Raw genomic sequence first — 115,343 nt, 5'->3', positions numbered from 1 at the left:
ATTTTAATTACCTGTTCCTGGTTACCCCTGCATAATTGTTCAATCATGCTCAGTTCGTATAATTTTTCAGGTGAGTTTACGGCGTTTGCCGGAATTGTATTTTCAGATTGGTTCATGTGTTATTGGATTTGTTATTATCTGTTCATGAATTATTAGTCCATACTTGTGCCAAAATAAAATGCACTTTAAAATATACTCAATCAACCAGTTAGAAAACAAGCTTTAATATGTCATTCTATAAACCGGAACAATTTTCCAAAATAGGGAATGTGATTTCTATAAACTGTACGGTTAAAAAAGCCTGTTTCCACATTCTGGATGTTTTCCAGCCCCGGTTTAAGTATAATGACCGGTATAAACCTGTTCGGGGTTTAATAGTTCCTGTACAACTGCACTTGTGTCAAAATAAAACCGAAAAAAATAGCATTACTATAATCAATTGATAGTAATGCTATTTTTATAAGATGAAAAAGTTAAAGCAATGGAGTAACTTTTTTCTATAACTTATTTTACAATCAGATGATTGACTTAAAATAGGCAATGGTTTTTGCCAATCCTTCTTCCAGTTCAATTTCCGGCGACCATTTCAGTTCTTTTTTAGCAAGAGAAATATCCGGCTGCCGCATCATCGGATCATCAGCCGGTAAAGGCATATTAATGATCTTTGATTTTGATCCTGTAAGTGCAATCACTTTTTCGGCTAATTCAAGGATAGTAAACTCACTGGGGTTACCAATATTTACCGGGCCGGTAAACTGATCAGACGAGGCCATCATGCGTATCATACCTTCTACCAGGTCATCTACATATTGAAAACTCCTGGTTTGTTGTCCTTCGCCATAAATGGTGATATCATGGTTTTGCAATGCCTGTACAATAAAGTTGCTCACCACCCTGCCATCGTTAGGGTGCATGCGGGGGCCATAGGTATTAAATATCCTGATGATCTTGATCTTAACATCATTCTGTTTGTGATAATTTACAAACAAAGTTTCTGCAGAGCGTTTGCCTTCATCGTAACAAGAGCGTTCGCCAATAGGATTTACATGGCCCCAGTAAGATTCCGGTTGCGGATGCACCAATGGATCACCATATACTTCGCTGGTAGAAGCCTGCAGAATTTTTGCTTTTATCCGTTTTGCCAATCCCAGCATATTGATCGCTCCCATTACCGATGTCTTCATGGTTTTGATAGCGTTGTATTGGTAATGTATAGGAGATGCAGGGCATGCCAGGTTATATATTTCATCAGCTTCAATAAAAAAAGGTGCAGTCACATCATGGCGGATCAATTCAAAAAATGGATTATCCAGCAGGTGTACAATATTCTGTTTTTGCCCGGTAAAAAAATTATCCAGGCAAAAAACTTCATTGCCTTCTTTTAACAACCTGTCGCACAAATGCGAACCAACAAATCCGGCACCACCGGTAACCAAAACTTTTTTACGTGTCATAGAAAAAGGGTTTTATCAGGGTAATTAATCTTTTAAAAGTGTTTCTAATTGAGCAGCGTTGATCTGTGCAGGTTGCCTGGTGGTATCCACTCCAATACAGAAATAATCAAACCCGTTTTGTTGCATTTCTGCTTTATCATAAATATTACGGCCATCAAATACAGCAGGGGTATTTAATAATTTTTTTATGATCTTAAAGTTGGGAAATTTAAACTCGGGCCATTCGGTAAGTATAGCCACACAATCAGCATCAATTAATGTTTCGTATTGATCTTCGCAATAGGCAATAGTGTCACCAAAATGATGTTTGGCTTCTTTAATAGCAACCGGATCGTAAGCTTTTACTTTTGCGCCGGCTTCTAAAAGTTTTTTAACTATTATTAAAGAAGGAGCTTCACGCATGTCATCAGTCTGTGGTTTAAAAGAAAGCCCCCACAAAGCAATGGTTTTACCATTGATATCACCTTCAAAGAAATTCATGATCTTATTGAACAGTACTAATTTCTGATCTTTATTTACTTCTTCAACAGCTTTTAATACACGAAGGTTATAATTGAATTCACCGGCTGTTTGTATTAAAGCCTGCACATCTTTGGGAAAGCATGAACCGCCATAGCCGATACCGGGATAAATGAATTTATTACCAATACGGGAATCCGAACCAATGCCTTTTCTTACCAGGTTGATATCCGCCCCTACAATTTCACAAAGGTTGGCGATATCATTCATAAAACTGATCTTGGTAGCCAGCATGGAGTTACCTGCGTACTTGGTCATTTCGGCCGAAATGATATCCATAAAAATTACAGGATGGCCATTAAGCGTAAATGGCTTGTATAAACTTTTCATCAGCTCTTTGGCTCTTGCACTTTCCAGGCCAATCACAATTCTGTCAGGCTTTAAAAAATCATCAATGGCAGCCCCTTCTTTTAAGAATTCAGGATTTGAAGCTACATCAAAATCAATATCCACCTCTCTTTTATTCAATTCATCCTGTAGTGCCAGCCTTACTTTTTCAGAAGTGCCAACAGGAACGGTGCTTTTGGTAACCACCAGTAAATAATCATCCATATGTTTACCACAGTCACGGGCAACCGAAAGTACATACTTCAGGTCGGCAGAGCCATCTTCGTCAGGAGGAGTACCTACTGCAATAAACAGTACTTCGCAATCTTTAATGGCAGTAGCAATATTTGTGGTAAAACTAAGCCTGCCCTTCTTCATATTACGAAGCAGCATTTCTTCCAGGCCAGGTTCGTAAATAGGAATAACCCCGTTATTGAGGTTATCAATTTTTTTTCGGTCGATGTCAACACAAACAACATCAATACCTACTTCAGAAAAACAAGCGCCGGTAACAAGGCCGACGTATCCGCTTCCAACGATGGCAATTTTCATAGTATATTATTTTTTCCACTACATTTTCAAAGCCAGTGCCAAAACGTTAAGTGATTGCCATTCAAAAGTTTAAGTGGATGCCAGCAATTTTATTTTCCGAAATATGGACAAAAAATCCAGTTCCTGTAATTACTGCATTGCCCGTAATTTTTTGTTTTATAAAAAAATTACGGCGAAAGATATAAGTAAAATCTGCCTGGGAATAAATAGTAGTAATGCAACAACTGATCGGTACCAGTATACTAAAAGAATGCTTTTTGTAACCATACATTACAGCATAGTCTTTTGGGCATCGATCATAATTGTTCTTTTTTTATTTTGGAAAATGTTTCCAGAAAATGGAAAAGCATAAAATCGATACAGCCTGAAATGCAAGCTGGGTAAGGGTTTTGTTTTTGGCACGGCTTTAGAAACCTATCGGAAAATTAATAAAATTCTATGTCCGGTAAAAAAAAGATAGCAATTATTGGCACAGCTGGTATTCCTGCTAAACGTGGTGGTTTTGAAACGCTGGCAGAACATCTTGTAAAGCAGTTGGGCGGTGAGTACGATATGACCGTTTATTGTTCTAAATATAAATTTGCAAAAGAAGACCGGAAAAAAACATACCAGCATGCAAGATTGAAATATGTTTCACTGCAATCCAATGGCCTGCAGAGTTTTCTTTATGACGGCTTCTCTATTTTTAATGCATTGTTTTACGCAGATGTATTATTGATATTGGGAGTGGCAGGTGCATGGATGTTACCTTTTGTAAAATTATTTACCAGTAAAAAAATTATTATTTCCATTGATAACATACAATGGCAGAAAGATAACAGAAGCATCCTGGCCAAATGGTATTTACGCTGGGCAGAGAAGATAGCGATCAAATATTCAAACGCAGATATTTCTGATAACAAAGCTATCCAGGATTATACGGCTGTGCGCTATGGTACCCTGAGTAATATAATTGAATACGGAGCCGATCATACCATTGCAGTTAAACCTACTGCTGCTGATAAGGAAGCCTATCCATTTCTTGCAAAACCTTATGCTTTTAAAGTGTGCCACGTAGAACCACAAAATAATATTCACACCGTGTTGGATGCCTTTTCTAAAATGAAAAAGTATACCTTGGTAATGATGGGCAACTGGAAAAGTAGCGGTTATGGTATTGCACTGAAGGAACAATATAAAAATTGCGGCAACCTGATATTATTAGACGCTGTTGATGAACAACAGCAACTGGATCTTATCAGGTGTAATGCCTATGTTTATATACACGGACATAGTGCAGGTGGTAGCAATCCTTCGCTGGTAGAAGCCATGTTCCTTGGCCTGCCCATACTTTCATTTGATGTACCGGCCAACAGAACTACCACGGAAAATAAAGCGTTTTATTTTAAAACAGCCGAAGACCTGATCAACATCATTGGCAACACCCGTATCAGCGAATTTAAAGAAAAGAGTGTACTGATGAAAGAAGTGGCCGACCGCCGCTATACCTGGGAGGTAATTGCTGAAAAATACAACTACCTTTTTCATCGTGTTTTAAAAAGCAACAAAAAAATATCTGTGAGGCCGGATGTAGCAGAAGCCGGCGAAAGAAAACCAGGCAGCCTGGGGTTAAAACATTTACAGTCCACATCATTATTGTACGAAAAAAAATAGCGGATATTCTCGGTTTAAATGCAGTTGTGTAGTAAACAACTACAGCCGGGTGTAGAACAACTTCTACTTCCGTATCGTTCCACAATTTGGAAATTAATGTTGCGTTAAGTTGATACCTAACACTATCCAATGGAACCTTATAAGATTTTTATTGTAGAAGATGATCCCTGGTACGGCGAAATCCTGGAATATCATCTCTCCTTAAATCCCGATTACAGCATCACCCGGTTTACTAACGGTAAAGATTGTCTCGCCAGCCTTTATAAAAAGCCCGACCTTATTACCATCGATTTTTCGCTGCCGGATTATACCGGGGATAAGTTATACCAGAAAATTAAGGAAACCGATGATAGTGTTCCGGTGATTGTTATCAGCGGGCAGGATGAAATTGCAGTTGCAGTAAACCTGTTAAAAATGGGGGTGGCTGACTATCTTATTAAAGACGACAATACAAAAGATATTTTGTGGAATGCTGTAACTAAAATAAAAGAAACCGGTAAACTTAAAAAGGAAGTGGCCCAGTTAAAAGAAGAATTGGGGCAGAAATTCTCTTTTGATAAAAGTATAAAAGGCCAGAGCCCGGCACTTAAAAAAATATTTGAGTTGATGGATAAAGCCACCAAAACAAATATCAATGTATCTATAACCGGCGAAACCGGAACCGGTAAAGAAGTAGTGGCAAAAGCCATTCATTATAATAGTGATCGTAAAAAGAAAAATTTTGTAGCAGTAAATATGGCTGCTATTCCCAAAGAACTTATTGAGAGCGAATTGTTCGGCCATGAGAAAGGCGCTTTTACAGGAGCCCTTGCCCGTAAGGCCGGTAAATTTGAAGAAGCTAACGGCGGTACTATTTTTTTAGATGAAATAGCAGAACTCGATCTTAGTTTGCAAAGTAAATTATTAAGGGTATTACAGGAAAGAGAAGTTATACGTGTGGGTGGAAATGAAAATGTAAAATTAGATGTACGCTTACTGATTGCAACGCATAAAGATTTGGCAGAAGAAGTAAAGAAAAGCAATTTTAGAGAAGACCTGTATTACAGGATAATAGGTTTGCCGATTGAATTACCACCGTTAAGAGAAAGGGGAAATGATGTTTTGATCCTGGCTAAATATTTTGCCGATGAATTTGCAAAGGATAATAAAATGGGTAATATTAATCTTGCACAGGATGCGAAAGATAAATTGATGCGTTATAATTATCCCGGTAATGTAAGAGAACTGAAAGCGATGATTGACCTGGCTGCTGTAATGTGCGACGGCCAGGAAATAAAAGCAACCGATATCAGCTATACTACTGCAAAAGGAGATCAGACTTTTATGGCAGAAGAAAAAACATTACGGGATTATACCTGCGATATCATTAAATACTTCCTTAAAAAATACGATAATGATGTAATTGCTGCTGCCGGTAAATTAGATATTGGCAAGAGTACCATTTACAAAATGATTCAGCAAAAAGAAATTGCCGTTTAAGAATGTAAGAGAAGATACTTGTAACAATGCTGCATTAAAAATCTACATATTTAATTTCAATGAAAACTACATTATTTCAGTTAGCAGGTAATAATTGGGAAACACAAATAGCAAACGATATAAGCGAAGCTACAGAAGCGGGGCTTGTATTATGTTTTGCCGCCAAAGAAAAACTAACAACACCGGATATTTATACCACTGTAAAAAATAAATTTCCTGCAGCACAAATTATATTATGCAGTACTGCCGGAGAAATTTTTCATGATGTGGTGCAGGATAATTCACTTGTGGCTGTAGCCCTTACATTTGACGATACAGCTATTAAAACGGCAGTAGTGAATATTACTGGCTTTGAAAACAGTTATACCGCTGCAGAAGCACTGGTAAAAAAAATACCGCAGCAAGGTTTAGTTAACATGCTGGTATTTTCTGATGGTGGATTAGTAAATGGCAGCGAACTGGTAAAGGGATTGAACGATGCGGCGGAAAATAAAATTTTAATTACCGGTGGCCTTGCAGGCGATGGGTCCAACTTTGTATCCACACTGGTAGGGCTAAACGAACAACCTGCACAAGGTAATATTGTGGCTATTGGTTTTTACGGGGAGAAGATAGCGGTAACACATGGTTCACAGGGAGGTTGGGATACATTTGGCCCCGAGAGAGAAGTGAGTAAATCAGCGGGTAATAAACTTTTTGAAATTGATGGCAAAAATGCATTGGAACTTTACACCCGTTACCTTGGCCCCGATGCTGATCAGTTACCAGGCTCAGCTTTATTATTTCCTTTATCTGTAACTATACCTGGTAGCCCGCAGCCTGTTGTGAGAACTATTCTCTCTATAGATAACGAACAGCAAAGCATGACTTTTGCAGGCGATATTCCTGAAGGATCGAAAGTGCGTTTTATGAAAGCTAATTTTGATAAATTAACTTCTGCCGCTGCCAAAGCTGCACAACAAACTTTGTTGGGTAAAAAATTTAAACCAGGTTTTTCGTTGCTGGTAAGTTGTGTTGGCCGCAAATTAATCTTAGGTGGCCGGATTGATGAAGAAGTGGAAGCAGTAATTGATTCATTAGGTGAACAAACACCCGTTGCCGGTTTTTATTCTTACGGAGAAATATCTCCTTTTAACGACGGTGGAGATTGCCGCCTGCACAACCAAACTATGACCATTACTTCTTTTTATGAACTTCCATAGATTATTAAAAAAGCAGATCAAAAAATTTCTTCCGGAATCGTTGCAACAACATCCGGACCTGGAAAAATTTCTGCATGCAGTTGATGATTCCTATGTTGCATGTGAAAGAGATGCGGCTTTGGCCGACAGGGCTTTTCGTATCAGTGAAGAAGAATACATTGAGATCAATAAAAAACTACAGCACGAAGCTGCAGTAAAAAAACAATCCATTGAAAAATTAAAGGAAACCATCGGTACCATTACCGGTGATGAAAAAAGCAACAATACCGATGACCTGTTGATGATTGCACGTTATCTTAACCAGCAGGTTAACAGAAGAAAAAGCGCAGAACAGGTTTTTACATCTCTCATCACCAATATGCAAAGCGCTGTTTTATTAGAAGATGAAACACGGCATATTGTATTTACCAACCAGCAATTTTGTGATATGTTCGGCATTACCGCACCACCGCTGGCATTGCAGGGTGCCGATTGCAGTAGCAGCGCCGAACAAAGTAAACTGCTGTTTAAAGACCCTGAAAAATTTGTAGCCGGTATAAATACTTTATTACAAGAGCAAAAATTGGTAACTGCCGAAATAATGGAACTTGCCGACGGAAGAGTTTTTGAAAGAGATTATATTCCCATTTTTGTAGAAGAAAAATATAAAGGACATTTCTGGAGTTACAGGGACATTTCTGAAAGAAAAAAAGCAGAGGCCGATCTTAAGTCGAGCCAGGAACTATGGCAGTTTGCGTTAGAAGGTGCAGGCGATGGTGTTTGGGAATATGATTTTGAAACGGAAGACGTTTTCTTTTCCAAACAATACAAAAAAATGCTGGGCTATACTGATGAAGAATTTAAAAATGATCCAAACGAATGGTTAAGCAGGGTGCATCCCAGGGATATTACTATTATAGAACAAACAGATAAAGAGTATTACGAAAATAAGATCACTTCTCATCAGCGGGAATACCGGATAAAACATAAAAACGGTGATTATCTCTGGATACTCGATCGTGGTATGATCATTAATCACACTGCATCCGGGCAACCCAAGAGAATTATTGGTACACACACAGATATTACGGCAAGAAAAAAAGCAGAAGAAGAATACAAACGCATTTCGGTAGTAGCCAGTGCCAATGAAAATGGCGTTGTATTTACAGATGCCCAGGGAAAAATTTCATGGAGTAATGAAGGATTCTCAAAAATTACAGGTTTTACGCAGGAAGAAATTATAGGACAAACGCCATTAGAGTTATGCGAAGGGCCATTAAGCCAGAGTGATGCATTGCTGAGTATGGTGAGTGCTTTTTTTGAGGGTCGTTCTTTTAATGTGGAGCTTATTCATTACCGTAAAGATAAAAGCACTTTTTGGGGAAGGGTAACGGGCCAGGCACTTACTAATAACGAAGGCAAAGTGGAACAGTATTTTGCTATCATCGAAAATATTTCGGAAGAGAAAGAAGTAGAACGGAAACTAAAGCAATACGACGAAAGGCTGAAGCTGGCATTAACCAATGTGGGGGACAATTACTGGGAGCATAATTTTTTAACCGGTAAAACTTTTTTCTCCAGTGATATTTATCAGCTGCTTGGATTTACTACAGAAGAATACAGCGATGTAGCTACTTTATGGTGGGACAGGATACACCCGATAGATAAAAAAATTCTGACCGACAATGATACCAGGTACAAACAGGGATTAATTGATCATCACACCAACGAGTACAGGATAATTCATAAGGATGGTAAAGTGAGGTGGGTGTACGACAGAGGTGTGCTTACTGAAAAAGATACCAATGGAAAACCGCTTACAATTATAGGTACGCATATTGATATAACAGAAAGAAAACTTTCGGAACAAGCCATTAAAATACGGGAAGAAAAATACCGCAGTATTATTGCCAACATGAACCTTGGGTTGCTGGAAGTTGATAACCACGAAAAAATTCAGTTTGCCAACCAGAGCTTTTGCGACATGAGTGGTTATACCCTAAAAGAATTATTGGGTAAAAGAGCCTCTTCATTATTTGTAAAGGGCGAAAACGAAGAGTTTATTGAAATGAAAAATGAAATGCGCAAGAAAGGGCTTTCCGATGCGTATGAAATATCGCTTAAAAATAAAAAAGGCGAAGCTAAATGGTGGCTGATAAGTGGTGCACCCAGGTATAATGACAATGGCGATTTAGTGGGGTCGATCGGAATTCATTTGGATATTACTCAGCAAAAAATGCTGGAACTGGAATTAGTAGAGGCCAGGGAACAGGCAGAATCATCAGTAAATGCCAAGCAAACATTTTTGGCTAATATGAGCCATGAAATAAGAACACCGATGAATGCTATATTGGGTATGACCAATCAACTGGGTAAAACCAAGCTGAACAAGGACCAGCATTTTTATTTGAACACAATTCATTCGGCTGCTGATAATTTACTCATCATCATTAACGATATACTGGACCTTAGTAAAATAGATGCCGGTAAATTAACGCTGGAGAAAATTGGCTTTGAACCTAAAACAGTAATGAACAGGGTGATGCAGGTAATGGTACATCGTGCCGAGGAGAAAGGGTTGAATTTTATTAATTCTTTTTGCGATTATAAATTGTCGCCGGTTTTAATGGGAGATCCTTATCGCCTCAACCAGGTTTTGCTTAACCTGGTAAGTAACGCTATTAAGTTTACCCATAAAGGAACTATTGATATTGCCTGCATGGTATTGGAAGATACTGCCCGGAAACAAACAGTTAAACTAACGGTAACCGATACTGGTATTGGCATGGATGAATCATTTGCTAAAAATTTATTTGATAAATTTTCCCAGGAAGACAGTTCTATTATCCGTAAATATGGCGGCACAGGATTAGGAATGAGTATCAGTAAAGAACTTATTGACCTGATGCATGGTAAAATTAATGTGGTAAGCAAAAAAGGAGAAGGCACATCTATTTCTATTATTATCGATTTTGAAAAAGGCAATATTACCGATCTGCCCTTTAAAGAAATAGTGGCTACTGATACCAGTTTATTACAAGGTAAAAAGATATTGGTTACCGACGATAACGAGATGAACCAGCTGGTGGCAGCAACAATATTACAAAATTTTGGTGCCGAAATAACAGAAGCATTTAATGGCGCTGAAGCTATAGAAAAAATTAAAGAAACAGCTTTTGATATAGTATTGATGGATGTACAGATGCCTGTAATGGATGGCATTGAAGCCACTAAAATGATCAGGGAAACTATCAGTACCACTTTACCCATTATTGCGCTTACAGCTTTTGCTATTAATGGCGATAACCAGAAATGTATCGCCGCAGGTATGAATGATTATTTATCCAAACCGTTTGAAGAAAGCCAGTTGCTGAATATTATTTCTAAATGGCTGGGCAAATCTTTACAAAACGAGAAAAATATGCCTGAGATTATTAAGGAAGACGATGTTTTATATGACCTGTCTAAACTAAATGAAATTGCCCGTGGCAATAAAATATTTGTTGATAAAATGATCAACCTTTTTATTGAACAAATTCCCGTGTCGGTGGAAGAGATCCAGGCCGCCTATTTAGAAAAAAACTTCAACGCTATAAAAAGAGTGGCCCACCGCATTAAACCCTCTATTGATAATATGGGCATTGCTGCTTTAAAAACCGAAGTAAGGGAAATAGAAACGCTGGCCCAGGAAAATCAGAACTCCCCCAAACTGATACAGCTGATACAACAAATGGATAATACCCTTAAAAAAGTGGTGGAAGAGCTACATAAGGAATTGGTTTGAAAATAATTATAGGTTTGTAGTATTTGTACTACATGGATTTAGAAACAATTATTTTAACTTAACTTACATATAAATAATAAAACTTCCCAAAACGGTTTTATTATTTACAGCCAAACCTTATTCTTTTAACCTAATAGCTTGTTATGCGCTTCCGGCTAACGACTACTAAACTATTAACGTCAGTCATAGCCCTGGTGGTACTTATCTTTATTGCAATTGTAGCATTGCTGTTACGGCAAACTTCACTGGCTAAAAGTACCGTTGCAAAGGTTTCCCATACCCAGGAAGTATTGTTTCAAACTGCAAAAGTATTAACCTCCATTACCGATAACGAAACCAGTTCAAGAGGTTTTGTGCTTACCGGGCAGGCAACATTCTTAGAGCCTTTGGAAGCGGCTAAAAAAAACATCTACCCGCAAATACAAACATTAAAAGTGCTCACCCAAAGCGATGCGGCCCAGCAACAACGTATTGATAGCGTATTATTTTATACCAATAAAAGAATACTTTTTTCGGATAGTACAGTTGCTTTGCGGCAACAACAAGGTTTGGATGCAGCTATAGAGCTTGTTACTACAGGCAATGGGAAAATGTATATGGATAATATCCGGCGTTTTTTAAGTGCTATGCAGCAGGCAGAAACTGCGGCACTGCAGCAACAAAAACAGGACAACGAAAAAGCCACCATTTTTTTAGACAAGATCGTTTTTACCATCATTATCAGCAGTCTTTTTTTAATGATTGTTTTTTTAAGAAAAGACAGCTTGCACATTGCAGCGCAAAAAAAAGCAGAAGAAACGCTAAAAAAAAACGAGCAGTATTTTCACTTGCTTACCAGCAATATCAGGGATTATGCTATTTCTATGCTGGACACCAGTGGATTGGTAGTAGGCTGGAGTAGTGGCGCCGAAGATATTAAAGGGTATAAGGAAGCAGAGATCATTGGTAAGTCTTTCGAGATTTTTTATACAAAAGAAGATATCGCAAAAGGAGTACCGCAACAAAATCTTGACATAACAAGGCAACATGGCCATTACGAAAGCGAAGGCTGGCGCTTGCGTAAAGACGGATCAAAATTTTGGGCCGATGTTATTTTTACTGCACTGAAAGATGAAGCCGGAAAATTGTATGGTTATTCAAAAATTACCAGGGATATTACTGAAAAAAGAAAAGAACGGGAGGAGTTGGAATTTTTGAACCTGCAAATTAAACAGTCGAACGATGCGATATACATCCTGGATGCCAATCGTAAAATAAAAAGCTGGAATAAGGGAGCCGAAAACCTGTATGGCTTTACAAAAGAAGAAGCACTTGGCAAGGACCCGATAGAACTTTTACAAACAGCTATCACCGAAGAGGAAATAACAACAGCCCTAAAAGAAATTACAAAAAATGATTACTGGACGGGTGAATTAAAGAGAACAACTAAAGCAGGTTCTGTAATTCATGTTCATGCTTCCACTACAAATATTAAAGACGCTAATGGAAACCTTACCGGTTATGTTGCTGTAAGTTTTGATATAACCGCACAAAAAGAATTACGTGAGCAGGTAAACCACCTGGCCAGCATGGTGGAAGAATCATCTGAAGCTATTTTTTCGAGAGGCTTAGACCAGCGCATTATAAGCTGGAACCGTGGCGCCGAAAAATTGTTTGGGTTCACCAAAGCAGAGGCCATTGGTAAAACGGCCGAAACACTTGGGATTACAAAAATTACCCGGGAAAGAATAGCAGCCATTGAACAACAGATCTTACAAAAAGGTACCTGGAGATCGGAACGTGATTTTTTTCATAAAAGCGGCTATTCATTTTTCGGTGCTATTTCCGGCAATGTTACCAGGAACGAAAAAGGTGAAATTGTTTCTTTTTATTTTATTGTAAAAGATATCAATGTAAGAAAGCAATTAGAAGAGCAGCTGAAGCAATCTAATGATGAGCTGGAAGAAAAAGTGAAAGAAAGATCGCTGCAGATCTACAACAACGAAAAAAGATACCGCTATCTTTTTGAAAATAATCCACTGCCTATGTGGGTAATAGACCTGCAAACTTTTGAGTTTCTGGATGTAAATGAAATGGCAACACTTCATTATGGGTATACCCGGGAAGAATTTTTATCTATGAAAGCCACCGATATACGGCCGGAAAACGAAAGGGAAAATTTTATACAGGCAGACCATGCTTACGAAATTGACCCTTCCAATTATAACAGGGGCATATGGAACCACCGAAAAAAAAACGGCACTATTATACAGGTAGAGATCATTGCACATAAAATAATGTTTGAAGGCCGGCCGGCAAGATTTATACTAAGCAACGATGTTACTGAAAAGAAGAAGGTAGAAGAAAAACTTATCTCCAGCGAAAAACGTTTCCGTGCATTGATTGAAAACAATTATGATATTATTACATTAATGGATGCTTCTTTTAATGTGATCTACCGCAGCCCTTCTACATTTCGCATTACTGGTTGGAGCAATGAGGAAATGATCAATAATATTGGCACCAAAAATATCCATCCTGATGATGTAGAATATTTTCAGGGCGTTATCAGGGAGATAATGGCGCATCCGGAAAAGCCGGTTAATACCTCATTTCGCAGCAGGCATAAAAACGGCCATTATTTGCGGTTGGAAGGAACACTGATGAACCTGCTGCACCAGGAACATGTAAAAGCAATTGTGTTTAATTCCCGTGATGTAACCGAACGGATAGAAACAGAAGAAAGACTCGCCAACAGCGAATTGCGTTTTCGCTCATTGATCGAAAACAGCGTGGAAGGGATTTCTTTGCTGGATGAAAAATCAAATGTGATCTACAGGTCGCCATCTGCTTTAAAAGTAATTGGTAATAATCCAAAAACAAATACTATCAGTTACGCACATCCTGATAACCTGGAAAATTTTAAAAATAAATTTGCTGAAACGCTGAGCAAACCGGGTGTTCCGGTGCCATACAGGGTTAAATATTTGCATGCTGATGGGCATCATTTCTGGTCTGAAGGTACTTTTACCAATTTGTTGCATATAAAAGGTGTAAACGCAATTGTTGCCAACTACCACGATGTAACAGAAAAAATTAAAGCAGAAGAAAAACTTGAATCCAGTGAAAAACGATTTCGGGCCCTGGTTGAAAATAATAAAGATGTGATCATGTTACTGGATGAATCGTTTAATGTTACTTACCGCAGTCCTTCGGCAACTGTTGTAAATGGGTGGACGGATGAAGATGTGAAAACAATGAGCGGTATCCAGAATATTCATCCGGATGATATGGATTATGCGAAAGCTGTTATCAGGGAAATGATGGCTAACCCCGGAACACCATACAATGTAATTTTCCGCAACAGGCATAAAAACGGCAACTTCAGATGGCTGGAAGGTGTGGTAACCAATTTGCTGCAGGATAAAAATGTAAATGCTATTCTTTTTAATTTTCGTGATGTAACAGAAAGAATTGAGGCGGAGGAAAAACTAAAAGCCAGTGAAGAACAATTCCGCAATTCTATGGATAATATGATGGAAGGTGTTCAGATAATTGGTTTCGACTGGAAGTATATCTATGTTAATGATGCCATGGCAAAGCATGGAAAATATTCAAAAGAAGACTTACTGGGGCACACAGTAATGGAAAAATATCCAGGTATTGAAAAGACTGAAATATACCAGGTTTACCTGAAATGTTTTAATGAGAGAGTTGCCATACACCTTGAAAATGAATTTGTATTTCCTGATGGCAGCAGTGCCTGGTTTGAGTTGAGTTTTTTACCTGTACCGGAAGGTATATTCATTCTTTCGATAGATATTTCGGAACGTAAAAGAGCAGAAGAACAACTGCAATTTAATGAAAAGCGTTTTCGTACTTTAATTGAAGATAATCACGATATCATAACCTTAATGGATGAGAAATTTAAGGTTTTTTATCGTAGCCCCTCTGCTGCCCGCATTACAGGCTGGAGTGATGAGGAAATGAATCAGTCTGACAATGACAATAGGTTTACTATCCACCCGGATGATCATGAACAGGCAGATAGGGTAATTAAAGATTGCATTGCCCAACCCGGCAAACCTATCTACGCACTGTATAGAAACCTGCATAAAGATGGCCACTATATCTGGCTGGAAGGGGCAGTTACAAATTTGCTGGATAATAAATATGTGAATGCAATACTGTTCAACTTCAGGGATGTAACAAAACGTATAGAAACAGAAGAAAAAATTGCGAGCAGCGAAGTCCGCTTCAGGTCATTAATAGAAAATATATCTGATGCTATAGTATTAAATGATTCCGAAACCAATATCATTTATCAAAGCCCTTCAGTTAAACGTATCCTGGGATATGAACCCGAAGAAAGAAAAGGCAAAAAAGTACTGGATTACATACACCCGGAAAACCACCAGGATATTATTGATTTATATACTAAACTTAAAGTGGTGAAGAATACGCCGCTTTCTTTTCAATATCGTTTTTTACACAAAAACGGAAATTATATCTGGCTAGAAGGTGTGGTAACTAACCTGGTGGATAATCCGGCAGTAAAGGCATTTGTAGCCAACTACAGGGATATCACTGAAAGGAAGGAGACGGAAATCAGGATTAAAAACCTTAATGCCGAACTGGAAGAAAGAGTTAATAAAAGAACAGCGGAATTAAAAAAATCAAATGAGGAACTGGAGGCATTTTCTTATTCTGTATCTCATGATCTTCGGGCACCCCTAAGGGCTATAATCGGGTATTCGGCCATACTGGAAGAAGATTACAGTAGTAAACTTGATGATGAAGCCAGGAGAATTACCGGGATAATAAGAAGTAATACCTCAAAGATGGGAACCCTTATCGATGACCTGCTTACATTTTCCCGGATGGGCCGGCATGAAATTGCAAAGGCACCCGTAAACAGTGTAGAAATGGTTGATGAAATAATTAAAGGTATGAGCAGCAATGGCGGCAGCCATATAAACTGGTCTGTTCACCAGTTGCCTGAAGTAAAAGCAGATCATAATATGCTGCGCCAGGTATGGATTAACCTGATCTCAAATGCCGTTAAATATTCGGCTACCAATCATACTCCCAGGATTCATATTGGTTCTTTTAAGCATGAAGGGCAACTTGTTTTTTTTGTAGAAGATAATGGCGTGGGCTTTGATGAAAAGTATAAGAATAAACTGTTTAAGGTATTTCAAAGGCTGCATAGTGCTGAAGAATTTGAAGGTACAGGTATAGGGTTGGCCATTGTAGAAAAAATTGTTTCTAAACATGGTGGCAATGTGTGGGCCGAATCTGAATTGAACAAAGGGGCAAGTTTTTATTTCAGCCTGCCTGGAAATTAAAATAATATTTTAAGCATATAAATTCTATATAGCATGAATTTGAATAGCATAGATCTTTTATTAGTGGAAGATAATATCAATGATGCGGAACTTGCCATAAGAGAATTAAAAAAGCATAACCTGGCCAATAATCTTTTTCATGTAAAGGATGGAGAGGAGGCATTGGAATTTGTTTTTGCAACAGGCAGGTATTCCGGGAGCCGTAGTTTGGAGAATGCACCCAAACTGGTATTGCTGGATATACAAATGCCCAAGGTAAATGGCATAGAAGTGTTGCAACAAATAAAAAAGGATGAGCGTACCAGGTCAACCCCGGTAGTAATATTAACTTCCTCAAAAGAAGATCCGGATATAAAAAAATGTTATGAGCTGGGGGCCAACAGCTACATTGTAAAACCTGTAAATTTTGAGGGCTTCGCCGAAGCAATAAAAAATCTTGGCTTTTACTGGTTATTGCTGAACCAGCCACCTGTTTAAATTTTTGTTATGGTAAATGATGTTTTAAAAATACTTATACTGGAAGATAACGATGCCGATGCAGAGATTCTGCAGCGCCTGCTGAAGAAAAATAATTTTAATTGCCAGGTTAAAGTGATGATGACGGCATCAGCCTACAGGCAGGCATTGGATGAATTTAAACCCGACCTTATTCTTTCTGATAATGATATGCCGCAATTTAATGCAACAGAAGCGTTACAGATATTACAGCAATACAAACTGCATATTCCGTTTATATTAGTTACCGGCACCGTGTCAGAAGAGTTTGCAGCGGGCATTATTAAAGCCGGCGCCGACGATTATTTATTAAAAGACAGGTTAGCCAGGTTACCGGCAGCTATTGAGGCTGCATTAAAGCAAAAGCAAACTGAAAAAGAAAAAAATGAAGCAGCAGAAAGATTATTGCATAGTGAAGAACAATACCGCAGTTTAATTCAGCAGGCTTCTGATGGTATTTTTATTGCAGACCCAAGTGGTCGGTATATCGACGTTAACGAAAGTGGCTGTAAAGCATTAGGCTATTCAAAAGAGGAATTTTTAAAACTCAGCATCAAAGACCTGGTGGTAATGGATGGAGACGCCGTTCCTTCCCGTTTAAGTGAAGTGAACACAGAAACACCCATTATCCAACGTCGGAGTTTACGAAAAAAAGATGGTACTGTTTTAATAGGCGAAATCAGTGCCAAGAAGATGCCGAATGGCAACTATTTTGGCATTGTAAGAGATCTTACAGAAAGAATAGAAGCAGACAAAAAACTGGAACAAAGCGAAAAACGTTTTCGTATGTTGGTGGAAAATAATGATAGCATTATTTCATTGGTGGATAAAAATAGAAAAGCAATTTTCAGAAGTTCATCCGCAGCAAGGCTTACAGGGTGGACCAAGGATGAATTTGATGCGTTAGATACAAGTAAGCTTATACATCCCGATGATATAGCACTGTTGCAGGCTTCAGGGCAATGGGCTTCGGATAATCCGGGAAAACCCGTTGCCATTACTATGAGGGCAAGACATAAAGAAGGGCATTATATCTGGCTGGAAGGAATGATGACTGATATGACAAATGACCCGGCGCTTAATGGTGTGGTAAGTAATTTAAGAGATATTACCGAACGAAGGGAAGCAGAAAAAAAGATCGTCAAAGCCAATCGTTTGTATTTTTTTATCAGTCAGATCAACCAGATGATTGTACGTACTACTGATGAAAACACGCTTTTTGAAGAAGTGTGCCGGATTGCTGTTGAACTGGGAGAGTTTAAGATGGCATGGATTGGACTGATAGATGAGCAAACTAAAACAGTAATTCCTGTAAAGCATGCCGGGGAAGAGAAAAACTATCTGTCTAAAATTAAAACCATTTCAATTGCCGATGTGCCTGAAGGAAGAGGTCCTACGGGTACTGCTCTACGTGAGGGAAGGTACATGATCTGTAATGATATTGAGAATGATAGCAGCATGTATCCATGGAAGGATGCTGCTTTAAAAAGAGACTACCAGTCTTCCATGTCTTTACCCATAAAAAAATTCGGAAAAATAATAGGAGCTTTTTCTGTATACGCTTCAGAAAAAAACTTTTTTGATGATGCGGAAATTGCCTTGTTGGAAGAAGCCACAGGCGATGTAGCTTTTGCACTGGAAAATTTTGAAAAAGAGGCTTTACGTAAAAGTGCAGAAATAGCGGTGAAGCTTTCAGAAGAAAAATACACTTCACTTGTAAATACTGTAGATGGTATTGTATGGGAAGCCGATGCTATAACTTTCCAGTTTAGTTTTGTAAGTAAGCAGGCAGAAAGATTATTGGGTTATCCAACTGAACAATGGATCAATAATCCCACATTTTGGGGTAACCATATTCACGAGGATGACAGAAACTGGGCAATTGAATTTTGCAAAAGTAATACACTGGCTAAAAAGCCGCACGAATTTGAATACCGGATGGTGGCTTCCGACGGACGAATTGTATGGCTAAGGGATATCGTATCTGTTATTATGGATAATGATGCGCCGGTAATACTCAGGGGTATTATGATTGATATTACAGAACGTAAAAAAGCAGAAGAAGCCATCATTGAAAGTGAAAAACGTTATCAAACGCTCACCGAGATATCGCCGGTAGGTATTTTTCATACCGACGCAGCAGGCATTACCACTTATGTAAACCCCAAATGGTCTGTAATTTCCGGTTTATCCGGCCGGGAGGCTTTAGGTAATGGCTGGCTGAATGCAGTACATGAAGATGATAAAGAACCACTGATAAAAGGTTGGCAGAATGCTACAACAGCAGTGGAGCCTTCTTTATCTGAATACCGTTTTGTTCGCCCCGATGGAACAATAGCCTGGGTAATAGGCCAGGCAATACCTGAAAAAAATGCTGATAACCAGATTGTAGGATATGTTGGCACTATAACGGATATCACTGAACGAAAAATGGCGGAAAAGCAGATTTTTACAGAGAAAGAACTTTCTGATAAAATTATCAATAGCCTGCCGGGTATCTTTTATCTTTCTGATACCACACCCAAATTATTGCGGTGGAACAAAGCCCTGGAAAAAATATCCGGCTTTACAGCAACCGAGATTGATGCAATGCGGCCTATCACTTTATTTGATCCCGAAGATCACAAAACACTGCAGGATGGGCTTTTAAAATCTTACCAGGAAGGTACAGCCGAAGTGGAAATAAGATTGTTAACTAAAAGTGGAGAAAGAATTCCTTTTTATTTTACGGGAGTTAGTATAGAATATGGTGGTAAGCCTGCTGTATTGGGCATTGGTATTGATATGAGTGAACGCAAAAAAGCAGAGGAAGAAATTAAAAAAGTGAATCAGCGTTTTGAAATTATTGCCGAGGCTACTAAAGATGCTGTATTTGAAGTGGACTTACTAACTGGTTATAGTAAACATAATAAAGCATTTGTTGATCTTTTTGATTTTGGTCTTAATACCGAACCTAATACAGACAACCGGGCTATCTGGAGATCTAAATTACATCCCGATGATAAGGACCGTGTAATTAAGCGGCTTGAAGAAGCTTATGCCGGAAATGCTTCAGGCTGGACGGATGAATTTCGTTTTCAAAAAGCGGATGGCAGCTATGGTATTTTTTACGACAGGGCTTCCATAATCAGGGATGCCACAGGAAAGGCTGTTCGCTTTATAGGTTCCATGGTAGAAATTACAGAATTAAAAAAAGCTGAAGAAGAAATTAAAAGATCTAATGAACGTTTTGAACTGATTGCTAAAGCCACGCATGATGGTTTGTGGGACTGGAACCTGGAAACGGGTAAGCTTTGGGGTAATGAAGTACACCAGCAATTGTACGGGCTAACTGTTACCGATCCTGTTCCTGATCATGAAGAATGGAAGAAGCGGATACATCCCGATGACAGAGAGCGGACAAGTAAAGCATTTGAAGAAGCTAAAGCCACAACACAGGAAAGCTATACAGATGAGTATCGCTTTCTTACAGCCAATGCCGGTTGGATGGATATATATGGACGTACACTTATTCAACGGGATAAAGAAGGAAAGGCTATCCGCCTAATTGGTAGTATGATGGATATTACTGAACGTAAAAAAACCGAAGCACAACTGGCAGCAAATGAAAAGCGGTTTAGAAAACTGGTAGAAAATGGTAACGATGCTTTTGCTATTTTAAATCCTGAAGGCAAAGCGATATATGTATCATCATCAGTAGAAAGAGTGCTTGGTTATACGGAAGAAGAAATCTATCAACTGGATATGTTCTCATTAGTTCATCCTGATAATATTGAGGAAGTACAACAAACCATGCAGATTGTAATGGCTAACCCGGGATTACCTGTTGCCGGCCATTTATCAAGGTTAAAACATAAAGATGGTACCTGGCGCTGGTTTGAAGACACCATCACTAATCTGCTTGACGATGCAGATATACGGGGCATCGTAGATAACTTCCGTGATATTACCGAAAGAGTGAATGATCAGATGGCATTGCAGCAAAGTGAACAAAAACACCGCGATATTGTAGAAAATATTACTGATATTCTTTGTACACACGATCTTGAAGGAAAAGTGCTGTCGGTAAACCTTACTGCAAAAAAACAACTGGGCTACGAAGTAAATGAAATGCTGAATATGCATATTCAGGACATCCTGCAGCCGCAATCAAAAGATGTATTTGGTATTTATATTGACAACATTAAAAAAAATGGTTTTGCACAGGGCCTCATGTACGTAAAAACCAGCACCGGGGAAAAAAGAATCTGGGAATTCAGGAATAGCCTGCGTGACAACGGAGTAAACCCTCCTTTTGTGTATGGCTTTGCACAGGATGTAACAGAAAGGATAATTGCCGAAGAAAAATTACTGGCACAAAAAGTACAATTAGAAACCCTGAGTAATAATCTTCCTGGTGTAATGATATACCAGGTGATAAGGGAATTAGATGGATCGATGCATTTTACCTATATCAGTGATGGGGTAATAGGGCTTATTGGTAAAACGCCTAAAGAAGTAACTGCTAATCCATCGCTTTTGTATAAGCCAATTGTTGATGAAGATGTTTCTAAATTAATCGCAGCAGAGCAACAATCGTTTCTTAACATGTCCATATTCCAGGAAGAGGTTCGGTTTAGAACGCACGAAGGAGATATCCGGTGGTTAAATATTGTTTCTGTACCACGTAAACTTGGAGACGGAAGAACCGTTTGGGATGGATTTCATGTAGACGTTACCGATAGAAAGAACCGGGAAGAGGAAATTATGGCGAGCGAAGAAAAGAGGAGGCTTATAATGAATTCAGCATTAGATGCCATTATTTGTATCGATACTGAAGGTATGATTACATTCTGGAATCCACAGGCTGAAAAGGTATTTGGCTGGAAGGAGGCGGAGGTAATGGGAAGCCGGCTTTCTGATATCATTATTCCGGAAGCATTTAGAAAAATGCATGAGGGTGGCATAAAGAAATATTTAAAAACCGGGGAAGCGCCGGCATTAAATGTATTACTGGAACTTAATGCTGTAAACCGAAAGAATGAAGAGTTTCCGGTTGAATTAACAGTGTTGCCTATTAAACAAGGCGGCGAAGAATTCTTCTGTGCTTTTATAAGAGATATTACCCAGCGCAAAAAGGCTGAAATAGCTATTAAAGAAAGTGAAGAAAAATACCGCACATTGGTAGAGCAGGCATCGGACGGTATTTTTATAGCAGACAATACCGGAAAATTTATCATTGTAAACACCAGCGCCTGTAAATTATCGGGCTATAGTGCAGAGGAATTGAATGCACTTACTATCTACGACCTGGTACACCCCGAAAGTTTGAAAAGCAACCCCTTTCACTTTGAAGAAATGATGCATCCGCAAGGTGCCAGGAGCGAAAGGAAAATGATATGTAAGGATGGTACCGTACTGGATATAGAGATTAGTGCTAAATTTTTATCCGATAAACGCTTTATTGCCTTTATAAGAGATATCAGTGAACGCATAAAAGCAGCAGCGGCAATAAAATTCAGCGAAGAAAAATACCGTTCGTTGGTAGAGCAGGCATCCGATGCCATTTTTATATCAGATAAAGATGGCCGCTTTATAACAGTAAATCCTAGTGCCTGTAAATTATCGCAATACACCGAGGAAGAATTATTGCAAATGACCATTTTTGATTTCTTTATAAAAGAAGATATTGAAAAAAATCCCATACAGTTTGAGGCTTTGGAGCAAGGAAAAACAATACGGTCGGAGAGAATAATGAAAAGGAAAGACGGAGGGTTAAATCACCTGGAGATTACAGCCAAGTTATTGAACGATGGTAAGCTGCTATCTTTTGTAAGAGATATTTCTGAAAGAATAAAAGCGCAGAATGAAATACTGAAAGAAAAAAATCTTTCTGATTCTATCATCAACAGTTTGCCCGGTGTTTTTTATCTGTATAACCGCAGCGGTAAATTTTTACGCTGGAATACAAACTTCGAAAAAGTGACTTTATATTCCGCAGCAGAAATTAAGGAAATGCATCCGCTGGACTTTTATGAAGGCGATGAAAAGCTGCTGATGGCTGAAAAGATTGATAACGTATTTGCCAATGGCGAGGATGAAGTGCAGGCAAACTTTCTGCTTAAAAACAAAGAAAAAATACCTTATTATTTTACAGGTATAGCTATTGATTATGAAGGAGAGACCTGCCTCATGGGAGTGGGTATCGATTTTTCGGAAAGAGAAAGAGCGGAGCAGGAAATTGAAAAGACGACAGAAAAACTGCGTGAACTAACTGCTCACTTACTTAACATCAGGGAGGAAGAACGGAAAAGGATCGGAAGAGAAATTCACGACGAACTGGGCCAGCAACTTACTGCTATAAAAATGGATGTTTCATGGATAGATAAAAAAACGCCACCTGAAACAGAACTGATAAAAAATAAACTGAAGAACATCATCACATTATTGGATGGCAGTAATCAATCTATAAGAAGAATATTAAGTGAATTAAGGCCGGGTATACTGGATGATTATGGTTTGGTGGAAGCGCTGGAATGGCAGAACCGGCAGTTTACTGCCAACACCGGAATACCGGTAGAATTTGTAACCACTGAAAGAGAAATAAAATTACCCGAACCTTTGGCCACCTGTATCTTTAGGGTTTACCAGGAAGCTTTTACCAATATCACCAGGCATTCGGCAGCTACTAAAGTAATTACATCTTTAAGTATTGCAAAAAATGCTATCATTGTTACTATTAAAGATAATGGCAAAGGGTTTGAAACTACCGCCACAAGAAGTAAAAAATCTTTTGGCATTTTAGGCATGAAAGAAAGGGTGCTGGCACAAGGAGGTATGTTTGAAATGAATTCGGCGCCGGGTAAAGGTACCAGCATGGAAATTCAATTACCTTTTGAAAATAAAATAATATTCTAAACTAACATACTTGTATTATGAAACGGATAATTTTAGCTGACGACCATAGTTTTATAAGGCTTGGGCTTATACAATTGCTTAAAGACGAATATCCTGCGGTAGAAATTACGCAGGTAAGTGATGGCGAAGCCCTTATTAAACAGGTAATGTTACACGATTGGGACCTTGTAATATCCGACCTTGATATGCCTGGGCGCAGCGGACTGGAAGCCTTGGAACAGATAAAGCTGATAAAGCCACATTTACCCGTGCTGATATTAAGTATATATGCCGAAGACCTTTACGCCGTAAGGGTTTTAAAAGCCGGCGCTGCAGGGTACCTTAATAAAAACTCTGCCCCTGATGAACTGATCACAGCGGTACAACGCATCTCTTTAGGAAAAAAATACATCACCGCCGAAATAGCAGAAAAACTATTAACCAGTGGCGATGATATAAAAAAACCACACGAACTACTCACCAACCGGGAATTTGAAATATTTAAATTACTGGCATTGGGAAGAACAGTTACACAAATAGCCGACTCACTTTCTCTTGCGCTCACTACCATAAGCACCTACCGCAGCAGGATCATGGAAAAACTTAATTTATCCACCAATTCGGATCTTACACGGTATGCATTATCCCACCATATAATTTCTGATATAGAACAGTAAACACAACTGTAGTTTTTTGTTTCCTCTTTTATAGTATAACTACTACATATGTCAATTCTTTACTACTACCATAGTAAGGCTCTTAACACTATTTTATAGCACCGGCTTTTGTTGGTTCTTTGGGTTGTAAAAGAAATACTAACCCAATGACAGTTTTAATAGTAGAAGAATCCTTACTGATAGGTGGACGGATTCGGAACTTACTTTTAGAAACCGGAAATGCTTCAAACATTTATCAAACAGTAGAACATACCGAAGCTGTTACACTTTTTGAAGAGGTGAAACCGAATGTGGTACTGCTTGATATGTGTACACCAGGAGCAACTTCCATCGATTTATTACAGGACATTAAAAAAGCAGCTACTGAAACCGCCATCGTTGTTTTGGTTAATTGCGATGATTATCAAAAGCAATTAAAATGTAACTCTATTGGTGTTGATTTCATTCTTGATAAATATCATGAGTTTGAAAGGCTACCGGAGATAATGGATATTATAGTTCGTAAAGGAAATTTTAAACCAGGCAATGAAAAACCAAAACATTATTCAAAATTCGCCTGACGCAATTTATACCTGCGATCAGAAAGGATTTATAAAAAGCTATAACAAAGCTGCTGTTAACTTATGGGGCAGAGAACCTGTTGTAGGTAAAGACTTGTGGTGCGGATCATGGAAGATTTTTGATAAGAACGGTGGGCACCTGCCTGTTGATCAGCATCCCATGGCCATTGCTTTAAGAGAAGGCAGGCTGGTACATGGAGAAGAGCTGATTGTGCAAAGGCCCGACGGAAGCATGCGTTATGTAAGCCCTTATTCATCTCCACTGGTAAATGCCGAAGGGCACCTAACCGGTGTGGTTAGTATGATGATAGAAGTATCAGAACAAAAGAACAGGGAAAGGTTGAGTGAAGAAAAATACCGGAACCTTATTGAACAGGCTGCGGATGGTATTTTTCTGTTTGATTTGAAAGGAGATTTTGTTTCTGTTAATACCAGCGGTGCAAAAATGCTGGGCTACGATATTGAAAGCCTGTTGCAATTAAATATAATTCATATTCTGCCGCTGCAGTTTATCGATAAAATGCCGTTACGTATGGCCACCTTAAACGACGGCCATCCTTTACTGGTAGAAAGAATATACAAACGTAAAGACGGTAGCTTATTTTACGCAGAAGTTAGAGCGCAAATGGTATTGGGTGGAAATATCCAGGCTATTGTAAGGGATATTACTGAAAGAAAAAAGGCAGAGGCTGCATTAAAGGAAAGTGAAATATTTAATAAAAGTGTTCTAACCTCTATCAGCTCACATATAGCTGTGGTGGAAGAAAATGGAGAAATTATTTCGGTTAATAAGGCATGGGAAAATTTTTCCACCAAAGGAGGGGAATGCCTTTTAAAACGCACCGGTGTAGGAACTAATTATATAGAGGTCTGCAAAAAATCGGTGAGTAATGGTGAAATACTTGCAGCAAAAGCACTGGATGGTTTTTACAAGGTAATGAATGGGGAATTGCCCATTTTTGAAATGGAATATCCTTGTGATTTACAAAATGAGAAGAGTTGGTTTTTACTGAGAATAACAAAATTTGCAGATAACTCCCCTAAGGTGGTAATGATGCATATCGACATCTCTGCAAGGGTAAAAGCTGCGGCTACAATGCGCCAGGCACTGGAGCGCTATGACATGCTTGCTAAAGCCACCAGTGATACTATCTGGGATTGGGATATTACACAAAACAGAATAAGATATAATAATGGCATTACACAAATGTTCGGTTACGAAATTGATGAAATAGAAAACCTGGAAGACTGGTGGAAAAAAAATATTCACCCCGCAGATTTACCTGCTGTTTCTGCAGCACTTGAAAAGATATTTTCTAATAAAGCACAAAACTTTCAGATAGAATACCGGTTCCGTTGTGAAAATGGCACCTATAAATACGTATTTGACAGGGCTTCTGTAATTTTTGATGATAACGAAAAACCGGTACGTATGATAGGTGCTATGCAGGATATCACCGATCGTAAAAAAACAGAACAGGATTTCAGGATGATGAAAAGGGCACTGATGAATCAGAAGGTAGAAGAGCAGAAAAAAATTACCAGGGCCATTTTAAATGCACAGGAAAAAGAAAGGCGGCACATGGGCGAAGAACTGCATGATAATATTAACCAGATGCTGGCAGGTACCAAATTATATTTGTCTGTGGCGGGTAATGGCAATGCGCAATTAAAGGAAGCCTTGCAATACCCTATTCAGTTAATTGATGAAACGATGACTGAAATTCGTTTGCTTACCAAACGAAGCGTTACTCCAAAACAAAATGTAAACCTGAAAGAGTTATTGCAAACACTGGTAGATACAATGTTTAAGAGTACTGCTATAAAAACCTGCTTTGTTTATAAAATAGTAAATGAGTGTTTGGAAGATGAACTTAAACTAAACATCTACCGCATTTTGCAGGAACAAACCAATAATATAATGAAACATGCCTGTGCTGCCAATGTAAATATTGCAGTAAAGGCCAATAATAATGTCATCAATATTATGGTAACAGATGATGGCAACGGATTTGATACCAGTAAGAAGAGAGAAGGCATTGGTATCTCTAATATTATAAACAGGGTAGAATCTTTTAACGGTGAGGTTGTAATTGAAAGCGCTCCCGGTAACGGATGTAAACTACTCATAAAAATACCCTATTAACCCGGTAATTTAAAATCAACAGTTTGTTGATAAAAAATAAAATCTAAAACATGTTACGCATATTAATTGCAGACGACCACACCGTAGTAAGAAAAGGATTGAGGCAAATACTTATTGATCATTTCAGAGAAATATTTATTGAAGAAGTGGCTGAAGCAGAAAGCCTGATTGATAAAGTAATGACAACTACCTGGGATGTTGTAATATCAGATATCAACATGCCGGGTAGAAGCGGTTTAGATGCATTGAAACAAATACGGGGCATTTTTCCTGATTTGCCGGTACTTATCCTTAGTATCCACCCCGAAGAACATTATGCCATCAGAGTTTTAAAATCAGGAGCTTCAGGTTATTTAAGTAAAGATTCTGCAAGCGAAGAGCTGGTAAATGCCGTAGAAAAAGTATTGCAGGGAAAAAAATACTTTTCTTCTTATGTTATTGAACAACTGGCCAATCATATTGATGCAGACCTTAGTAAATTATCCTATGAATATTTAAGTAACCGTGAGTTTGATGTGATGCGATTATTGGCTTCGGGTAAATCTGTTTCTGACATTGCAGAAAAATTATCCCTGAGTGTAACTACCGTAAGCACTTACCGTACACGGATTATGACTAAGACCGGGTTAAGGTCAAACTCAGACATTACTAAATACGCAATTGAAAACCAGCTTTTGTAATAAGGGCTGAAAAGATATACATCCGGAAAACCGTTCCTCATTCCATTTGTAACCACAAAGAAATTTTTTATTCTATTTATTTTACCCGGTTTAAATTGGTCACAACATCAATTGCCGGGTAATTTTTATTTGTACTATTTAAAAAATCCTGCAACCTCAGCAGGCCTCCCGTTGTTTTACCAGGGTACATTAAATTTATAAAATAACAGTAGTCATACCCGGTACTCCATATATCCTGCCAGTAAATAATTAAGCATTATTCAATAGTAGCCAATTATTACATCCGCGGTATACCCCGCAAAAATTGTAGGGTATAGCCTGCATAGTTGGGGGTAGGCATCCGCCTGCACAGATATACTTTTAACCAGGAATTTACGGTTGGTTACCAGGTGTTACCATCAGCTGTAATAAGAATATCTATTTAAAGCCTAAACAATGAAAAATCAAAACAGTATTCAAAATTCGCCTGACGCAATTTATACCTGCGATCAAAAAGGATTTATAAAAAGCTACAATAAAGCAGCCGTTAACTTATGGGGCAGAAAACCAGCTGTGGGTAAAGACCTGTGGTGCGGATCATGGAAGATTTTTGATAAAAATGGCGGACACCTTCCTGTTGATAAACATCCCATGACGATTGCCTTAAGAGAAGGCAGGCTGGTACATGGGGAAGAACTGATTGTACAAAGGCCGGATGGAAGCCTGCGTTATGTGAGCCCTTACTCTTCTCCTTTGGTTAATGCCAACGGGCACTTAACCGGTGTAGTTAGTATGCTGATAGAAATATCCGAACAAAAGAACAAGGCAAGGCTGAGCGAAGAAAAATACAGGAACCTTATTGAACAGGCTGCCGACGGTATTTTTTTATTTGATCTTAAAGGGCATTTTGTTTCTGTTAATACCAGTGGTGCAAAAATGCTGGGGTACGATATTGAAAGCCTGCTGCAACTAAATATTATACATATTCTTCCGCTGCAGTTTATTGATAAAATACCGGTAAGCATGGCCAGTTTAAGCAGCGGTAACCCGGTATTGGTAGAACGAATGTTTAAACGCAAAGATGGCAGTTTATTTTATGCAGAAGTAAGGGCGCAAATGGTATTGGATGGAAATATCCAGGCTATTGTAAGAGATATTACCGATCGTAAAAAAGCAGAACAGGATTTCAGGATGATGAAAAAAGCCCTGATGAATCAGAAGGTAGAAGAGCAGAAAACAATTGCACGGGCCATTTTAAATGCACAGGAAAAAGAAAGGCGGCATATAGGTGAAGAACTGCATGATAATATCAACCAGATGCTGGCTGGTATCAAATTATATTTATCTGTGGCCAGTAATGGCAATGCCAGATTAAAGGAAGCCCTGCAATATCCTATCGAGCTGATTGAAAAAACAATGACAGAAATTCGCTTGCTCACCAAACGAAGCGTTACCCTAAAACAAAATATAAACCTGAAAGATTTATTGCAAACACTGGTAGATACTATGTTTAAGAGTACTGCCATAAAAACCTGTTTTGTATATAAAGTTGTAAATGAGTGTTTGGATGATGAACTGAAATTAAATATCTACCGCATTTTGCAGGAACAAACCAATAATATAATGAAACATGCCTGTGCTGCTACTGTAAACATTTCGGTAAAAGCAAATGATCATATTTTAAATGTTGTGGTATCAGATGATGGCAACGGGTTTGATATCAATAAAAAAAGAGAGGGTATTGGTATGTCAAATATTATCAACAGGGTAGAATCTTTTAACGGTGAGGTTGTAATTGAAAGCGCTCCCGGTAACGGATGTAAACTACGAATTAAAATACCTTATTAAACCAGTAATTTAAAATCTAAAACATGTTACGCATATTAATCGCAGACGACCATACTGTAGTAAGAAAAGGATTGAGACAGATACTGACGGATCATTTCAAAGAAATACTTATTGAAGAAGTGGCAGAAGCCGAAAGCCTTATTGATAAAGTAATAACCGCCGGCTGGGATGTTGTAATATCAGATATCAACATGCCCGGCAGAAGTGGCTTAGATGCGTTGAAACAAATACGGGCTGTTTTTCCTGGTTTGCCGGTGCTTTTCTTCAGTAGTCATCCTGAAGAACATTATGCCATCAGGGTTTTAAAATCAGGTGCTTCGGGTTATTTATGTAAAGATTCTGCAAGCGAAGTACTGGTAAATGCAGTTGAAAAAGTTTTGCAGGGAAAAAAATATTTTTCTCCTTATGTAATTGAACAACTGGTAAATTATATTGATGCCGATTTTAGGAAATTATCCTATGAATATTTAAGTAACCGGGAATTTGATGTGATGCGCTTACTGGCTTCCGGTAAATCTGTTTCTGATATTGCAGAAAAATTATCGCTGAGTGTAACCACTGTAAGCACTTACCGTAGAAGGATTATAGCTAAGACAGGATTAAGATCAAACTATGACATTACTAAATACGCAATTGAAAACCAGCTTTTGTAATAAGGGCTGAAAAAATACATCCGATAAACCAGTCCTCCTTCTGCAAGTAACTACAAAGAAAATTTACCCTGTTTATTATACCCGGTTTAAATTGATCACAACATCAATTGCCGGGTAATTTTTTATTTGTACCTGAACCAAAGTTTTGTGAAAGCAGATACAGGTATAAACGCTGCACATTCCATACCCGGCGCAGAATAATTATTTGTTACTTACCAGGGGTATTCACTACCCGGTTACCCCCACAAAAATTGTAGGGTATAGCCTGTATAGTTGGGGGTAAAATCCGGCTTGCAGCATTTTACTTTTGACTTAGAATTTACAGCTGATTAACAGGTGCCACCATCGCCTGAATAACAATATCCATTTAAAGCTAAAAAAATTAAAATGAAATCCAATCATCTTTCTACCAGGAGAGTTATGCGTTCTGTTACCGCACTCTTCACCTTAATTTTTTGTTTTGCCATTACCGCTTCTGCTACTACTTATTACATCAGCCCATCGGGTAATGATGCTACAGGTACCGGCAGCAGCGCTAATCCATGGAAGACATTGTACAAAGCCACTAACACTGTTGCAGCTGTGGGCGACATTATCCATGTAAATGCAGGTACTTATCTTGAAACATTACAGTGCGTTTTAAAACCAGGCGTAAGTATTGAAGGCGACGGTGCTACTTCAATACTTAAAAGCAGTTTAACTGCCGACTGGACAGAAATGTTATCCCTGCGTTCGGCAGAAGGTACCAATGGCAACCAGCACATTTCCTTTGTAAAATTTGATGGACAAAACCTCTCTACCTTCTGGGGTATTTATGTAGGCGGAAGAAGCAACGTAAGCATTCACGACATTACCATGGTGGATTTTAAAGACCGTGGTGTTTTATTTGGTGGCCGTAATGATGGCAATGGCGCTCCTCCCACTATTTATGCTACCGGTAATAGTTTTTATAATAATACCGTTACCAATTGCGCTGCCTATAATTTATCTACCGGTGCCTACGGCCGTGGTTGTTTAAATATCGGCGGACAGGATGGTATGTTGATCTATAACAACACCATTTCGCAAACCAGCAGGCCCGAAGGTTATAATGGCTGGCCTATTAAAGGCTGGAACGAAGGCTATGTAAGAGGTTGTAAGATCTACAACAATACCCTCAACAAAATACCCATGGGTAACTCCACCGGTAATACCGGCTGGAACTTTGCCATTGAATTATTTAATGAATCAGGCCTTGAAATTTATGGCAATACCATCACTGGTGGTTCTATCGATTTAAACTTTCAGACCAAAAACGGCTATGCCTATAGTGTATGGATACACGATAATGTAATTAAGCAAACTACTTTAAATACCTGGATAGAAAGCGGCATTGTACTGGAATATGGTACGGATGGCGCTATCATTGAAAACAATACCATTGATAAAAAAGCACATGGTATTGAATTTAACCCCCGTTCGGGTGATATGATCAAAGATGTTACCATCCGCAAAAACCTGCTTACCAATATTACCATGGCACAGAACACCGGTGGCCTGATCGGCGTATTCAGCAATGCAGGTGACTTCAGCATTAATAACTTTAATGTATTGAACAATACGATGGTGGCCACAGCAGGTTCAGCACCATGGTGGGGTATAAATTTCGGTGCCTTAAATGCGGGCACTGCCAGGAACATCAGCATCAAGAACAATATCATCATGAACATACTCAGTGGCTTTTTGGTACAAGGCGGCGCTGTAGGTATGGACTCGGTGTATATCCAGAATAACAATACCTACAATAATGGTAACAGCAACAACCCTAACTTTAATGGTGTTGCACCAACCAACTATACCAACACCAATAACCAGCATGTGGTTCCCATGTTTGTGTCAGCTACCGATTTTCATTTGCAGGCTACCTCACCTTGTATAGATAATGGTGTATATGTGGGCTTGCCTTATGCAGGTGTGGCACCTGATAATGGCTTTGCCGAATTTGGCAGCATTATATTACCGGTTAAATTGCTCGATTTTACTGCCACAGAAAAGAGTGGTAAAAATATATTGCAATGGAAAACAGCTACAGAAAGCAACAGCGGTTATTTCAGTATTGAAAGAAGCAGCGATGGGCAGCACTTTACCGCTATTGGCAGGGTAACTGCCGCCGGCTTCAGTTCATCAGAGATCAGCTATTCTTTTACCGATGCCACTCCTGGTGCCGGTGTAAATTATTACCGCCTGGTAATGCTGGATAAAGATGCCAGCAAAGATTACAGCAATACCGTAGCGGTAATGAATAAAAAAGATCAGTCGCTGAGTATTGCAAAAACACAATTGTATGCCGGGAATAAAATTTTATCACTAACTGTTGTAAGTACGCAAAATCAAAAAGTAACGCTGTCATTATTTGATGCCAACGGAAGAATGTTTGTAAATGAAACAATGCAACTGCAAAAAGGGATGAACACGATAAATAAAAATACGCCATCAATAGCAACAGGTATTTATTATATCAAACTGTCTGTTGCAGGCGAAATGATTGTAAAGAATGTACTGGGAAGCTAGTATGGATTTAGTTTTAAGTATGGATTAGTTTTAATGGTAAAAGGGTTTCAGTCTTGAAACCCTTTTTATAATGATATACGTTTTAATTATAAATCCTATCTACAGCAGTCTTGTACTTTTCCATGATCACTTTCCGTTTCAGTTTTAAAGTAGGGGTTAATTCGCCGCTGTCAATAGTCCATTCGTAGGGCAGTAGTTCAAATTTTTTCACTTGCTCTACGTGGTTAAAAAATGTATTGAAGGAATCAATCAGTTCACGGTACAGGTCTAAAACTTTTGGGTTATGTACCGCATCTTCTATGGTAGTAAATTTTATGCCTTTGTGTTGCATCCATTCTTTTAAATTAGGCACGGAGGGAACAATTAATGCACCAACAAATTTTTGCTCAGCACCAACAATCATCATCTGTTCTACAAATGGCGATTCCTTCATTTTATTTTCAATAGGTTGCGGCGCTACATATTTTCCGCCGCTCGTTTTAAAGAGTTCTTTTTTTCGGTCGGTAATTTTTAAATATTTACCATCTTCAAAAATGCCGATATCACCGGTGTGCAGCCAGCCATCAATAATGGTTTCTGCAGTAAGGTCGGGCCGTTTATAATATCCCATCATTACACTTGGGCCTTTTACACAGATCTCGCCATCAGCTTCCAGTTTTACTTCCTGCCCGTTTATTACCAAACCAACGGTTCCAAATCTTGTTCCTGTTTTGCCTTTGCAGTTTACACTTATTACCGGGCTGTTTTCTGTAGGCCCGTAACCTTCGTAGATAGGTATTTTTGCAGCTGTAAAAATTCTTATCAGCCTTACCTGGCAGGCAGCACCGCCGGTAACCAGGGTTTCAATATTGCCACCCAGCCCTTCACGCCATTTGCTGAATACTAATTTATTGGCAATAGCCAGTTGCATGTTATACCACAGGCCACCGCTGCGTTGGTTATCGTATTTATCTCCCAGTGACACAGCCCAGTAAAATAATTTTCTTTTGATACCGGTTTGCTCAGCGCCTTTAGCCATTATCTTCTCATATACTTTTTCAAGCAAACGGGGCACAGTACAGAATAAAGTTGGTTTTACTTCTTTTAAATTATCAGCAATGGTTTCCAGGCTTTCGGCATAATAAATTGAATTGCCACTGTTGATGTAGATATAACTTACCATCCGTTCAAAAATATGATTCAATGGCAAAAAGCTTAATGCCCTGCCATTAACATTATCTTCAAAAGGAAACATTTTTTTTGAGTTCACTACATTGCTGACAATATTACGGTGGCTAAGCATAACACCCTTAGGCGTACCCGTAGTTCCGGAAGTATAAATAATAGTGGCGCAATGTTCCGGTAAAATAGTAGCCTTTACTGCTTCCAGTTTTGTAAAGTCTTCAGTACTTGCACTGTTGGTAATTTTTTCCCAGTAATCAACGCCATGTAAGTTATCAAAGCTGTAAACATTTTTAAGGCTGGGCACTTTATCACGAACATTATTTACTTTATCCAGTATATCCTGCCCGCTGATAAAAACATATTTCACTTCGGCATCATTAAAAATAAATTCCAGTTCATTTACATTGGTAGTGGGATAGATGGGACAAAGTGCAGCGCCGATTTGCTGGCAGGCCATATCCAGCATTAACCATTCGGGGCGGTTTTTAGATATGAGTGCAATTTTATCCTGCTGCTCAATGGTCATGTTGTTGCCGCTTACACCTAGTTGTAGTAATCCGGCACTAAGTTTATTTACAGTATCCTCAACTTCCTGTGTGCTATAGGTTTTCCATGCGCCATTTTCTTTGGCAGCAAGCATGTCTTTTTTAGGAAAACTGCTTAGCTGGTAAGCAATACAATCAAATATCCTCGAGTTCTCATTCATATGCAATCGTTTTAATCCCCCGCTTTATGCTAAATATAAAAGCAATTTAAAACAAGATAATGAAAAAAAACTTTAAAATCATTGAGGGATTTAGTGATAGTACTGGCCGGAAGGAATTTTAAAAATACGGCCTCTCTGGAAACGGGTCAGCTCATTATATTCGTTGGCATTCAGATTGATCCAGTTTTGATATGCAGGCAAATTTTGTGCGGCGGTAAATATCCATTGGTTATACGCATCAAACATACCTTCCTGTAATAACTGGCGTTGCAGTTCAAAAAGTTTAAAAGGAAATTTATTACCAAAGTCGGTAAACCAATCCAGTATAAAACGGGTTCTTATCATCGTGAGTGATTCGGTATTGATACCACTGGCAGCAAGATTACTTTGTTTATTCATGGTTTGCAAAAAAGCCTGGGTAAAAGCATTTTTTTCAGGATTGTTCTTTTCATTTTCCAGGTTAGCTTCGGCAAATAATTTTTTATAGCTTTCTAATAAAATATTTTTTATTTCAGGAGATAATGTACTGGAAGGTTCGATATTTAAAAAAACTTCACCATATAAAATACTCCATGTTTTATCAGTGGTAAAATAATAATACTTGCAGGCGTTATAATAATTTTTTGAAAATCCGGGGTCAGACTGTATACCTTTTTCCCACTGCTTAATAGCGGTGTAATCTTTTTGTGCCCAAAGCAATTCGCCCAGTTCGTTATATAAAGCACCACTTTGTGGAAACTGTTTCAATCCTCTTTTATACACCTTTTCGCATTCTTTAGGATTATCTGTTGCCAGGTAAATATCACCGGCAACCTGGAAGCATTGGTCATCAGCATCAGGCCTGTCTAAAAGTGGTTTGTAAATCTCAAGTGCTTTAGCATAATCTTTTGAAAAGTAGTAATTGAGGCCAAGGTCTTTAAGTATCTCGATATTTTTAGGATCTAGTTTGGTAGCCCTGTTCAATACTAAAATTGCATTGGCATAATCAGCTTGGCGCATAAATGTTCTTGCAGTTTCATGTAGTTGTGCAGCGTCCTGTGCAGTTGCTGTAAAAGCAATCGATACAATAAGAAAAGAAAAAATAAACCTCTTTATCATTGACTAAAGGTATAGCTAAAATAAATACACAAAAAGTTAATCCGGATTTTTTGAACACGGACAGGACAGGTGGAACGGATAAATCAGGATTATTTTAGTAACCAGGTATCATGCTATGTATCATCAGCTGTGTCCATCCAAACCATCCAAACTATAGCAGCTATGCGATGTAATAAATTGCTGCCTCAAACAAAACATATAAAAATCCATCCAATCCGTGTCATCCGTGTTCCATGCATTTAGGCTTCCGGTGCATCTATCAAATGCGTAAGCAATCCATCTCTCAGCTTAGGTTCAAACCAGGTGCTTTTAGGAGGCATTACATTACCACTGTCGGCAATATCAAATAATTGCTGGATAGTTACGGGATGTAAACTGAATGCCACCGCCATTTCGCCACTGTTCACTCTTTTTTCCAATTCGCCAAGGCCACGTATACCGCCTACAAAATCGATGCGTTTATCGGTACGCTGGTCTTTAATGCCCAGCACAGGTTCTAATAAATTATTGGAAAGAATAGTGATATCCAGGATACCGATAGGATCTGTAGTAAATGTATTTTCTTTTGCAGTTAATTTATACCATTGATTACCGAGGTACATACCAAACTCATGCAGCTTGGCAGGAGCAAGCGCTTCATTAATTTTTTCTACAGTGAAATTATTTTTTACCTGTAATAAAAATTCATCTGCAGATAATCCGTTAAGATCTTTTATTACACGGTTATAATCCATGATGTGCAATTGATCAGAAGGGAATAAGGTAGTCAAAAAATAATCAGCACCTTCAGTTGCCAGCTCCCCTAATGCTTTACGCACTTTAGCAGCAGAAGCGGCACGATGGTGGCCATCGGCAATGTAAGTAACTGGTACAAGCTCTTTAAATAATTCAGTAATGCGGCTGATAGTAGCGGTATCATTGATCGTCCAAACGCTGTGTTGTATACCATCATCAGCAATAAAATCATACACCGGGCTGCGTTCTTTTTTCCAGTCGTTGATCAATGCATCAATAGCTGCCACATTTCTGTACGCTAAAAAAACATTACCTGTTTGTGCACCGGTTGTTTTAATATGATTGATCCTGTCCTGCTCTTTTTCAGGCCTGGTAAATTCATGTTTTTTTATCAGGTCATTTTCATAATCATTTACACTGCTGCCACAAACCAAACCGGTCTGGCTTTTACCATTCATAATGAGCTGGTAAATATAATAGCAGGGTTTACTTTCCCTGAACAAAATATTACGGCTGGCAAAAGCATCCAGGTTTTCTTTTGCTTTAAGATATACTTCGGGCGAATGAATATCGGTGGTTTCGGGCAGGTCAATTTCACTTTTGGTGATGTGTAAGAAACTGGCAGGATTGCCCTGCGCTTCTACTTTTGCTTCTTTACTGTTGAGTACATCATACGGGCGGGAAGCTACCTGCTTCGCCAGTTGTGCCTCGGGCCTGAGTGCTTTAAAGGGTGCTATTGTTACCATTGTATTTAACTGTTAGGGGACGTTAAAATTACTATATTAAATCTAATCGTGCATTTTAGTAAATTCCTGCATAGTATCAACCAAAAAGGCCACACTGTTTAACGGCAGGGCATTATATAAAGAAGCCCTGAAGCCACCAGACAAACGATGCCCTTTTATACCCACAATACCACGCTCTTTGCTAAACTTTAAAAATGATTCTTCCAATGCAGGGTCAGTCATCACAAAACATACATTCATTTTGCTCCTGTCTTCTGTTGCAATAGTGCCTTTGAATAAGGGGTTGTTATCAATCTCTTTATATAACAGGGCTGCTTTCTGATCGTTGATCTTTTCAATAGCCGCCACACCGCCTTGTGCTTTTAACCAGCGTAATGTGAGCATGCATACATACACCGCAAATACAGGAGGTGTATTTAACATGCTGCCATCTTTAATATGATTGCGGTAATCCATTATGGTAGGGATGGCTCGTTTTACCTTGCCTAAAATATTTTTATTTACCACCACCACATTTACACCTGCTGCACCAATATTTTTTTGTGCCCCTGCATAAATTAATCCAAAGGCATTAAAATCCATTTCACGGCTTAAAATGTCGCTGCTCATATCAGCTACCAATACATTACTTGTTGTAGGAATTTTATGCCACTGGCTTCCATAAATGGTATTATTAGTAGTGATGTGAAAATATTTGGCATCATTAGGCACTGCAAAATCTTTGGGTATGCTGGTGTAATTACTTTCCTTGCCACTGCAAACCATTTCTACCTTGCCGAATAATTTAGCCTCTTTTATTGCTTTACTGCTCCACACGCCGGTATCAGAATAAGCTGCTGTTTCCTTATCATCCAGTAAATTCATAGGCACCTGCATAAATTGTGTGCTGGCGCCGCCATGTAAAAACAACACTTCATGATCCGAATCCAAATGCATCAGTTCTTTTAATAAAGCCTGCGCTTCATCCATTACTGCCTGAAAAGTGGGAGTACGATGGCCTAATTCTAAAATAGATAACCCTGAATTGTTGTAATTTAATATAGCCTGTGCGGCTTCTTCAAAAACACTTTTGGGTAAAATAGACGGCCCTGCATTAAAATTGTGTACCACTGCTTTGTTGATTAAAACTGATGAACTATTAATTTTCGCTGCAAAAATACCCAAATCAAATTAATCCGTCGGTAAATGATTAAAACATAGAAATCATTTATTAATCTTCCTGTTTTCCCAACATTTTGCCACCTGCCTTCCAATTATTATTTAATTTGTCGAATTCTTTCAAATCCTGTTCGCTGAATTGTTGATTTACTAAATTTTTAAGATCGGGCTGACCGGCATTTACCCAGGCCGTGTACCAAAAACTGGCCACCGCAAAAATAGATTGGCGCATTCTTCTCTCTATCATGCCATCTAATTTTTTATTGAAGGCAATGGTAAATGCACTTGAATATTGACGCACAATTTTTCCGTTTCTTTCTTCAAAAGAATATTTTTTATCATCGCCAAATTGTTGGGTCAGTTGTTTTTCAAAACGTAAAACACTGTCGGCAGCTTTGGCACTTTCTAAAACACGTTTCCAGATAAAATCCCCCGGGTTTTTTATATACTCAGCTTTGCCTATAAAAAAATCAAATTCTTTTTCTGCTAATAATTCGGGTACACGGCTCTCCCAAAATCCATGTATACCTCTTTGATTGGTGAACTGCCCGTTGTGATTGCTGTTGGCATGCAACGGCACGTGAGCATCGCCGATGTAATGGCCCATCTCTGCACTTGTTTTCATGATCTTACTAAAATCTTTTGCCTTGAATGCATTGGTTAACCTTGCCAGCATAGTTTGCACATGCCAGGGCACAATGCCATAGGCCTTCACACTATCTTCCCCAAATTTTGCGACCACATCATTCCATTTACGGGGTAAACTATCGTAAGGATATTTGCCGTAATGATCAATATCGATATAATGGCGTGCCCCTTCGTCAGCTACTGCATACCTTCTTTTATCAGGATCAACAGCATGTTCACTTAAAAAAGAAATATTGGGTTTATACAACACCAGCATTTCGGGCGGTAATAAAAAAACAGCGTAGTAATTAATTTTCTGATGGCCATAAAAGCCCCAGCAATAACAATTGGAATGGATAATTGATAATGCAATAATGAATAATGCTTTTTTCATGCCACCTTTTTTAGTTTTAAAAAAGGTTTTTCTTTCAGGGAAGGTTTAGGGAGTTGTTGTTTCGTCATCTACATCAGTAATACCGCCGCTCACCGCAAACTTCATGGTTTGTGCGGCACTGATATTGGTGATAGGCTTTACTCTTTCTTTGGGGATAACATACACATTACCGGCAACAGAATATGCCATCGGGATATATACTGTTACATAATCTTTCAAGCCAAATTCTTCCATATCATCACGGGTGATAAAGCCAAATCGCCACACATCATTATCATCTACATTAGCCAATACATTTTTGGTGAATTTTTTTTTGTCGCCGGCAAAGGCCTCAAAAAAATCACGGGTGGTGGAGTAAATATATTTTATGCCGGGTGTTCTTTCTAAAAGTTTATCAACAAAACTTACCACACGGCCCGTAATAAAAAACGAACTGAAATAACCAATTACAATAAGTGCAGCAATGATAATTAAAAAACCGATGCCATAATTCTGCACTCTTACATTGCCCTGTAGGTCTTTGTACCTAAAAATAGGTAACAAACTATCGATAGAAGTTACCACCCAAAAAATGGCATATGCAGTAATAGCCAATGGCGCCAGTATCAGCAACCCCTGTAAAAAATATTGCAGCAGCTTTTTGTAGTGAAAAGGCCTTTTCATTCTTTGGTGATTTATACAACAAAGATACTTGAAATAAATATGCTGAGTTGCTGTGTTTAAATTACTGCAGGCAATGTTTAATTTAACTAAATTTGAGTTTAATTAACAGGATTGTTGTAATGAGCAAAATTTTAATTGTTGATGACGAAGAAAAATTAAGGACATTGATGGCACGGATCATCGGCCTGGAAGGATTTGAAGTGTTGCAGGCAGCAGATATTAAAACGGCTACAAAAAAACTGGAGCAAACAGAAATTGATGTGGTGTTATGCGATGTAAAACTTCCTGATGGTACCGGTGTTGAATTTTCTAAACAGGTAAAAGAGAAATATCCTTTAATGGAGATCATACTTTTAACTGCGTATGGCAATATACCGGATGGTGTGCAGGCAATTAAGAACGGCGCTTTTGATTATATCACTAAAGGAGATGATAACAATAAAATAATTCCTTTACTCTATCGTGCGGTAGAAAAAGTGGCGCTTGCAAAAAGAGTACAACATTTGGAAAAGCAATTATCGCACAAATATTCTTTCGATAGTATCATTGGTAAATCAAAAGCTATTGCAGCAGCTATTGAGCTGGCAAAAAAAGTAGCGGTTACAGATGCTTCGGTTTTATTAACCGGGGAAACCGGTACGGGCAAAGAAGTATTTGCACAAGCCATTCACCAGGCCAGTGGCAGGGCGAATAAAAATTTTGTAGCGATTAATTGTGCTGCCATCAGTAAAGATCTTTTAGAAAGCGAATTGTTCGGTCATAAAGCAGGTGCATTTACCGGCGCTATAAAAGATACCAAAGGTATTTTAGAAGAAGCGAATAATGGCACCGTATTTTTAGATGAGATTGGCGAAATGCCATTGGAACTGCAGGCAAAATTGTTACGTGTTTTAGAAACAGGCGAATTAATGAAAGTGGGGGAGAATAAAACCATCAAAATAAATATCCGCCTTATTGCTGCTACTAACAGAAACCTGCAAAAAGAAATTGAAGCAGGTAATTTCAGGGAAGATTTGTTTTACCGTATTGCGGTTTTTCAAATTGCATTGCCGGCACTAAGAGAACGGGTAATGGATATTGAAGAATTAGCGAATCATTTTACAAAAATTGTGGCTGCTAAAACCAATAAAAAGATCAAACCCATATCAAAAGAATTTGTTGCCATTTTAAAACAGCATCAATGGAATGGCAATATCCGTGAATTGAAAAATGTAATGGAAAGAGCGGTGATACTAATGAATAAAGATGAACTGACCATTGATAATTTGCCATTTGAATTGCAGCAATCGGGTACTGCACCTAAACAACTCTCTGCATTTGATTTGGCCAGTGCCGAAAAAATCCATATTCAAAAAGTATTGAACTATACTAATGGCAACAAAACAGAAACTGCTAAACTGTTAAACATTGCATTAACCACTTTGTACCGCAAACTGGAAGAGTACAAATTGTAACACTACACTTTTAAGTAAAACGACATAGGAACATAGGGCACATAGAAAAACATTTTTACACATGCCCTGTTGGACAAATTCACTTGTTCTATTTATGTAACTGCTACAGTAAACCTATTTAACTCTGCAACCATTATATAGCATCTTACAATCTTATATAATAAAACAACTATTATGTATAAGATTACTAAAAAATTTATGGATCAATTGTCTTACGAAATTATTGGTGCTGCAATGGAGGTACACAAAGAAATGGGCCCCGGATTACTGGAAAGTGTTTATCAGGCCTGTATGCAAGAAGAGCTTAAATACAGGGAGATACCTTTTAAATCAGAAATGACTATCCCGGTAATTTACCGGAGTAAGAATATAGAAACATTTCTTAGATGTGATTTTTTTGTAGATGATCTGATGGTAGTAGAACTAAAAGCAGTAGAAAAAGTATTGCCAATTCACGAAGCACAATTAATTACTTATATGAAACTATTAAAAATATCCAAAGGCGTTATCATCAACTTTAATGTGACTAATATTTTTAAAGAAGGACAGAAGACATTTGTAAACGAACATTACAGAGATTTGCCTGACTTTTAAACTTCAACCACATAGGAGCATAGGACACATAGTTAAGAAATAGACATTTATATTTTTCCTATGTGCCCTATGCTCCTATGTGGTTGATATATCTATTTTGTTATCAGCCCTATCAAAACGCTAGCCCACCCTTTCAAAATGAAAGGTTTTTTTTTCTACCTCTTTTTTCTACTCCTCCTCTCAAACCCTTACTGCTGATGACTTTCTGTGTTTTTGTTGCCACAGGCATGGCAATTGACAATACTCTGGCATAACAAAATGAAATAACCATGTTACTCACCATTCTCATCACTAGCGGCATTATATTATTTGCCCTCTTTTACCAGGCCATTAATTTTTTTGAAAAAATCTAACATCATGACGGCATTATTCATCATCTCACTGGCCGTGTTTGTTTACATGTGCTATGTACTTATTAAACCAGAAAAGTTTTAAACTATGAACACAGAAATTACCGGCATCATTGCCATGTTTGTACTGTTATTGTTGTTTGCCATTCCATTAGGCAGGTACATTGGAAAAATATTTACCCATGAAAAAACCTGGCTGGATAAAATTTTCAATCCACTCGACACAATTTTTTTCAAACTCAGCGGTATTGATGAAAATAAACCCATGAACTGGAAGCAGCATTTACTGGCATTGCTCACCATCAATCTGTTTTGGTTTCTAATTTCTATGTTAGTACTTACTAACATGAGTTGGCTGCCATTAAATCCCGATGCCAATCCATCAATGAGCGCCGACCTGGCATTTAATACCACAATAAGTTTTATCAGTAATACCAACCTGCAACATTATTCCGGCGAAACCGGTATGTCGTATTTAGGCCAACTGATCTTAATGTTATTTCAATTCATCAGTGCCGGTTGTGGTATTGCAATTTGTGCTGCGGTGTTTATAGCAATGAAAGAAAAGACCACAGATAAATTAGGCAACTTCTATTTTTTCTTTGTAAGAAGTTGTACAAGAATATTGTTACCACTTTCATTAGTAGTAGCAGTGATATTTTTATTTAATGGTACCCCTATGACTTTTGAAGGAAAGGATACCATCACTACTTTACAAGGAGATACGGTACAAGTGAGCCGTGGGCCTGTTGCAGCTTTTGTTGCCATTAAACAATTAGGTACTAATGGCGGTGGCTTTTACGGCCCCAACTCGGCACATCCATTAGAAAACACCAGTTACTTCACCAACATCATAGAAACGATTGCTATTCTGTTAATTCCCATGGCCATGATTTTTGCATTGGGGTATGTATTAAAAAGAAAAAAATTAGCCTGGGTAATTTTTGGTGTAATGCTGGTTGGCTTCCTGTTGTTATTGATCCCTTCGATAATCAGCGAAATGAAAGGTAATCCTGCTATTGCTAAACTGGGCATTCAGCAACCAATGGGAAGCATGGAAGGTAAAGAAGTACGTTTTGGTTCAGCCGCTTCAGCATATTGGGCTATTAATACAACCTGCACCAGTAACGGTTCTGTAAATGCAATGCATGATAGCATGACGCCGGCAACAGGCATGTTTGCTATGTTGGGTATGATGATCAATGCATTCTTTGGCGGTGTGGGCGTAGGTTTTTTAAATTTTTACATCTTCATCATACTTGCTGTTTTTGTAAGCGGTTTAATGGTAGGAAGAACACCGGAATTTTTAGGTAAAAAAATTGAAGCAAAAGAAATGAAGATCGCAATGATCATTGCATTGCTGCATCCGCTGTTGATCTTAGCAGGTACTGCAATTGCAAGTCATATTTATGCAGGCAATCCAACAGCCTATGCTGCTTGGTTAAACAACCCGGGTTATCATGGGTATAGTGAAATGTTATATGAGTTCACCTCTTCCAGTGCTAACAATGGTAGTGGCTTTGAAGGACTTGGGGATAATACAGCATTCTGGAATATAGCCTGTGGTATTGTGATCTTACTCGGCCGATACTTACCCATCATTGGTCCGGTTGCTATCGCAGGAATTTTAACCAGCAAAAAATATATTCCTGAAAGTGCAGGCACATTAAAAACTGATACGGGCACATTTGGATTGATGGTGTTTGCAGTGATAGCCATTGTAGCAGCACTATCATTTTTTCCTGCACTGGCACTAGGACCAATAGCAGAACATTTTTCAATCAAATAAAATATCACCACATAGGATCATAGAAAACATAGGAATACAAAATACACAACTATGTGTCCTATGTTTCTATGTGGTTCAAAAAATAAAATCATGTCAAAGCAATCAAAAAATAATAAACTGTTTGAAGGCAGTTTAGTAAAAGAAGCGCTGAAAGATTCTTTTCTAAAACTTAGTCCTGCTAAAATGTACCGCAACCCGGTAATGTTTACGGTGTGGATCGGCACTATCGTTATGGCTGTAGTATGTGTGTGGATAGGTGCCGGCGAAACAAGCCAGGGTAGTTTGATCTACAATATCATCATCACTGCAATACTGTTACTCACTTTGCTGTTTGCCAACTTTGCAGAAGCTATTGCAGAAGCAAGAGGTAAAGCGCAGGCAGATAGTTTAAGAAAAACAAGAGAAGAAACGCCGGCTAAATTAATTCAGATCATTGGAGAAATGTATGTGAATGAAGTAAAAATTGTCCCTTCATCTCAATTAAGTAAAGGGGATGTTTTTTTATGCGAAACAGGTGATATTATTCCTATGGATGGAGAGATCATTGAAGGGTTAGCAACCATTGATGAAAGTGCTATTACTGGTGAAAGTGCTCCTGTAATAAGAGAAGCCGGAGGAGATAAATCCTCAGTAACAGGCGGTACAAAAGTATTGTCTGATAAAATAAAAGTAAAAGTTACTACAGAGGCAGGCGAAAGTTTTTTAGATAAGATGATCGCATTGGTAGAAGGTGCATCAAGACAAAAAACACCCAATGAAATTGCATTGACGATTTTATTGGCAGGCTTTACATTGGTGTTCATCATTGTAACAGTTACGTTAAAACCATTTGCGGATTATGCCAACACCCCCATCACCATTGCCGCATTTATTTCTTTATTCGTTTGTCTGATACCTACCACTATCGGAGGTTTACTATCTGCTATTGGTATTGCTGGTATGGATAGAGCTTTAAGAGCCAACGTAATTACCAAGAGTGGTAAAGCTGTTGAAACAGCAGGTGATATTGATGTATTGTTATTGGACAAAACCGGTACCATCACTATTGGTAACAGAAAAGCCACCAGCTTTTATCCTGCTGATGGCATAGATGAAAAACATTTTATTAAAGCAACAGTATTAAGCTCAATGGCAGATGAAACTCCCGAAGGAAAATCTATCATTGAACTGGCTGGTATCAATCCTGCGATTTACGAAATCAATCATCCACGATTTATAAAATTCACTGCAGAAACCAGAAGCTCAGGTATTGAGTTTGAAAATACCAGGATAAGAAAAGGTGCATCTGATGCTATCAGAACACTAACAGAAAAAGCCGGCAATATTTTTCCTGCAGAAACTGCTGAAAGAGTAAAAATAATTTCCAGCAATGGCGGTACGCCTTTAGTAGTTGCAGAAAATGAAAAAGTATTGGGTGTAATTGAATTGCAGGATATCATTAAACCCGGCATCAGCGAACGTTTTGAGCGCCTGAGAAAAATGGGTATTAAAACAGTGATGGTTACAGGTGATAATCCTTTAACAGCAAAATTCATTGCAGAAAAAGCCGGTGTGGATGATTTTATTGCCGAAGCAAAACCGGAAGATAAAATGAACTACATTAAAAAGGAACAGGCCAGTGGCAGATTGGTGGCGATGATGGGTGATGGTACCAATGATGCACCGGCATTAGCACAGGCAGATGTTGGCGTGGCCATGAACAGTGGTACACAGGCAGCGAAAGAAGCAGGCAATATGGTTGATCTTGATAACGATCCTACCAAGCTGATTGAAATAGTGGAAATAGGAAAGCAATTACTGATGACGAGGGGAACGTTAACTACATTCAGTATTGCAAATGATGTGGCAAAATATTTTGCTATTGTTCCGGCCTTGTTCATTACCTCTATTCCGGCATTGCAGACACTGAATATTATGCAGCTGCACAGTCCTGCAAGCGCTATTCTTTCTGCAATAATTTTTAATGCCATCATTATTCCATTGCTGATACCATTAGCATTAAAAGGTGTGGCTTATAAACCCATTGGTGCATCTGCTTTACTCAGAAGAAATTTATTCATCTATGGATTAGGAGGTGTGCTGGTACCTTTTGTCGGTATTAAATTAATTGATTTGTTAGTAGCAGTATTTATCTAAAAATAAAAATTAAAAAAATGAAACAACATATTCTTCCAGCCATACGCCTTACAGTAGTTTGCCTGGTTTTCTTTATAGTAATTTATCCTGCTATTGTTTGGGGTATTGCACAGCTAACACCCAATAAAGGGCAGGCTGATACCATTACTGTTAATGGAAAAAAATACTACAGCAATATTGCCCAGAATTTTTCTGATGATAAATATTTTTCATCAAGGCCTTCTGCAGTTGCATACAATGCAGCAGGTGCCGGCGGTAGCAATAAAGGCCCATCTAATCCTGATTATTTAAAAGAGGTGCAAAGCAGGATCGATACTTTTTTAGTACACAATCCCGGCGTACAAAAAAGTGAAATTCCTTCTGATCTGGTTACAGCAAGCGGTGGTGGATTGGATCCTGATATTTCTGTACAGGCCGCTGAAGTGCAGGTAAAACGTATTGCAAAAATAAGAGGTATTACCACCGCAGCAATTGAACAGATCATTAGTGAAAATACTCAAAAGCCATTACTTGGTTTATTAGGTACAGAAAAAATAAATGTTTTAAAACTGAATGTAGCATTAGATAAACTAAAATAATAAAGATGAAAAAGATAGCGCTGCTGATTACAGCAGTAATAATAGGACAGGCAGTTTTTTCCCAGGATACCGATTCTACCAAAAAGAAATCAACCACTACCATAACAGGATCTGTTGATGGGTATTACCGGTATAATTTCAACAATTCAAAAACTAGTCCTTACAATAGCTTTACCAGTTTTACAAAAACCAGTAACTCTTTTGAGTTAGGTATGGCATCGCTAAGAGCTGATCATAGTTTTGGAAAAGTAAGTGCCACAATTGACATAGGCTTTGGCAACCGGGCAGAAGAGTTTGCTTATAATGATGCCAGTACAAGGTTTGCCATTAAGCAAGCTTACCTCAGTTATGCGCCTTCTGCAGTAATTAAGTTTACATTAGGTACATGGGCAACGCATGTGGGATACGAAATGCTGGACCCTTATTTAAATAGAAATTACAGCATGAGTTATATGTTTAGCAACGGACCGTTTTCCCATACCGGTGTAAAAGCCGATATCAGTTTAGGTGGCAAAAACGCTTTGATGCTGGGCATTTCTAACCCTGTCGATTACCGCTCCGCACCTGCAATGCCTAAATCTCTCATTGCACAATTTTCAACCGCTTCAAAAAATGATAAGCTGAAGGCGTATTTTAATTTTGTTGGCGGAAAACAAAGTGCTACAAAAAAATTACTGCATGGAGATATCGTAGCTATATATACTGTAACCGGTAAATTCAATATAGGCCTTAATGGAACACTACAATCTGTACAATTAACAGATACTACAGGTGCATCAAAAACTTCAGACTGGAGTGGCGTTGCATTGTACTTAAATTTTGATCCTGTAAACTGGGTTGGCTTAACCATACGTGGAGAATACATTGCTGATAAAGATCAATATGTAGGATTGAAAAATATTTTTGCACCAACGCTGTCTGCTAATTTTAAAATTGATAACCTTACCATTATTCCGGAGTTCAGATTAGATAATGCAGGTAATTCCGTGTTTTATAAAAATGCCGGCACATTCACCAAATCTACCGGCAGCTTTATTTTGGCAGCAACCTACCATTTTTAATAGTGTAATTTTAAAAAGCGATTTGCTACATACAATCAATGCCAGGCGAAAAAGAAAATAACGTACAACACTTTCTTGATCTTATAAAAAAATCAAGAAGAGGAAAGTTTAAAATTTACATCGGCATGAGTGCCGGTGTAGGTAAAACGTACCGTATGTTACAGGAAGCCCGTTCCTTATTAAAAAATGGCATTGATGTAAAAATTGGTTATATCGAAACACATAACCGTAAAGAAACGCATGAATTATTAGAAGGGCTTCCGGTTGTGCCAAGGCGGCAATTATTTTATAAAGGAAAGGAACTGGAAGAACTGGATGTGCAGGCTGTAATTAATTTGCGGCCCGAAGTGGTGGTCATTGACGAGCTGGCACATACCAATATCGAAGGCAGCAAAAATGAAAAGCGCTGGCAGGATGTGATGGAAATTATTGATGCCGGTATCAATGTCATCAGTGCTGTAAACATTCAGCATATTGAAAGCCTGAATGAAGAAGTAAAAAAGATAACCGGTGTGGAAGTGAAAGAACGGATTCCGGATAGTGTATTGGCGCAGGCAGATGAAGTAGTGAATATCGACCTTACTGCCGATGAATTAATTACAAGATTAAAAGAAGGTAAAATTTACCAGGCAGAAAAAATTGAAACCGCATTAAAGAATTTTTTTCAGAATGAGCATATCCTGCAATTGCGTGAACTGGCATTAAAAGAAGTGGCCAGCCAGGTAGAAAGAAAAGTAGAGACAGAAGTAACCAAAGTACATGCCATCAAGCACGAAAAATTTTTAGCCTGCATCAGCTCTAACGAACAAACCGCAAAAACGGTGATCAGGAAAACAGCAAGACTGGCCAATTATTACCATAGTAAATGGTATGTGCTGTACGTACAAACTCCCGATGAAAGTGCAGACAAGATTGCTTTGGATAAACAACGGCACCTCATCAATCATTTTAAATTGGCAACGGAGCTGGGTGCAGAAATTATTAAAGTAGAAAATAAACAGGTAGCCAAAGCCATCATTGAACAATGCGAAGAAAGAAATATTACCACCATCTGCATCGGCAAGCCACATTTAAGTTTATTAAAAGTAATTTTGGCTACCAATGTATTTAATGAATTACTTAAAAAATTATCAGCAAATAATATTGACCTTGTAATTTTAAGCTAAAATAAAAGCAATGTATTTTCTTATATGCCCTTAAATGCCTCTATGGTAAAATGTTTTTTGAAAGTGTTATGGTAAATTTATAAAAATGAAAATTAAAGCAAAACTTTTTTTAGGTATTGGTTTGCTGTTTACAATGATTGTGTTGCTGACGGCAATCGGCAGTATTTACATCAACAAACTTTCAGCCGACACTAAAAATATTTTAGTGGCCAATTATAATACCCTCGATTATTCCAGGCAAATGCTGATTGCTTTAAACGATGATGGCTTTACCAATACCAGTATTGCAAAATTTGAAAACAATTTACAAAAGCAACAGCATAATATTACCGAGCCGGGAGAACAACAATTAACTGACCAACTTACCATAAATTTTAATAAACTAAAAACTAACCCGGCAGATACTACGCTGTTGGCTACAGTGCATAGTAACCTCACTGATATTATGCTGCTCAATATGCAGGCAATCGAACGCAAAAGTGCAGTAGCAAAAAAAACTGCTGATGATGCTACTTTGTGGATCGCACTGGCAGGTACATTTTGTTTTTTAATTGCCTTTGTACTATTAGTGAATTTGCCAGGAAATATTGCCAACCCCGTAAAAGAACTTACAGAAAGCATCAAAGAAATTGCTGCTCAGAATTATTCTAAACGGGTACACTTTGAAAAAAATAATGAATTTGGCGACCTGGCAAACGCCTTCAATACCATGGCACAAAAGCTGGAAGAATATAAGACGAGTAATATTGAAAAGCTGATGATGGAGAAGAAGCGTATTGAAACGTTGATCAGTAATATTAAAGATCCGGTGATAGGATTAGATGCAAAAAAACACATTCTTTTCATGAATGATGTGGCACTTAAAATTACCGGCCTTAAAGCTGAAGATACTATTGGTAAACAAATACAGGATGTGGCAGTGAATAATGATCTCATTCGTTCACTGATACAGGATTTATTTGCTGCAACTAATGAAACAGCAAATACAAAGCATGAGCCCATTAAAATTTATGCTGATAATAAAGAAAGTTATTTTGAGAAACAGGTTGTACCAATTAATATAACACCAACAGGAGAGAAGGAAGAAAAATTTATTGGTAATGTGATCTTATTGCAAAATATCACACCTTTTAAAGAACTAGATTTTGCTAAGACAAATTTCATTGCCACGGTATCGCATGAATTAAAAACACCGATCTCTTCTATAAAAATGAGTTTGCAATTATTGGAGAATGAACAAATAGGCAATGTAAATGAAGAACAAAAGAATTTGCTAGGCAGTATTAAGGATGATGCCAACCGCTTACTGAAAATAACAGGCGAATTACTGAATATGACACAGGTGGAAAGTGGCCATATACAAATGGCTGTAGCAGCAACTGATGTAAATGAGATTGTAAACTATGCCGTTAATGCCAATAAAGCTGCGGCAGAACAAAAAAATATCAGGCTGGAAGTGTCGGTACCTGCTGCATTGCCACAGGTATTGGCTGATGAAGAAAAAACGGCCTGGGTATTAACCAATCTTATCTCCAATGCTATAAGGTACTCGTATGATAATGCAGTAGTGTACATCAGTGTAAAACATGATGCAGGCAAATTCGAATTTACGGTAACTGATAAAGGCCAGGGTATTCCACCCCAGTATAAAGAAAAAATATTCGATCGCTATTTTCGTGTGCCGGGCACAAAAAAAGAAGGCACGGGCCTGGGTTTATCTATCAGTAAAGAATTTATAGAAGCGCAGGGCGGTACTATATACGTAGAGAGTGATTTTGGTGCCGGCAGTAGTTTTACAATTATTTTAAATGCATTTACGGTGTAGATACAATTTTAACCTACATTAAATATAGCTGGTGAAGATACGATCAAAATCTAAAAGAAAATTGAGCTAATACATTGGTTGATCGCAATTTATAATTGGTAAAGGATTGCATATTTTCATTAATAAAAATGGTCTTAAAGTTTTTAATGTTGGATAAGTTGAGAAGCTTGATGTCAAAGTTGTATTTACCTTTTTTATATGTCATATAACAATCAAAAAATAAAGTAGTCTGCACTGGCGAAGCAGCTTGTTTTGTATAATAATAAGATGAAGCGGCAGTAAAAATTAATTCTTTTGTAATAAAGAAATTTAGGTTGATATTTTCTGTAATTTGATTAATGGGGGCTATTGTAATATTGGATTGAGGCGAATTTATTTTTGTGGCAGATCTTGTAAAGGTTGTATTTAGCTCTGGGAATAACCATTCAAATTTTCTTGTATTGACATCAAGTTTAAGTATGGTGTTTTTAGTAAAAATTTTGCTTAAGTTATTTTGTTGTAGTTGTGGGTAGCTGGTGTTGTTTATTAGGCCATTTAATCCTATACTTGTTTTACTTTTTTTAAAAATTTTATTCCCATTAAATAAAACAAAAACACTTTTTTCCTGATTATCACTTTTAATTAAATTGGTAGTCTGGAATTCAGCAGTATGTAAAATTTCAGGCAATAATTTATTTTGGGAGATATTATAAGACGAGGAAAAATACCCGAATAATGTCTTAAGTGGGTTACGGTAACTTATAAATAAACTTGCAGCATATTTTTTACTTTTTTGGAGTGTAAAATTATTTCTTGACACAGTGCGATAATTAGTGACAATGTAGCCAATCGTATTTTGATTAACACTGCTGATGTTATTTTCGTTTCGAAGAGAAAAAGCAAAGTTGTAGTAGGCCCCTATATTTTGTTTTACTTTTACTGAATTATTCAGCAATAAAAAAGTTTTTCTATTGAGGATATTGTTTATTAAATCATTATCTAAAATGGTGTTGCTAACTAAAGTTGATGTAAGATCTATTTGGCATTTCCCTTTTAAAATATACATACCAAGTTCAGTGTATGGCTTTATTTCCCGCCACTTCAAGTCATTTTTCATACTATCGCCAAGTAAAGTCCAGGAATTAGCATTATCTTTTTTAACAGCGCTTGCAATACTGCTATTCTGTAAAGCAAAGCCTAATTTTATTCTTTGTGTAAATGCAAATAAATGCTTTCTTATTTGTAAATAATTTTCAGTTGCGGCTGTTTTTTGTGTCGCTTCTTGCTTCAGGCTTTCGTATGGCATTCCCTGGTTGAAAAAATTTGAAAATGGACCGGGCAGCATTGTTAATTGCTGTGGTGTATTTTTTATAATGATATTGGAATTTAATTCCGTACTATTTTTCTTTTTTGAAAAAATAATATGGAAATTATTGATTACCTGGTAGAGCGGAGTATTTGTTTGTTGCTGCAGGTTACCAATTAAGTTTACGATCTCACTTTTGGCCTTATCCCAATATCCCTCAAATTTTAAATTATCCTTTAAATAAAAATTAGCTTTATTAATGGTTAAGCCGAAATTTGAAAATAATTTATTGGAAGTGATATCTTGTTGCTGATTCTCGATTATAGCAAGAGTATCCTGTGGGAGATAATATAAAGTTCTTGTACTAGAATTTCGGCGTGTGTTATTGTTAAGGTAACTGATATTGTATTTAAGCTGAGAAGATTTCCCTGTAACAAATAGCCCATTTGAATAGACTAAATGAGTTTTATTGAACAAATACCGCTTGTCTTCAAAAGGCGGGGTAGATGGATTTAAAAGTGCCACTAAATCCTGTTTTTGGTTTAACATAGACAGGTTATCAAATTGATCTGAAGTAAGACTATTTAATTCGTTACCCAGATTGATACCGATATTGTTCGTTTTATAGCCAGATATAAATTGGAATTTTTTTCTGAAATTAAAAGTAAGTAACTCATTCTGCCACAATAAAGACGAAATACCTGCCCCGATCTTAGCTGTTGAAAAAAATTTATCCCTTGCTGCTTTTGTGAGTTTTAAATTTATTGCTGCTCTGTCTGAAAAAACAGTACTGTCCAGTGCTTTTATAGGTTGATGATTTTCCAGTATCTGTACCTTTTCAACTATGTCAGCAGGAATATTCTGGTTGGCAATATTATATCTGTTTTCTAATAAGTCTAGCCCTTCTATATAATAATTAGTAATAGGCTTGCCGTTATATCTTACCTGTCCGCTGGCATCTATTTCAATACCGGGTAGCTTTTTTAATACATCTGCAATTACCCTATCAGTTTTGACTGTAAAAGTTTTTACATCATAATTTAGGGTATCGCCTTTTTTATTTATAGATAACTTATTTTCAATAACTATGTTTGGCATTTCAATTTTGGTAGGCAATAAAGCGAAGGATAGTTGTTGTGATTTGTTGACTACTCTTTTTCGAATTTCTTTGTAGCCAATATGTGAGGCTATAATATCAATTGAATCAGAACTGCTGTTTAAAATGATTTTATATTGCCCGTTGTTAAGTGTGATTGAATAACTTGAAATGGTATTGTTTCCTTTTTCAAAAGCAGTAATGCTTGCTCCGTATAATGCTTTTCCATTATGATCAGAAATGATTCCCGCAATATTTACCTGGCTAAAAATAATAGTTGGATGCCACAAGAAAGAAATAAAAAAGAGGGCTGCTGTTTTCAATGATTAGTTTACAAGTTGATAATGAAAATTTTTACTCCAGTTCCATTGGGTTAAAAGGAAGTGAAGTGTCTTTTATATTCCTTAATGGACGGGTTGGTTGTCCGTCAGTAGTTACTTCTTTAATACCCATTGCATTCAAAGTATTAGCAGCAAATTCATAAGGATGCTGGAACATTTCTTTTTTTAAATTCCATACTTCCTTTCTTGAAGCTAGAATGTATTGTTTAGGTACAATTTCCATTAGTTCGTTTTTTTGTGGTATTTCTATGCCATTAAATTCAAAAGAAAACTGGTGTTTTATATCATATACGTTTAGTATCAACCCCGGTAAACCATAAAACTTCCATGGGCCGGCAATCACCGGGATACTTTTTGTAAACCAAGCCTCATAATTTCTTCCTCTAAAGTTGGCTGTGGCTTTCTGGCACTTTACCCCATAAATTGTAGCAGTATCCTTTACTATTTTCCACTCCTGTGCTGCTAACGGTTCAATATATTTATAATCCTGCATTACCTTATCCGTAACTGTCATTTTGTTTTCAGGATAATTTTTGATAATAACTGTTCTTGATTTACTTAAATTATATTTACCCTTGTTGGCAGCTATTTCCTGAGGGCTGAAACCATTTTGAATATCTTTTTGCTGTATTGAATCTCCAACTCTGGCGGCTTTACTATAATAGAGAGCAGTCTTATTACCAATTTCCAAAATCATCAGATCACTTTGCTTCTTATCTGTATTAAGAGAATCAACCTGATAGGTAAATATATATTTGTATTTTACTATGCAGGTGTCAAATACCTGACTTTTTGCAATTGAACTGCACAGTAAAAAAATCAAGAAAAGCGGAATTTTTATTTTCATAACAAACTTTTAGTATTGTAGAAATAAAGTACCGGCCTTAATTAAGACCGGCACTTGCTTTAGCAGATAAATAGAGTTACGAGCAAGGACAGTTAATGATATCATCAAGTGTCCAGTGTGTACCGCAGTCCCTATCATTGTAATAATCAATAGCGAACCCGACGTTACTCATGTTTTCTGACGATATGGTAAATGTAACTGTAGTACCACAGGAAGTAGTATACGAAAGATTAACAGGGGGCAACATTTTACCATGGGCCTGTGTTTTTAATTTATCACTTATTTTATTGCTTTTAGCGGCAAAAGTTGCCACAAATGATAAGGATAAAATACTGATTAAGACTATTTTTTTCATAACAATAGAATTTGCTTTTACGGAAAAGCTTTAACCTTAAATTTAATTAATGTTATTTCCTTTTAGTACTACTTAAGAACATGTAAAGGAGTAATGTTCCGCCATTCCGGCCAGAATAATTTTTACACATCGTACAAATAAAATATTAAAAGCTATTGTTGCGGTTAACGCAGGAGAAGGTTGGGAACAATTTTAAAATGTACAATATTTACAACACCAACAAAATTTTTATTTAAGGGTACAGTATTATAAAGAATAGGATGTAGGTAATATGACTTACATCAGCAAGACATCTTTTTATTCTCCCCAACATGAATTTTGTGTTAAGTGGCAAAAAAAAGTGATGGAAACTTTGGCAACTTAAAAAGTTTCCATAGTTTTGTGCCCGATTAAGCAATAAATAAATTGAAAGATAGAATTAAACAAAAAGCCCACGACCTGTTCATGCAATACGGCGTAAGATCCGTTACCATGGATGAAATTGCGCTGCAGATGGGGGCCAGTAAAAAAACGATTTACCAGTATTACGCCGATAAGGACGAACTGGTGGATGCGGTAATGGTGGACATTATCAACCACAACCAGGAATGCTGTGTGCAGGACAAGCAATCTGCCAAAGACGCCATCCACGAAGTGTTTATGGCCATGGATATGATGCAGGAAATGTTTCAGAACATGAACCCCACCATTTTATTTGAGTTAGAAAAATATTACCCCAAATCATTCGAAAAATTTAAACAGCATAAATATACTTTCCTGTTTAAAGTGCTGAAAGAAAACCTGGAATGGGGTATTACTGATGAGTTGTATCGTAATGATATCAATATAGATGTGTTAATTAAAGCAAGACTGGAAACTATAATGTTGCCGTTTAACCAACAGGTATTTCCTAAAACCAAATACAATATGGTAACGGTGCAAACCACCTTAACTATTCATTTCTTATTTAGTTTGGCAACAATAAAGGGACATAAATTAATTACAAAGTATCAACAAGACAGAATAAAAAAGACGAACACCAATGAAAAAATTTTGGCTCACTAACACCGCTGCATTAAGTATGGTGTTATTATCTGCAAGTGCTTTTGCACAGCAGAAAAACGAATTCACTGTAAAACAGGCTGTAGACTACGCTATGAAGAATGCCACACAGGTAAAGAATGCCTTGCTGGACATAAAAGTGCAGGAGCAGGTAAACAGGCAGATCACGGCCGCAGCCTATCCGCAGGTAAATGCCAGCACAGGATTTACGCACTATCCAAATATAGCAGTACAATCCTTACCCAACTTTATCAGCCCCGCTACTTACCAGGTATTAGTAGATGAAGCAGTAAAAAATGGCGCAGGTAATACCATCACTTTTCCCGCTGGCGGTTTTGGCAATATACAAGCACAGTTTGGTGTGCCATGGGTAGCAAATGCCGGTGTGGATGTAAGCCAATTGTTATTTGACGGACAGGTTTTTGTTGGGCTGATGGCAAGAGGTGCAGTACTGGATTATTATAAGAAAACTGCGGCAGTTACACAGGAGCAGATTAAAGCCAATGTGATGAAGATATACTACCAACTGGTGGTAGGCCAAAGCCAGTTAGCTTCATTAGATGCCAACATTACACGTTTTGAAAAACTATTGAACGATACTAAAGAAATCTATAAAAATGGATTTGCAGAAAAACTGGATGTAGATAAAGTGACGGTACAACTGAATAATATTAAAACCGAAAAAGAAAAAGTAGTTAACGCACTTACTGCTGGTAACAGTGGTTTAAAATTTCTGCTGGGTATGCCACAAAAAGAGCAATTGGTTTTATCAGATACTTTAAGTGAGGCAGAATTAAAGGATGATATATTAAATGCCAGTTACGACTATAAGGACAGGAAAGAATTTCAGTTATTGACTGTGGCAGAAAAATTAGGAGGGTATAATGTTCGCCGGTATAAATTAAGTAAACTACCTACTGTTGCAGCATTTGGCAGTTACAGTAAAAATGCCCAACGTAATGCTTTTAATTTCTTTAATAAAGATGAATGGTTTACTACCTCTTTAGTGGGTGTAAAAATTTCTATGCCGCTTTTTGATGGCTTTAAAAAGAATGCCCTTATTCAGCAAAGCAAATACGAATTGCAGAAAACACAGAACAGTATCGAACAGCTGAAACAAAACATTGATTACGATGTAGAGCAGAGCCGTATTAAAATGACCAGCGCATTGCTTACAATGGATAATCAGAAGAAAAATATTGTACTTGCAGAAAGCGTATACAATACTACCAAGAAAAAATATGAACAAGGCCTTGGTAACAACCAGGAAATATATAACGCACAAACCGAATTAAAAATGGCACAAACTAACTACTACAGTAGTTTGTACGATGCCATCACTGCAAAAATTGATTGGTTAAAAGCAGTGGGGAAATTATAATAATCATAAACAATAAGCATCAAACTAACAATATGAAAGAGTTAAAAACATTAGGGTTAATTATTACTGCAGCAGTTGTAATGGCAAGTTGCGGCGGAAGTAAAAAAGATGGGGAAGCTGCATTAAATGATAAAAAGGCTGCCCTGGCAAAAGTAAAAGCAGACCTGACCAGCAAACAAGAAGAGTATAAAAAATTACAAGAGGAACTGGCAAAGATTGATACCAATGCGGCCAACAGTGCAAAAATTAAACTGGTAAGTGTAACACCGGTTGGTACCGAAAATTTTCAACACTTTATTGACCTGCAAGGAAGAGTTGACGCCGACAATATTTCTTACATCTCGCCACGTATGGGCCCTGCGCAGGTAAAAGCAGTGTATGTAACGCAAGGCCAAACGGTAAAAAAAGGCCAGTTATTATTAAAACTGGATGATGCTATTATGCGCCAGAGTTTAACAGCTGCAAGACAACAGTTAGAAGGAATAAAGACCCAACTGGGATTGGCTAAAACAATTTACGATCGTACAAAAAATTTGTGGGATCAAGGCATTGGTACAGAGGTGCAATTAATAACTGCAAAAACTAATGTGACTGGATTAGAAAATCAATTAAGTGCGGCGAGTGAACAAACAAAAACACTACAGGAACAATTAAATACAGCTAATGTATACAGTGATGTAAATGGGATTGCTGATGTGGTAGCGGTAAAAGTGGGAGAAATATTTGCAGGAATGGGACAAATTAAAATTGTAAATAAGAATAGTTTAAAGGTAGTGGTTAATATTCCGGAAAATTATTTAACAAGAGTGCATCAAGGATCACAGGTTGAGATTACAATACCAGATGCAAATAAAAAAATCAATTCTGTAATTTCTTTAATTAGCCAGTCAATAGATCCATTGCAAAGAGGCTTTGTTGCTGAAGCAAAGATTGCCAGTGACCTTACTTTAAAACCCAGCCAATCAGCAGTGGTGAAAATTCTTGATTACGCAGCTGCCAATGTAATCGTAATTCCGGTAAACGTAATTCAATCTGATGAAACGGGTAAATATGCTTATGTGCTTTCTCAAAGCAGTAATGGAAAAACTACTGCTCATCGTGTAACCGTTACCATTGGTGAAGTGTATGGCGAAAAAGTGGAAATAAAAGCGGGCCTTAAAGCAGGCGATCAATTGGTTACAGAAGGGTTTCAGAATTTGTATGAAGGACAAACAATATCTACAAAATTGTAAGCCTTCTTACGTATAAACAGAACTAACTTATTTTCTTTTTAAAGACAGGGACGAAACAAAAATATTTTTATGAATTTCATAGAAGGAGTAAAAGATAAATTTAAACAGTTTGGGCTTACCAGCTGGGCTGTAGACAATCGTACTGCAGTGTACATTATAGCGGTGTTGATATCAGCCTTTGGTCTGATCAAGTTCAACACCATGCCCAAGGAACAATTCCCGGATATTGTGGTACCTACCATTTCAGTAGTTACAGTATACGCCGGTAATTCGCCCAAGGATATTGAGAACCTGGTAACAAGGCCGATTGAAAAACAATTGAAAGGCATCAGTGGCGCCAAGGTTAAAAAAATTACCAGTACTTCACAAGCCGATTATAGTTTGATTGTAACTGAGTTTGATACGGATGTAAAAACTGAAGTAGCCAAACAAAAAGTAAAAGATGCGATTGATAAAGCAAAAACTGATCTGCCTACTGATCTTACTTCAGAACCGGACGTGGCAGAATTTGCATTCAGCGAAATGCCCATCATGTTTGTAAACGTAAGTGGAGATTATGATGGCATTAAATTGAAACAGTATGCCGATAAAATGCAGGACAGGTTTGAGGAACTTACAGAAATTACCCGTGCAGAAATTGTGGGTGCGCCTGAACGTGAGATACAGGTAAATGTAGATCCTTATAAAATGAGCCAGGCAAGAATAAGTTTTACGGATATTGAAAATGCCATCAGCAGGGAGAACAGGGATATCACCGGTGGTACATTGGAAGTGGGTGATATGAAGCGTACGATAAAAGTAAAAGGGCAATTCACCAGCGCATTAAACCTTAATAACATTGTGGTACGTAGCAGTGCACAGGGTGCTACTGTTTATTTAAGAGACATCGCACAATTAGTGGATACTGTTAAAGAAAAAGAAAGTTATGCCAGGTTAGATGGTAAGAATGTGGTGACATTGAATATAGTAAAACGTGCCGGTGAAAACCTGATTGAAGCTGCAGATAAAATTAAAGGCATTGTGGCAGAGATGAAAGAAAAGCAGGACATCCCTAAAACTTTAAACGTAGTAATCACCGGGGACTTAAGTAAAGCCACTAAAACATCTTTTAACGAGCTGGTAAATACCATCATCATTGGTTTTGTTTTGGTACTTATCATCCTGATGTTTTTTATGGGTGTTACCAATGCCTTCTTTGTGGCGTTGAGTGTACCGTTAAGTGTGTTTGTGGCATTTATGTTTTTGCCGTTGGCAGATGGAATAATAGGCACAACAGTAACGTTAAACTTTATTGTACTCTTTGCATTGCTGCTGGGGTTGGGTATTATTGTGGATGATGCCATTGTGGTAATAGAAAATACGCACCGTATTTATAATAATGGCAAAGTGCCCATTGTGCGAAGTGCGAAAGAAGCAGCGGGTGAAGTTTTTATTCCCGTGCTTGCAGGTACTGCAACAACACTGGCGCCATTCTTCCCTTTATTATTATGGAAAGGATTGATCGGTAAGTTTATGATCTACTTACCAACGATGCTTATCCTTACTTTGGCTGCATCATTAATTGTAGCATTTATCTTCAACCCGGTTTTTGCGGTAAGTTTTATGAAACCTGAGGGTAAAGAATATGAAAAACCAAAACGTGCTATCTGGACAAATAAATGGTTTATCATTTTTGCTGTAGCAGGAATATTATTGCATGTACCAGGTATGCATGGCACAGCCAACTTCCTTTTAATGATGGCATTGTTGATGGTGCTTAATGCTTACGTATTAAATGATGCCATACATGCTTTTCAAAAGAAGGCGTTGCCATGGTTGATGAATCATTACGAAAGGTTATTAAAATGGATATTGGTAGGCTGGAGGCCCATGTGGGCATTCGCTTCGCTATTTGGTTTATTTGTTGTCGCATTATTATTATTGATGGCAAGGGGTAACAAATCAACGTTCTTCCCCAGCGGCGATCCTAATTTTATTTATGTGTATTTAAAATTACCTGTGGGTACAGATGTTAAATACACAGACAGTGTTACGCATGTACTGGAAGGAAGGGTACAAAAAATATTGGCCAAAGAATTGCCCACTATACCCGGCGGTATTGTAGAAAGTATCATTACCAATGTGGCCGTTAGTGCCAACAATCCAAGAGATAATAACAGGAGTGTGCAACCGAATTTAGGCCGTATACAGGTTTCGTTTGTAGAGTATGATAAGAGGGAAGGCAAAAAAACATTACCGTTTAAAGAAGAGATACGGAGGCAGATGACCGGTATACCCGGTGCCAGTATTGAAGTGGCACAGGAAGATGGCGGACCTCCAACAGATCCTCCGGTAAACATTGAAGTGCAGGGTGATAATTTTGAAAGTATTTCAAAAGTAGCTACTCAACTGGCAAATTACATGGATACTAACCAGATAAATGGTATTGAAAATTTACAGATGGATGTTGACCTGAATAGCCCAGAAGTAACCATTAATGTAGATAGGGAGAAGGCAATGATGGAAGGCTTAAGTACGGGCCAGATAGGTATGGAAATTCGTACGGCTTTATTTGGTAAAGAGGTAAGTAAATTAAAAGATGGGGAAGATGAGTATAAGATACAGTTACGAACTACAGATTTAGTACGCCATAATATTGACGACCTGATGAACATGCGTATCACCTTTATGGATATGAATACCATGCGGGTAAAAAGTATTCCTATAAGTGCAGTAGCAAGCCGTGATTATACCACTGCAACAGGGGCAATAAAACGTAAAAATGTAAAACGTACCATACAATTGCAAAGTAATGTACTGGATCCAACCATGGTGGGGCCGATAAACGCTGAATTGCAGGTAAAGCTGGATGATTTTAAATCAAAAAATAAAATTTCCTCTGATGTTACTTTAAAACTAAGCGGGCAAAGTGAACAGGAAAAAGAAACACAAACCTTTTTAATGTATGCGTTGCTGGGTGCATTGGCCATCATCTTTATGATATTGGTATTACAGTTCAATAGCATCAGTAAACCATTTATTGTGATCACCGAAATATTCTTTAGCATCATTGGTGTATTGCTGGGTTATGCCTTTACAGGGATGACGATTGCAACGATCATGTTGGGTGTAGGTATCATTGCATTGGCAGGTATCGTTATTAAAAATGGTATTTTGTTAATCGAATTTACTGATGAGTTAAGAGGTAGGGGAATGCGTACAAGAGATGCAGCTATTGAAGCTGGTAAAATTCGTATCATACCGGTAATGCTTACGGCTATTGCAACCATATTGGGTTTGTTGCCATTGGCAGTTGGTTTTAATATCGATTTTGTATCGTTCTTCCAGCACCTTAATCCGCATATTTTCTTTGGTGGAGATAGTGTGGTATTCTGGGGGCCTTTAAGCTGGACGATGATATTTGGTTTAATATTCGCTTTCTTCCTCACCTTGATAATGGTGCCAAGTATGTACCTTATTTCTGAAAGATTGCGCCGCCCGATGGAAAGATTTTACGGTACTAAATTCATAGGTTTGTTAGGCTTTGCAGGACCATTCTTTTTCATCTTTGTAGGTATTATGTATTTGGTAAAAAGACTGCAGGGCAAAAAAGTATGGAATGGCACATTGAAGAACCCAAAATAAAACAGGGCGTTTGATTAAAGGGGAAGCAGGATTTTTTACAGGAAGCTGTTCAGTAATGAACAGCTTCTTTTTTTGCACAAGGTCTCACGCCCTCGTCTGACCTTGTATTAACAACTGTTTAAAATTACCTGGTGTATATTACAAGTAATAAAATAATCAACGATGGAACATTACGATATTATCATCATAGGTACAGGAGCAGGCGGTGGCACCTTATTGCATGCATTAAAAGATAGCGGCAAAAAAATATTAGTATTGGAAAGAGGCACATTCCTGCCAAGAGAAAAAGAAAACTGGGATACCATAGAAGTTTTTCAAAAGGAAAGGTACCATACCAAAGAAGTTTGGAAAACTGAAGGTGATAAAGATTTACATCCCGGAACAGGTTATTGGGTGGGCGGCAATACAAAAGTGTATGGCGCAGCATTGTTCCGCTTACGGGAAAAAGATTTTGAGCAAACACAGCATGCCGGAGGTATTTCACCGGAGTGGATTTTAAAATATAAAGATTACGAACCCTTTTATGCCGAAGCAGAAAAATTATATGATGTGCATGGTAAAGCAGGAGTTGACCCTACTGAGCCACCACGCAGTAATGAGTATGCCTATGCACCTATCAGTAATGAGCCTGCAATACAGGAACTGGAAGAAGCATTGGTAAAAGAAGGGCATAATCCTTTTCCTATTCCAATGGGTATAAAATTAAATGAACAGGATAAAGTAAACAGTACCTGTATCCGTTGTAATACCTGTGATGGTTTTCCTTGTATGATACATGCAAAAGCAGATGCAGAAGTAAATGCAGTACGGCCTTCTTTAAATAATACCAATATCACTTTATTAACCGAAGCAAAAGTTACAAAGCTTATCACCAATGCAACCGGTACAGCAATTACATCTGTAAACGTAGAACATGATGGAGGTGTAAAAGAATTTGCCGCTGATATTTTTGTAGTGTCTGCAGGTGCGGTTAATTCTGCTGTATTGTTATTAAAGTCGGCTAATGATAAACATCCCAATGGTTTGGCTAATGCATCAGGATTAGCAGGCAGAAATTTTATGAAGCATAATAATGCAGCAATGCTGGGTATCACACTCAAAAAAAATCCAACTATATTTCAAAAAACATTAGCGATCAGTGATTATTATTTTGGTGATGCCGATTTTAAATTTCCAATGGGTTGTGTGCAGTTGATGGGTAAATCAAATAAAGACATGCTATCCGGTGATGCACCTTTTTTTACGCCGGGTTTAATTTTAGATGAGATGGCAGAACATGCGGTAGACTGGTGGTTAACCGGCGAAGATTTACCTGCTGCAGAAAACAGGGTGCAGTTTATCAATGGCAATATTCATGTAGATTATACCGACAATAATATGGAAGGCTTTACCCGCTTACAGGATAAATGGAAAGACGTTTTAAAAACTATTAATGGCGACCATCATTTTATTCCGCACTCTTTATACCTGCGCAAACAAATTCCTTTGCAAGGCGTGGCGCACCAATGCGGCACTTTACGTTTTGGAAAAGATGCAACAACCTCTGTACTGGATATGTTTTGCAAAACACATGAAATTGCAAATCTTTATGTAGTAGATGGATCATTCTTTCCCAGCAGTGGTGCAGTAAATCCGTCATTAACCATTATGGCCAATGCATTAAGAGTGGGAAAACATTTAATGGATAACGTACTGTAATTTTTTTTAGCCACGGATTACACAGATTTAAAAGGATTGTATTTTATCTGCGGTAAAAATAATACTATGGTATATAAAAATGTATTTAATCAGTGTAAATCTGTGTAATCCGTGGCAACCCAAATTCACGCAGTGAATTCTGAAATCAATAGTGTTATGGATTGTGTGAAAGCTGTGGTTTTCTTCTCGGCTTTACTGTTCTGTGTTTAAAATCGTTGGATAAGACACTGATATTGCCGTCTACTTCTAACACAGCCAGGTCAACATTATCGATGCAATCAATACCATGTTCCCTTATTGCTCTTTCCAGTTCATCCACCGACATCATCGCATGTTTTAATCCCATTTGTAATACTTCTCCATCCTGTACCAAAACAATTTTTTCTCCCTGTATAATATTGCTGAATTTTTGAGATTTTCTCAGGAAGAACTTAAAAATATAATTGGCAATAAATAAGCCAAGGGCCGCCACAATTCCTCCGGGCAGCGAAGTATCGTTACCCACCATTGCATTTTGTACACTGTTACTGATCAGTAAAATAAATACCAGGTCAATAACAGAAAGCTGTGCTAATTCCTTCTTGCCAAAAAAACGTATGGCGATAATGATGAAAAGATATACCGCTACAGATTTGCCTGCAATGATAAGATAAGGAAGTAGCTGATTCATATATTATACTTTAAGCAATGTTACAGTAAGAAAATAAACTGTACTAAAGTAAAATATATTTCACTCATTTTGTGATATCATTTTTGTTAGGCTGATGTTAAGCGATTTATTAATTATAGTTTTTATGGAGTAAATTATAAACTATAAAGTTATTTTTACCTGCAGCATAAAGCAATTACGTGAAGGACACATTTATAAAACATTACAAACTCTATTTAATGGAGGCTCTTGGGCTGGGTATCTTTATGGTATCTGCCTGCCTTTTCACTGCCATGCTCGAACACCAGGCTACAAGCTGGCATGCTGCCGTTCCGGATGCATATACCCGGTTAATAATTATTGCGGCGGCCATGGGCCTCACAGCATTGTTTATTTTTTATTCTCCTGTTACAGCGCCATCGGGTGCACATATAAATCCTGCTGTTACATTGGTGTATTTGCGGTTAGGAACGATCAGTAAAACAGATGCATTTTTCTATATCGTTTTCCAGTTGACAGGAGGTGTAGTTGCGGTTTATATTATGGTTTTATTAATGGGCAACGTTTTAACTGCTCCGCCGGTGAACTATGTAGTTACCGTTCCCGGAAAAAATGTACCCTTGCTGAAAGCAGCTTTTTGTGAAGTGTTCATTTCATTTATTATGATAACGATGGTATTGAATACTTCTGCAAACGATAAATTTAAGAAATACACCCGTGTATTTGCAGCAATACTGGTATTTATTAATGTTGTTATTGCCGGCCCTATCAGTGGTTTTGGTATGAACCCGGCAAGAAGTTTTGCAAGTGCTTTCCCGGCTCATCATTTTACTGCGTTCTGGATATATATTTTTTGTCCGCTGGCAGGAATGCTGGGCGCCTGCGAAGTATTTATTACTACAAGAAATAAAAGCCACTGAAAAAATATTTTAGAACAAGAAGAAACTACTTCGTGGCAACCCAAATTCACGAAGCGAATTAAAATTTATAGGCAATCCCGTTGGAGAAATTGTAGTAAAATTTTCCTATTGGCACTACAGGTTTGGAATCATACAAACTGGCAAAAGCTATGGCAAAATCAAAATGCTTACTAAAGCTTACGCTGAATCTTACGCTGTTGGCAATACGGTAATGCGTAAAAAAATTATTAAATGGTGCCTGGTAAAATACAATAAAAGAAAGATTACTGTTGGCAGAAGTCTTGCCTTCCAGTTTTATATAATTATTGGATTTTAATAAACTGGTGGTTTGATTTTTTTCAATGCTTGGTTTTAGTGCAGAATCAACGGCAGTATAATTCCAGGTTTCAGTTTCGTACATAACACCTGTTGCAGCACTCAGCTCCCAGTTATTTTTATGCCAGAAACCATAGCGTGCATTTTCTCCCGTAATAAAACGTTTCAACATGCCTCTTGAATTATCCCATTGGTACTGCACAAAAGTTTCGGGCTGCCAGGTATTTTTATAATCATGCCGCCAGCGCAAATGAATATAACCTGAATTAAGAAAATCCTGTCCGCCATCATATGTAAAACGGTAACTGGCTGCCAGTATCAGTAATTCTTTATAGTGTTGTAATTGAAAGTTTAAAGCATTGGTCGCATCTAATAATAATGTCTTTTGTTTGTCGCCTTCCAGCGCAATGGAAATATTGCCATTAGCTACAGACTTTTTTACATAATCAGAAGTATCAGTCTGGTCAATAGTAAGTATCTGTGCCTGCAGGGAATTTGCAAGCAATACAATTGAAAAAAGTAAAAATTGTCTTTTCAAAATATTAAGCAGGTTAATTCTCACAACCAAAATTTTAGTAAAGCTAATTATAAAACTGCTGCCAATCCTGTCCATCCTGTTTGATGCGATGCGCCGATACCATGCGATGTTTCTCCATGAAAATGTTCGTAAAACAATACCAGGTCTTCAAAATGTTCAGTTTGATAAATATCGTATTGACCATGTATGGGCCTGTTGCCACTATCATCAGGCACAAACATATTCATCAGCCGTTGTGATAATTCACCTGCTCCATCCGCAATAGAAATAGGCGTGTTGCAAAAATTAAATGTGATTTCGTTTTTGTAAAATTTTGCATAAATCTTTAAAGCACGAACAATTAAAAAATTTAAGGGCATCCATACAGGGCCACGCCAGTTGCTGTTGCCGCCATACATACCGTTGTCACTTTCACCGGGCATATATTTCAATCCATAATCCTGCCCATCAATAGTCAATTCAAAACCATTTTCATACACTTTGCTTACAGAACGTATACCACCCGGAGAAAGCATTTCGTTCTCATCAAACAATACCGGTAATAAAGATTGTAATTGTTGTGGCGTTAATAAAGAAAGCAACGCCGCATTTTTATCCGGAGCATCATCAACAACCTGGTAACGGGTATTACTATTTTCAAAATTGCAGATCAGTTGTTCCAAACGTGGCGTAGTTTTTAATTGTTCTTTGCTAATGTACAATACTGCCAGCAAAGGAATGATACCGGCTATTGATCGCAGTTTTACAGGAATACTTCTTCCATCAGGCAATTGTAATACATCGTAAAAAAATCCATCATCATAAACATTTGTATCAGCCCAAACATTTGATATTTGTTGTAACGAACCTGCGATTTGCACAAAATGATTGAAGAAGTTGATGCAATCCTCTTCATACTTTATATCTTTTTTGCAAAGCAGCAATGCCATCTCCAGCATATTTAAACTGAACAAAGCCATCCAGGCCGTGCCATCAGCCTGATCAAGCCTGCCGCCTTCGGGTAAACCATTGCTCCGATCGAATACACTGATATTATCCAAACCTAAAAAGCCGCCTTCAAATACATTATTGTGATTAGCATCTTCCCTGGTTTGCCACCAATTATAATTTTTCAGCAATAAAGGAAAAATAGTTTGTAAAAAATCAGCATCCATTTTTCCAAATCTGCTTTTTTCTATCCTGCAAATTTCCAGTGCCGCTAAAGCCTGCACCGGCGGATTCACATCACTGAAATTCCATTCGTATGCAGGCAATTGGCCATCGGCGGAAAGATAATTTTCTCCAAATAATAACAACAATTGTTTTTTTGCAAAACCAATATCCACTTCGGCAATAGCTATGGAATGAAAAGCTAGGTCCCATGCAGCAAACCAGGGATACTCCCATTTGTCGGGCATGCTGATAATATCGGCAGCTTTAAATGCCTGCCAGTTGGTATTGCGGCCCTGCCATCTTTGCGCCGGTGGAATAGGTTGCCTGGCATCACCTTTTAACCAGGTGGCTACATCATAATAATAAAATTGTTTACTCCACAACATGCCTGCCAACGCCTGCCTTCTTACTTCGGCATGTTGTGCAGTTTCGTTTTCTTTTATCAGCCCTTTGTAAAATGTATCCGCTTCTTTTTTACGTTTATCAAAGCAGGCCGCAAAGGCATCATCAAATGGTTCCTGCATCTGTTGAGTAGTAAGCCTTAAGTAAATGGTAGTAGTTTCCTGCGCCGCCATTTTTAAAATATACAATGGCGATGCTTTGGTACCTTCTTTTTTATCCTCTAAAAAACTAAAATCATTTTGTATAATGGCTTTATGAAAAGCATCTTTCCTGCAGGGATGTTTATCACCTGTACCCCACAATAATTTTTTATTGTTTTTATTTTCAGTGAATAAAACTTTATCCGCTTCTTGAAAATAAAAATAGTAGTCTGGTAAATTTTCGTGTTGTGTTTTTATAGACCTGCCATCATCTTGCAAACTCATCGAAATTTTTTCTTTTGTCAATCCAAATTTCCAGGTATTTCTGAACCACAGTGTGGGCAAGAGGTGCAGCGTGGCTGCTTCACCGGCACGGTTACTGATTGTTATCCGTATTAAAATATCATCAATGTCAGCTTTTGCATATTCTGTTGCAATATCAAAATATTTATCGTTATTAAAAATACCGGTGTCTAACAATTCATATTCGGGTTGTTGTTTGTTACGTTCGCTGTTGGTTACCAACAGATCATCATAAGGAAATTCTGCCTGCGGATACTTGTACAGGTACTTCATGTAACTATGTGTGGGGGTATTGTCTAAGTAATAATACAATTCCTTTACATCCTCACCATGATTACCTTCGCCATTGGTTAAACCAAACAATCGTTCTTTTAATATCGGGTCTTTGCCGTTCCACATCGCCAAAGCAAAACATAAATACTGTTGCTCATCACTAATGCCGGCAATACCATCTTCGCCCCAGCGGTATACACGGCTGATGGCCTGGTGATGCGGAAAATAATTCCATGCATCGCCCCCGGCACTATAATCTTCCCTCACCGTTCCCCATTGTCTTTCGCTGAGGTAACAACCCCAGTGCAGCCAGTTTTTTTTACCGGCATTGTATTCATTTAATCTTGACTGCTCTTCATCCATAATGGGCTGTTAGTATATAACGTTAAAAGAAAATAATAATGTAGTAATAAATAAAAGTGAAATACCGGCCAGAAAAAAGAAGTCGGCAATATTTTCCAACCGGCTTTCATTTTTGATGTTACCCCTTATAGATAAAAACGAAAGTATACAACTGGCCATAAATAAAATTATAGCAGCAGTTGTAAATTCATCTATCAAAGATTTTTGAGCAATATTTAAAACCTTCAGTGAAGTTAACACTACAAAACAAATACCCAGTAAATTGGATGACGCATTTAAAATATGGGACGATTTATGATCTTTATTTAGCATCAGCAAAATATTTTATTGCTCGGTGTAATGATAAGCTAAACCGCCATCAACATAGTAAGTACTGCCCGTTACATATTTGGCATCGTCACTTGCCAAAAAAGCCATCACATTCGCCACATCTTCCGGTTCACCCAGGCGATGTAAGGAAATATTATTTTGTAAAGGCCCTAATAATTCAGGCTTGCTTAAAAGGTCTGCGTTAATTGGTGTGCGTATGGCACCCGGTGCCACATTGTTAATACGGATATTTAATGGGGCCAGCTCAACAGCCAGGTTACGCATGATCATTTGCATAGCACCCTTGCTTGCACAGTAAGCAGTAAAATTAGGGAAAGGAATTTCTTCATGCACACTGCTGTTGTTTACAATTACACCGGGCCGGTTATTGGTTTTTAAATATTGTACAAATGCCTGCGTTAAAAAGAACATGCCTTTTACATTTACACTCATTACAATATCGTATTGCTGTTCGGTAACTTCCCAAAAGGGCGCATGAATTTCTACACCGGCGTTGTTAATTAAAATATCCAGTTGCCCGAATGCCTGCACTGCCTGCGTTAGCAAAGCCTGTACATTTTCTACCTTACTGATATCTGCTTGTAAAAAAACCGCTTTGGCTCCTGTTGCCAGCACCTGGTTAATGGTTTCTTTTGCATTATCATCATCACGTAAATCATTTACTACTACGTTGGCACCTTCCTGGCCAAATTTTACTGCAATAGCACGGCCAATACCACGGCCGCTACCGGTAATTAAAACTGTTTTGCCTGAAAACTTTCCCATTGTATTTTTTTTTAGTGAAGTTCGGTAAAGATGCAACAGGTATTTTGTTTTTTTAGTAAAACAAGCGTTAACGCAATGCAGGGTTACCAACCTTTTACCTGTTTAACTGTGTTGCACTCTTATAAAGGTTGGCAACCCTTTATCATTCTTTTTGTAAAAAATATTTTGCAATAGAATTATATTTACAGAAAAATATAACCATGGCAACAGCACACGAAATTGATTACAAGATTTACGGAGAAGAGCTCCAGTTTGTAGAAATAGAATTAGACCCCAACGAAACCGCTATTGCAGAAAGCGGCGCCTTTATGATGATGGATAATGGCATTGAAATGCAAACGCTTTTTGGCGATGGCAGCCAGCAACAGGATAACAGCCTGCTGGGAAAATTATTCAGCGCCGGTAAAAGATTACTGGTGGGTGAAAGTTTATTTATGACCGCATTTACCAATGCCGGGCAAGGAAAAAAGAGAGTAAGTTTTGCTGCACCTTACACCGGAAAAATAATAGTATTTGACCTGGCAAAACTGGGTGGTAAAGTAATTGCACAAAAAGATGCTTTTTTATGTGCCGCAAAAGGCGTGAGTATTGGTATTGAATTCCAGAGAAGATTGGGCACCGGTATTTTTGGTGGCGAAGGTTTTATTATGGAAAAATTAGAAGGCGATGGGTTTGCATTTGCACATGCAGGAGGGTACATTATTGAAAAAGACCTGCAACCCGGCGAAATATTAAAAGTAGATACGGGTTGTATTGTAGCCTATACCCCTTCAGTAGATTTTGACATTGAAATGGTAAGAGGAATTAAAAACTGGATGTTTGGCGGCGAAGGATTATTTTTTGCCAAATTAACCGGCCCGGGTAAAGTGTGGTTGCAAAGTTTGCCCATCAGCCGTTTGGCCGGCAGGTTACAACAGTACACTTACCATCGTAAAGAAGAAGGAAGTATTCTCGGCGGCTTAGGTAATTTATTAGACGGAAGAGAGTAAGAGTATAAGTATTTTAAAGAAGTCAACTTTTAAAAAGTTGACTTCTTTGTTAACTGCCAGGGCATCCTGCGTGGCTTTTTTATAAAATAAATTTGGCAATTAAATTCCTTTAATCGTATATTTGCGATATAAATTATTACAGACGAATGAATCGTCTTTTTTATTACACTTATTCATCGTAAAAACACGATTAATGGCAATTCATAAAAAAGAAGCATTTACTCAAAAAGAACAGGACCTGGCAGAATTTGCCAAGGCCATAGCACATCCTGCACGTATTGCCATATTAAAAATTCTGGCACAACGCAATGAATGTATCTGCGGCGAAATAGTGGAAGTATTGCCCTTAGCACAAAGTACCGTAAGCCAGCATTTAAAAGAATTAAAGAATGCCGGGTTGATTGACGGTAGTGTAGATGGCCCACGCAGTTGTTATTGCATTAACTGGAAAGCCTTTGAGAAATTTATGGGTGAATTCAGTTTCTTATTTAATAAACTTAAGGTGCAGAATGAAAAAGCCTGCTGTTAAAATAATTTTTTCAACATAAAAAGTATAGCCATGAACAACGAACTTGAAATGAAAGAACTGGTAAAAGAAAAGTATGCCGCCATTGCGGAACAAAGCCAAGCTCAAAACGCCACTTCCTGCTGTGGCGCTACATCATCCTGTTGCGGTGATGAAGTATACAACATTATGGCAGATGATTACACCAGGCTGGAAGGGTATAATCCTGATGCAGACCTGGGATTAGGTTGCGGATTGCCCACCGAATTTGCAAAAATTAAGGAAGGCGATACCGTTATTGACCTGGGTAGTGGTGCAGGCAATGATGCTTTTATTGCCCGCCGTTTTACGGGCGACAAAGGAAAAGTATTGGGTGTTGATTTTACCGAAGCCATGGTAAAAAAAGCCAGGGCCAATGCTGAAAAATTGGGATTGAATAAGGTGGAATTCCGTTTGGGCGATATTGATGATATGCCTGTAACGAGTAATTATGCTGATGTAATTGTAAGTAATTGCGTATTGAATTTAGTGCCTAACAAATACAAAGTGATCAGCGAAATTTTCAGGGTGCTGAAACCGGGAGGCCATTTTTCTATCAGCGATATTGTACTCGAAGGCAATTTGCCAGACAAATGGAAACAAGTAGCAGAACTATATGCAGGTTGTGTTTCAGGCGCTATTCAAAAACAGGTGTACCTGGAAATTATTGAGCAGGCAGGTTTTAAAAATATCAGTTTGCAAAAAGATAAAGCCATCATTATACCAGATGATATTTTAGCTAATTATTTAAGTGCAGAAGAAATTCAAACTTATAAGAACGGAAAAACAAAGATCACCAGTATTACAGTATACGCAGAAAAACCTGCAAAGGATGGCAGGAATTGTTGTGAACCGGGAAGCGGATGTTGTTAAAATCATTTGGGTGGGTCACCCCATTAGGGTGGCTCACCCAAATGATTTTAAAGGTTGTTAACTTTTAAAAAGTTGACAACCTTAATTTAAACTTATAACCATGGAAATAAAAACAATGCTGCCAGAACACTGGTCATCTGTAAAAAAAATTTATGAAGAAGGTATTGCTACGGGCAACGCCACTTTTCAAACCACTGCACCCGAATGGGAAGAATGGGACGCAAGCCATGTAAAAAATTCAAGATTGATTGCTAATGAAAATAATAAAGTACTTGGATGGGCTGCTCTAACGGCAGTGAGTGGGCGTTGTGTATACGCCGGCGTGGCCGAAGTGAGTGTGTATGTAGCAGATGCTGCAAGAGGAAAAGGCATTGGCAAAAAATTATTACAGGCATTAATTGAGGAAAGTGAAAAAAATAATTTCTGGACTTTGCAGGCAGGGATCTTTCCTGAAAATATAAGCAGCATAAAAATTCATGAGGATTGCGGTTTCAGGATTATAGGACGTAGAGAAAAGATAGGAAAGATGGAAAATAGCTGGCGTGATACTTTATTATTAGAAAGAAGAAGTTCAATAACAGGAATATAGGGTGGGTCACCCCAAAAGGGTGGCTCACCCGGTAAAATTACCGGAGACAAAAAAATATGAAAAAAAAGAAACTACTTTTTGTTTGCATCGAAAATAGCAACCGCTCTCAAATGAGCCAGGCATTTGCAAAAATTATTGGCGGCGAAAATGTGGAAGCCTATAGCGCCGGAAGTAAACCGAGTGGCATTGTAAACCCTAAAGCAATTGCTGCCATGAAGGAGCTGGGCTATGACTTAAGTACACATGATAGTAAAAGTTTGGATGAAGTAAAAGCATTTGCACCCTTTGATGCAGTAGTAACCATGGGTTGCGGCGATGCCTGCCCCTGGATGCCCGCCCAACAATTTATCGACTGGCAAATACCTGATCCCAAACATATGGAACCAGCGGCATTTAATGAAGTGAGAGATTTTATAAAAGGTAAAGTGGAAGAACTGATCAAGAATCTTGATTAAAAAAATGTCCCGGAAATTTCCGGGACATTTTTTAATCTCTTATCAAGCACTATTAATTCCTGCTGTTTAATTTACTCAGCAACCTTAAAATTTCAAGGTATAACCAAACAATGGTAACCAGCAAACCAAAAGCACCATACCATTCCATGTATTTAGGAGCACCCATTGCTGCTCCATTCTCAATCATATCAAAATCTAAAATAAGGTTGAGTGCAGCAATAGCTACTACAAATAATGAAAAGCCAATGCCCATCATGCTGCCTTCATGTAAAAAAGTAAAATTGTCAAAACCAAACATGCGCATTACCCAAACAATAAGGTAAAAAATAGCAATACCAGCAGTGGCAGTAATAATTACTGATTTAAATTTTTCAGTCGCTTTAATAATTCTGAAACTATACAACAGGTACATTGCAACCGCAGTACCCAATGTTAAGCCCACAGCATTAATTACAATATTGGGAGCTTTTGCTGCAAAAGCTTCACTGTAGTAGGCTGATATAGCGCCGACAAATAAACCTTCCAGTAAAGCATAAGCAGGAGCCAGGTATGCACTCCATTCTTTTTTAAATGCCATTACTATTGCTACTACCAAACCTCCAAAGCCACCAATCAATATCAGCGGCATTACATTACCTCTTTCTGCAAATTCTTTCCAGGAATAAAAAGAAGTGCCTAAAACCATCAACATTAAAAAACCAAATTTTTGCAACGTGCCTTTTACGGTCATTGCGTTTTCGTGTGTTATCACATCATCCAGCACTGTATCCCTGAATCTTTTTTCGGATAAGGCCGGATTGCCGGATTTGAATAAAGCCATAATTATAAAATTTAGATATTAAAATTAAGCAATTCCTGCGAAACGTCAAACGTGAGTGGTCAATCGTCAGTCGTGAGTACACCCGACATGCAGCGTATTTACCACTCATGTCTGAAGACTCATCACTCACCCTTCACTACTCACGCTTTAACCCCGGGTATTTGCTCACCGTTTCAAAATCATATTCGTCGGTTGCTTTCAGCTTTTTTATAAACTGGTGTAGCTCAGTAGAGTCTGCAATATCTTCATACACCTGGTCGTGAGCCAGTAATACCAAATGGCCTGGTGTTTTGGTTTTGTTGTGTGCAAACATACTATCTATCTGCAGCACCATTTCATCGCTGGTGTTTTTCAATTTCAAACTATCATTAAAATGCCACTCCAGGTCCCAGCCCACTTCTGTAAAGCCATCTTTATATAAACTGTCTGCTGTGGATATACTCGTCTTAATATCGGTGCTGGTAATATTTGCCGTGCGCCAGATATTTCTTCCCGGAGTACGGATGATATTGGCAGTTAAATGCAAACTATCTGCACAGCGGATAAAATCTTTTACTGCACTGTCAGGTACCGTATAAAATTTGGCAAACTTATTTTGAAAAGCATGTGTAAAACTGTGGTTGGCAATTTCAAAATATTTGCTGGCAACAAGACTGTCGAATGTAGCAGTTTGTTCCCTGCTGCCATACACATGCTGGCCAACAATAAATAAAGTAACAGGCACTGCTTCTTCTTCTACAATGTGCATCATTTTTTTGGTGCCTCTGTTGGGCCCATCATCAAAAGTGAGGTAGATGGTTTTCTTTTTCTTCCTGGGTAAAGGCGGGGTAGCTGTTTTACTGGTAGAGTCGGGTAAAGAAAATTGAATGTTACTAACGGATGCTGTTGTTTCGGTTTTGTAGTAGCTGCAGGCGGAAAAAACAACAGTAATAAAAGTAGTTTTTAAAATTGTAGAGGTGGCTTGCTCAACCTCAGAGTCAGGGTCCATAATGGTTTTGATTATAAAATTTAATTGTTTAGTGAAGATATTAGCGGGGGAGGTTTATTTCCAAATGAGAGGCTGTTAAAAAATACAAAAATGTTACAGGTTAAGGGTTACGGGTTATTTTAGTTATTGATTGTTGTTTTGGTTACCCGCAAACAATCAACAAACCCGTAACCCGTAACTAAAACAACCCGTAACCCGTAACTCCTAAGCCCTAACTTTGTATATTTGCCCTATGGAACAGTTGGTAAACCAGATAACAGCACTAAAGGAAGAAATTACAGCCTGGAATGGCGGTGATGCAGAAACATTTCGTATTAAATACCTCGGCACCAAAGGCCTGGTAAAAACCATCATGGGCGAAATGAAAAATGTAGCGGCAGAAAATAAAAAAGAAGCCGGGCAATTATTAAATGAATTCAAACTTTTTACAGAAGCAAAATTTGAAGATCTTAAAGCTGCTGCTCACGACTCACCACCCGCTACTCACGATGCGATCGATTTAACTTTACCCGGTGATAACCTTCCGTTAGGCAGCCGGCATCCCATCAGTTTAGTAAAGAACAGGATCATTTCTATCTTTCAACGCCTTGGTTTTGCAGTGGCAGAAGGGCCTGAGATTGAAGATGATTTTCATAATTTCTCTGCATTGAATTTGCCGGAAAATCATCCGGCACGTGATATGCAGGATACGTTTTACATTTCTCAGAATCCGGATTGGTTATTGCGTACCCATACCTCAAGTGTACAGGTACGTGAAATGCAAAAAGGAAAATTACCGATACGCATTATCTGCCCGGGAAGAGTGTACAGAAATGAAACCATCAGTGCAAGGGCGCATTGCTTTTTTCACCAGGTAGAAGGTTTATACATTGCAGAAAATGTTTCCTTTGCCGATCTTAAACAAACGCTCTACTTTTTTGTACAGGAAATGTTTGGTGCAACCGTGAAAGTGCGTTTTCGCCCCAGTTATTTCCCATTTACCGAGCCCAGTGCCGAAATGGATATCAGTTGCCTGATATGTGGTGGCAGCGGTTGTAATGTTTGCAAACATACCGGCTGGGTAGAAATTTTAGGTTGCGGTATGGTACATCCGAATGTTTTGGATAATTGTGGTATCGACAGTAATAAATATACCGGCTTTGCATTTGGTATGGGTATCGAAAGAATTACAATGTTGAAATACCAGATAAAAGATCTACGGTTGTTTAGCGAAAACGACCTGCGCTTTTTAAAACAATTTACGAGCGCCGTATAAATTTCACATAAACCTTAATCCAAAAATAAAAATCAGCACATGAAGACTCTTTTTTTTACCGCATTGTTTACGATGCTGGTGTCGCTAAGTTTTGCACAATCAGCAAATGTTACCTGGGGCGATGAATTCAAACTTAAAAAAGGCAGTACCGACCTGGAAGTAATACATACGGATAACACCGGGGTGTATGTAAAAGAATCGCACTTTGCATTAAAAAGTTATTTTGTTATCGGGGCAACTGTAAGAGAGTCTGCCACACTCACTAAATTAGATAAGGATCTTAAAGAAGAATACAGTAATAATTTCAATAAGGAATTAAAGGGTAAAGAGTATGAAAGCTTTTTCTTTTTGAAAGATAAATTATTTTTATTGGCAACGGATTACAGCAAAAAAGATAAAACACTCACCCTTTTTGCAGCAGAGATCAATAAAGCATCCGGAGAATTAGCCGGAGAATTTACCGAAGTAACCAGTTGGCAGAAAGATGAAAAGAGTGAAGACATCAGCTTTAAAGCCTCTTATAATTCAGATAGCACCAAAATGGTTTTGGTAAGTACTGTAGAGGGTAGAGAAAAAAATAATTATGAAGTACGGCAGTTTGATGATAAAATGAAAGCCGTAGATAAGCCCATTGCTATCAGTAATGAATTTGATCCTAAAACTTTTGTTTTGGAAGACGTAGTATACACCAGCAATGGCAATGTGGTAATGGTGGGCAGAGAATACGAATACCAGGAAGGGAAAAAGAAAAAAGCAAAATACCTGGATTTTAAAAATTACGTTATCAGGATCTACAATAACCAAGGCAAACAGCTAAAAGAAATTAATACTGCTATTAATGCCAAATGGCTGGTAAGTACTAAAGTAATGCAGTTACCGGTAAAAGAATTAGTACTGGCAGCATTTTACAGCGATGAAAAAAGAGGCCGTGAAATTAATGGTATGCTGGTACAACGTATCAATCCTGCAACAGGCGAAATCATTACCACAAGTCAGAAAGATATTAATACTTCTATGATCACCACTGTTGAAGATGATAATGGCGATGACGACGATGATGAAAGCAGGAAAGAAAGAAAAGAAAGAGAAAAGCTGGAGAAAATTCAGAATGATGAAGATGGTTTTTCAAAATACATGCGCTTCCGCAATTTTATTTACACTGCCGATAATGGCCTTGTGATACTGGCAGAAAAATATAACAGTTATTCTTACACCACAACAAGTTATTCCACCTCCGGCGGTACCGGCCTTTCAATGGGCAGAACCACCAGCACCACTTACCAGGTATACGAATGTGGTGATATTATGATGAGTAAGATTGATGCTGCAGGAAATATCGGCTGGCTGAATATTGTACCTAAGCAACAACGGGAAGTAATTCAAACCAGTTCCAGCAGTGGGCCGGCAAACGGCATCAGCATGAGCTTTAACTTTTTCAGAGGTGGCTTTAACTGGCCGTTTTATGCAGGCTATGGTGTATTGCCTGCTAACAATTCGCTGAATATAATCTTCAACGACAATAAAAAAAATGATAAGGTATTGCAGCTTGGACAAAAAGTAAAAAAGATAAGCTACTTCGGAAAATCCGATTGTTTTGCTATCAGCTTAAATCCTATTACAGGAAAATATACAAGAGCTTCCTTGTTTAATAATAAAGAAGTGCCTACCGCAATGCCAAGGCTCAGTTCTGTTTTAGGAAAAGACCTTTACATGATTGGTAAAGAAGACAGGATGTTGGGTAAAACGAAAATTGCGATTGCAAGGTTGAGTATAAAATAATTGTTAGTTTGCAGCTATCGAAAGCGTTTATGAAAATGGTATAATATAAAAGATGAAGTACTTATTTTTTATACTGCTGTTTTTCATAAACGCTTTTTGTTTTGCACAAAAGCAAAGCAGTAATGAAAAATTCTTTGTATTAAAAAGGCATCAAATTACTTACCCGGTAAGCCTTAATTCATCAAAGGTTTATTTTCGCAATTTTAAAAAAGATACTTTGGCCAAGGATTTTAAAGAACTTGGACCATTGAAAATTTACAGTATTTCATCCACCATGTATGATATTGCATTTATTGTTCTATTAAAAGAAAATAAATTTATTGCTTCTTATGCAGGCTGTTTACAAAGAACAGTTTCAGGGGGAGCTTATACAATTGAAAATGATACACTGGTCATTAAAAGTTCAAAAAAAATCTTCAACTCTATTCTACGCAATAAAAATATCGATGCACTGAAGTATTATTTCATTGATATTGCTGCGACTACCTATTCTATAAATGACAGCGGATTAGAATATGTAAATCATGCAGTTTTGCTGGCAGATAAATAATTGTTCTTCATAGAATCTCTCTCAAACAACTCTTTTCACTTTTTTTGCGTCTTAATACCTGCTATATCTTTTGCAGCAAGTATATTATAAAAACTCCGCAACGGGCATTTTCTTCAAAAAATTTATAGCTATACCACCTTTGGCATTATAATTGAAAAGCTGCCATAGAAAGGCATATAAAAAAATCAATCGTATGAACAACAAAACTTTTAGTAAAAAATTAGTAGCACTATGTATTGTAGTTACAACTGTGCTGGGCTCTTGTTCTGTTTCAAATGAAGCCAGGGGTATTAAAAAGAATATTAACGGTAACTGGGTACTGCAAACCATAACAGCAGAAGGCATAACAGGAGTTGCCAAAACCAGGATCTTTAATGAAGCGGATTTTGGTTGCTTTATAGGTAGTGAATGGAATTTTCTTGCCAATAACAGTACAGGCAGCTACACAATTGTAGATACAAAAAAAGAATGTCCTGCTATTAAAAGATCTATTCGCTGGTCGGTATACGAACCTAAAGATCTGCCTAAGGAATTTCAATTTAAAAGACTGGATGATAAAAAAAATCCGATGGATGATAATGCCGGCTTTAGGTTAAAGATCACACAGCTGGATGCTGCTCAAATGAAGCTACGCTCTGAAATAACATTTGAGGGAAGGCCAGCTGCTATCATTTATAATTTTGTAAAAAAATAAATACTCAACCGATCAAACTAATATATTATGAAGACAATTTTTGGAAAAACAATTTTATCAGTAGCAGTTATTGCATTACTGGTAAGCGGATGTAAAACAGTACAGAAGACCAATAAAACACAAAGAGGTGCTGCCATTGGTACCGCAGGCGGTGCCGTTATTGGTGGTATCATTGGCAATAATGTAGGTAAAAAAGGGAACACTGTTTTAGGTGCTGTTATTGGCGGTGTTATTGGTGGAGTTGCAGGTGGCATCATTGGTAATAAAATGGATCGCCAGGCAGAGAAAATTAAAACAGAAATTCCAGGTGCCGAAGTAGAAAGAGTAGGAGAAGGTATTGTGGTAACATTCCCCGACAAAAATCCTGATGGTTCTAAAATGGGCGTTTACTTCGATTTTAACCAGGCCACCATAACCAGTAATTCAAAACTGGCATTAGATAAACTCGTTAAAATATTTAATGAATATCCTGAGACCAATATTTTAGTGGAAGGCCATACTGATGACAAAGGCACGGAAACTTATAATCTTACTTTGTCTCAGAAAAGAGCCGATGCAGTAGGTACTTATTTAAAAGTTAATGGTATTGCACCCTCAAGATTAACCATCAAATGGTATGGAGAATCTCAACCAAAGGTTGATAATACCACCGATGCCAACCGGGCCGAAAACAGGCGTGTGGAATTTGGTATCACTGCCAATGATAAAATGAAAGCTGATGCTAAAACAGAAGCGACAAAAAATTAAACTGAGTATATAAATTTCTATAGCCTTATTGCTACCCTGGCAATAAGGCATTTTTATTTTAAGTAAGAATAGAAATAATATCTTTATGCTTTAATAGCTGTAAATGATAGAAACGATTTGCGTAATTGGTGCCGGCACAATGGGTAGCGGTATTGCACAGGTAGCTGCACAAAGTGGTTGTTATACTTTATTGTTTGATATTAATAGCGAAGTGCTGGAAAAAGCGAAAATTGCTATTCAGAAAAATCTGCAATACTTAGTGGACAAGCAAAAAATTACTGCTGCGGAAAAAGAAATGATATATAGCCGGATACGTTTTGTAAATGATACTAACGATTGCGTTGCCGATGTGGTGATAGAAGCAATTGTAGAAAAGATAGCTGCTAAAGTGGGCATCTTTAATCAGCTGGCCGAGGTTAATCACAGCAAAGTGATTTTTGCAACCAATACTTCTTCACTTTCTGTTAGTGATATACAAGCTGAAATAATTCATCCCGAAAGGGTAGTGGGCATGCACTTTTTTAATCCTGCGCCATTAATGAAACTGGTGGAAGTGGTTAAAGGCAATCAAACGTCTGACGAAGCTGCGCAAACTATTTACGACTTGTGCAAGCAAATGAATAAGGTACCGGTATTATGTAAAGATGCGCCGGGGTTTATTGTAAACCGTGTTGCAAGGCATTATTATTTAGAGGCGATGAAATTAGTTGAACGTGGAGAAGCATCTTTTGAAAATGTTGATGCAATTATGGAAGCCACAGGTTTTAAAATGGGCCCATTTAAATTGATGGATCTTATCGGTATGGATATCAACCTGGCTGTATCACAAAGTATATACGAAGCCTTTGATAAAGCAGAACGCTTTACGCCATCACCCATACAAATGGATAAAGTAGCTAAAGGAGACCTGGGAAAAAAAACAGGGAAAGGTTTTTATCAGTATTGATTAGTTAACGCATACACAGCAAACGAAGCCAGCCAATGTTCACCTTCATAATTACCTGTTGCTACTTGTGGTAGTGCAGCTGCCAAATGTTCATTAGCCAGGTCGAGCAGGTGTTTATTGTTGATGCTGGCTGCTATGCCTTTTAAGCACCATGCCCTGCTTAAATTCAATCCATCAAGATGTACTAATTTGCCATCAGTCCTGTCATTTACTTTCCCCGGGGTTATAGAAAATTTTTTATCAAACAATTGCGGCATAAATTTTTTTACCCAAACAGTAAATTGTTGTTTGGGTAAAACTTTTCTCATTAAATCTGCTTCTTCCAGGCAAGGGCTTAAAAAATCATTGCCATTGGGCTCCCAGCTAAACGGGCAATTGTTGTCTGCTGCATAAAAACGTAAAGCAGTTTTTTTAATAGTATTTGATAATGCAGTATCATTTTGATGAATGGCATAATCATACATCATGCTTAAGCCAAAAGCAAGATTACTATGTTCACCCACTCTTATCGGGTAAATCAGTTTCTCCAGGTAGGTGCCGGTTAATGTAGAAAGCTCGGTTGCTAATGGCTGCAGGGCAGCCGCCCATTTTTTTGCATCGGCATCATTCCAGCTCAGTAACTCATCCTGCAATTGTAGTAACCATGCCCAGCCATAAGTACGTTCAAAACTTTTATTGTCTTTGTTTTTAAAAACCAGTAATTCCTGTTGTATATTTTCTGTAGTAAAATGTTTATTGAATAGTTGGCGGATTTGTGCAGCTTCTGCAATATTGGGATACAATTTTAATAGCCGCACCAGCATCCAGTGGCCGTGCACACTACTGTGCCAGTCGAAGCAACCAAAAAATGCGGGGTGATAATTTTTAGGCGATCCTGTTAATGACGAATCACTGAATGTAATACCGGTTTTATAGGGGAATTCTTTTTCGGCACAACGCAAGGGAAGTTTTGCAAAATGCGAAGCGCCGGTTGCAGTAAGTACTATCTGACCGTTTATTTTTTCGTAGTGTTTATCCTGGGCTTTACTAAAACAAACTATGGCCCAACTAAAAACAAGAAAGAATATTTTTTTACCCGTCATTGTATCTATTTTTGATCATTAAAAATAGCATTTATTATTTCACCACAATATTCCATATCACCATTAAACGAAACGGCACTGCTGGTTGCCTTTGAAAAGGCTATTGATGAAGGCATCAACGAAAAAGTAATTGCTTTACACCAGGCATTCAACGATTGTAATTTTAAAGGTTTTATAGAAACCGTTCCTGCATATTGTTCGCTCACCATTTTTTATGATGTGGCCATCGTTAAAAAAAATAATCCGGATGCAACAACCGCATTTGAGTGGGTGAAAAATTTTACAGCGCAATTAATACAGGAAACCGATATTGTTACTAATAACAAGGAAAGAATAATAACCATTCCCGTTTATTATAATGGAGAGGACCTTGAATATGTAGCAGCACAACATCATCTTTCTGTTGATGAAGTGATTAGTATACACACTGCAAGTAATTACCGTGTGTATATGATCGGCTTTTTACCCGGCTTTGCCTATATGGGTAAAGCGGATGAACGTATTGCCACACCACGCCTTGCATCTCCACGTACGAATGTAAAAGCAGGTAGCGTTGGTATTGCTGGTCTTCAAACAGGTATCTATCCTTTGCAATCGCCGGGAGGCTGGCAACTCATCGGTCAAACGCCGGTAAAAATTTTCGATACACAAAAAAGTAATCCTTGTTTATTACAAGCCGGAGATAATGTGCAGTTTGTTTCTATCGGTAAAGAGGATTTTGAAAAACTAAATGAGTATTAAAATTATCAAACCAGGGGTACTCACCACATTGCATGATGCCGGACGATCCGGCCATCGGGGTATTGGTATTGGCACAGGTGGAGCAATGGATATTTTTGCCATGAAGGCAGCGAATTATTTATGTGGTAATGATGACCAACAGGCAGTAATGGAAACCAGTTTTCCTGCGCCGGAAATATTATTTCAGCAGGATGCTATAATTAGTTTGGCCGGTGCTGATTTTGCAGCCACAATAAATAACACTGCAATTCCGGTTTGGAAAACAATATTGGTTAAAAAAGGGTCTCTTTTACAATTCAAACAACCTTTATCAGGATCAAAATTATATTTGGCAGTACATGGTGGCTGGCAGGCACAACAATGGCTCAACAGTTATAGCACACATTTAAAACTTGCTGTGGGTGGTTATTCAGGAAGAGCGTTGCAAAAAAATGATGTCATTAATTTTCGGAAGCATAATTTTTCTTTTGAAGCCAACGTAATTTTATCCCATAGGATTTCAGCATATCAACTGGAGAAGATATATCAGCCTCAAAACAATATCCGTTGCATTAAAGGCGTAGAATACGATTGGCTGAATGAAACAGCAAAAAATAATTTTGAAAAAAATAATTTTATTATCAGTAATCAAAGCGACAGAATGGGGTTGCGCTTAACTGGCAATACAATTATGCTACAACAAACCACAGAACTGATCTCATCTGCTGTTGATGCAGGGGTAATACAATTATTACCCGATGGTAATTGTATTGTTTTAATGGCCGATCACCAGACTACAGGCGGCTATCCCCGTATTGCATCCGTAATAAAAGCAGATCTGCCAAAACTTGCCCAATTAAACCCTAATAATAAAATTAGTTTTGCCATCATTACTTTAAAAGAAGCTGAAGATGCTTTAATTTCAACGCAACAAATATTGATGGAAATTAAAAATGGCTGTCAACTTTATCTCGAAAAATATTTAATACATTGATCGATATTAATTGCGATATGGGAGAAGGTATTGGTAATGAAGCAGCGTTGATGCCTTATATCAATTCCGCCAATATTGCCTGCGGCTATCATGCAGGCGATGTTGCAACTATGCGTAAAGTGATTGCACTTTGTTTGCAATGCAACGTTCATATTGGTGCTCATCCATCTTTCCCCGACAGGGAAAATTTTGGAAGAACACCAATGCAATTATCTGAAGAAGAAATTTATACTGTAGTTACTGAACAATTGATAGCAATAAATAAAGTGGCGAAAGAGTGCGGAGTAAGACTGCATCACGTAAAACCTCACGGTGCTTTATACAACATGGCAGCTAAAGATGCTGTACTGGCAAAAACTATTGCAAAAGCTGTGAAAGATTTTGATGCATCATTGATTTATTACGGTCTGTCAGGTTCTGTAATGATTGAAGAAGCTAGTAAACTCGGTTTGATAACTGCTGCAGAAGTTTTTGCCGACCGAACTTATCAAAGTGATGGCTCACTTACACCACGCCATCAATCCAATGCTTTATTACAGGATAAAGCAGCAGTGGTACAACAGGTAATACAATTTGTACGTCAGAATAAAGTGCAGGCAGTAACCGGCGAAGAGATTTTTGTAAAGGCAGACACCATATGCGTTCACGGCGATGGGGCACATGCTGTTGAGTTTGCAAAGGCCATTCATCAAAAACTTAATGAAAAATAAATCCTTTCTTTCGGACCCTTTACTGGGCGCAGCTTTTTTAATGGCAACATCTGCTATTGGCCCGGGTTTTATTACCCAAACCACAAAATTTACTGCGGAGTTAAAAGCAAGTTTTGGTTTTGTAATTCTTATTTCTGTATTGATGGATATCGGTGCTCAATTAAATATCTGGCGCATTATCAGCATCAGTAAATTATATGCACAGGATATTGCGAATAAAGTTTTACCTGGCACAGGTTATGTTTTATCGATACTCATTATTTTGGGAGGCATTGCTTTTAATATCGGCAATATTGCAGGTGCAGGCCTGGGTTTACAAGTGTTAACAGGCTGCAGTGTGCAAACAGGTGCTATCATCAGTTGCATAATTGCAGTGGTGGTTTTTATTTTTAAAGAAGCCGGAAAAGCAATTGATATTTTTGCAAAGCTCTTAGGCTTTATCATGATCGGCTTAACCTTGTTTGTGGCTTTTCAATCGCATCCGCCAATGGCAGAAGCTGTAATGAAAACTTTTGTTCCTGATACAATAAACGAAACCATCATTCTCACTATTGTTGGGGGAACTGTAGGCGGTTATATCAGTTTTGCAGGCGCACATCGTTTGCTGGAAGCTGGCATTAGCGGCGAAGAAAATATTAAATCTGTTTCTACAAGTGCAGTATCTGCAATTCTTATTGCTTCATTAATGCGGATACTTTTATTTGTAGCCGCTTTAGGTATTGTGTGGCAGGGTATCATATTGAGCACACAAAATCCTGCAGCAACCGTTTTTCAAAGTGCAGCAGGACAAGTGGGCTATAAAATTTTCGGATTGGTTTTATGGAGTGCAGCTATTACTTCTGTAGTAGGTTCAGCATTTACTTCGGTAACATTTGCAAAATTGTTGCACCCTGTTGTAACAAAAAAATTCAGGGAGATAATCATAGCCTTTATTATTTTCTCCACCATTATTTTTTTAATAGTAGGGCAACCGGTAAAAGTGCTGGTAATGGCCGGCGCAATTAATGGTTTAATATTACCATTTGCATTAAGTATTATTTTAGCAGCGGCCTACAAAAAAACAATCACCGGTAATTACAAACATCCCTACTGGTTGGCAGCAGCAGGTTGGGTGGTAGTTGCAGCCATGACTTATATGGGCATAAAAGCAATAAGTGGCTTATTCATTTAATATCTTTGTAAAAATAATTTTATGGTATTGGTAACAGGAGGCGCAGGTTTATTAGGTAAGGAATTGATCACGCAATTGCTTGCACAGGGAAAGCAGGTAAAAGCCATCTATAATAAAACGCCACTTGCCGATTTTCATTCTGCTAATCTTGAGCAATTGCAATGCAATATTTTAGATGTGGTGGGTCTTGAAGAAGCAATGCAGGGCATTGAACAGGTATATCATTGTGCTGCTATTGTTACTTTCAATCCAAAAAGAAAAAGGGAGATGTTTAAAATAAACATTGAAGGAACAGCCAATGTGGTAAATGCTGCTTTGGAAGCTGGTGTAAAAAAAATGGTGTATGTAAGCAGTGTGGCAGCATTAGGTAGAATAAGAGAAGGCGAGATCATTAATGAAACAATGAACTGGACTGAAGAGACCAGCAATAGTAATTACGGGCAAAGTAAATATTTAGCCGAAATGGAAGTTTGGCGTGGTATTGGAGAAGGATTAAATGCCGTAATGGTAAACCCGGTTGTAATACTTGGTGCTGGCGACTGGAATGGCGGCAGTTCACAAATATTTAAAAACGTATACAATGAATTTCCATGGTATGCTGATGGTACAACAGGATTTGTAGATGTTAGGGATGTGGTAAATGCAATGCTGCAACTGATGGAAAGCGATATAACAGCACAACGTTTTATTATTAGTGCCGAAAATAAAAGCTTTCATGATTTGTTTAACCTGATAGCAAAAGCATTTGGTAAAAAACCGCCACATAAAAAAGTTACACCGTTAATTGCGGCAGTTGTGTGGCGCCTGGAAGCAATAAAAAGTAAATTCACTAAAAAAGATCCGCTGATAACAAAAGAAACTGCAAAAACAGCAATGGTAAAAGTGAATTTTGATAATACCAAGCTTAAAAAATATTTGCCGGATTTTAAATACAGAAAAATTGAAGATACTGTCAACGATACCTGTGCACTATTTTTCCAAAAGCTTAACAAACAGTAACCTATTTTTGTACTTACACCAATGCGATTTATACTGCTGGTAATTTCCATTGATTTCAATTAGTGTTTATTAGTGTAATTGGTGGCCAAAAAAAATCACATGAAAAAAATCTTTTTATTTATAGCAGTTACTTGTTTAAGTATCACCGTCTTTGCTCAATCAGCCAGCTTTTATGTTTCCGGAAAAGTTGTTGATGCTGTTACAAAAGCACCTATGCAAGGCGCTTCTGTATTTGCACAAAACACTACACAAGGTGGGGTAACAGATGCTGAAGGGAATTTTAAGATCGGTTTGCCCAATGGCGGTTACGACCTGGTTATAACCTTTACTGGTTATCAAACAGAAAGCAGGAGGATAAGTACCGCAGATGCAAATGATAAAAATATTGTGATAGAGTTAAAGCTAAAGGAAAAAGCGCTGGAAGATGTTGTGATCACTTCCAGCAACGAAGTAAAAGATGGCTGGACAAAGTACGGCGATTTTTTCCTGGAGAATTTTATTGGTAAAACAGAGAACAGCAAATCCTGCACTATAAAAAATAAAGACGATATTCATTTTTTCTTTTCTAAAAAAAGAAACCGGCTTAAAGTTACCGCCACAGCTCCTATTGAAATTGCCAATGATGCACTTGGGTATAACATCAAATACACTATCGATTCTTTTACTTACGAATATAATACCCAGGTTACATTGTACACAGGTTATCCGCTATTTGAAGAAATGCAATCCACTGATACTGCCAGAAAAAATATGTGGACAGCCAACAGGTTAAAAACCTATAAGGGTTCTATGTTGCATTTTATGCGTAGCTTATACAACAGGCAATTAAAAGAAGAAGGTTTTGAAATTCAGTTTTTGGTAAAAACAAATGATAAAGAGAGTGCAGTAGTATTGCCGAATGCATACAATGCAATGAATTATCATAAAGAAGACAGTACACAAACAGTTGAAGTGTTGCCGAATCAAAATAATGTAGCGGTGTTGTATAAAAATGAAAAACCGGAGCAAGCCTATGCTGATGCTAACCCCGACGAACCTGCAAAATTTCAGCTTACAGTTTTAGCTTTTGTACCTGCGGAATCTATAATAATAGAACAAAACGGATATTACTACGAACAAACTGACATCACTGTAAACCAGTATCTCAGCTGGAAAAAAATGGCAGATATGCTGCCTTATGATTTTAAAACCCCCTGATTTTACACAGTTATTGGCTAAAATGACGCACTTACAAAGTTATCTTCGAAGAATCAACAATATTGTTGATTCTTTGTCTAATAATACAAGGGTAAAGTTGCGTTGTTGTTTGCGAACCAGGAATCCCGGTATTTTTAATTCCAGATAGGAGAATACTGCTTGAACAATAGATCCGTACGCTATTAAATTACCCTGGTTAATAAAATCGGGGTTTTTTAATTACATTCATACTTATAATAGATTTTTATTGAAATTTTTATTCTTACTTTTTGCTTATTTTACTCCGTCCCTACTTAAGTGCCAGGACTTTAATTATGTGCATTACGATACTAAAGATGGTCTTGCAGGTTCTACCGTTTACAGCATGTGCCAGGATAAGGAGGGATTTATGTGGTTTGCTACAGAAAATGGCCTCAGCAGGTATGATGGTACACACTTTAAAAATTTTACAGTAAAAGATGGGTTGCCAGATAATGAAGTGCTGAAAGTTTTTGCAGATAGCAAAGGGAGGCTGTGGATTGCCACATTCAGCAAAGAATTGTGTTTCTACTATCAAGGAAAAATACACAATAAGGGAAATGATAGCCTGATAAAGAAAATGAATTTTGATAGGAATGTAGACAATATAGTAGAAGACGAAAAACAATTTTTAGGCTTCTCCTTTCTCAATACTATAATAATTATTACAGCGTCTGATAGTATTATGAGATATAAAATTGAAGATATTTCAACTACTAAAAATGGTTCAGGGCTTGTTTCTTATTCAGGAGGTAAGATATTGCTTAATATTAACATTAAAGAAGCTTATTTATTCAACAATACTGATTTTAGCTGGAAAGGCCAGGATAGACATGATTGGCAAGATCTTATTAAGCAAAAATCACATGATTCAGTCTATGTTGCCATTGGTTTTAACGAAATCAAAAAGGCGTATTGTCTGATAAGTGTTCCTAATGATTTTGTCTCGTGGCAATTAAAGGGTCAGAACGTTGTATATACGTATATAAACACTACAAATGGCACATGGTCTGTTGATACCAACAATATTAGACTCAATATTCATTATTTACCCGGTAAAAAAATAAGCTGCTCTGTAGAAGATTTGGAAAAGAATATTTGGTTTGCCACTTTTGGAGAAGGAGTGTATAAATTGCCATCACAGGCAGTACGAACAATTTTGTTTTCGCCCGAAAAAAATAGAACTGAAAAAGAAATATTTTCAATTACAGAGTATAATGGCCAAATTTTGGCAGGAGGTCAATTTAGCAGGGGCATGTTAGTAGATAAAAATTTTAAGGTGTCAGAATTGAACTATGGAAACAAATTAGTACTCATAAAAAAAAATACCGGTACCAACCGCTTATATTCTGTAAAGAATATTTCAACCGCTACAGCAATATTAGGATTTGATGCTTTCCTGGTAAAGCTTGAACATGATAAACCTTCCTTTAATTATGTTTACACTGCAAAGTCAATAGACAAAATTGACGACAACTATATTCTTGTTGGTACTTCTTTTTACACATTTAAAATGAGGCTGAATGATTTGCAGATTACGGATACGATCTGGAGAGAAAGGTGTACCAAAGTGTTTTACCTGAATCATAAATATTATATCGGCACATTAAAGGGGCTTTATGAAGTAAACGAAAACAAAACCTATAATTACCTGGGAAATCTACATCCTGCCCTGACACGCAGGATAACTGATATTAAAGCAACAGAAGATAATACATTATGGATATCAACAAGCGACAATGGAATTATTGCTTTAAGAAATAATAAAATAATAAGTGCAATTAATGATACCATGGGGTTAAGCAGTAATATCTGCAAAACCCTTTTTATAAAAGGCAATACGTTATGGGTAGGTACAGATAAGGGCATTAATAAAATCAACGTTCAAAATGAGATGTACCAGATCACTAAATACAGTACATCGGACGGATTGCCATCTAATACCATTAATGCGCTTTACATTAAGGATAGCACAGTATGGGTTGGTTCACCTGCAGGGCTAACCTATTTTAATGAAAATAGTATTGCTGATTTTTCGATGTGTAATTTGATGCTGTTGGGTATTACTGTTTCTGGAAAAGAGTATAAAATAGATTCAGCTATTCACTTGTCTTACAATAATAATATACATTTTGAGTACACAGGAATCTCTTTCAGGTCGGGCGGAGAAATAATGTATCATTATAAACTTACAGATCTTGATAATGACTGGAAAGTAACCACACAAAATAATCTTGATTATAAATCTTTGCCTGCCGGTGATTATAAACTGGAATTGTATGCGGTAAATAAATATGGTGTAAAAAGCAATATTATTGTGATTAACTTTTCAATTACGGCGCCTTTCTGGAAAACATTTTGGTTTTACCTGTTAGTATCAGCGTTGGCAATAATCGGAATTAGTTGGGTGTTTAATAGTCGAAATAAAAAAACCAAACAAAGGCTGGAAGAAAAAAATAATTACCAAAAGCAGTTTGCTTTACTGGAGCAACAGGCCTTACAGTCGCAGATGAACCCGCATTTTATCTTCAATTGCCTTAATTCTATACAACAATATATTCTTACAAACGAAAAAGAAAAAGCCAATCAATATCTTACAGGTTTTGCTGCGCTTATCAGGCAAACACTGGATATCTCTTCACAAAAACAGATAACAGTTGCTGAAGAAGCATCTTATTTAAGAAAATACCTGGATATGGAACGTATGCGTTTTGGAGATAGCTTTAACTATTTCATTACTATAAACGAGAATGTTAAAGCTGATAATATACATATACCCGCCTTATTATTACAGCCGTATGTGGAAAATAGTCTCCGCCATGGTATCAGGTATAAAACTGATGGTGAGGGAAAAGTAATCATTGACTTTTGTATTAAAGAAAACAGCTTGTTTTGTACCATAAAAGATAACGGAATTGGCAGAGATAAAGCAGTCGAATTTAAAAGCAAACAACATATAGAATACCAAAGCAAAGGAATGAATTTAACCAGCAAAAGGATAGAATTACTTAATAGAGTTACTGAAAATAAAATTACTGTAACGGTAAAAGACTTAAAGAATAACGACGATTCCGCAGCAGGTACATTAGTAGAAATAAATTTATCCATATAATATGCAAACCATTTCCGCTATAATAATTGACGATGAACCTGGAAATATTGTCACACTGTCCGAGTTGATAAAACAATATTGTCCCAATGTAAATATTGTGCAAACAGCCCCTGATCCGCTAAAAGGATATGAACTGATAAAAGAAACAGAACCTGAACTTGTTTTTCTTGATATTGAAATGCCATATGGCAATGCCTTCGATTTGCTCGACAGGCTTTTGCCGGTTTCTTTTGAGGTAATTTTTGTAACAGCATTTAATGATTACGCAATTAAAGCATTTAAATATGCAGCGTTAGATTATCTTTTAAAACCTGTAAATATAAATGAGCTGAAAGAGGCCGTTAATAAAGTAGAAAAACGTATAAAGGAAAGAAGTCTCAATGACAGGATTAGTACTTTATTGAATAATTTTAAACCCGAAAATGCCGGCATACAAAAAATTGCCTTGCCGACAGCGGATGGTTGCCATTTTGAGGATATTAGTAACATTATGTATTTGCAAGCAGAGGGCAGCTACACTCACATTCATATTAAAAGAAAAGAAAAAATTCTTGTATCCAAAACTTTAAAACTGCTGGAAGATATCCTGCCTTCTGCAATATTTTGCAGGATTCACCATTCCTGCCTGATTAATATTAACTACGTTAAAAAGTATTATAAAGGCAGGGGTGGTTATGTTCAGATGGAAGATGATACCTGTATAGAAATTTCTATAAGAAAGAAGAATGATTTTTTTGACCGGTTTAAGTAGTACCTATTTACCCATCACCTTATCCCATAACTCAGGTATCCTTTTAATCCACACCAGTTCTCTTTGTGCAACACCAGCTTCTTTTGCAGGAGCACCCCAATAAGTTTTATTGCCTTCAAGATCGCCACCTACGCCGGTACGTGCAAGTAATACAGCGTTTTCCCCAATGGTTAAGGTCTTATTGATAATTACACCTCCCCAGATGGTTACACCGTCTTTAATAATGGTACAGCCACCTACTACAACATTTGCTGCAACCAGGCAATTTTTACCCAACACAGTATCGTGCCCTATATGTATGATGTTATCAAATTTGGTTCCTCTCCCGATCTTTGTATCGCTGCTTACACCCCTGTCAATAGTACAGCCTGCACCAATTTCCACATCATCTTCAATCACCACTCTGCCACAACTCGGCATTTTTTTATACCATACTTCACGGTCTTTTTTTGTGTTGTAGTAAAATGCATCGCTGCCAATTACTGTCCCGCTTTGTATCATTACATTATCACCAATAATGCAATGATCCATTATTGAAACATTGGGATAGATGATACAATTTTTTCCGATGCTTACATGATTGCCAATAAATGCAGTTGGATAAATAAAACTTCCTTCACCAATTACTGCAGTGTCGTTAATTGTTTTTGATGCAGCTTCAAACGGCCGGAAGTGTGTTGCAATTTTGCAATATGCTTCAAAGGGATTCTCAACGATTAATAAAGCTTTACCTTCTGGTATAGCAGCTTCTTTATTGATGATGATAAAGCTTGCAGCACTGTTAATACACTTGCTGTAGTATTTAGGGTGATCAACAAAAACAAGATCTCCGTTTTCCACGTTGTGTATTTCATTGATGCCGGTTGCGCTGGCGGTAACATTACCCAAAAGTGTGGCACCGATAAATTCGGCAATCCATTGTAACGAAACCGGAGAAGGAAATTGCATAGTTATAATATTTTTGTAAAGGTAATGCGCTTTGCATTTATCCCGCTTTTGTTATAAAAATGCATCAAACCGCCTTTTTCAGCCTTTTGTGCAAAAATATTTTCCAACTTTTTTTACTTTCCCAAAACGCTGAAAATGACTTTTAAAAAACTACATTAGAAATATGCAGTGGCAAAAAAAAGTACACTTATATTTTCCAATAAATAAATCAATTCCTTTGAAAGTATAGTAAAATCAATACTTTCAGCGGTTTGTTTTTTTTAAAATATTTCTTTAATAAAATATTTTTTTAAAAATCTCATCTTTTATTTTTTAAAATGATGCAATTACCGGCGCTATTATCCACAGCGATATAAAAAATGTTAATAAAATTTTTTGGAAATAATTTTATGTTAGCAAAAATTCTTTTTAATATTGTGTAGGGAATTTGGTTCCCGGTACTTACTAACCCATCTATATAACAAAGCCTGGCTATCAAATGTCGGGCTTTATTATTTTTATCAACTCCTCTTTTTTACTTTTACAACAGCAACATAAAATTGCAACCCATCTCATGCTACAAGATGATTTTATTATCAGTACCGATAAATCAAAAATTGATATCAACGTTGTATATAATTATTTAAGTAAAGAAAGTTATTGGGCAAAAAATATTCCAATGGCAATTGTTGCAAAAGCAATTGATGGCGCTTTTTGTTTTGGTGTTTACAAAAAAGAAGTTAATGATGCCGATCAACAAATTGGTTTTGCAAGAGTGATTACAGACAAAGCCACCTTTGGTTACCTGGCAGATGTTTTTATAGTAGAACAATATCGTGGTATCGGACTCAGCAAATGGCTGATGAAAGAAATTATGGAGCATCCGGAGTTGCAGGGTTTCAGAGGATGGATGCTGGGTACAAAAGATGCCCATACTTTATATGAACGATTTGGATTTAAACGTTTGCAGAATTCAGAAAGAATAATGCGGTTGAGTTTATTGGAAGGTTATCCTGAAGAAGAAAGCGTTACGGGTTAAATGGGTTACGGGTTTATCGATTGTTGTTTTGATAAGAGATTATCCGCTGATCATGTTTATTAATCGCAAACAATCAATTAACCCGTAACTCGTAACCTGTAACTTTTTAACCCGTAACAAAACACCCCCCCAACCTGCAATTAATCCTTATCTTGCAAAAAATAAAAATATCGCATGCTTAAATCAATGACGGGTTTTGGAAGGGCAGAACAAACCGTAAACGAGAAAACTTTTTTAGTAGAGATAAAAGCCCTTAATGGAAAGCAACTGGAACTGCAATTGAAATTGCCGCCATTACTACGGCCTTACGAGTTTGAAATAAGAAATACTTTACAGGAACACCTTGTACGTGGTACTATCGACTGCTTTATTAATATCAAACAAAACGGAACTACAAAACCGGTTAATATTAATACAGATTTAATTAAAGCCTATTACAGGCAGATTGAAGAGCTGGCAGGTGAACTTAAAATTGATACCAACTCCGTACTGAGTGCTTTACTACGTTTGCCTGAAGTGGTAACACCAACTAATGATGTATTGAATGAAAATGATTTTGTAGAATTCAATAAGGTTTTAATTGCTGCATTAAATAATCTCAATCAACATCGTACCGAAGAAGGCAATGGTTTGGAAAAAGACCTGATCAAAAGAATTGATAATATTAAAGAACAGGAAGAAGCGATTCTGTTACTGGAACCTAATCGTAAAAAAAGAATCGTGGACGAGATTAACCAGTTGCTGGAAAAAAATGTAGGTAAAGAAAATATTGATAACAACAGGATGGAACAGGAGCTGATCTACTACATGGAAAAAATAGACATCCACGAAGAGCAGATACGCCTGCGCCAGCATTGCGAATATTTTAAATCGATATTACAGGAACCTGAAGAAGGTAAAGGGAAAAAACTATCTTTTATTTTGCAGGAAATAGGCAGAGAGATCAATACTACCGGAAGTAAAGCCTATGATGCAGCTATACAAAAATGTGTGGTAAAGATGAAAGACGAATTAGAAAAAGCTAAAGAACAGGTTTTAAATGCACTGTAATTTATCAGCAACAATTATTTTTGCAGTATGAGTATGCTCAAAAAAAATAAATCATATTGTACCAGGCTTCCCTTTGCTTATAGCCTTTTACTAATGTTCCTTTGCGTATTTTTTTCATCCTGCACACAACTGGCTACTTTTGAAAAAGACACCACTATTCCTAAAAATGAGTGGAAAAACAGTTTTGTAGTAAAAGGTAGTTTTGCTGTTGCAGATACGGCCGCTGCTTACAATACATATATAGTATTACGCCATACCGATGCCTATAAGTATAATAATATATGGCTTAATGTAGGCATACAGCCACCAGGCGATAGCATGCATTACCAGAAATTTGACCTTACATTAGGCACCGACGCTACCGGATGGTTAGGCTCAGGCATGAATGATATATGGGAGGTGCGGCAATTGTATTTCAGGGGAGTGCGTTTTAAAAATACAGGTACCTATAATTTTTCTATTGCACAGGTAATGAGGGAAGATCCGTTGCCGGGTATAATGAGCGCTGGCTTAAGGCTTGAAAAACAATAAGGGCTAAAAACTAAAAAACCTGCCCTCTCTGTAACCCGATCTGCTCGTTTTAACAAAACAATTCTTTATTTTGCATATTATGAAGAAACTAACAGTCCTTACCATTCTGTTTATACTTGTGATGGTCAATAGTACCCGGGCACAACGATATGACTATGTACAACAGGGAGATTTTGGTGTAACGTTGGGTGCCGCACATTATTTTGGAGATATTAATACAAGGGCTGCTATAAACAGGCCAAAACCTGCGTTGGGTTTATTTTTCCGCAAACAATTTGGTAATTATGTAGGAATGCGTATCGGCGCCCATTTTGCACAGGTTGGTTATAGCGATACTTATAGCAAAAACGATTACCAGAAAACAAGAAACCTCAGCTTCAATTCCAATATATGGGAGCTTGCTGTACAAGGCGATTTTAATTTCTTTAAATTTATCCCAGGCGATCCTGAACACTCTTTTACACCTTATGTAACCTTAGGTGTAGGTGTTTTCAGCTACGATCCTTATGCCTATTTAGATGGTAAAAAGGAATTTTTGCGTCCGTTAGGAACTGAAGGACAGGTATTGGGTTATAAAGGAAGAAAACAGTACAGCACTATGGCTTTTTGTATTCCATTAGGCGTAGGTATGAAATATAATATTACCGAAAAGATGAACCTCTCTTTTGAAGTGTCTAATCGGTTCACCACTACAGATTACCTTGACGATGTGAGTACTACATATATAGGTGCCAGCAGGTTTGCCACATTACCAAACGGCCAGCCATCAACAGCCGCTTTATTGCAGGATCGTTCTTATGAACTGGATCCTAATAATATTTTGGGTGTAGAAGGAAGGCAACGTGGATTCAGCAAACAGAGAGACCAGTATATTTTTGCTGAAATTGGTATTTCCTTTAATATCAGTAGCTACCGGTGCCCCAGTTCAAACTAAAACTATCTTTTTATAGTATAAGCCCCGGAATTTTTCGGGGCTTTGTTTTGTTCTTACAAAAATTTGCCTATATTTACATTCTCCCCCAAACAAATAATTGATGGTTTACCTCATCAGTTTCAGATTTCCAACCAAAGAATAACTATTAAGCACCAATCCTTGGAATAACACAAGCACAAATCCTTTCATTTCTGTGATGAAACCATAGTTTATCTCACCACTAACAAGTTAACTATGGCGTTCATTCGCAACTGCGTTATTACAGCAGTTATTGCTTTATGCATTTCATTAAATGCAAAGGCACAAACTGTTTATTATCCGTCCCGCTCTTCTCAATTGCTTAAGGCAACTGCAGAAGATGCTGCTATGCTTTTACAGAAAGCTGTAAACGGAAGTAAATTTATCACCCAGGCATACACTACAATTCCATCTACAGGCGTCATCTTTGTTTATGATTCTGCCATTACAGATAACCAGGCTTGTAAAGTAGAAAGCGATGGAGTTAATTATATAAGATTTTCAGCTTTTGGCGACAATGGTTTACATTTTGGGATCTACCAGTTTCTGCACCAGCTGGGCTTCAGGTTTTATCAACCGGGTTCAGTTTGGGAAATTACACCTTCACTCTCATCACCATACAGAAAATCAGATACTACTTATACCTGCAGTTATAAATACAAAACCTGGTTTATCAGCGGGGGGCATAACCGTTGGATAATGGATAATAACGCAACTTATGGTTGGGATGCCTACTTTGGTGAAAACGGGCATAACTGGGCTTTATACCAACGTCGTAACGGAATGTTGGGAAGTGCACGTTTTACCGGGCACAGAGATGATGTAATGAGCGGCAACTATCTAACTACTTTGCAAAACAATCCTTGTTACGTAGCTAATTATAATGGTTCAAGGCAGGCCAATTCACAATCGGTACCGGATATTTATAATCCGGTAGCTAAAGAATTATGGGCCAACGCCATTGAACAAAAATATACCCAGTATAAAACTAACATTTACAATAACACAACTTTATACACTAACATTTACAGAAACTTCAAATACAATTACGATAATATTGGTATCGAAGTACCCGATGGAGCTAAATTTGGTAATTCAAAAGAAAATGAAGTTTGCACAGTAGCAGATTATCCTAAAGAAAGCGATCAGCATTTTGCATTAGCTAATTTTACTGCACAAAGTATACTGGCTAAATATCCTGATAAACATTTTCAGTTGTATGCTTATTCCGGCCATGCCGATGTACCTGCCGCATCAATTGTACTCAATAAAAATATCGACATACAAATAATACCAACAGTATACCAGATGGAAAGCAGTACCAATGGATTAAGAAACCGCTGGTATAACCGTTCTGCTAATGTTTCTGAATACCATTACCTCAACCTTTCTGGCTGGAGCGGAGAAACCCCTGCCTTTAAATGGAGCGATTTGAAAACAACATTGCAAATTGCAAAAGAAAAAAAATCACAAGGATTAATGTGGGAAGCATCACCTGCAAAGTTTGGCAGTCTTCCTGTATTGTTAGCAGCCAATAATTATTTGAAAGATAATATGGAGGTAGATAGTACCCTGCATGAATTTTGCGACAATATGTTTGGTGCAGCCAATACCACCGTGTACAATATTTTTAAATTATGGGGCGAAGAAGAAACAGCTCCCGATAAATATTCCATTCAATTGTACCTGCAGTTATTGAATACTGCAGCACAGCAAACACAAACCGCAACAGATGTGGTTAAAGAGAGATTACGGGAATTAAAGGCCTACCTGCATTATATGGTATTGTATTTTAACCAGGGTGGAGATGACCAGGATAAAACTATTACAAAAGCCAGCCGTGACGCAGCCTTATGCATTTACCTGGCTAAAACAAATAAACTGCAACTGGTAAACAGTTATTACCTGATAGCAACCATTGTAAGCAAATATGCCACTACCAGCGATTTTTACGCTCAATATAATGTGGTAAACGGAACCGCTTACCAGGGAGGCAATTTGCCCCTGATAACTGCAGCAGAAATTGAAAATGATTTTTTGCAGGATGTAAGTAAATATGGCAACCAGCTAGAAGCATTTAAGCTGGAAAAAGCGTCATATGTAAAAGATCAGTTTAAAACAGCCAACATTACCCCACTTGCTGTAATCAAAACAAAGATCACCTATACCAACGGCATCAATTATTACAATAAAACTTCGTTCAATATCATTGCTCCTGCAGCAGGCAATTTCACTATTCAGTATACACCCACTTTTGATATGGCGGGCAAGGGCTACATTAATTTTTTAGTAGAATCGGCAGATAAAACTTTGCAGATAGTAAAAGATTTCAGCATCGATAATAACAATGCTGCAGGTTCCATTAAAATTGATCTGCCGGCAGCAGGCAATTATCTTTTAACTATCGTATCCAAATACAAATCCGCTGTAGAACTGGCTATTACCACCAACGGAAATTATTTTTACAAAAATGGTTTATTCCTGGGTAATAAAACAGAAAGTTATAAAGCTGACCCCGCCAGTTTGCCAGGGTATTTTTATGTACCCGATGGCCTTAGCCGCATTTACTGTAATGTAAATAGTTTTTCAGCGGGTAAGTATGCATCGGCAGAAGCCATAAGTAACAACTTTAACGTAAAAGATAATAACGGTAATGCAGTTCAGTTACATTTTGTAACCCCCAAAGACTCTTCATTATTGTATGTAGAAATACCAGAAGGTGCCGGCGGTACTTTCTGGCAGGCAACAACGATGGCGCAATATACTTTGCAGTTCATCAACATTAGTAATACCTTATGGTACGCCAACCGTAGTGCTTGCAGCAGTGCAACTTTTACTGCAACTGTTGTAAACCAAAACGGCAATTGTTTTACACGTTTAACAGCAACCGCAACTACCGCTAAAGCAACGGGCCTTACCTGGGAAGTAACTGATATGGGCCGCACTTTAAAATACAGCAATCAGTCTGTTGTTGATCTGCCGGATTATATTTCTCCCAATGCGGTTATTACTTTAACTAACGGTACGGGTTGTAGTTTTACCAGAACCCTTAACAGCGATGCACAATACCTGCGTGATAAGGAAGCATGTGCAAGCGGAGCTGCCAGGGCTGCTATTATTGTTACCCCGGTGTTATACCCTAACCCCTCTGCAGGTGTTTTTAACTGCATGCAAAATGGAATGGCCGCTGTTGCAGATGAAATCACTATTTACAACACATTGGGCAACCAGGTAGGGAGTTTTAAAAACACCAGGCAGTTTAATATCAGCCATGTTTCCGCCGGCTTGTATGTATACCGTATGGTGATTAAGGGGGAGGTGTATAAAGGCAAACTGGTTAAATCGTAAGATTTGCCCTAAAACGCTTATTACAACTAAATTTTATTACTTTTGCAGCCCAAAGTCAGGCCCTGTGCCTGACTAATAGTTTTACGTGTTTTATGAGCCAGAAGGATAAAATAAATATTCAACAACTGCCAAAGCATATTGCCATCATTATGGATGGTAATGGACGATGGGCAAAAGAAAAAGGCGAAGACAGGCTTTTTGGCCATTTACATGGCGTGGAAAGTGTACGTAATATTGTAGAAGGTGCCGCAGAGCTGGGTATTCAATACCTTACTTTATATGCTTTTAGTACCGAAAACTGGGACCGCCCTGCTTACGAAGTAACCGGCCTTATGGAATTGTTGGTGGAAACCATCCGAAAAGAAGTACCCACACTTAATAAAAATAATATCAGGCTTCATGTAATCGGCGATATCAATATGTTGCCGGAATCAGCTCGTAAAGAACTGGATGAAGCCATACAGGAAACCAGTAAAAATAGTGGCTTAAACCTCATCATGGCCTTAAGCTACAGCAGCCGCTGGGAAATAAACACTGCCATAAAAAATATAGCTGAAGATGTGAAGGCCAATAAGTTACAGCCGGAAGCTATCAATCAGCAGGTGATTCAGCAATACCTGTGCACCGCCGAGTTTCCCGATCCTGAGCTGATGATAAGAACGAGTGGGGAATACAGGATCAGCAACTTTTTATTATACCAGTTAGCTTATGCAGAGTTGCATTTTACCAATACTTTGTGGCCCGATTTCAGGAAAGAGAACTTATACGAAGCCATTCTGGATTATCAAAGCCGGGAACGCAGGTTTGGGAAAACAAGCGAACAGGTAAAAAGTTAAAAGGTTGAAAGTTAAGGGCTGAACCACTAACTCTAAACTTCTAAACCAAAACCGACCAAGATTAACAAATAGTTTTAACTTAATGGGCTTAATTTGCCGCTCATAAAATACCAAATTGATGCGCCTGATTTACAAAAGGATTCTTTTTATTGTTACCATCTTATTCAGCAGCCAGTTTGTTGCGGCCCAGGTTGAAACACCCGTATCTGCAGACCCCGAATTACTGGGAATCTTCACTTCAAAAACGCCAAAAGAATATACTATTGCAGGAATAACAGTTGGTGGCACTAAAGCTTTTGACGAAAATCTTATTATCTCTATATCAGGTATTGCCGTTGGAGATAAAGTGCTGATACCCGGTACCGATGTTTTCAGTAAAGCCATTGCCAAATTGTGGAAGCAAAGCCTTATTTCTAATATTGAAATTTCTTTCACCAAACTGGAAGACAGGAATCTTTATGTTCATTTTGAAATAACAGAAAGGCCAAGGTTAGCGGAATTTAAATTTGTTGGTCCTAAAAAAAGTGAAAGAGACGATCTTGAAACAAAAGTGCAGCTGGTAAAAGAGAGGGTGGTAACAGAAAATATGAAGCTGAGTGCAGTGGAAGCCATCAAGAAATTTTACTATGAAAAATCTTACCGCAATGTAGATGTACAGATGAAAGAGGAAATAATGCCGGCTTTAAATAATGCGGTTTCGTTAACCTTCATTATTAATAAAGGCAGCAAGGTAAAAATAAACCAGGTAAGCTTCAGTGGCAACGAAACTATAGCTGAGCAAAAGCTGAAAAAACAAATGAAGGGTACCAAAGAAATGCCAAGGTTTACTTTGTATCCGATTTCAGTAAAGAACCCTTACGGAGACACGACGAAAAAATTAACCTTTAAGGAATATATCAATAGCGCAGGATTTTTATCCCCTTCTAAAACAAAAGAAGTTCTGGATCCTTATGTTCGTTTAAAATTAAGCTCCGGTAAATTCAGCGACAAAAAATTTGCAGAAGATAAAGAACATGTACTGGATTATTATAATTCACAAGGTTACAGGGATGTGGTAATTCTTGGCGATACCACTGTGTACGATGAAAAGCATAACCTGAACGTTTTTGTAAAAGTAAACGAAGGCAACAAATATTACTTTGGCGATATTGTGTGGAAAGGCAATACCAAATATTCAGATTCTATATTAAACGTGGTGCTGGGTATTAAAAAAGGCGATGTGTATAATATGGAATTGCTGAACAAACGCCTGGGTAAACAAATATCTGCCGAAGGCGGTGATGTGCAAAGTTTATATATGGATGATGGTTATCTTTTTTACAGGATAGACCCTGTTGAAACAGCGGTATATAATGATACTATCGATTTTGAAGTAAGGATGACCGAAGGGCCGCAAGCCACTTATGGTAACATCACTATTTCAGGAAATGATAAAACGAAAGATTATGTTATCCGTCGTGAATTAAGAACTATCCCGGGAGAAAAATTCAGCCGTGCGGATATTATACGTACACAAAGGGAATTAGGGCAACTTGGATTTATCAATGCAGAAAAGATCAATCCGAATGTGGTGCCTAATGCAGATAATGGTACGGTAGATATTAACTGGGAAATTGAAGAAAAATCTGCCGATCAGCTGGAGCTTTCGGCGGGCTTTGGCGGCGGTATCGGCTTAACGGGAACGTTAGGTATAACCTTCAATAACTTCTCTATAAAAAATATTGGCAAAAAATCAACCTGGGATCCGTTACCATCAGGCGATGGACAGAAGCTGAGTGCAAGGATTCAATCAAACGGTAAAGCATTCCGTTCCTATAATTTCTCTTTTACCGAACCTTGGTTAGGGGGTAAAAAACGGAACTCCTTTACAATAGGATATTCCAACACCCGATACGCTAATGCTTATAACCCTACTACAGGTGCTTATGATAAAACTGCAGGTGATACATCTTATGTAAAAACCAGCAGCTTCACTGTATCGTTAGGTAAGCAGTTAAAATGGCCTGATGACTTTTTTAACCTGATCTATGCATTAAATGTGCAGCAATACAAACTGAAGAATTACGCTAACATATTTGCAGGTTTAAGCAATGGTACTTCTACCAATGTAAGTTTAAAGATCGCATTAGTGCGTAACTCGGCAGGTCCTAACCCGATATTTCCAACCGGTGGTTCTAACTTTATGTTGAGCGGACAATTTACTTTGCCTTACTCTGCATTAGGTATTATACCAAGTGCATCCAATCCTTACGCCTTACCCGAATTTCATAAATGGCGTTTTAACGGCGAATGGTATGTGCCTATCGGCCGGGCCCGGGGTGCCGAACATAACAAACAGTTTATCTTAAAAGCGGCTGCTAAATACGGCTTTATAGGCAGGTACAATCCTAAATTACAGATATCTCCATTTGAGCGTTTTCAATTGGGAGATGCCGGCTTAAGCAACAGTTACGCATTATTAGGGTATGATATTATTGCCCATCGTGGTTACCCGGTGTACAATTCATCCGATCCAAAGATCAATCCCGAAACCGTTTCATCCAACCAGTACTTTACCATATTTAATAAGTACACCATGGAGCTGCGTTATCCATTCAGCACCAGTGCCAGCAGTACAATTTATGGATTGGCTTTCTTTGAAGCAGCTAATGGATGGTATGATTTTAAAAGCTATAATCCTTTTAAATTGCGTCGCTCTGCTGGTGTAGGTATGCGCTTTTTCTTACCAATGTTTGGTTTACTAGGGTTTGATTATGGTGTAGGTTTTGACAGGTACACACAATCTGGTGGATTAAAAGGCGCTGGTAAATTTACCTTTATGCTGGGCCAGGAACCGGAATAGGATTGTAGATTTAGGATTGCCGATTTTAGATTTACAAATTCTTACTTACTTTTAGCGTAGTATTAAAAATTTGAAATTATGAAGAAAAAACTTTTGCTTATTGCCTTTTGCGTATTGCTTATTGCTACCGCATCCCAGGCGCAGCGTTATGCAGTTATTGATTCTAAATACATTTTGGAAAAATTAACCGATTATAAAGATGCCCAGAAAAAACTGGACCAGTTCAGTGAACAATGGCAGCAGGAAATTGACCAGAAACAGACTTTGGTAGATAAGATGATCAAAGATTATGATGCTGAGCAGGTAATGTTGAGTGATGAATTAAAGAAGAAAAGGGAAGATGAGTTATACAATAAAGAAAAGGAATTAAGAGACCTGCAAAAGAAACGCTTTGGTTTTGAAGGAGATCTGTTTAAAAAAAGGCAGGAACTGATAAAACCCATACAGGACAGGGTGTACAACGCTGTGCAGAAACTGGCTGTAGACAGGCAATATGATTTTATATTGGATAAAAGTGAAGGAATTACCGTTATCTTTGCCGACCCAAAACTGGATAAGAGCGACGAAGTACTGAGGAACCTGGGTGTTAAATAAACTGTTAATACTTGGCTGCAGAGCAGCTAAAACCATACAAAAACAAACTATAAAAAGTAAACATTAAACAAAACAATGAAAAAGTTAATCGTAGCTGGTGTAATGGCGTTAGGATTTTTAAGTGCCTCAGCACAAACAAAAATTGGTTATATAAACCTTGATGAAGTAATTGGTGCGATGCCCGAAACAGCAGTTGCCAACAAAGAATTACAGGAATTCCAGGAATCATTAGTAAAAGCTGGGGAAGACCTGGAAAAAGAAGCCAACGAAAAAATTAAAAAATTCGGAGAAGATTCTGCTAAAATGACTCCGAGCATGAAAGAAATAAAAAGACAGGAATTGATTGAACTGGTACAAAAAGTACAAGGTTACAATAATGATGCACAGGAAAAAGCCAAAGCTGAAGCACAAAGAAAATTTACTCCTATTCAGCAAAAGGCAATTGAAACAATCAAAACCGTAGCTAAGAAAAACGGCTATGCTTATGTGTTAGATTTCAATTCTTTACTGGTTATGCCTCCTGCAGATGATCTTTTAGGATTGGTAAAAAAAGAACTGGGTATTAAAGATACTCCACCGGTTACACCGCCTGCAACAAAAGCACCTGCAAAAACGGGTAATTAATTTGCAACAAAATATTTACAAAGGCCATTCCGTTTACCGGGATGGCTTTTGTATTTTTGATAAATGAATAAAGGCCCCATTGGTGTATTCGACAGCGGTTATGGTGGATTAACTGTTTTAAAAGAAATAGTGGATCAGTTACCGCAATATGATTACCTGTATCTGGGCGATAATGCCCGTGCACCCTATGGCACCCGCAGCTTTGAAACAGTGTACCAATACACCCTGGAATGTGTACAATGGTTCTTCAGCCAGGGCTGCTCACTAGTGATACTGGCATGTAATACTGCATCGGCAAAAGCTTTACGTACAATACAACAAAACGACCTGCCCAAAATTGATACCATTAAAAGGGTATTAGGTGTAATCAGGCCGACAACTGAGGTGATTGGGAGTTTTTCCAAAACGAATGCAGTGGGCATTTTAGGCACTAACGGAACTGTGCAGTCAGGTTCTTACCCTATAGAAATTGCTAAATTTTATCCCAACATAAAAGTATACCAGCAAGCCTGTCCCATGTGGGTGCCATTGATAGAAAATAACGAACACCAATCTGCCGGGGCTGATTATTTTGTACAAAAAGAGATGGGTAAATTATTACAGCAATCACCGGATATTGATACGATTTTACTGGCCTGCACTCACTATCCTTTGCTGATGAATAAGATACAACAGTTTATTCCTCAGGGTATTAAAGTATTGTCGCAGGGAAAAATTGTAGCCGGCAGCCTGAAGGAGTATTTGATTCGCCATCCCGAAATGGAAGCCAGGTGCAGTAAAAACGGGCAACTCTCTTTTTTTACTACTGATTCTACTGAGGATTTTGATAATCATGCCAGCAATTTTTACGGAAAGCCAGTAAAATCAAGCCACTTACAGCTTTGAGGCTAAAAAAATCCACATTCTGCAATCAAAAATCTAAAATTTTACCCTACCTTCGCCGTCCTTTCACAAACACTGGGGATGGTGCCCTGTTGTAGAGTGTAAAAATTATTTTTTAAAGGAAAAATTTAAAACAATGCCAGGTAAAAAAAGAACGTATCAGCCCCATAAACGCCGTAGAAAATCAGTACACGGTTTCCGTAAGCGTATGGAAAGCGCCAACGGACGTAAAGTTTTAGCAAGCCGCAGAAAGAAAGGACGCCATAAACTTACAGTTTCCAGCGAACGTGGTGATAAAAAATAAGATAACGGTTTCTGTATAAGAATCCGGCTAAAATAAATCAGTCCTGCTTTTCGGCAGGACTTTTTAATTTTGAATAATTGGAACAACAACAACGATACACCTTAGGCAAAAGGGATAAGCTGAAAAGCGCCAAAGCCATTGAGCAATTGTTCAAAGAAGGTAAGTCGTTTTCTGTATTTCCGTTTCGGGTGTTGTACTTGTACCTGGAAGCTCCAGCTTCCAGCCCTACTATGCACACGGAAGCCGGAGCTTCCGTGCTACAAACCGCCTTCAGCGTAAGCAAAAAATATTTTAAAAAAGCAGTTGACAGAAACCGGATTAAAAGATTAATGAGAGAAGCCTGGCGCCTCCAGAAAAGTGGTTTAGTAAATGGTGTAAACAAAGAAGGTAAAGATTTAAAAGTATTTATAATTTACACCGGTAATGAACTGCCCGAATATGATGTAGTAGTTGAAAAAACAGCAGCAGCAATAAGGCGGTTAATAAAAATTTGTAATGAAGCAACTGTTACTGATACTTAGCTTTCCATTTATCGTGCTGATAAAATTATACCAATGGATCATTTCGCCATGGCTGGGTAACAAATGCCGGTACACGCCAACCTGTTCGCATTACGGTATTGAAGCATTAAAAAAATATGGCCCGGTAAAAGGATTGTGGTTAACTATAAAAAGAATTTCCAAATGTCATCCCTGGGGTGGGCATGGTTATGATCCAGTGCCTTGAGTTGATGCAGCTTTCTTTTTTCTTCTTGTCACAAAGAACCATATAAGGCCACCTAAGCCTGCAATACCTGCAACACAAAACAAGCCCACTCTTATATAATGTTTACGCTTGAAAGATTTCGCATCAGCAATCAATTGTTTATTGGCAATGCTATCAGTATTTCCTTCATGTACGATATCGTTGGCATTAGACAATTCTTTCTGAGTATAGTAAATAGAATCATTCTTTACGGCATTCAATATAATTACATAATCAGGCGAATAGTAATTATGAAATGGAATAGTATCTGTAGATTTTTTGGTGATATTATTTATCGCCCAAAACGAATAGGAATAAGGAGCCCCATGGCTTGCAGCCATATAAAAAGATGAATCTGTTGTTACAACATCAGCGGTATTACTCCTTTCCATCGCCCAATAAAAAGTATAACCGGCAATATTTGTTACTCCCTGGAAACTTATTTTACTCTCATACATCTCTGCTTTGCCTGGCGTATCAGCAAATAAACAAACACTATAAAAAAGAGCAACAATAAACGTAATGGTCCATTTGTACATCAGTATAGTTTGCTACAAGATATCATAAAACTAAAAAAGCTGCAACATTAGTTACAGCTTTTAATAAAATTATTGTTGATGGTTTATGCGCCAAAACGTTCAGCTACTTTGCTCCAGTTTACCACAGTCCAGAATGCCGCTAAGTAATCAGCACGGCGGTTCTGGTATTTTAAGTAGTAAGCATGCTCCCAAACATCACAACCCAAAATAGGTGTGCCTTTTACATCAGCAATTTCCATTAAAGGATTATCCTGGTTAGGGGTAGAAGAGATTTCTAATTTACCATCTTTAACGATAAGCCATGCCCAGCCGCTTCCAAATCTTGTCATACCAGCTGCAGCAAATTTTTCTTTAAATGTATCAAAGCTTCCGAAAGCAGCAGTGATAGCATCAGCTAATTTTCCTGAAGGCGTACCACCTGCGTTAGGCGCAAGGCTTTCCCAGAAAAAGCTGTGGTTCCAGTGCCCACCACCATTATTACGAACCGCTGGAGAAATAGAACCAGCATGTTTTACCAGGTCTTCCAAACTTTTATTTTCATGCTCTGTACCTGCAATGGCTTTGTTTAAATTATCCACGTAAGCCTGGTGGTGCTTACCGTGATGTATCTGCATAGTAGTGGTGTCAATATGTGGCTCTAATGCTTCGTGTGCGTAAGGCAGAGCCGGTAATGTAAATGCCATAGATTTTAATTTTTATGATAGTGTTATGAAATATAGACAACAAATTTACGTTATTGGTTTCCGATTCAATTATAAAATGAAAGAAATTGTAATACTACTGGTTACGTTTTTGGGAATTTGTAAAGGCTTTGCTCAAAGCCCCGATGGTAGTATTGTGCCTGATAGTTTAAAAATAGCAGCAAAGAAATCAGTCATAGATTCTTTGCCCATAATAGAAAAAGCGTCGGTTAAATTATTCCCCAATCCTGCTAAAAATAAGGCTGAGCTTGAAGTACATGGCTTTGAGGCGGGAATAATTAAGTTGCAAATTGTTGATGTAAATGGCAAATTGGTGAGGGATGATCAGCGCCTGCTGGTTAATGGCAATGAAAATATGGTGATCATGTTTGCATTGCAGCCTGGTATCTATTTTATTGTTGTAAAGCAAAAAGACCGCTTGGTTAAGAAAAAAATGATCGTTCAATAGGCTATCTCTTTGTCTTAAAGAAAGCCTTCATCAAGCCTGCACATTCTTCCTTTAATAGGCCACCCACCAACGCCGTCTTTGGATGGAAGGGATTATTTTCCCCGGTAGATCTTCTGTAGCTGTTCTTCTCATCATCAGCTCCATAAACAATTTTGCCGATCTTACTCCAGTATAAAGCGCCGCTGCACATCAGGCAGGGCTCAAGCGTTACATATAAAATTGCTTCCGGTAAGTACTTGCTGCCTAAAAAATTAAAGGCTGTAGTAAGAGCAAGAATTTCTGCATGAGCCGTACTATCGTTTAATAATTCCACCTGGTTATGGGCACGGGCAATAATTTTGTCCTGCATTACCACAATGGCACCAACCGGTACTTCCCCGGCATCAAAGGCTTTTTGTGCTTCTTTAAGTGCCTGCTGCATGTATTGTTCGTCTGTCATATCCCTGCTTTTATTACCTTGCTGCAAATTTAGTTGTAATGGCAAACATAAATCAACTTTCGGCAATGCGAAGCTATTTTGAAAGCGGCGCTACAAAATCGTATGCTTTTCGTAAAGAGCAATTACAAAAATTAAGAACTGCGTTATTAAAATATGAAGAAGCATTCCATACTGCGTTATACACCGATCTTAAAAAAAGTGCTGAAGAATGCTGGGTTACCGAAACCGGTTTTTTACTAAGTGAGATAAATGCCACACTTAAAAATTTTAAAGTATGGATGGCTGATGATTTAGTGGCTACCAATTTACTCAATGTACCTTCCACCAGTTTTGTGATGAAAGAACCATTAGGCGTAGTGTTGATCATTGGCCCATGGAATTATCCGCTGCAATTATTGTTTACACCACTAGTGGGCGCTATTGCCGCAGGCAATTGTTGTGTATTAAAAGCGTCTGAATTTGCACCGGCAACAGGTGCCGTAATGCAACAATTGATTGCAGCAACTTTTTCTTCTGAATATATTTTATTTAGCGAAGGTGATGGAGCAACTGTTATTCCTGAAATGATGAACAATTTTAGTTTTGACCATGTATTTTATACCGGCAGCACTGCTGTTGGAAAAATAATTTATAAAATGGCTGCAGAAAGATTAGTGCCGGTTACATTGGAACTCGGTGGTAAAAGCCCTTGCATTGTAGAAAGTGATGCCAATATAAAAGTGGCTGCAAAAAGAATTGCCATGACCAAATACAGCAATGCAGGGCAAATGTGTGTGGCACCTGATTATGTATTGGTACATGAAAGTAAAAAACAAGAATTGGTTGCGGCATTAAAGACCACCATCGGAAAATTTTTTGGCGATAAAGCTGAAGACAGTTATAACTATAGCAAGATCATTAATGAAAGACAATTTAACCGGCTGGTAAATTATTTACCGCAGGGGAATATTTTGCACGGTGGCAGAACTGATAAAGACAAATTATTTATTGAACCTACCGTAATGGATAAAGTAAGCCTGGATGCACCAATTATGCAAGATGAAATTTTTGGCCCGATATTGCCCATCATTTCTTTCAATACAAAAGAAGAAGCAGTGAAAATAATTGCCCAACATAAAAACCCATTGGCGTTTTATGTTTTCACTTCCAGCAACGCAAAAGAAAAAGACTGGCTTAGCAGTGTGGCTTTTGGTGGCGGTTGCGTAAATAATGCCAGCTGGCATTTAACCAATCATCATTTGCCATTTGGTGGCAGAGGCTTTAGTGGTACCGGTAGTTACCATGGCAAAAATTCCTTTGATACTTTCAGTCATAAAAAAGCGGTGATGAAAACACCCACCTGGTTTGACCCTTCAATAAAATATCCGCCGTTTAAAGGGAAATTGAAACTGTTTAAATGGGTGATCAGGTAATGAATTCCCACAAAGATGCAAAAACAGAAAGACAGCCTTTGTAAATTTAGCTAGATAGGGGATCAAATATACTTTGATAATAAAAATTAAGTAAGCAACCTGTATTACCTTGTAATTCGTCTTTAACATATTCTATAACCTCCCTGCAAAAGCATAAAGAATACAAGGGGAATCTTTGTGAACTCAGTGCCCTAGTGGGATAATTTAAAAAATATGACAGAAAACGAATTAGCAACAATTGCTGTGGATATTTGTTATAAAATTCACACTACCCTTGGATCGGGTTTATTAGAAAGTGTTTACGAATCTGCATTTGCTTATGAATTAGAAAAGAGAGGCATTACTTATTTGCGCCAACCGGAAATTCCGGTTTTTTATGAAGATAAACTGTTAGATGTAGGTTTTAGGGCGGATATTATTATGGGATCAAAATTATTAATTGAAATAAAGTCTGTCGAACACTTAGAAAAAGTACATCATAAAACAGTTATAACCTATTTGAAACTTGCGGAAATAAAATTGGCAATACTCGTTAACTTTAATGTGAATCTTATCAGAGAGGGCATTCACAGGAAAATTAATGGGGAACTGGAATAATTTACTTTGTGTGCTTTGCGTCTTCGGGGATGACATCAAAAAATGCAAACTAAAAAGCGATATATTAAACTTAAAAGAATCTCAATTGTTCTTTCAATATTGATTATTGCTTTTTTTGCTTATGTAGAAATTATAAACCGCAATTCTAAAAACATGACGTACCGACAAAAAGTATTAAAAGCAGTTTACCCGGCATTGATGTGGTTTACTAAACTAACAGGAAAAAATGCCACGGAATTATCCGGCATTAAAGAGCCGCCGGTTCCCTTTTATATGCAGCAAGCCATTTCAATTAATGGTGATACCATTGATTTCAGCAGCTTTAAAGGAAAGAAAGTATTATTGGTAAATACTGCCAGCGATTGCGGTTACACTAATCAATATGATGATCTGCAAAAACTATCTGAAACCTATAAAGACAAATTGGTAGTGTTAGGTTTTCCTGCCAATGATTTTAAAGAACAGGAAAAAGGAACAGATAAAGAGATCGCTGAATTTTGTAAAGTAAACTTTGGGGTAACATTTCCTTTAATGCAAAAAAGCATTGTGATTAAATCGCCGCAACAAAATCCCGTTTTTCAATGGTTGACTGAAGCAGCAAAAAACGGCTGGAATGATAAAGCACCTACCTGGAATTTTTCTAAATATTTAGTAAATGAAAAAGGCATATTGACGAATTATTTTGACCCTTCTGTGTCGCCATTAAGTGATGCTGTTACCAAAGCTATTGAATAAATAAAATAACTTTGACAACCGCTGTAGAACGCACGGCGTCTTTTTGTAAAACAACCACATATGTTTACAACATCGGATATTGAAAAATATTTTAACGGCGAAAAACAGGAAAGTCTTTTGTTTGTTGCTATTGGAATTGCCGGAATAATTACTGCCATCATTTTCTTTTTTGTTTGTAAAACAAATTTTTATAAAGGGGCTGCAATCCCTTTATTGCTGATTGGTTTGTTATTGGGTATTGTTGGTTTTACAGTATATAAACGAAGCGATGGCGATCGTATCAGAAATGTTTATGCTTATGATATGAATCCTTCTGAATTAAAACATCAGGAAATTCCGAGGATGATAGTAGTACTGAAAAATTTTGTGGTATTCAGGTATGTTGAGATTACATTGTGCTTGTTGGGTATCATTTTATTTTTCTATTTTAAAAACGATGCCAGTAAATTATTCTGGAAAGGTTTCGGTGTAACTTTAGCCATCATGGCTTTACTTGCTTTAACGGCAGATTATTTTGCAGAAAAAAGAGGTGCTGTTTATCTTACAGGATTGCAATCATTTATTGAGCAACACTAATTATGAGCTACAACGATATTATAGGTACAATTGGTGTGGGTATGATATTGCTGGCGTATTTCTGCAATACTTTCAATTGGATCAATGGTAAAAGCAAAATATTTTTTCTGCTAAATATTGTTGGTGCAGGTTTGGCCTGTTACGCATCCTGGCTTATTAATTACTGGCCCTTTGTTATTTTAGAAGGTACCTGGTTTGTAGTTTCGGTATTTGGGTTGGTGAAAAATGCTAAATAGGTAATTAGGTCACCGGGCACTTCTCATGATAATTAATCAATTCAATAGGCGTTTTCTCAAACTCATAACCCTGGTATTTTATTGCGATCTCATCTAATACCGCATCAATTTCTTCAACAGTATCCAGTGTAACCAATTTAAAGCGATAATCTTTAATACCTGGCATACCCTTTAAATAATTGGTGTAATGCCGGCGCATTTCAAAAATGCCAACTTTCGGCCCCTTCCATTCAAAAGATTTATGCAGGTGTTTTTTACAAACAGCCACACGGTCTTCAATAGTTGGAGGTGCTAAATGTTCGCCTGTTTGTACAAAATGTTTGATCTCATTAAATATCCACGGATAACCAATGGCGGCACGACCAATCATAATACCATCCACACCAAACCGGTTTTTATAATCCAATGCTTTTTCAGGACTATCAATATCGCCATTACCAAAGATTGGAATTTTAATCCTTGGGTTATTTTTCACTTTAGCAATAAGGGTCCAGTCAGCTTCTCCCTTGTACATTTGTGCTCTTGTACGCCCATGAATGGCCAGTGCTTTTATACCCACATCCTGCAAACGTTCCGCTACTTCCTCAATATTCCTGTTGTTATCGTCCCAGCCCAATCTTGTCTTTACTGTTACCGGTAAAGTAGTTGACTTTACAACTGCATCAGTTAAACGCACCATCAGGTCAACATCTTTTAACACGCCTGCACCAGCACCTTTCAATGCCACTTTTTTTACCGGGCATCCAAAGTTGATGTCTAATAAATCAGGATTGGTAACATCAACAATTTTTGCAGCTAAGGATAAACTTTCTTCATCACCACCAAAAATTTGTATGCCTACAGGTTTTTCGTAATCAAAAATGTCTAATTTTTTACGGCTTTTTATAGCATCACGTATCAGGCCTTCACTACTGATAAATTCGGTATACATTAAATCCGCCCCATGATCTTTACAAACCGCACGAAAAGGCGGGTCACTTACATCTTCCATTGGGGCAAGTAATAGTGGAAAGTCAGGTAAATTAATATGGTCTCCTATTTTAATCATTGGTATTCTTCAATTAAGGTATTTCAGTGCTGTGTTTCTGTATCTCTGTGGCAAATCCCCCGTATTTTTGCTGCAAATTTACAACTTATAATTTCAAAGTATGGCGCATGTAGCAACAAAGCGGTTTAATTACTGGGGGCAGCTGGCGATATTACTGGCGTTAACGGGGGTAGGATTGATCATTGGGCAGGCAATCGGGATAGTAATCTTCCTGTCAAAAGATCCAACATTTTTAACGGATACAAAAGCTGCGATGGATAAAATGCTGGTGCCGGCCAATGCCAACATCCTGAGAATAACGCAGTTAATCGCCGTCATCTTCATGTTTATACTACCCGCTTTCCTGTATGCAAAAATCTGCCACAAAAAAGCATTGTTGCATCTGGGCATACAAAACAATGTTTACCTGCCTCAGCTACTTTTGGTAATTGCATTTATGTTTTCTGCACTGCCTTTAGTGGGTGCATTCAGAGAATTGACCATGAGTCTTCCGCTGGGAGAATATATTCAGCATAAAATTGCGCAATCCAAAGATGAGTACATGAAAAATGTACTGGCCATTGGTGCCATGCGTAATTTTGGCGAATACCTGACCACTTTATTTATAATGGCCATATTACCAGGCTTTGCCGAAGAATTATTTTTCAGGGGGGCCTTACAGAATTTGTTTACCCGCTGGTTTAAAGCCCCCATTGTGGCCATTTTATTAACGGGCTTTCTTTTCAGTGTTATTCATTTTGAATACTCTGATTTTATCGGAAGATTTTTTTTAGGTGTAGTATTAGGCTGGGTGTTTTATTTAACGGGTAACCTGTGGTTAAATATGACCATGCATGCAGCTTTTAATGGCCTTTCTGTAACAGCGTTATATATTTCTACAAGATCTGCAGGAAAAATTGATGCACAAAATATAGAAGATCATTTCAATGTTTATCTTACTGCCGGAGCTTTGGCAGCATTTATTTTATTTGGGTATTTTCTTTATACCATGAATAAGAAAAGAAACACTGCAATACCCGGAGAGGAAATATTATTGCCGGGCTATATCAATTCCCGCAATCAATTAGTTGATGAGATTGAAGAGATTGGAAACGAAAATCAAGCATAAATTTTATGGCATTAAATATAGCTACGCTTAAAACCCGTTCTTTAACTGCAGTTGTTTTTGTAGCAGTAATGCTTACAGGGTTGTTGTGGAATTTTTCTGGTTTTTTGATCCTGTTTAGTATAGTGCAATTGGGATGCTGGCTGGAATATTTAAAATTGGTTGAAAAAATATATAATACGTCAATAGACATTGTTATAAAATGGTTCTTCGCTGTTTGCGGTTTTACATTAATGATAGTTTTAGGGATACAGCATTACTCGTTTGATGTAGGAAAAACCATTATTGGGGTTTTTATTAGCTTTAAACTATTGTTTTGGATTTTGCTGATGATTTGTTTAGTTGTATTTGTAACCCAGAACAAAAAAATTTCTACAAAGGCAAAGCAAATGTGCTTTGCAGGATTCATTTACATTTCATTGCCACTTGCTTTATTACTACATTTAAGAGATAATTACTTTCTGACGAATGAAGACTTTAATTTACTTGATGTAGGTAAGGTGTATGCATGTGCGGTTCTTTTCTCTATCTGGATAAATGATACCATGGCCTACATTGTTGGCTCTTTAATCGGCAAAACACCATTCTCAAAAATATCTCCTAAAAAAACATGGGAAGGCACTATTGGCGGCGCAATACTTTGTGTAATAGTAATTGCTACAGCAGCTTATTTTAGTAAATTATTACCTGTGAAAGATGCCGCTATCATCGCTGCCCTCTGCGCCATCTTTGGCACCATTGGTGATCTGTTTGAAAGCAAACTCAAACGCATGGCTAATGTAAAAGACAGCGGTGCCATCATGCCCGGTCACGGCGG

At 37.7% G+C, this 115,343-nt stretch carries 94 protein-coding genes (2 of these 94 running past the window's edge); 69 read left to right on the top strand and 25 right to left on the bottom strand.

From position 1 onward, the window contains the following. From ACQ334_RS10075 to ACQ334_RS10065, 3 genes are all read right to left on the bottom strand, one after another. Positions 1-116, bottom strand: partial view of an Hpt domain-containing protein gene (locus ACQ334_RS10075; protein WP_430988075.1) — the 5' portion only. Its footprint begins 268 nt before the window's first position; the window shows 116 of its 384 coding nt (coding positions 1-116); its start codon is at positions 114-116; its stop codon lies beyond the left edge, outside the window. A 399-nt stretch (positions 117-515) separates the two neighbouring features. After that, positions 516-1,454 (bottom strand): UDP-glucuronic acid decarboxylase family protein, encoded by a 939-nt coding sequence (locus ACQ334_RS10070; protein WP_430988074.1) that lies wholly within the window; start codon positions 1,452-1,454, stop codon positions 516-518. A gap of 24 nt (positions 1,455-1,478) precedes the next feature. Then, positions 1,479-2,852 (bottom strand): UDP-glucose dehydrogenase family protein, encoded by a 1,374-nt coding sequence (locus ACQ334_RS10065; RefSeq protein ID WP_430988073.1) that lies wholly within the window; start codon positions 2,850-2,852, stop codon positions 1,479-1,481. 438 nt (positions 2,853-3,290) lie between these two features. On the opposite strand from ACQ334_RS10065, the gene ACQ334_RS10060 reads away from it, so the two are divergent. From ACQ334_RS10060 to ACQ334_RS09995, 14 genes are all read left to right on the top strand, one after another. Further along, positions 3,291-4,505 (top strand): DUF1972 domain-containing protein, encoded by a 1,215-nt coding sequence (locus ACQ334_RS10060; RefSeq protein ID WP_430988072.1) that lies wholly within the window; start codon positions 3,291-3,293, stop codon positions 4,503-4,505. Positions 4,506-4,634: 129 nt separating this feature from the next. Continuing rightward, positions 4,635-5,984: a sigma-54-dependent transcriptional regulator gene (locus ACQ334_RS10055; protein ID WP_430988071.1), complete on the top strand. Its 1,350-nt coding sequence runs from the start codon at positions 4,635-4,637 to the stop codon at positions 5,982-5,984. A 59-nt stretch (positions 5,985-6,043) separates the two neighbouring features. After that, on the top strand, positions 6,044-7,186 hold the full coding sequence (locus tag ACQ334_RS10050) for an FIST signal transduction protein (protein WP_430988070.1): 1,143 nt from the start codon (positions 6,044-6,046) through the stop codon (positions 7,184-7,186). Beyond that, entirely contained in the window at positions 7,173-10,949 is a 3,777-nt protein-coding gene (locus ACQ334_RS10045; protein WP_430988069.1) for a PAS domain S-box protein, read from the top strand. Before ACQ334_RS10050 ends, ACQ334_RS10045 begins: the two co-directional genes overlap by 14 nt. Positions 10,950-11,092: 143 nt before the next feature. Beyond that, on the top strand, positions 11,093-16,276 hold the full coding sequence (locus ACQ334_RS10040; protein ID WP_430988068.1) for a PAS domain S-box protein: 5,184 nt from the start codon (positions 11,093-11,095) through the stop codon (positions 16,274-16,276). Between the two features lie 33 nt (positions 16,277-16,309). Then, on the top strand, positions 16,310-16,753 hold the full coding sequence (locus ACQ334_RS10035) for a response regulator (RefSeq protein WP_430988067.1): 444 nt from the start codon (positions 16,310-16,312) through the stop codon (positions 16,751-16,753). Positions 16,754-16,762: 9 nt separating this feature from the next. Further along, positions 16,763-23,668, top strand: coding sequence for a PAS domain S-box protein (locus ACQ334_RS10030; RefSeq protein ID WP_430988066.1), 6,906 nt, complete (start codon positions 16,763-16,765; stop codon positions 23,666-23,668). A 17-nt stretch (positions 23,669-23,685) separates the two neighbouring features. Then, positions 23,686-24,324: a response regulator gene (locus ACQ334_RS10025; RefSeq protein WP_430988065.1), complete on the top strand. Its 639-nt coding sequence runs from the start codon at positions 23,686-23,688 to the stop codon at positions 24,322-24,324. Between the two features lie 146 nt (positions 24,325-24,470). Continuing rightward, on the top strand, positions 24,471-24,884 hold the full coding sequence (locus tag ACQ334_RS10020) for a response regulator (protein WP_430988064.1): 414 nt from the start codon (positions 24,471-24,473) through the stop codon (positions 24,882-24,884). After that, a complete protein-coding gene (locus ACQ334_RS10015) occupies positions 24,850-27,030 on the top strand; it encodes a PAS domain S-box protein (RefSeq protein WP_430988063.1) in 2,181 nt (726 codons plus the stop codon). Before ACQ334_RS10020 ends, ACQ334_RS10015 begins: the two co-directional genes overlap by 35 nt. A gap of 50 nt (positions 27,031-27,080) precedes the next feature. After that, positions 27,081-27,710, top strand: coding sequence for a response regulator (locus ACQ334_RS10010; protein ID WP_430988062.1), 630 nt, complete (start codon positions 27,081-27,083; stop codon positions 27,708-27,710). Between the two features lie 435 nt (positions 27,711-28,145). Next, positions 28,146-29,537, top strand: coding sequence for a PAS domain-containing sensor histidine kinase (locus ACQ334_RS10005; protein WP_430988061.1), 1,392 nt, complete (start codon positions 28,146-28,148; stop codon positions 29,535-29,537). A gap of 23 nt (positions 29,538-29,560) precedes the next feature. Beyond that, positions 29,561-30,190, top strand: coding sequence for a response regulator (locus tag ACQ334_RS10000; RefSeq protein WP_430988060.1), 630 nt, complete (start codon positions 29,561-29,563; stop codon positions 30,188-30,190). Positions 30,191-30,577: 387 nt separating this feature from the next. Further along, positions 30,578-32,740 carry a right-handed parallel beta-helix repeat-containing protein gene (locus ACQ334_RS09995; protein ID WP_430988059.1) on the top strand — a complete coding sequence of 721 codons (2,163 nt, stop codon included), beginning with the start codon at positions 30,578-30,580 and terminating at the stop codon, positions 32,738-32,740. Between the two features lie 82 nt (positions 32,741-32,822). On the opposite strand, the gene ACQ334_RS09990 is transcribed toward ACQ334_RS09995, so the two are convergent. The 6 genes from ACQ334_RS09990 to ACQ334_RS09965 all read right to left on the bottom strand — a co-directional run bounded on the left by ACQ334_RS09990 (position 32,823) and on the right by ACQ334_RS09965 (position 40,031). Beyond that, a complete protein-coding gene (locus ACQ334_RS09990; RefSeq protein WP_430988058.1) occupies positions 32,823-34,610 on the bottom strand; it encodes an AMP-dependent synthetase/ligase in 1,788 nt (595 codons plus the stop codon). A 90-nt stretch (positions 34,611-34,700) separates the two neighbouring features. Beyond that, positions 34,701-35,708 carry a tetratricopeptide repeat protein gene (locus ACQ334_RS09985; RefSeq protein ID WP_430988057.1) on the bottom strand — a complete coding sequence of 336 codons (1,008 nt, stop codon included), beginning with the start codon at positions 35,706-35,708 and terminating at the stop codon, positions 34,701-34,703. A 239-nt stretch (positions 35,709-35,947) separates the two neighbouring features. Next, entirely contained in the window at positions 35,948-37,189 is a 1,242-nt protein-coding gene (locus ACQ334_RS09980) for a DUF1015 domain-containing protein (RefSeq protein WP_430988056.1), read from the bottom strand. 42 nt (positions 37,190-37,231) lie between these two features. Continuing rightward, on the bottom strand, positions 37,232-38,299 hold the full coding sequence (gene serC, locus ACQ334_RS09975; protein ID WP_430988055.1) for a 3-phosphoserine/phosphohydroxythreonine transaminase: 1,068 nt from the start codon (positions 38,297-38,299) through the stop codon (positions 37,232-37,234). Between the two features lie 100 nt (positions 38,300-38,399). Further along, positions 38,400-39,368: a zinc dependent phospholipase C family protein gene (locus ACQ334_RS09970; protein ID WP_430988054.1), complete on the bottom strand. Its 969-nt coding sequence runs from the start codon at positions 39,366-39,368 to the stop codon at positions 38,400-38,402. Positions 39,369-39,413: 45 nt separating this feature from the next. After that, entirely contained in the window at positions 39,414-40,031 is a 618-nt protein-coding gene (locus tag ACQ334_RS09965) for a DUF502 domain-containing protein (protein ID WP_430988053.1), read from the bottom strand. Between the two features lie 119 nt (positions 40,032-40,150). Between ACQ334_RS09965 and ACQ334_RS09960 the strand changes: the two genes are divergently transcribed. From ACQ334_RS09960 to ACQ334_RS09920, 9 genes are all read left to right on the top strand, one after another. Beyond that, positions 40,151-41,485, top strand: coding sequence for a sigma-54-dependent transcriptional regulator (locus ACQ334_RS09960; RefSeq protein ID WP_430988052.1), 1,335 nt, complete (start codon positions 40,151-40,153; stop codon positions 41,483-41,485). 174 nt (positions 41,486-41,659) lie between these two features. Further along, positions 41,660-42,079 (top strand): GxxExxY protein, encoded by a 420-nt coding sequence (locus ACQ334_RS09955; protein ID WP_430988051.1) that lies wholly within the window; start codon positions 41,660-41,662, stop codon positions 42,077-42,079. Between the two features lie 357 nt (positions 42,080-42,436). Beyond that, positions 42,437-42,514 (top strand): K(+)-transporting ATPase subunit F, encoded by a 78-nt coding sequence (gene kdpF / locus ACQ334_RS09950; protein WP_430988329.1) that lies wholly within the window; start codon positions 42,437-42,439, stop codon positions 42,512-42,514. Between the two features lie 3 nt (positions 42,515-42,517). Continuing rightward, complete coding sequence (kdpA, locus tag ACQ334_RS09945) at positions 42,518-44,218, top strand: potassium-transporting ATPase subunit KdpA (protein ID WP_430988050.1); 1,701 nt, start codon at positions 42,518-42,520, stop codon at positions 44,216-44,218. 90 nt (positions 44,219-44,308) lie between these two features. After that, positions 44,309-46,354 (top strand): potassium-transporting ATPase subunit KdpB, encoded by a 2,046-nt coding sequence (kdpB, locus tag ACQ334_RS09940; protein WP_430988049.1) that lies wholly within the window; start codon positions 44,309-44,311, stop codon positions 46,352-46,354. A gap of 17 nt (positions 46,355-46,371) precedes the next feature. Further along, positions 46,372-46,932: a K(+)-transporting ATPase subunit C gene (locus ACQ334_RS09935; protein WP_430988048.1), complete on the top strand. Its 561-nt coding sequence runs from the start codon at positions 46,372-46,374 to the stop codon at positions 46,930-46,932. 5 nt (positions 46,933-46,937) lie between these two features. After that, positions 46,938-47,993: an outer membrane beta-barrel protein gene (locus tag ACQ334_RS09930; RefSeq protein ID WP_430988047.1), complete on the top strand. Its 1,056-nt coding sequence runs from the start codon at positions 46,938-46,940 to the stop codon at positions 47,991-47,993. Positions 47,994-48,031: 38 nt separating this feature from the next. Then, the gene (locus ACQ334_RS09925) at positions 48,032-49,159 is read left to right on the top strand and encodes a sensor protein KdpD (protein WP_430988046.1); all 1,128 of its coding nucleotides are present in this window, start codon (positions 48,032-48,034) and stop codon (positions 49,157-49,159) included. Positions 49,160-49,244: 85 nt separating this feature from the next. Next, positions 49,245-50,984, top strand: a complete 1,740-nt coding sequence (locus ACQ334_RS09920; protein ID WP_430988045.1) for an ATP-binding protein — start codon at positions 49,245-49,247, stop codon at positions 50,982-50,984. 43 nt (positions 50,985-51,027) lie between these two features. On the opposite strand, the gene ACQ334_RS09915 is transcribed toward ACQ334_RS09920, so the two are convergent. The 3 genes from ACQ334_RS09915 to ACQ334_RS09905 all read right to left on the bottom strand — a co-directional run bounded on the left by ACQ334_RS09915 (position 51,028) and on the right by ACQ334_RS09905 (position 54,908). After that, entirely contained in the window at positions 51,028-53,688 is a 2,661-nt protein-coding gene (locus ACQ334_RS09915; RefSeq protein ID WP_430988044.1) for a carboxypeptidase-like regulatory domain-containing protein, read from the bottom strand. A gap of 31 nt (positions 53,689-53,719) precedes the next feature. Beyond that, entirely contained in the window at positions 53,720-54,553 is an 834-nt protein-coding gene (locus ACQ334_RS09910; RefSeq protein ID WP_430988043.1) for a GLPGLI family protein, read from the bottom strand. A 76-nt stretch (positions 54,554-54,629) separates the two neighbouring features. After that, positions 54,630-54,908, bottom strand: coding sequence for a hypothetical protein (locus ACQ334_RS09905; protein WP_430988042.1), 279 nt, complete (start codon positions 54,906-54,908; stop codon positions 54,630-54,632). Between the two features lie 405 nt (positions 54,909-55,313). Between ACQ334_RS09905 and ACQ334_RS09900 the strand changes: the two genes are divergently transcribed. The 5 genes from ACQ334_RS09900 to ACQ334_RS09880 all read left to right on the top strand — a co-directional run bounded on the left by ACQ334_RS09900 (position 55,314) and on the right by ACQ334_RS09880 (position 63,884). Next, a complete protein-coding gene (locus ACQ334_RS09900) occupies positions 55,314-55,952 on the top strand; it encodes a TetR/AcrR family transcriptional regulator (RefSeq protein WP_430988041.1) in 639 nt (212 codons plus the stop codon). After that, the gene (locus ACQ334_RS09895; protein WP_430988040.1) at positions 55,930-57,330 is read left to right on the top strand and encodes a TolC family protein; all 1,401 of its coding nucleotides are present in this window, start codon (positions 55,930-55,932) and stop codon (positions 57,328-57,330) included. Before ACQ334_RS09900 ends, ACQ334_RS09895 begins: the two co-directional genes overlap by 23 nt. A 32-nt stretch (positions 57,331-57,362) precedes the next feature. After that, positions 57,363-58,562, top strand: coding sequence for an efflux RND transporter periplasmic adaptor subunit (locus ACQ334_RS09890; protein WP_430988039.1), 1,200 nt, complete (start codon positions 57,363-57,365; stop codon positions 58,560-58,562). Between the two features lie 69 nt (positions 58,563-58,631). Beyond that, positions 58,632-62,186 (top strand): efflux RND transporter permease subunit, encoded by a 3,555-nt coding sequence (locus ACQ334_RS09885; protein WP_430988038.1) that lies wholly within the window; start codon positions 58,632-58,634, stop codon positions 62,184-62,186. A 162-nt stretch (positions 62,187-62,348) separates the two neighbouring features. Continuing rightward, a complete protein-coding gene (locus tag ACQ334_RS09880) occupies positions 62,349-63,884 on the top strand; it encodes a GMC oxidoreductase (RefSeq protein ID WP_430988037.1) in 1,536 nt (511 codons plus the stop codon). Positions 63,885-64,038: 154 nt separating this feature from the next. Here the strand turns inward: ACQ334_RS09880 and ACQ334_RS09875 are convergent, their stop codons facing one another. Continuing rightward, a complete protein-coding gene (locus tag ACQ334_RS09875) occupies positions 64,039-64,554 on the bottom strand; it encodes a DUF421 domain-containing protein (protein WP_430988036.1) in 516 nt (171 codons plus the stop codon). 179 nt (positions 64,555-64,733) lie between these two features. Here ACQ334_RS09875 and ACQ334_RS09870 point away from each other — a divergent pair, with 179 nt between their 5' ends. Then, complete coding sequence (locus ACQ334_RS09870; RefSeq protein ID WP_430988035.1) at positions 64,734-65,453, top strand: aquaporin; 720 nt, start codon at positions 64,734-64,736, stop codon at positions 65,451-65,453. A gap of 58 nt (positions 65,454-65,511) precedes the next feature. On the opposite strand, the gene ACQ334_RS09865 is transcribed toward ACQ334_RS09870, so the two are convergent. The 4 genes from ACQ334_RS09865 to ACQ334_RS09850 are packed head-to-tail and all read right to left on the bottom strand — an operon-like array spanning position 65,512 to position 70,034. Continuing rightward, positions 65,512-66,306: a hypothetical protein gene (locus tag ACQ334_RS09865; protein ID WP_430988034.1), complete on the bottom strand. Its 795-nt coding sequence runs from the start codon at positions 66,304-66,306 to the stop codon at positions 65,512-65,514. 47 nt (positions 66,307-66,353) lie between these two features. Then, positions 66,354-68,939 (bottom strand): MGH1-like glycoside hydrolase domain-containing protein, encoded by a 2,586-nt coding sequence (locus ACQ334_RS09860; RefSeq protein ID WP_430988033.1) that lies wholly within the window; start codon positions 68,937-68,939, stop codon positions 66,354-66,356. A gap of 9 nt (positions 68,940-68,948) precedes the next feature. Then, the gene (locus ACQ334_RS09855) at positions 68,949-69,251 is read right to left on the bottom strand and encodes a hypothetical protein (RefSeq protein ID WP_430988032.1); all 303 of its coding nucleotides are present in this window, start codon (positions 69,249-69,251) and stop codon (positions 68,949-68,951) included. Positions 69,252-69,263: 12 nt separating this feature from the next. Beyond that, positions 69,264-70,034: an SDR family NAD(P)-dependent oxidoreductase gene (locus ACQ334_RS09850; RefSeq protein ID WP_430988031.1), complete on the bottom strand. Its 771-nt coding sequence runs from the start codon at positions 70,032-70,034 to the stop codon at positions 69,264-69,266. 200 nt (positions 70,035-70,234) lie between these two features. Between ACQ334_RS09850 and ACQ334_RS09845 the strand changes: the two genes are divergently transcribed. The 5 genes from ACQ334_RS09845 to ACQ334_RS09825 all read left to right on the top strand — a co-directional run bounded on the left by ACQ334_RS09845 (position 70,235) and on the right by ACQ334_RS09825 (position 73,484). Next, on the top strand, positions 70,235-71,023 hold the full coding sequence (locus ACQ334_RS09845; RefSeq protein ID WP_430988030.1) for a TIGR00266 family protein: 789 nt from the start codon (positions 70,235-70,237) through the stop codon (positions 71,021-71,023). 193 nt (positions 71,024-71,216) lie between these two features. Then, positions 71,217-71,552, top strand: coding sequence for an ArsR/SmtB family transcription factor (locus tag ACQ334_RS09840; RefSeq protein ID WP_430988029.1), 336 nt, complete (start codon positions 71,217-71,219; stop codon positions 71,550-71,552). A 30-nt stretch (positions 71,553-71,582) separates the two neighbouring features. Beyond that, positions 71,583-72,440, top strand: coding sequence for an arsenite methyltransferase (locus tag ACQ334_RS09835; protein WP_430988028.1), 858 nt, complete (start codon positions 71,583-71,585; stop codon positions 72,438-72,440). Positions 72,441-72,540: 100 nt separating this feature from the next. Further along, entirely contained in the window at positions 72,541-73,029 is a 489-nt protein-coding gene (locus tag ACQ334_RS09830; RefSeq protein WP_430988027.1) for a GNAT family N-acetyltransferase, read from the top strand. 56 nt (positions 73,030-73,085) lie between these two features. After that, on the top strand, positions 73,086-73,484 hold the full coding sequence (locus tag ACQ334_RS09825) for an arsenate reductase ArsC (RefSeq protein ID WP_430988026.1): 399 nt from the start codon (positions 73,086-73,088) through the stop codon (positions 73,482-73,484). Positions 73,485-73,536: 52 nt separating this feature from the next. Here the strand turns inward: ACQ334_RS09825 and ACQ334_RS09820 are convergent, their stop codons facing one another. Together ACQ334_RS09820 and ACQ334_RS09815 are read right to left on the bottom strand one after the other, a co-directional pair. Beyond that, on the bottom strand, positions 73,537-74,304 hold the full coding sequence (locus ACQ334_RS09820; protein ID WP_430988025.1) for a Bax inhibitor-1/YccA family protein: 768 nt from the start codon (positions 74,302-74,304) through the stop codon (positions 73,537-73,539). Positions 74,305-74,440: 136 nt separating this feature from the next. Next, positions 74,441-75,292: a polysaccharide deacetylase family protein gene (locus tag ACQ334_RS09815; protein ID WP_430988024.1), complete on the bottom strand. Its 852-nt coding sequence runs from the start codon at positions 75,290-75,292 to the stop codon at positions 74,441-74,443. Positions 75,293-75,524: 232 nt separating this feature from the next. Here ACQ334_RS09815 and pheS point away from each other — a divergent pair, with 232 nt between their 5' ends. The 6 genes from pheS (at position 75,525) to ACQ334_RS09785 (ending at position 81,263) form a co-directional block, all read left to right on the top strand. Next, on the top strand, positions 75,525-76,547 hold the full coding sequence (gene pheS, locus ACQ334_RS09810; protein WP_430988023.1) for a phenylalanine--tRNA ligase subunit alpha: 1,023 nt from the start codon (positions 75,525-75,527) through the stop codon (positions 76,545-76,547). 39 nt (positions 76,548-76,586) lie between these two features. Continuing rightward, positions 76,587-78,326 carry a hypothetical protein gene (locus ACQ334_RS09805; RefSeq protein WP_430988022.1) on the top strand — a complete coding sequence of 580 codons (1,740 nt, stop codon included), beginning with the start codon at positions 76,587-76,589 and terminating at the stop codon, positions 78,324-78,326. 52 nt (positions 78,327-78,378) lie between these two features. Then, a complete protein-coding gene (locus tag ACQ334_RS09800) occupies positions 78,379-78,876 on the top strand; it encodes a hypothetical protein (protein ID WP_430988021.1) in 498 nt (165 codons plus the stop codon). A gap of 193 nt (positions 78,877-79,069) precedes the next feature. Continuing rightward, a complete protein-coding gene (locus ACQ334_RS09795; RefSeq protein ID WP_430988020.1) occupies positions 79,070-79,570 on the top strand; it encodes a hypothetical protein in 501 nt (166 codons plus the stop codon). 27 nt (positions 79,571-79,597) lie between these two features. Then, positions 79,598-80,317 (top strand): OmpA family protein, encoded by a 720-nt coding sequence (locus ACQ334_RS09790; protein ID WP_430988019.1) that lies wholly within the window; start codon positions 79,598-79,600, stop codon positions 80,315-80,317. Positions 80,318-80,420: 103 nt separating this feature from the next. After that, entirely contained in the window at positions 80,421-81,263 is an 843-nt protein-coding gene (locus ACQ334_RS09785) for a 3-hydroxyacyl-CoA dehydrogenase NAD-binding domain-containing protein (RefSeq protein WP_430988018.1), read from the top strand. On the opposite strand, the gene ACQ334_RS09780 is transcribed toward ACQ334_RS09785, so the two are convergent. After that, positions 81,254-82,345 carry a DUF2891 domain-containing protein gene (locus ACQ334_RS09780; protein ID WP_430988017.1) on the bottom strand — a complete coding sequence of 364 codons (1,092 nt, stop codon included), beginning with the start codon at positions 82,343-82,345 and terminating at the stop codon, positions 81,254-81,256. The two genes, ACQ334_RS09785 and ACQ334_RS09780, sit on opposite strands and share 10 nt — an antisense overlap. 24 nt (positions 82,346-82,369) lie before the next feature. Between ACQ334_RS09780 and pxpB the strand changes: the two genes are divergently transcribed. The 8 genes from pxpB (at position 82,370) to ACQ334_RS09740 (ending at position 92,017) form a co-directional block, all read left to right on the top strand. Further along, on the top strand, positions 82,370-83,086 hold the full coding sequence (gene pxpB / locus ACQ334_RS09775; RefSeq protein ID WP_430988328.1) for a 5-oxoprolinase subunit PxpB: 717 nt from the start codon (positions 82,370-82,372) through the stop codon (positions 83,084-83,086). Further along, entirely contained in the window at positions 83,076-84,059 is a 984-nt protein-coding gene (locus tag ACQ334_RS09770) for a biotin-dependent carboxyltransferase family protein (RefSeq protein WP_430988016.1), read from the top strand. Before pxpB ends, ACQ334_RS09770 begins: the two co-directional genes overlap by 11 nt. Continuing rightward, complete coding sequence (locus ACQ334_RS09765) at positions 84,056-84,769, top strand: 5-oxoprolinase subunit PxpA (protein WP_430988015.1); 714 nt, start codon at positions 84,056-84,058, stop codon at positions 84,767-84,769. Before ACQ334_RS09770 ends, ACQ334_RS09765 begins: the two co-directional genes overlap by 4 nt. After that, the gene (locus ACQ334_RS09760; RefSeq protein ID WP_430988014.1) at positions 84,759-85,940 is read left to right on the top strand and encodes an NRAMP family divalent metal transporter; all 1,182 of its coding nucleotides are present in this window, start codon (positions 84,759-84,761) and stop codon (positions 85,938-85,940) included. The genes ACQ334_RS09765 and ACQ334_RS09760 overlap by 11 nt, the downstream gene beginning before the upstream one ends. A 21-nt stretch (positions 85,941-85,961) precedes the next feature. Next, entirely contained in the window at positions 85,962-86,939 is a 978-nt protein-coding gene (locus ACQ334_RS09755; RefSeq protein ID WP_430988013.1) for an NAD-dependent epimerase/dehydratase family protein, read from the top strand. A gap of 99 nt (positions 86,940-87,038) precedes the next feature. Then, complete coding sequence (locus ACQ334_RS09750; RefSeq protein ID WP_430988012.1) at positions 87,039-88,136, top strand: carboxypeptidase-like regulatory domain-containing protein; 1,098 nt, start codon at positions 87,039-87,041, stop codon at positions 88,134-88,136. Positions 88,137-88,383: 247 nt separating this feature from the next. Continuing rightward, positions 88,384-91,266: a histidine kinase gene (locus ACQ334_RS09745; protein ID WP_430988011.1), complete on the top strand. Its 2,883-nt coding sequence runs from the start codon at positions 88,384-88,386 to the stop codon at positions 91,264-91,266. Position 91,267: 1 nt separating this feature from the next. After that, positions 91,268-92,017 carry a LytR/AlgR family response regulator transcription factor gene (locus ACQ334_RS09740; protein ID WP_430988010.1) on the top strand — a complete coding sequence of 250 codons (750 nt, stop codon included), beginning with the start codon at positions 91,268-91,270 and terminating at the stop codon, positions 92,015-92,017. 3 nt (positions 92,018-92,020) lie between these two features. Here ACQ334_RS09740 and ACQ334_RS09735 read toward each other — a convergent pair whose 3' ends face one another. Continuing rightward, entirely contained in the window at positions 92,021-92,965 is a 945-nt protein-coding gene (locus ACQ334_RS09735; RefSeq protein WP_430988009.1) for a UDP-3-O-(3-hydroxymyristoyl)glucosamine N-acyltransferase, read from the bottom strand. A 553-nt stretch (positions 92,966-93,518) separates the two neighbouring features. Between ACQ334_RS09735 and ACQ334_RS09730 the strand changes: the two genes are divergently transcribed. The 13 genes from ACQ334_RS09730 to yidD all read left to right on the top strand — a co-directional run bounded on the left by ACQ334_RS09730 (position 93,519) and on the right by yidD (position 106,672). Next, positions 93,519-93,983: a GNAT family N-acetyltransferase gene (locus ACQ334_RS09730; protein ID WP_430988008.1), complete on the top strand. Its 465-nt coding sequence runs from the start codon at positions 93,519-93,521 to the stop codon at positions 93,981-93,983. A 174-nt stretch (positions 93,984-94,157) separates the two neighbouring features. Next, positions 94,158-95,033, top strand: coding sequence for a YicC/YloC family endoribonuclease (locus tag ACQ334_RS09725; protein ID WP_430988007.1), 876 nt, complete (start codon positions 94,158-94,160; stop codon positions 95,031-95,033). A gap of 27 nt (positions 95,034-95,060) precedes the next feature. After that, on the top strand, positions 95,061-95,564 hold the full coding sequence (locus ACQ334_RS09720) for a gliding motility lipoprotein GldH (protein ID WP_430988006.1): 504 nt from the start codon (positions 95,061-95,063) through the stop codon (positions 95,562-95,564). Between the two features lie 79 nt (positions 95,565-95,643). Further along, positions 95,644-96,498: a DUF6089 family protein gene (locus ACQ334_RS09715; RefSeq protein ID WP_430988005.1), complete on the top strand. Its 855-nt coding sequence runs from the start codon at positions 95,644-95,646 to the stop codon at positions 96,496-96,498. Between the two features lie 234 nt (positions 96,499-96,732). After that, positions 96,733-99,864: a DUF4838 domain-containing protein gene (locus tag ACQ334_RS09710; RefSeq protein WP_430988004.1), complete on the top strand. Its 3,132-nt coding sequence runs from the start codon at positions 96,733-96,735 to the stop codon at positions 99,862-99,864. Between the two features lie 92 nt (positions 99,865-99,956). After that, positions 99,957-100,700, top strand: coding sequence for an isoprenyl transferase (locus tag ACQ334_RS09705; RefSeq protein WP_430988003.1), 744 nt, complete (start codon positions 99,957-99,959; stop codon positions 100,698-100,700). A 118-nt stretch (positions 100,701-100,818) separates the two neighbouring features. Next, entirely contained in the window at positions 100,819-103,542 is a 2,724-nt protein-coding gene (locus ACQ334_RS09700) for a BamA/OMP85 family outer membrane protein (RefSeq protein WP_430988002.1), read from the top strand. A gap of 78 nt (positions 103,543-103,620) precedes the next feature. Further along, positions 103,621-104,136, top strand: coding sequence for an OmpH family outer membrane protein (locus ACQ334_RS09695; RefSeq protein ID WP_430988001.1), 516 nt, complete (start codon positions 103,621-103,623; stop codon positions 104,134-104,136). 75 nt (positions 104,137-104,211) lie between these two features. Next, complete coding sequence (locus ACQ334_RS09690) at positions 104,212-104,760, top strand: OmpH family outer membrane protein (protein WP_430988000.1); 549 nt, start codon at positions 104,212-104,214, stop codon at positions 104,758-104,760. A gap of 63 nt (positions 104,761-104,823) precedes the next feature. Further along, complete coding sequence (murI, locus tag ACQ334_RS09685; RefSeq protein ID WP_430987999.1) at positions 104,824-105,645, top strand: glutamate racemase; 822 nt, start codon at positions 104,824-104,826, stop codon at positions 105,643-105,645. Between the two features lie 133 nt (positions 105,646-105,778). After that, complete coding sequence (gene rpmH, locus ACQ334_RS09680; protein ID WP_430987998.1) at positions 105,779-105,946, top strand: 50S ribosomal protein L34; 168 nt, start codon at positions 105,779-105,781, stop codon at positions 105,944-105,946. Between the two features lie 77 nt (positions 105,947-106,023). Beyond that, entirely contained in the window at positions 106,024-106,467 is a 444-nt protein-coding gene (gene rnpA / locus ACQ334_RS09675) for a ribonuclease P protein component (RefSeq protein ID WP_430987997.1), read from the top strand. Beyond that, positions 106,442-106,672: a membrane protein insertion efficiency factor YidD gene (gene yidD, locus ACQ334_RS09670; protein ID WP_430987996.1), complete on the top strand. Its 231-nt coding sequence runs from the start codon at positions 106,442-106,444 to the stop codon at positions 106,670-106,672. Before rnpA ends, yidD begins: the two co-directional genes overlap by 26 nt. On the opposite strand, the gene ACQ334_RS09665 is transcribed toward yidD, so the two are convergent. Next, the gene (locus ACQ334_RS09665) at positions 106,654-107,229 is read right to left on the bottom strand and encodes a hypothetical protein (RefSeq protein ID WP_430987995.1); all 576 of its coding nucleotides are present in this window, start codon (positions 107,227-107,229) and stop codon (positions 106,654-106,656) included. The two genes, yidD and ACQ334_RS09665, sit on opposite strands and share 19 nt — an antisense overlap. An 83-nt stretch (positions 107,230-107,312) precedes the next feature. Beyond that, entirely contained in the window at positions 107,313-107,912 is a 600-nt protein-coding gene (locus tag ACQ334_RS09660; protein WP_430987994.1) for a superoxide dismutase, read from the bottom strand. A 76-nt stretch (positions 107,913-107,988) separates the two neighbouring features. On the opposite strand from ACQ334_RS09660, the gene ACQ334_RS09655 reads away from it, so the two are divergent. Next, a complete protein-coding gene (locus ACQ334_RS09655) occupies positions 107,989-108,378 on the top strand; it encodes a T9SS type A sorting domain-containing protein (RefSeq protein WP_430987993.1) in 390 nt (129 codons plus the stop codon). Between the two features lies 1 nt (position 108,379). On the opposite strand, the gene ACQ334_RS09650 is transcribed toward ACQ334_RS09655, so the two are convergent. Continuing rightward, positions 108,380-108,817 carry a nucleoside deaminase gene (locus tag ACQ334_RS09650; protein ID WP_430987992.1) on the bottom strand — a complete coding sequence of 146 codons (438 nt, stop codon included), beginning with the start codon at positions 108,815-108,817 and terminating at the stop codon, positions 108,380-108,382. A gap of 38 nt (positions 108,818-108,855) precedes the next feature. Here ACQ334_RS09650 and ACQ334_RS09645 point away from each other — a divergent pair, with 38 nt between their 5' ends. The 5 genes from ACQ334_RS09645 to ACQ334_RS09625 all read left to right on the top strand — a co-directional run bounded on the left by ACQ334_RS09645 (position 108,856) and on the right by ACQ334_RS09625 (position 112,373). Then, positions 108,856-110,229 (top strand): aldehyde dehydrogenase, encoded by a 1,374-nt coding sequence (locus ACQ334_RS09645; RefSeq protein ID WP_430987991.1) that lies wholly within the window; start codon positions 108,856-108,858, stop codon positions 110,227-110,229. 213 nt (positions 110,230-110,442) lie between these two features. Continuing rightward, complete coding sequence (locus tag ACQ334_RS09640) at positions 110,443-110,826, top strand: GxxExxY protein (RefSeq protein WP_430987990.1); 384 nt, start codon at positions 110,443-110,445, stop codon at positions 110,824-110,826. 153 nt (positions 110,827-110,979) lie between these two features. Further along, positions 110,980-111,561, top strand: a complete 582-nt coding sequence (locus ACQ334_RS09635; RefSeq protein ID WP_430987989.1) for a glutathione peroxidase — start codon at positions 110,980-110,982, stop codon at positions 111,559-111,561. Positions 111,562-111,621: 60 nt separating this feature from the next. Further along, the gene (locus tag ACQ334_RS09630) at positions 111,622-112,137 is read left to right on the top strand and encodes a hypothetical protein (protein WP_430987988.1); all 516 of its coding nucleotides are present in this window, start codon (positions 111,622-111,624) and stop codon (positions 112,135-112,137) included. Between the two features lie 2 nt (positions 112,138-112,139). Beyond that, positions 112,140-112,373: a CBU_0592 family membrane protein gene (locus ACQ334_RS09625; RefSeq protein ID WP_430987987.1), complete on the top strand. Its 234-nt coding sequence runs from the start codon at positions 112,140-112,142 to the stop codon at positions 112,371-112,373. 4 nt (positions 112,374-112,377) lie between these two features. On the opposite strand, the gene dusB is transcribed toward ACQ334_RS09625, so the two are convergent. After that, positions 112,378-113,421: a tRNA dihydrouridine synthase DusB gene (dusB, locus tag ACQ334_RS09620; RefSeq protein WP_430987986.1), complete on the bottom strand. Its 1,044-nt coding sequence runs from the start codon at positions 113,419-113,421 to the stop codon at positions 112,378-112,380. Positions 113,422-113,521: 100 nt separating this feature from the next. On the opposite strand from dusB, the gene ACQ334_RS09615 reads away from it, so the two are divergent. Beyond that, entirely contained in the window at positions 113,522-114,529 is a 1,008-nt protein-coding gene (locus ACQ334_RS09615) for a lysostaphin resistance A-like protein (RefSeq protein ID WP_430987985.1), read from the top strand. Between the two features lie 5 nt (positions 114,530-114,534). Then, positions 114,535-115,343, top strand: partial view of a phosphatidate cytidylyltransferase gene (locus ACQ334_RS09610; RefSeq protein WP_430987984.1) — the 5' portion only. It continues 79 nt past the right edge of the window; 809 of the gene's 888 nt are visible here — the first part of the coding sequence; its start codon is at positions 114,535-114,537; the stop codon falls past the right edge of the window.

Source organism: Ferruginibacter sp. SUN106, from assembly GCF_050611765.1.
Taxonomy (GTDB): Bacteria; Bacteroidota; Bacteroidia; order Chitinophagales; family Chitinophagaceae; genus Ferruginibacter.
Note: the sequence above shows the minus strand (reverse complement) of the source record. Positions and strands in the feature narration are given on the sequence as shown.

Coding starts and splice junctions, on each gene's coding strand:
- ACQ334_RS09930 (WP_430988047.1), top strand. CDS start 46,938: ATGAAAAAGATAGCGCTGCTGATTACAGCAGTAATAATAGGACAGGCA.
- ACQ334_RS09740 (WP_430988010.1), top strand. CDS start 91,268: ATGCAAACCATTTCCGCTATAATAATTGACGATGAACCTGGAAATATT.
- ACQ334_RS09985 (WP_430988057.1), bottom strand. CDS start 35,708: ATGATAAAGAGGTTTATTTTTTCTTTTCTTATTGTATCGATTGCTTTT.
- kdpF (WP_430988329.1), top strand. CDS start 42,437: ATGACGGCATTATTCATCATCTCACTGGCCGTGTTTGTTTACATGTGC.
- ACQ334_RS09760 (WP_430988014.1), top strand. CDS start 84,759: ATGAAAAATAAATCCTTTCTTTCGGACCCTTTACTGGGCGCAGCTTTT.
- ACQ334_RS09660 (WP_430987994.1), bottom strand. CDS start 107,912: ATGGCATTTACATTACCGGCTCTGCCTTACGCACACGAAGCATTAGAG.
- ACQ334_RS10040 (WP_430988068.1), top strand. CDS start 11,093: ATGCGCTTCCGGCTAACGACTACTAAACTATTAACGTCAGTCATAGCC.
- ACQ334_RS09970 (WP_430988054.1), bottom strand. CDS start 39,368: ATGAAAAAAGCATTATTCATTATTGCATTATCAATTATCCATTCCAAT.
- ACQ334_RS10065 (WP_430988073.1), bottom strand. CDS start 2,852: ATGAAAATTGCCATCGTTGGAAGCGGATACGTCGGCCTTGTTACCGGC.
- ACQ334_RS09830 (WP_430988027.1), top strand. CDS start 72,541: ATGGAAATAAAAACAATGCTGCCAGAACACTGGTCATCTGTAAAAAAA.
- ACQ334_RS09855 (WP_430988032.1), bottom strand. CDS start 69,251: ATGCTAAATAAAGATCATAAATCGTCCCATATTTTAAATGCGTCATCC.
- ACQ334_RS09635 (WP_430987989.1), top strand. CDS start 110,980: ATGACGTACCGACAAAAAGTATTAAAAGCAGTTTACCCGGCATTGATG.
- ACQ334_RS09905 (WP_430988042.1), bottom strand. CDS start 54,908: ATGAAAAAAATAGTCTTAATCAGTATTTTATCCTTATCATTTGTGGCA.
- ACQ334_RS09875 (WP_430988036.1), bottom strand. CDS start 64,554: ATGAATCAGCTACTTCCTTATCTTATCATTGCAGGCAAATCTGTAGCG.
- pheS (WP_430988023.1), top strand. CDS start 75,525: ATGGAACAGTTGGTAAACCAGATAACAGCACTAAAGGAAGAAATTACA.
- ACQ334_RS09955 (WP_430988051.1), top strand. CDS start 41,660: ATGTATAAGATTACTAAAAAATTTATGGATCAATTGTCTTACGAAATT.
- ACQ334_RS09835 (WP_430988028.1), top strand. CDS start 71,583: ATGAACAACGAACTTGAAATGAAAGAACTGGTAAAAGAAAAGTATGCC.
- ACQ334_RS10060 (WP_430988072.1), top strand. CDS start 3,291: ATGTCCGGTAAAAAAAAGATAGCAATTATTGGCACAGCTGGTATTCCT.
- ACQ334_RS09795 (WP_430988020.1), top strand. CDS start 79,070: ATGAACAACAAAACTTTTAGTAAAAAATTAGTAGCACTATGTATTGTA.
- ACQ334_RS09820 (WP_430988025.1), bottom strand. CDS start 74,304: ATGGCTTTATTCAAATCCGGCAATCCGGCCTTATCCGAAAAAAGATTC.
- ACQ334_RS09805 (WP_430988022.1), top strand. CDS start 76,587: ATGAAGACTCTTTTTTTTACCGCATTGTTTACGATGCTGGTGTCGCTA.
- ACQ334_RS10070 (WP_430988074.1), bottom strand. CDS start 1,454: ATGACACGTAAAAAAGTTTTGGTTACCGGTGGTGCCGGATTTGTTGGT.
- ACQ334_RS09885 (WP_430988038.1), top strand. CDS start 58,632: ATGAATTTCATAGAAGGAGTAAAAGATAAATTTAAACAGTTTGGGCTT.
- kdpA (WP_430988050.1), top strand. CDS start 42,518: ATGAACACAGAAATTACCGGCATCATTGCCATGTTTGTACTGTTATTG.
- ACQ334_RS09655 (WP_430987993.1), top strand. CDS start 107,989: ATGAAAGAAATTGTAATACTACTGGTTACGTTTTTGGGAATTTGTAAA.
- ACQ334_RS09995 (WP_430988059.1), top strand. CDS start 30,578: ATGAAATCCAATCATCTTTCTACCAGGAGAGTTATGCGTTCTGTTACC.
- ACQ334_RS09630 (WP_430987988.1), top strand. CDS start 111,622: ATGTTTACAACATCGGATATTGAAAAATATTTTAACGGCGAAAAACAG.
- ACQ334_RS09895 (WP_430988040.1), top strand. CDS start 55,930: ATGAAAAAATTTTGGCTCACTAACACCGCTGCATTAAGTATGGTGTTA.
- ACQ334_RS09705 (WP_430988003.1), top strand. CDS start 99,957: ATGAGCCAGAAGGATAAAATAAATATTCAACAACTGCCAAAGCATATT.
- ACQ334_RS09845 (WP_430988030.1), top strand. CDS start 70,235: ATGGCAACAGCACACGAAATTGATTACAAGATTTACGGAGAAGAGCTC.
- ACQ334_RS09860 (WP_430988033.1), bottom strand. CDS start 68,939: ATGGATGAAGAGCAGTCAAGATTAAATGAATACAATGCCGGTAAAAAA.
- ACQ334_RS09920 (WP_430988045.1), top strand. CDS start 49,245: ATGAAAATTAAAGCAAAACTTTTTTTAGGTATTGGTTTGCTGTTTACA.
- ACQ334_RS09790 (WP_430988019.1), top strand. CDS start 79,598: ATGAAGACAATTTTTGGAAAAACAATTTTATCAGTAGCAGTTATTGCA.
- ACQ334_RS09990 (WP_430988058.1), bottom strand. CDS start 34,610: ATGAATGAGAACTCGAGGATATTTGATTGTATTGCTTACCAGCTAAGC.
- ACQ334_RS09890 (WP_430988039.1), top strand. CDS start 57,363: ATGAAAGAGTTAAAAACATTAGGGTTAATTATTACTGCAGCAGTTGTA.
- ACQ334_RS09720 (WP_430988006.1), top strand. CDS start 95,061: ATGAGTATGCTCAAAAAAAATAAATCATATTGTACCAGGCTTCCCTTT.
- ACQ334_RS09615 (WP_430987985.1), top strand. CDS start 113,522: ATGGCGCATGTAGCAACAAAGCGGTTTAATTACTGGGGGCAGCTGGCG.
- ACQ334_RS09645 (WP_430987991.1), top strand. CDS start 108,856: ATGGCAAACATAAATCAACTTTCGGCAATGCGAAGCTATTTTGAAAGC.
- murI (WP_430987999.1), top strand. CDS start 104,824: ATGAATAAAGGCCCCATTGGTGTATTCGACAGCGGTTATGGTGGATTA.
- ACQ334_RS09710 (WP_430988004.1), top strand. CDS start 96,733: ATGGCGTTCATTCGCAACTGCGTTATTACAGCAGTTATTGCTTTATGC.
- ACQ334_RS10015 (WP_430988063.1), top strand. CDS start 24,850: ATGAAAAACCAAAACATTATTCAAAATTCGCCTGACGCAATTTATACC.
- ACQ334_RS09750 (WP_430988012.1), top strand. CDS start 87,039: ATGAAAAAAATCTTTTTATTTATAGCAGTTACTTGTTTAAGTATCACC.
- ACQ334_RS09730 (WP_430988008.1), top strand. CDS start 93,519: ATGCTACAAGATGATTTTATTATCAGTACCGATAAATCAAAAATTGAT.
- dusB (WP_430987986.1), bottom strand. CDS start 113,421: ATGATTAAAATAGGAGACCATATTAATTTACCTGACTTTCCACTATTA.
- ACQ334_RS09925 (WP_430988046.1), top strand. CDS start 48,032: ATGCCAGGCGAAAAAGAAAATAACGTACAACACTTTCTTGATCTTATA.
- ACQ334_RS10030 (WP_430988066.1), top strand. CDS start 16,763: ATGGTAAATGATGTTTTAAAAATACTTATACTGGAAGATAACGATGCC.
- ACQ334_RS09980 (WP_430988056.1), bottom strand. CDS start 37,189: ATGGTAACAATAGCACCCTTTAAAGCACTCAGGCCCGAGGCACAACTG.
- ACQ334_RS10035 (WP_430988067.1), top strand. CDS start 16,310: ATGAATTTGAATAGCATAGATCTTTTATTAGTGGAAGATAATATCAAT.
- ACQ334_RS09880 (WP_430988037.1), top strand. CDS start 62,349: ATGGAACATTACGATATTATCATCATAGGTACAGGAGCAGGCGGTGGC.
- ACQ334_RS09650 (WP_430987992.1), bottom strand. CDS start 108,817: ATGACAGACGAACAATACATGCAGCAGGCACTTAAAGAAGCACAAAAA.
- ACQ334_RS09625 (WP_430987987.1), top strand. CDS start 112,140: ATGAGCTACAACGATATTATAGGTACAATTGGTGTGGGTATGATATTG.
- yidD (WP_430987996.1), top strand. CDS start 106,442: ATGAAGCAACTGTTACTGATACTTAGCTTTCCATTTATCGTGCTGATA.
- ACQ334_RS09850 (WP_430988031.1), bottom strand. CDS start 70,034: ATGGGAAAGTTTTCAGGCAAAACAGTTTTAATTACCGGTAGCGGCCGT.
- ACQ334_RS09800 (WP_430988021.1), top strand. CDS start 78,379: ATGAAGTACTTATTTTTTATACTGCTGTTTTTCATAAACGCTTTTTGT.
- ACQ334_RS09965 (WP_430988053.1), bottom strand. CDS start 40,031: ATGAAAAGGCCTTTTCACTACAAAAAGCTGCTGCAATATTTTTTACAG.
- ACQ334_RS09815 (WP_430988024.1), bottom strand. CDS start 75,292: ATGGACCCTGACTCTGAGGTTGAGCAAGCCACCTCTACAATTTTAAAA.
- ACQ334_RS09715 (WP_430988005.1), top strand. CDS start 95,644: ATGAAGAAACTAACAGTCCTTACCATTCTGTTTATACTTGTGATGGTC.
- ACQ334_RS10050 (WP_430988070.1), top strand. CDS start 6,044: ATGAAAACTACATTATTTCAGTTAGCAGGTAATAATTGGGAAACACAA.
- ACQ334_RS09825 (WP_430988026.1), top strand. CDS start 73,086: ATGAAAAAAAAGAAACTACTTTTTGTTTGCATCGAAAATAGCAACCGC.
- ACQ334_RS09770 (WP_430988016.1), top strand. CDS start 83,076: ATGAGTATTAAAATTATCAAACCAGGGGTACTCACCACATTGCATGAT.
- ACQ334_RS09755 (WP_430988013.1), top strand. CDS start 85,962: ATGGTATTGGTAACAGGAGGCGCAGGTTTATTAGGTAAGGAATTGATC.
- ACQ334_RS09665 (WP_430987995.1), bottom strand. CDS start 107,229: ATGTACAAATGGACCATTACGTTTATTGTTGCTCTTTTTTATAGTGTT.
- ACQ334_RS09695 (WP_430988001.1), top strand. CDS start 103,621: ATGAAGAAAAAACTTTTGCTTATTGCCTTTTGCGTATTGCTTATTGCT.
- ACQ334_RS10005 (WP_430988061.1), top strand. CDS start 28,146: ATGAAAAATCAAAACAGTATTCAAAATTCGCCTGACGCAATTTATACC.
- kdpB (WP_430988049.1), top strand. CDS start 44,309: ATGTCAAAGCAATCAAAAAATAATAAACTGTTTGAAGGCAGTTTAGTA.
- ACQ334_RS09700 (WP_430988002.1), top strand. CDS start 100,819: ATGCGCCTGATTTACAAAAGGATTCTTTTTATTGTTACCATCTTATTC.
- ACQ334_RS09735 (WP_430988009.1), bottom strand. CDS start 92,965: ATGCAATTTCCTTCTCCGGTTTCGTTACAATGGATTGCCGAATTTATC.
- ACQ334_RS09785 (WP_430988018.1), top strand. CDS start 80,421: ATGATAGAAACGATTTGCGTAATTGGTGCCGGCACAATGGGTAGCGGT.
- ACQ334_RS09640 (WP_430987990.1), top strand. CDS start 110,443: ATGACAGAAAACGAATTAGCAACAATTGCTGTGGATATTTGTTATAAA.
- ACQ334_RS10020 (WP_430988064.1), top strand. CDS start 24,471: ATGACAGTTTTAATAGTAGAAGAATCCTTACTGATAGGTGGACGGATT.
- ACQ334_RS10025 (WP_430988065.1), top strand. CDS start 23,686: ATGAAACGGATAATTTTAGCTGACGACCATAGTTTTATAAGGCTTGGG.
- ACQ334_RS10055 (WP_430988071.1), top strand. CDS start 4,635: ATGGAACCTTATAAGATTTTTATTGTAGAAGATGATCCCTGGTACGGC.
- ACQ334_RS09935 (WP_430988048.1), top strand. CDS start 46,372: ATGAAACAACATATTCTTCCAGCCATACGCCTTACAGTAGTTTGCCTG.
- ACQ334_RS09960 (WP_430988052.1), top strand. CDS start 40,151: ATGAGCAAAATTTTAATTGTTGATGACGAAGAAAAATTAAGGACATTG.
- ACQ334_RS10045 (WP_430988069.1), top strand. CDS start 7,173: ATGAACTTCCATAGATTATTAAAAAAGCAGATCAAAAAATTTCTTCCG.
- ACQ334_RS09725 (WP_430988007.1), top strand. CDS start 94,158: ATGCTTAAATCAATGACGGGTTTTGGAAGGGCAGAACAAACCGTAAAC.
- ACQ334_RS09910 (WP_430988043.1), bottom strand. CDS start 54,553: ATGAAAATAAAAATTCCGCTTTTCTTGATTTTTTTACTGTGCAGTTCA.
- ACQ334_RS10010 (WP_430988062.1), top strand. CDS start 27,081: ATGTTACGCATATTAATTGCAGACGACCACACCGTAGTAAGAAAAGGA.
- rpmH (WP_430987998.1), top strand. CDS start 105,779: ATGCCAGGTAAAAAAAGAACGTATCAGCCCCATAAACGCCGTAGAAAA.
- ACQ334_RS09840 (WP_430988029.1), top strand. CDS start 71,217: ATGGCAATTCATAAAAAAGAAGCATTTACTCAAAAAGAACAGGACCTG.
- ACQ334_RS09780 (WP_430988017.1), bottom strand. CDS start 82,345: ATGACGGGTAAAAAAATATTCTTTCTTGTTTTTAGTTGGGCCATAGTT.
- ACQ334_RS09690 (WP_430988000.1), top strand. CDS start 104,212: ATGAAAAAGTTAATCGTAGCTGGTGTAATGGCGTTAGGATTTTTAAGT.
- ACQ334_RS10000 (WP_430988060.1), top strand. CDS start 29,561: ATGTTACGCATATTAATCGCAGACGACCATACTGTAGTAAGAAAAGGA.